Annotated in this window: 85 protein-coding genes and 1 other annotated feature; of the genes, 60 read left to right on the forward strand and 25 right to left on the reverse strand. The window is 53.8% G+C overall.

Going from position 1 to position 105903, the window contains the following annotated elements:
* The first annotated feature begins 886 nt into the window (after positions 1 to 886).
* Complete coding sequence (locus FD30_RS06440) at positions 887 to 1720, forward strand: hypothetical protein (RefSeq protein ID WP_225426527.1); 834 nt, start codon at positions 887 to 889, stop codon at positions 1718 to 1720.
* Between the two features lie 59 nt (positions 1721 to 1779).
* On the opposite strand, the gene FD30_RS06445 is transcribed toward FD30_RS06440, so the two are convergent.
* Entirely contained in the window at positions 1780 to 2784 is a 1005-nt protein-coding gene (locus FD30_RS06445) for an LCP family glycopolymer transferase (protein WP_056944352.1), read from the reverse strand.
* A gap of 199 nt (positions 2785 to 2983) precedes the next feature.
* Between FD30_RS06445 and FD30_RS06450 the strand changes: the two genes are divergently transcribed.
* From FD30_RS06450 to FD30_RS06460, 3 genes are all read left to right on the forward strand, one after another.
* Positions 2984 to 3457 carry an S-ribosylhomocysteine lyase gene (locus tag FD30_RS06450; RefSeq protein WP_024747475.1) on the forward strand — a complete coding sequence of 158 codons (474 nt, stop codon included), beginning with the start codon at positions 2984 to 2986 and terminating at the stop codon, positions 3455 to 3457.
* Positions 3458 to 3608: 151 nt separating this feature from the next.
* Positions 3609 to 4703, forward strand: coding sequence for a hypothetical protein (locus FD30_RS06455; RefSeq protein WP_056944353.1), 1095 nt, complete (start codon positions 3609 to 3611; stop codon positions 4701 to 4703).
* A 644-nt stretch (positions 4704 to 5347) separates the two neighbouring features.
* Positions 5348 to 6463: a hypothetical protein gene (locus FD30_RS06460; protein WP_056944354.1), complete on the forward strand. Its 1116-nt coding sequence runs from the start codon at positions 5348 to 5350 to the stop codon at positions 6461 to 6463.
* A 2-nt stretch (positions 6464 to 6465) separates the two neighbouring features.
* On the opposite strand, the gene FD30_RS06465 is transcribed toward FD30_RS06460, so the two are convergent.
* Complete coding sequence (locus FD30_RS06465; protein WP_056944355.1) at positions 6466 to 6660, reverse strand: hypothetical protein; 195 nt, start codon at positions 6658 to 6660, stop codon at positions 6466 to 6468.
* Between the two features lie 134 nt (positions 6661 to 6794).
* Entirely contained in the window at positions 6795 to 9086 is a 2292-nt protein-coding gene (yicI, locus tag FD30_RS06470; protein ID WP_056944356.1) for an alpha-xylosidase, read from the reverse strand.
* 432 nt (positions 9087 to 9518) lie between these two features.
* On the opposite strand from yicI, the gene FD30_RS06475 reads away from it, so the two are divergent.
* The 7 genes from FD30_RS06475 (at position 9519) to FD30_RS06505 (ending at position 16348) form a co-directional block, all read left to right on the forward strand.
* The gene (locus tag FD30_RS06475) at positions 9519 to 10814 is read left to right on the forward strand and encodes a PTS transporter subunit EIIC (protein WP_056944357.1); all 1296 of its coding nucleotides are present in this window, start codon (positions 9519 to 9521) and stop codon (positions 10812 to 10814) included.
* The gene (locus FD30_RS06480) at positions 10804 to 11694 is read left to right on the forward strand and encodes an alpha/beta hydrolase (RefSeq protein ID WP_056944358.1); all 891 of its coding nucleotides are present in this window, start codon (positions 10804 to 10806) and stop codon (positions 11692 to 11694) included. The genes FD30_RS06475 and FD30_RS06480 overlap by 11 nt, the downstream gene beginning before the upstream one ends.
* A 24-nt stretch (positions 11695 to 11718) precedes the next feature.
* Positions 11719 to 12576: a LysR family transcriptional regulator gene (locus FD30_RS06485; RefSeq protein WP_056944359.1), complete on the forward strand. Its 858-nt coding sequence runs from the start codon at positions 11719 to 11721 to the stop codon at positions 12574 to 12576.
* 331 nt (positions 12577 to 12907) lie between these two features.
* Positions 12908 to 13759: a sulfite exporter TauE/SafE family protein gene (locus FD30_RS06490; RefSeq protein WP_056944360.1), complete on the forward strand. Its 852-nt coding sequence runs from the start codon at positions 12908 to 12910 to the stop codon at positions 13757 to 13759.
* Positions 13756 to 14133: a DUF1634 domain-containing protein gene (locus FD30_RS06495; RefSeq protein ID WP_056944361.1), complete on the forward strand. Its 378-nt coding sequence runs from the start codon at positions 13756 to 13758 to the stop codon at positions 14131 to 14133. Before FD30_RS06490 ends, FD30_RS06495 begins: the two co-directional genes overlap by 4 nt.
* A gap of 288 nt (positions 14134 to 14421) precedes the next feature.
* On the forward strand, positions 14422 to 15639 hold the full coding sequence (locus tag FD30_RS06500) for an MFS transporter (protein WP_056944362.1): 1218 nt from the start codon (positions 14422 to 14424) through the stop codon (positions 15637 to 15639).
* A 10-nt stretch (positions 15640 to 15649) separates the two neighbouring features.
* Positions 15650 to 16348, forward strand: a complete 699-nt coding sequence (locus tag FD30_RS06505) for a GTP pyrophosphokinase (RefSeq protein WP_056944363.1) — start codon at positions 15650 to 15652, stop codon at positions 16346 to 16348.
* Positions 16349 to 16427: 79 nt separating this feature from the next.
* Here FD30_RS06505 and FD30_RS06510 read toward each other — a convergent pair whose 3' ends face one another.
* Both FD30_RS06510 and FD30_RS06515 read right to left on the reverse strand, forming a co-directional pair.
* Complete coding sequence (locus FD30_RS06510) at positions 16428 to 17342, reverse strand: AEC family transporter (protein WP_056944364.1); 915 nt, start codon at positions 17340 to 17342, stop codon at positions 16428 to 16430.
* Positions 17343 to 18084: 742 nt separating this feature from the next.
* On the reverse strand, positions 18085 to 18282 hold the full coding sequence (locus FD30_RS06515; RefSeq protein ID WP_024747488.1) for a YjzD family protein: 198 nt from the start codon (positions 18280 to 18282) through the stop codon (positions 18085 to 18087).
* Between the two features lie 255 nt (positions 18283 to 18537).
* On the opposite strand from FD30_RS06515, the gene FD30_RS06520 reads away from it, so the two are divergent.
* The 3 genes from FD30_RS06520 (at position 18538) to FD30_RS06530 (ending at position 20593) form a co-directional block, all read left to right on the forward strand.
* A complete protein-coding gene (locus FD30_RS06520; RefSeq protein ID WP_056944365.1) occupies positions 18538 to 19743 on the forward strand; it encodes a cation:proton antiporter in 1206 nt (401 codons plus the stop codon).
* A gap of 141 nt (positions 19744 to 19884) precedes the next feature.
* Entirely contained in the window at positions 19885 to 20076 is a 192-nt protein-coding gene (locus FD30_RS06525) for a hypothetical protein (RefSeq protein WP_056944366.1), read from the forward strand.
* A 145-nt stretch (positions 20077 to 20221) separates the two neighbouring features.
* Complete coding sequence (locus FD30_RS06530; RefSeq protein ID WP_024747491.1) at positions 20222 to 20593, forward strand: hypothetical protein; 372 nt, start codon at positions 20222 to 20224, stop codon at positions 20591 to 20593.
* 171 nt (positions 20594 to 20764) lie between these two features.
* Here the strand turns inward: FD30_RS06530 and FD30_RS06535 are convergent, their stop codons facing one another.
* Complete coding sequence (locus FD30_RS06535; RefSeq protein ID WP_056944367.1) at positions 20765 to 23491, reverse strand: YfhO family protein; 2727 nt, start codon at positions 23489 to 23491, stop codon at positions 20765 to 20767.
* 706 nt (positions 23492 to 24197) lie between these two features.
* On the opposite strand from FD30_RS06535, the gene FD30_RS06540 reads away from it, so the two are divergent.
* From FD30_RS06540 to FD30_RS06560, 5 genes are all read left to right on the forward strand, one after another.
* Positions 24198 to 24890 (forward strand): response regulator transcription factor, encoded by a 693-nt coding sequence (locus FD30_RS06540; RefSeq protein ID WP_147000026.1) that lies wholly within the window; start codon positions 24198 to 24200, stop codon positions 24888 to 24890.
* Positions 24880 to 26211 carry a sensor histidine kinase gene (locus FD30_RS06545; RefSeq protein ID WP_056944369.1) on the forward strand — a complete coding sequence of 444 codons (1332 nt, stop codon included), beginning with the start codon at positions 24880 to 24882 and terminating at the stop codon, positions 26209 to 26211. Before FD30_RS06540 ends, FD30_RS06545 begins: the two co-directional genes overlap by 11 nt.
* 343 nt (positions 26212 to 26554) lie before the next feature.
* The gene (locus FD30_RS06550) at positions 26555 to 27523 is read left to right on the forward strand and encodes a LacI family DNA-binding transcriptional regulator (protein WP_056944370.1); all 969 of its coding nucleotides are present in this window, start codon (positions 26555 to 26557) and stop codon (positions 27521 to 27523) included.
* Between the two features lie 560 nt (positions 27524 to 28083).
* Entirely contained in the window at positions 28084 to 29454 is a 1371-nt protein-coding gene (locus FD30_RS06555; RefSeq protein ID WP_056944371.1) for an SLC45 family MFS transporter, read from the forward strand.
* Between the two features lie 165 nt (positions 29455 to 29619).
* The gene (locus tag FD30_RS06560; protein WP_056944372.1) at positions 29620 to 31875 is read left to right on the forward strand and encodes a glycoside hydrolase family 65 protein; all 2256 of its coding nucleotides are present in this window, start codon (positions 29620 to 29622) and stop codon (positions 31873 to 31875) included.
* A 481-nt stretch (positions 31876 to 32356) separates the two neighbouring features.
* On the opposite strand, the gene FD30_RS06565 is transcribed toward FD30_RS06560, so the two are convergent.
* The 3 genes from FD30_RS06565 to FD30_RS06575 form a co-directional block, all read right to left on the reverse strand.
* Complete coding sequence (locus FD30_RS06565) at positions 32357 to 32872, reverse strand: hypothetical protein (protein ID WP_056944373.1); 516 nt, start codon at positions 32870 to 32872, stop codon at positions 32357 to 32359.
* A 217-nt stretch (positions 32873 to 33089) separates the two neighbouring features.
* Complete coding sequence (gene rpsN / locus FD30_RS06570; protein WP_024747499.1) at positions 33090 to 33359, reverse strand: 30S ribosomal protein S14; 270 nt, start codon at positions 33357 to 33359, stop codon at positions 33090 to 33092.
* A gap of 185 nt (positions 33360 to 33544) precedes the next feature.
* Positions 33545 to 34579, reverse strand: coding sequence for an aldose epimerase family protein (locus tag FD30_RS06575; RefSeq protein WP_056944374.1), 1035 nt, complete (start codon positions 34577 to 34579; stop codon positions 33545 to 33547).
* A 291-nt stretch (positions 34580 to 34870) separates the two neighbouring features.
* Between FD30_RS06575 and FD30_RS06580 the strand changes: the two genes are divergently transcribed.
* Positions 34871 to 35695 carry an alpha/beta hydrolase gene (locus tag FD30_RS06580; RefSeq protein WP_056944375.1) on the forward strand — a complete coding sequence of 275 codons (825 nt, stop codon included), beginning with the start codon at positions 34871 to 34873 and terminating at the stop codon, positions 35693 to 35695.
* Between the two features lie 35 nt (positions 35696 to 35730).
* Here the strand turns inward: FD30_RS06580 and FD30_RS06585 are convergent, their stop codons facing one another.
* Positions 35731 to 36549 (reverse strand): Cof-type HAD-IIB family hydrolase, encoded by an 819-nt coding sequence (locus tag FD30_RS06585; RefSeq protein ID WP_024747502.1) that lies wholly within the window; start codon positions 36547 to 36549, stop codon positions 35731 to 35733.
* A gap of 335 nt (positions 36550 to 36884) precedes the next feature.
* On the opposite strand from FD30_RS06585, the gene FD30_RS06590 reads away from it, so the two are divergent.
* The 5 genes from FD30_RS06590 to FD30_RS06610 all read left to right on the forward strand — a co-directional run bounded on the left by FD30_RS06590 (position 36885) and on the right by FD30_RS06610 (position 41877).
* Positions 36885 to 37268 (forward strand): MarR family winged helix-turn-helix transcriptional regulator, encoded by a 384-nt coding sequence (locus tag FD30_RS06590; protein ID WP_024747503.1) that lies wholly within the window; start codon positions 36885 to 36887, stop codon positions 37266 to 37268.
* A 147-nt stretch (positions 37269 to 37415) separates the two neighbouring features.
* Positions 37416 to 39257, forward strand: coding sequence for a glycoside hydrolase family protein (locus tag FD30_RS06595; RefSeq protein WP_056944376.1), 1842 nt, complete (start codon positions 37416 to 37418; stop codon positions 39255 to 39257).
* A gap of 535 nt (positions 39258 to 39792) precedes the next feature.
* Entirely contained in the window at positions 39793 to 40221 is a 429-nt protein-coding gene (locus FD30_RS06600; protein ID WP_024747505.1) for a Spx/MgsR family RNA polymerase-binding regulatory protein, read from the forward strand.
* Positions 40222 to 40436: 215 nt separating this feature from the next.
* On the forward strand, positions 40437 to 40949 hold the full coding sequence (locus FD30_RS06605) for an RNA polymerase sigma factor (RefSeq protein WP_056944377.1): 513 nt from the start codon (positions 40437 to 40439) through the stop codon (positions 40947 to 40949).
* The gene (locus FD30_RS06610) at positions 40927 to 41877 is read left to right on the forward strand and encodes an anti sigma factor C-terminal domain-containing protein (protein ID WP_056944378.1); all 951 of its coding nucleotides are present in this window, start codon (positions 40927 to 40929) and stop codon (positions 41875 to 41877) included. The genes FD30_RS06605 and FD30_RS06610 overlap by 23 nt, the downstream gene beginning before the upstream one ends.
* 77 nt (positions 41878 to 41954) lie before the next feature.
* On the opposite strand, the gene FD30_RS06615 is transcribed toward FD30_RS06610, so the two are convergent.
* The gene (locus FD30_RS06615) at positions 41955 to 42776 is read right to left on the reverse strand and encodes a C40 family peptidase (RefSeq protein WP_186810765.1); all 822 of its coding nucleotides are present in this window, start codon (positions 42774 to 42776) and stop codon (positions 41955 to 41957) included.
* Positions 42777 to 43413: 637 nt separating this feature from the next.
* Between FD30_RS06615 and FD30_RS06620 the strand changes: the two genes are divergently transcribed.
* A complete protein-coding gene (locus tag FD30_RS06620; RefSeq protein ID WP_056944380.1) occupies positions 43414 to 46158 on the forward strand; it encodes a MucBP domain-containing protein in 2745 nt (914 codons plus the stop codon).
* 1321 nt (positions 46159 to 47479) lie between these two features.
* Here FD30_RS06620 and arfA read toward each other — a convergent pair.
* Positions 47480 to 48985, reverse strand: coding sequence for an arabinosylfuranosidase ArfA (gene arfA, locus FD30_RS06630; RefSeq protein WP_056944382.1), 1506 nt, complete (start codon positions 48983 to 48985; stop codon positions 47480 to 47482).
* A 348-nt stretch (positions 48986 to 49333) separates the two neighbouring features.
* Between arfA and FD30_RS06635 the strand changes: the two genes are divergently transcribed.
* Positions 49334 to 51568 (forward strand): collagen-binding domain-containing protein, encoded by a 2235-nt coding sequence (locus FD30_RS06635; protein ID WP_056944383.1) that lies wholly within the window; start codon positions 49334 to 49336, stop codon positions 51566 to 51568.
* A gap of 188 nt (positions 51569 to 51756) precedes the next feature.
* On the opposite strand, the gene FD30_RS06640 is transcribed toward FD30_RS06635, so the two are convergent.
* Positions 51757 to 52518 (reverse strand): glucose 1-dehydrogenase, encoded by a 762-nt coding sequence (locus FD30_RS06640; protein WP_056944384.1) that lies wholly within the window; start codon positions 52516 to 52518, stop codon positions 51757 to 51759.
* A 170-nt stretch (positions 52519 to 52688) separates the two neighbouring features.
* Between FD30_RS06640 and FD30_RS06645 the strand changes: the two genes are divergently transcribed.
* Positions 52689 to 53564, forward strand: a complete 876-nt coding sequence (locus tag FD30_RS06645) for an SDR family oxidoreductase (protein ID WP_056944385.1) — start codon at positions 52689 to 52691, stop codon at positions 53562 to 53564.
* Positions 53565 to 53577: 13 nt separating this feature from the next.
* Positions 53578 to 54015, forward strand: coding sequence for an Rrf2 family transcriptional regulator (locus FD30_RS06650; RefSeq protein ID WP_056944386.1), 438 nt, complete (start codon positions 53578 to 53580; stop codon positions 54013 to 54015).
* A 106-nt stretch (positions 54016 to 54121) separates the two neighbouring features.
* On the opposite strand, the gene FD30_RS06655 is transcribed toward FD30_RS06650, so the two are convergent.
* Entirely contained in the window at positions 54122 to 55078 is a 957-nt protein-coding gene (locus tag FD30_RS06655) for a Dyp-type peroxidase (RefSeq protein WP_024747521.1), read from the reverse strand.
* A 200-nt stretch (positions 55079 to 55278) separates the two neighbouring features.
* Positions 55279 to 56232: an aldo/keto reductase gene (locus FD30_RS06660; protein ID WP_056944387.1), complete on the reverse strand. Its 954-nt coding sequence runs from the start codon at positions 56230 to 56232 to the stop codon at positions 55279 to 55281.
* 578 nt (positions 56233 to 56810) lie between these two features.
* Here FD30_RS06660 and FD30_RS06665 point away from each other — a divergent pair.
* The 13 genes from FD30_RS06665 (at position 56811) to FD30_RS06725 (ending at position 72872) form a co-directional block, all read left to right on the forward strand.
* The gene (locus FD30_RS06665) at positions 56811 to 57566 is read left to right on the forward strand and encodes an ABC transporter ATP-binding protein (protein ID WP_024747523.1); all 756 of its coding nucleotides are present in this window, start codon (positions 56811 to 56813) and stop codon (positions 57564 to 57566) included.
* Between the two features lie 12 nt (positions 57567 to 57578).
* Complete coding sequence (locus tag FD30_RS06670; RefSeq protein ID WP_056944388.1) at positions 57579 to 59402, forward strand: FtsX-like permease family protein; 1824 nt, start codon at positions 57579 to 57581, stop codon at positions 59400 to 59402.
* Between the two features lie 30 nt (positions 59403 to 59432).
* On the forward strand, positions 59433 to 59801 hold the full coding sequence (locus FD30_RS06675) for a GntR family transcriptional regulator (RefSeq protein ID WP_024747525.1): 369 nt from the start codon (positions 59433 to 59435) through the stop codon (positions 59799 to 59801).
* A 795-nt stretch (positions 59802 to 60596) separates the two neighbouring features.
* Complete coding sequence (locus FD30_RS06680; RefSeq protein WP_056944389.1) at positions 60597 to 64229, forward strand: MucBP domain-containing protein; 3633 nt, start codon at positions 60597 to 60599, stop codon at positions 64227 to 64229.
* Between the two features lie 152 nt (positions 64230 to 64381).
* On the forward strand, positions 64382 to 64786 hold the full coding sequence (locus tag FD30_RS06685) for an iron-sulfur cluster biosynthesis family protein (protein ID WP_024747527.1): 405 nt from the start codon (positions 64382 to 64384) through the stop codon (positions 64784 to 64786).
* A 152-nt stretch (positions 64787 to 64938) separates the two neighbouring features.
* Entirely contained in the window at positions 64939 to 66318 is a 1380-nt protein-coding gene (locus FD30_RS06690; RefSeq protein WP_056944390.1) for a collagen binding domain-containing protein, read from the forward strand.
* Between the two features lie 213 nt (positions 66319 to 66531).
* On the forward strand, positions 66532 to 68070 hold the full coding sequence (locus tag FD30_RS06695) for a multicopper oxidase family protein (RefSeq protein WP_056944391.1): 1539 nt from the start codon (positions 66532 to 66534) through the stop codon (positions 68068 to 68070).
* A 138-nt stretch (positions 68071 to 68208) separates the two neighbouring features.
* A complete protein-coding gene (locus FD30_RS06700; protein WP_056944392.1) occupies positions 68209 to 68892 on the forward strand; it encodes a hypothetical protein in 684 nt (227 codons plus the stop codon).
* 646 nt (positions 68893 to 69538) lie between these two features.
* On the forward strand, positions 69539 to 70360 hold the full coding sequence (locus FD30_RS06705; protein WP_156652553.1) for an Ig-like domain-containing protein: 822 nt from the start codon (positions 69539 to 69541) through the stop codon (positions 70358 to 70360).
* Positions 70361 to 70459: 99 nt separating this feature from the next.
* Positions 70460 to 71407 (forward strand): aldo/keto reductase, encoded by a 948-nt coding sequence (locus FD30_RS06710; protein ID WP_056944394.1) that lies wholly within the window; start codon positions 70460 to 70462, stop codon positions 71405 to 71407.
* 146 nt (positions 71408 to 71553) lie between these two features.
* A complete protein-coding gene (locus FD30_RS06715) occupies positions 71554 to 71742 on the forward strand; it encodes a helix-turn-helix transcriptional regulator (RefSeq protein ID WP_024747533.1) in 189 nt (62 codons plus the stop codon).
* 37 nt (positions 71743 to 71779) lie between these two features.
* A complete protein-coding gene (locus tag FD30_RS06720) occupies positions 71780 to 72328 on the forward strand; it encodes a DUF3278 domain-containing protein (RefSeq protein WP_056944395.1) in 549 nt (182 codons plus the stop codon).
* 43 nt (positions 72329 to 72371) lie between these two features.
* Complete coding sequence (locus FD30_RS06725; protein WP_056944396.1) at positions 72372 to 72872, forward strand: DUF3278 domain-containing protein; 501 nt, start codon at positions 72372 to 72374, stop codon at positions 72870 to 72872.
* Between the two features lie 74 nt (positions 72873 to 72946).
* Here FD30_RS06725 and FD30_RS06730 read toward each other — a convergent pair whose 3' ends face one another.
* On the reverse strand, positions 72947 to 73978 hold the full coding sequence (locus FD30_RS06730; protein WP_056944397.1) for a YeiH family protein: 1032 nt from the start codon (positions 73976 to 73978) through the stop codon (positions 72947 to 72949).
* 115 nt (positions 73979 to 74093) lie between these two features.
* Between FD30_RS06730 and FD30_RS06735 the strand changes: the two genes are divergently transcribed.
* The 4 genes from FD30_RS06735 (at position 74094) to FD30_RS06750 (ending at position 79549) form a co-directional block, all read left to right on the forward strand.
* Entirely contained in the window at positions 74094 to 74987 is an 894-nt protein-coding gene (locus FD30_RS06735; protein ID WP_056944398.1) for a LysR family transcriptional regulator, read from the forward strand.
* A gap of 132 nt (positions 74988 to 75119) precedes the next feature.
* Positions 75120 to 76256 (forward strand): MFS transporter, encoded by a 1137-nt coding sequence (locus tag FD30_RS06740; protein ID WP_235803258.1) that lies wholly within the window; start codon positions 75120 to 75122, stop codon positions 76254 to 76256.
* Between the two features lie 596 nt (positions 76257 to 76852).
* The gene (locus tag FD30_RS06745; protein ID WP_056944400.1) at positions 76853 to 77713 is read left to right on the forward strand and encodes an AraC family transcriptional regulator; all 861 of its coding nucleotides are present in this window, start codon (positions 76853 to 76855) and stop codon (positions 77711 to 77713) included.
* Positions 77714 to 77914: 201 nt separating this feature from the next.
* A complete protein-coding gene (locus FD30_RS06750; protein WP_024747542.1) occupies positions 77915 to 79549 on the forward strand; it encodes an ABC-F family ATP-binding cassette domain-containing protein in 1635 nt (544 codons plus the stop codon).
* A gap of 1393 nt (positions 79550 to 80942) precedes the next feature.
* Here FD30_RS06750 and FD30_RS06755 read toward each other — a convergent pair.
* Positions 80943 to 81881, reverse strand: coding sequence for a nucleoside hydrolase (locus tag FD30_RS06755; protein ID WP_056944401.1), 939 nt, complete (start codon positions 81879 to 81881; stop codon positions 80943 to 80945).
* Positions 81882 to 82048: 167 nt separating this feature from the next.
* On the opposite strand from FD30_RS06755, the gene FD30_RS06760 reads away from it, so the two are divergent.
* The gene (locus FD30_RS06760) at positions 82049 to 82270 is read left to right on the forward strand and encodes a hypothetical protein (RefSeq protein WP_056944402.1); all 222 of its coding nucleotides are present in this window, start codon (positions 82049 to 82051) and stop codon (positions 82268 to 82270) included.
* Between the two features lie 160 nt (positions 82271 to 82430).
* Here the strand turns inward: FD30_RS06760 and FD30_RS06765 are convergent, their stop codons facing one another.
* Entirely contained in the window at positions 82431 to 84152 is a 1722-nt protein-coding gene (locus FD30_RS06765; protein WP_056944403.1) for an aryl-sulfate sulfotransferase, read from the reverse strand.
* A gap of 225 nt (positions 84153 to 84377) precedes the next feature.
* Between FD30_RS06765 and FD30_RS06770 the strand changes: the two genes are divergently transcribed.
* Both FD30_RS06770 and FD30_RS06775 read left to right on the forward strand, forming a co-directional pair.
* On the forward strand, positions 84378 to 85094 hold the full coding sequence (locus FD30_RS06770) for a DUF975 family protein (RefSeq protein WP_056944404.1): 717 nt from the start codon (positions 84378 to 84380) through the stop codon (positions 85092 to 85094).
* A gap of 457 nt (positions 85095 to 85551) precedes the next feature.
* Positions 85552 to 86427, forward strand: coding sequence for a DMT family transporter (locus FD30_RS06775; protein ID WP_056944405.1), 876 nt, complete (start codon positions 85552 to 85554; stop codon positions 86425 to 86427).
* Positions 86428 to 86498: 71 nt separating this feature from the next.
* On the opposite strand, the gene murI is transcribed toward FD30_RS06775, so the two are convergent.
* Positions 86499 to 87284: a glutamate racemase gene (gene murI, locus FD30_RS06780; protein ID WP_056944406.1), complete on the reverse strand. Its 786-nt coding sequence runs from the start codon at positions 87282 to 87284 to the stop codon at positions 86499 to 86501.
* A 179-nt stretch (positions 87285 to 87463) separates the two neighbouring features.
* Here murI and FD30_RS06785 point away from each other — a divergent pair, with 179 nt between their 5' ends.
* From FD30_RS06785 to FD30_RS06800, 4 genes are read left to right on the forward strand one after another with little or no spacing between them, the layout of a single operon-like run.
* A complete protein-coding gene (locus FD30_RS06785) occupies positions 87464 to 87835 on the forward strand; it encodes a GntR family transcriptional regulator (protein WP_056944407.1) in 372 nt (123 codons plus the stop codon).
* On the forward strand, positions 87836 to 88726 hold the full coding sequence (locus FD30_RS06790) for an ATP-binding cassette domain-containing protein (protein ID WP_056944408.1): 891 nt from the start codon (positions 87836 to 87838) through the stop codon (positions 88724 to 88726).
* A gap of 12 nt (positions 88727 to 88738) precedes the next feature.
* On the forward strand, positions 88739 to 89692 hold the full coding sequence (locus FD30_RS06795; protein ID WP_056944409.1) for a hypothetical protein: 954 nt from the start codon (positions 88739 to 88741) through the stop codon (positions 89690 to 89692).
* Between the two features lie 11 nt (positions 89693 to 89703).
* Positions 89704 to 90627, forward strand: a complete 924-nt coding sequence (locus FD30_RS06800; RefSeq protein WP_056944410.1) for an ABC transporter permease — start codon at positions 89704 to 89706, stop codon at positions 90625 to 90627.
* Positions 90628 to 90937: 310 nt separating this feature from the next.
* On the opposite strand, the gene FD30_RS06805 is transcribed toward FD30_RS06800, so the two are convergent.
* Both FD30_RS06805 and FD30_RS06810 read right to left on the reverse strand, forming a co-directional pair.
* Complete coding sequence (locus FD30_RS06805; RefSeq protein WP_056944411.1) at positions 90938 to 92386, reverse strand: PH domain-containing protein; 1449 nt, start codon at positions 92384 to 92386, stop codon at positions 90938 to 90940.
* Complete coding sequence (locus tag FD30_RS06810) at positions 92373 to 92846, reverse strand: PH domain-containing protein (protein WP_056944412.1); 474 nt, start codon at positions 92844 to 92846, stop codon at positions 92373 to 92375. Before FD30_RS06810 ends, FD30_RS06805 begins: the two co-directional genes overlap by 14 nt.
* Positions 92847 to 93197: 351 nt before the next feature.
* On the opposite strand from FD30_RS06810, the gene FD30_RS06815 reads away from it, so the two are divergent.
* Both FD30_RS06815 and FD30_RS06820 read left to right on the forward strand, forming a co-directional pair.
* On the forward strand, positions 93198 to 93638 hold the full coding sequence (locus FD30_RS06815) for a nucleoside 2-deoxyribosyltransferase (protein ID WP_024747556.1): 441 nt from the start codon (positions 93198 to 93200) through the stop codon (positions 93636 to 93638).
* A 31-nt stretch (positions 93639 to 93669) separates the two neighbouring features.
* Entirely contained in the window at positions 93670 to 95085 is a 1416-nt protein-coding gene (locus FD30_RS06820) for a cytosine permease (protein ID WP_024747557.1), read from the forward strand.
* A gap of 439 nt (positions 95086 to 95524) precedes the next feature.
* Here FD30_RS06820 and FD30_RS06825 read toward each other — a convergent pair whose 3' ends face one another.
* The 3 genes from FD30_RS06825 to FD30_RS06835 are packed head-to-tail and all read right to left on the reverse strand — an operon-like array spanning position 95525 to position 97950.
* On the reverse strand, positions 95525 to 96421 hold the full coding sequence (locus tag FD30_RS06825) for a polysaccharide deacetylase family protein (RefSeq protein WP_056944413.1): 897 nt from the start codon (positions 96419 to 96421) through the stop codon (positions 95525 to 95527).
* The gene (locus tag FD30_RS06830) at positions 96418 to 96720 is read right to left on the reverse strand and encodes a hypothetical protein (RefSeq protein ID WP_056944414.1); all 303 of its coding nucleotides are present in this window, start codon (positions 96718 to 96720) and stop codon (positions 96418 to 96420) included. Before FD30_RS06830 ends, FD30_RS06825 begins: the two co-directional genes overlap by 4 nt.
* A 3-nt stretch (positions 96721 to 96723) precedes the next feature.
* Positions 96724 to 97950 carry a glycosyltransferase gene (locus tag FD30_RS06835; protein ID WP_056944415.1) on the reverse strand — a complete coding sequence of 409 codons (1227 nt, stop codon included), beginning with the start codon at positions 97948 to 97950 and terminating at the stop codon, positions 96724 to 96726.
* Positions 97951 to 98185: 235 nt separating this feature from the next.
* Between FD30_RS06835 and FD30_RS06840 the strand changes: the two genes are divergently transcribed.
* The 5 genes from FD30_RS06840 (at position 98186) to tyrS (ending at position 104238) form a co-directional block, all read left to right on the forward strand.
* Positions 98186 to 98428, forward strand: coding sequence for a hypothetical protein (locus tag FD30_RS06840; RefSeq protein ID WP_056944416.1), 243 nt, complete (start codon positions 98186 to 98188; stop codon positions 98426 to 98428).
* Between the two features lie 72 nt (positions 98429 to 98500).
* The gene (locus FD30_RS06845) at positions 98501 to 99967 is read left to right on the forward strand and encodes a helix-turn-helix domain-containing protein (RefSeq protein ID WP_056944417.1); all 1467 of its coding nucleotides are present in this window, start codon (positions 98501 to 98503) and stop codon (positions 99965 to 99967) included.
* Between the two features lie 80 nt (positions 99968 to 100047).
* A complete protein-coding gene (locus FD30_RS06850; RefSeq protein ID WP_056944418.1) occupies positions 100048 to 100446 on the forward strand; it encodes a MarR family winged helix-turn-helix transcriptional regulator in 399 nt (132 codons plus the stop codon).
* Between the two features lie 850 nt (positions 100447 to 101296).
* Positions 101297 to 102679, forward strand: a complete 1383-nt coding sequence (locus FD30_RS06855) for an Nramp family divalent metal transporter (RefSeq protein WP_056944419.1) — start codon at positions 101297 to 101299, stop codon at positions 102677 to 102679.
* A gap of 41 nt (positions 102680 to 102720) precedes the next feature.
* Positions 102721 to 102925 (forward strand) — a binding site (T-box leader).
* A 53-nt stretch (positions 102926 to 102978) separates the two neighbouring features.
* A complete protein-coding gene (tyrS, locus tag FD30_RS06860; protein ID WP_056944420.1) occupies positions 102979 to 104238 on the forward strand; it encodes a tyrosine--tRNA ligase in 1260 nt (419 codons plus the stop codon).
* A 147-nt stretch (positions 104239 to 104385) separates the two neighbouring features.
* Here the strand turns inward: tyrS and FD30_RS06865 are convergent, their stop codons facing one another.
* Positions 104386 to 105744 (reverse strand): FAD-dependent oxidoreductase, encoded by a 1359-nt coding sequence (locus tag FD30_RS06865; protein ID WP_056944421.1) that lies wholly within the window; start codon positions 105742 to 105744, stop codon positions 104386 to 104388.
* Positions 105745 to 105903: the final 159 nt, after the last annotated feature.

Here is a 105903-nt window from a genome sequence, read left to right on the forward strand (position 1 = left end):
AGTTACGTCCGAGAATTATATTATTTCATCTGTCAACTTGACAGGGACTAGTACACCTATTTTGGTTTTGCAGAGCTCTTTTGAATGACCGTGGCCTATTGGCGCTGAAAATCGAACAGAGACTGTTGGACTTCAGGTCTGTCGTATAAACCAATTACCGCTGTGTTGATCATTCGCCTTACCGGACGGCCAGACCAGGCTGGAACGCCGTGGGCACCACTTCGAGCCACAGAACGGTCTCGAAGCTGGGCCTTTTCCTAGGCGAGCTGGAAAACGCTCACCAAGGAAAATTTCACGGCTGAGCCTGGTCTGGCCGTCCTCTCGGCTTACAGTTGTGTAACCCAATAGCGAGACATGATTTGCCGACGGGCCGTAGTGATTGGCATGAATAAGGTCGTCACCCGTTTGTAGCCATGGCGCAGGTATGATGGTGCCTACTACCACGGACTCGAGGTCTGATAGGATTTACGCCTTAGCGTTTTAGTTTAAGAGTCCCACCCGGTGATATTTCCAATTCCGAACGTCAGGAAACACCGTTTTTGATACGCTCAATGTAGCCGTGAGGTTGGGCCTGAAGAGGCTCAGTGGTGTCGTTTGGGTTAGTCAGCGTTTTTCAGCTGGCTTACCCAAAGGCCGAGCTTGGAGACCTGGGATTTTCAGGGCTCTAAGTCGTGCCCACCACGCTCCAGCCTCTTCAGGGCCAACCGGTAAGGCGGGTGAATGCCACTACCCCTTAGCTAAACGTCGAATCTGGGACCAAAATCCAAACCTCTTTTTTGCGCGCGAATGATTCGTCCATCCCCGGTCACACGAAAAATTGATGGTAATTTGACCTAAAGTTCCTTATCATGGAAGCAAAGTCAGAAAAGTAAGGGGCATGATAAGTGTGGCAGAACACCCAACCTACAGCGCGGCTAACGCGGCGTTGCGTGCACAATTAACAACTGAAAATCAAGCCTACTGGGACCAACTGGTAGCCGCTTTGCGTCAAGACCCGCGGTTCACCGATGAGGAGACGTTCCAGGAGTACCTGGGCGTCCTCTTACCGGGATTCTTAGCCGCACAGCGGGCGAATAAGTCCGCGGGCGACTACTGGCACGGGGATCCGTTAGCTGCGGCTCAGCGCCTAATGAAGCGCCAAAAAGGCCATCCCTGGTGGTGGAGTACGGACCTATTCTTCCCGTTGGGGCTGTTCTTCGTGGGCCTGGTTTTACCCACAGTGATCTTACCGGCCGTGCCACTCCAACTGCTAAAGATCGGCGTTCAGCTGGTCTTACTGGTGGTGGCCGTCATCTTGGGTCTCTGGTTGACCCCCCGGTTCGCCACGCGAGGACAACTCGTGAGTTGGGGGCTGATTGCCGTGGGACTCCTGATCATCTGGAACCTAGTGGGCCGGGCATTGCCGGCGGTGGGCTTAGTCTACGTGACCCGTAAAGGCGGGAGCTTAGCCCTGCTAGCGGTAGCGGTTATTTTGACGGCCCTGATTCTCTGGGACCAGCGGCGCCACCCGAATTCGTGGTTACCGGCGCTAGTGGCCGACCTCTGGATCATGACGGTTCTAGCCCTGATTGCCCGGATCAATCCCTGGTCCAGTCTGATGGTGACCTCGACGGGTAATTTACTGATCGGGCTAGGCACCTTAGTCGGTGACATCAGTATCCTGGTCAGCGGGTGGCACATTTGGCGCCAACGCCGGGCCGCTTCATTAGCGAAGAAGTAACTTGAGGTTAAAATGAGGTTTCCCATTTCCGGGAAACCTCATTTTTATTGGCTTAGGCGTCATTCCCCAGTAGGGTCTAACGCATCGGTCTGGAACTGGACGTTAACGGGGAGCCCGAGGGCCTTCCGCAGGTCCTTGGAGACCTGGTCGATCGTGGTTTGGGGCGCAATCTGGTAGTCGATGCCGTTAATGACTGCCGGCTTTCCCTGCAGGGTCGCGGATTGGACGTGGCGACTAGTGTGGCCATACTTGGTGCGTAGCCACAGGAGGTCTTGGAACGTGAGGTTGGTCTGCATGTTATCTTTCAGAGAGCCTAAGACCCGTTGGTAGTGGGCCACGGAGGACAGTCCCGCTTCCTTTAAGACCAGCTGCTTAATGATCTGGCGTTGACGAATCTGCCGGCCGTAATCGCCTAAGGGGTCGTCGTCGCGCATCCGCGAGTAGGCCAGTGCGCTGGCCCCGTTGAGGTGGATCTTCTGGTTTTTCTTGACGTTGGCTTGTTCGTAATGGAACGTCAGCGGTGGGACTACGTCAACTCCGCCCACGGCGTTGATCATCTTTTCCAGGCCCCCCATGTTGATTAGAACATAGTAATGGATGGGAATGTTAACCAGGTGTTCCACGGTCTTAATGGCCGTCTCCGGTCCGTACAGTGGCAGGGCCGCGTTGATCTTTTCATCGTCTTGTTGGCTACCGTAGACGTCGACCAGCGTGTCCCGGGGGATGCTGGTCAGCTTAGCCGTTTGGCGTTTCGGGTTGATGGTCGCGATGATCATGGTATCGGTCCGGCCAACGCTATGCCGACCTAGCGCACCGGTGTCCGTCCCCATTAACAGGACGGCAAAGGGTTTGCCGCTGGTTAACGCGAGGTCGTTGGGCTTGGTCGGTAGGGCGTGATAGGTTTTAGAAAACGTGGTTTTGGCTTGGTGCAAGGCGTACCAGCCGTACAGGCCGCCACCGATTAAAAGGCACGCCAGTAGCGTAAGAATGATGCGCTTAAGCTTCCCCGAATGGCTAAAGTGGCGTTCCCGTGGTGGTAACGGTTCCTGTGGTGCAGTGTTCATGATGGTTCCTCCCCTCTCGTGATACAGACCCAGTATAGCCACTCTCGCAACTAATGAGACAGTGATACGCGGTAATTAGGCTAAACTTTGCCCTTTCTTAGAAGCCTTAAGAAAACTGAAAATAATTAGCGGGGCGGCGGGGTTTGGTGTAGAGTAGAGGGGAACAGGATTAAAAAATGGAAAAGGGAGTTGGCAAAATATGGCAAAAGTTGAAAGCTTTACGTTAGACCATACGGCCGTTAAGGCACCGTACGTTCGGTTGATTACCCGGGAGACGGGTAAGAAGGGTGATGTGATCTCAAACTTTGATTTGCGGTTAGTTCAACCTAACACCAACGCAATTCCAACGGCCGGATTACATACGATTGAACACTTGTTAGCCGGCTACTTACGGGACGAGATGAGTGGTGTGATTGACTGCTCACCATTCGGTTGCCGGACCGGCTTCCACTTGATCACTTGGGGCGAACAATCCACTGAAGAAGTGGCCAAGGCCCTCAAGGCATCCTTACACCGGATCGCTTACGATACGGAATGGAAGGACGTTCAAGGCACGGACAAGTACAGTTGTGGGAACTACCGGGACCACAGCTTGTTCTCCGCTAAGGAATGGTGCAAGGACATCTTGGACAAGGGTATCTCCAAGGATCCCTTTACGCGAGAAGTTATCTAGTCTAACGAGATATGCGAAACATGGCGGGTCACCAGCGATGGTGCCCGCTTTTTTAGTGGTCAGCGACTAACCGGGGGCTGTGACTGACGAGCACAAGTATTTCGCGGTATACTGGAATTGCTGGATTAATTGTAAAGAAGGTGCATTTTAAATGCATTGGCGAAAAATTTGGGGAGCCGTGCTGGCGTTGGGGGCGGGATTGAGCATCACTCTGAGTGCACAAGCGATGCCCATCGTCCATCAGCGGGCCGGCGCCCTCGTATCAGGGCGGACGCGGCTCTTGAACGATTATCGCGTCAAGATGTGGCACCAACCTCGCCACTATAAGCACGCGAGACACTTGCATGGACGCAATACGATCCGAGGCACCCAGGGCGTCCGGGTAACCTTTAAGACCGCCTATCTCCTCCCATCGCCGGGGTATCACCACCAGGCTTGGGGCAATCCCCAGAGTATGGCGACGGTGGGCCGGTACATCTACGTGGTGTACTGTCCGACTAACTGGCATAACCGGGGCCGGCTGGTCCGGTTCGACCAGAAGTGGCTGAAGGCCCACCACGTGACGGCCCGGCAGTTGCAAAAGGTTTACACTAAAAAGGCCGCGCATAGTGCGCGGGAAAAGGCGATTCGGTCGGCGATTAAGGTGGGCCCGATCTTCATCACGGGTCACGGTCAGTCGTTGGCGTACAATTGGCGCGACCATCACCTGTATATGTGGTGCGACCGGGAGTCCAAGCCCCGGGTCCCCACGAATCAGTACGGTTATATAAATCGGATCAGCACCCATACGTTGCGGCCGAACCACCAGATTCGGTTTCGGTTACGAAACCGGCGGATGGCGGTCCCGGGCGGCCACGTGTTGACCTTTGACCGCAGTGGTCGGGCGTACTTTTGGACCCGGCCGTCAGCTAAGCGGGTCAACTTGTATCAAGGAACGATTGGGCTGCATCACGTGCGATTTCGGTTGACCCATCAGGTCTTGCGGCACGCCCCGGGGTCCCGGGTCCAAAGCATTGCGTATAACCCGCATAATCGACGGTTATACTTGGTGTCGGACGATTCCATCGCCAGTCTGCCAATCCACAGCTTACGTGGTCGGGGGCATCTGAGCGCTAAAAGCGTGCGGTGGACGGGATTCAGTCCCCGGCGGGAGTTCGAAGCGCTGAACTTCACCACTAGCGGCCGCGCCACGCTAATGACTAACCACGACCCCGAAATCTTAAAAAGCACCCACACTAGTTGGTAAACCACAGAGTGCGACCAAAGGCGGAGTTGGCTACCTTGGGTCGCACGTTTCAGCACTATATCGTTGTCGTTAAGAATAACAGGAGCCTGGGCATTTTGTCCCGGGCTCCTGTTTTAGTCATCCGCCGGGTGGCCAGGGGTGAGGTCATCCGGTCCCGGTAGCCGATTGGCAGGGCCGTGACGCCAGTGGGCACGACTTTAAGCCGCGCAAAGCCCGCCCGTCTTAAAGCTCGGCCTTAGCCTAAGGCCAGCAGACCACTGGCCTAACGCTAATTTCACCGGCTGGGCCCTATCGGCTATCGGGACCTCACGTCGTTGCGTGACAGGTCGTCATGGCGTGAATGGCTAATTCATCCACTACCGTAAGCCGTGAGGGCGGTCAGACAGGGCTCAGCCGTGAAATTTGACTTGGGTGACGTTTCTCAGTCGGCCCTAGTCAAAGGCCCAGCTTCGAGACCGCTCTGTGGCTCGAAGTGGTGCCCACGGCGTTCCAGCCCTGTCTGGCCGCCCGGTAAGGCGCTGACTATCTCCCCATAGTTGACGTTAAGTCAGTACCCTTATTGGGCCGTTGGGGTCGGAGGGGCGGTTGGGAGTGGGTATACTACAAACAGTGATGAATAGAATCATGTGATGGGGGGAGTTTCAATGACAGATAAGCAATGGCGAGAACTAGGGGAATTGGCACTGACCGTGGGGATGGTCACCGGCATTGGGGCGCTACCAGGCTATGCGATGCCGGTCGTTCACCAAGCGTCCGGCGCGTTGGTCGCAACAGCGTTGAAGCAGAACCGGGACCTGAACGACGACCAGGTCCACTTTACGCCGGTGCCGGCCCAGTATGCGGCCGCGGAGAACCCGCACGGTATCAATACGATTGCCTCGAATCGCGGACAGGCCGTTACTTTTCAGACGCTCTACCAGTTACCGTTGCCGGGGCCTCGGGGCGAAGCTTGGGGTGACCCGCAAAGCATGGTCACGGTCGGGCAATACATCTACATCGTCTACTGTCCTACGACTTGGCAGAACCGTGGACGCATCGTGCGGTTCGACCGCCAGCGCTTGGATCAGTTGAACGTCACGCCGCGCCAGCTTCAGCGGGTCTACACCGCTAAGGCAGCGCAGAGTGCACGGGAAAAGGCAATTCGATCGGCCATTAAGATCGGACCGGCCTTTACCACGGGGCACGGCCAATCCCTGGCTTATAATTGGCAGGATGGTCAGTTCTATATGTGGTGTGACCGGGAATCGGCGCCCCGGGTCCCCATCAACCAAGAGGGCGTGTTGCAGCGAATCAGTCCCCAGACCCTGCGACCGGTCAAGCAGATTCATTTCCGGTTGCGCGCGGGACACTTTGCGGTTCCAGGGGGCCACGTATTGACCTTTGACCGCCAGGGCCGCGCTTACTTCTGGACCCGCCCGTCGGCATCGCGGGTCTACATCTACCAAGGTACCATCGGCCAGGACGCCGTTCACTTTCGTTTGACCCGTCAGGTCTTGACGCACGGGCCGGGCACCCGGGTTCAGAGTATGGCTTATAACCCGCAAAACGACCGTTTGTACCTGGTTTCCGATGATTCGATTGCCAGCCTACCAGTCGCGGGGCTGGCCGGTAACGGGCACCTGACGCCGGCGGATGTCCAGTGGACCGGGTTCGCCTCAAAGCGAGAATTCGAAGCTTTAAACTTCACGGCAGACGGGCGAGCTTACCTGATGAGTAACCATGATCCGGAGATCTTGCAGAGTACTAATACGACCTGGTAGGGTCAGTGCTTGGGGTGGCTGTGGCGCCAGCGTTGGTTGAGCGTGACAAAGACCAGCGCCACCACCAGGAAGATACCGGCCAGTATCAAAAGCAGGTTATTTTGCGGCGCCCAGATGTTTAGGGCGACCAGTAGACTGCAGAGGGCAAAGAAAAAGAGGGCGCCCACCGTCAGCCATTTATATAGTTGGTTATCCAAGAAAAGTCACCTCATTTCAGGCTAGGGTTCAAACTCTAGTTTACGCGAATCGTTTCATTGGAAAAAGGGTCAAAAAAACACCGTTGATCAAATGACCAACGGTGTTTTGCGTATCAGGTGAAAATGGGGAACAATTACAGGGTAATCGTCGCCGTAGTGCCGTCCAGAGCAGCCTTAGTTGTCTGGCCGTCTTCGTGAACGTAGATCGTGGCGTTGCCGGTTAAGCCGTCCGTCGTGACCTTCAAGGTGTTCCCGGAACGGTCAACCGTGACGTGGCCCGCATCGACACCCTTTTGGTTAACCACGGCAACCGTCGTGGAACCTTCTTGCATGTCGAACAGGTGGATGTCCAGATCCTTCGTGAAGTCGTAGTCCGCGTGAACGGCCTTAGGATTCCGTAACAGGATCGTGTTTTGACGAGCCAAGACTGGCAGGCTTAATTCGTCGTAAGCCTTAGTCAACCACTTGCCACCTTCAGGAACGTCATAGAATTCGTTGTCGTCGATGATGCTGGTCCACTTGCCGGCTGGCAGGTAGAAGTGCACGTTGCCTTCGGAATTGAAGACAGGGGCGACTAAGAGTTGGCTCCCGAACATGTATTGGTTAGCGATGGTGTGGGTGTTGTAGTCGTCCTTAAAGTTGAACCACATTGGCCGCATCAGCGGGTTCCCGTAAGCAGCGTCGTGAGCCGCTTGGGTGTAAAGGTATGGCATTAAGGATAACTTCAAGTTAACGAACTTCCGCGTGTTTTCAACGGCTTCGTCATCGAAGTTCCATGGAACCCGGTAAACATCGCTCCCGTGGTAACGACTGTGGGAGGATAACAGACCGAATTGCGTCCAACGCTTGTACAGGTCTGGCGTAGGGGTACCTGGGCCATCTTCGAACCCACCAATGTCGTGGCTCCAGAAGCCAAAGCCGGAACTCAAGAAGGACAGACCACCATGTAAGGTGTCGGACATCGACTTGAAGTTGGACAGGCAGTCACCACCCCAGTGAACAGGGAACTTCTGAGAACCAACCGTAGCGGAACGGGCGAAGAGTACCGCTTCATCCTTGCCCTTTTCTTGGGCTAAGATGTCAAAGACGGCTTGGTTGTATTGTAAGGTGTAGTAGTTATGTTCACGTTTTGGATCAGAGCCGTCGAAGAAGACTGCGTCGTCGACCGGAATCCGTTCACCGAAGTCGGTCTTGAAGCAATCGACACCCATGTCGAGTAAGGCCTTTAACTTGCTCTGGTACCACTTAACGGCGTCAGGGTTGGTAAAGTCAACGAAGGCGTTACCAGCTTGCCAGAGGTCCCATTGCCAGATATTGCCATCTTCACGCTTGATGAAGTAGCCCTTCTTCTTGCCTTCTTCGAACATTGGGCCTTGTTGGGCGATGTAAGGATTCAACCAGACACAGACCTTGATGCCCTTGTCGTGGATCTTCTTGATCAGGCCAACTGGGTCTGGAAATTCGTCGCGGTCCCATTGCATGTTGGACCATTCGAAGCCCTTTTGCCAGAAGCAGTCAAAGTGGAAGACGTCTAGCGGAATGTGCCGTTCTTGCATCCCGTTGATGAACTTCATAACCGTTTCTTCACTGTAGTCGGTCGTGAAGGAAGTGGATAACCACAGACCGAAGGACCAAGCTGGTGGTAATTGGATGCCACCGGTCAGTTGGGTGTACTTGTGGAGAATTTCTTGAGGCGTTGGGCCGTAGATTACGTAGTACTGCAGGGATTGACCCGCAACACTGAATTGAACCCGGTCAACGTTTTCGGAAGCGATTTCATAATCAACCGTTTCAGGTTGGTCGACGAAGACCCCGTAACCTTCGTTACTGATGTAGAACGGAATGTTCTTGTAAGATTGTTCGGAACCCGTCCCACCGTCTTGGTTGGTGGTCCGAACTTCTTGGCCGTTCTTGACGAAGTTACCGAAGCGTTCCCCTAAACCATAGATCTTTTCGTCAACGCCGATGGATAATTGTTCACGCATGTAGTGAACGCCGGTGTCGTGGTTTAAGATTTCGCCTTGGGCTTTGAACTTAGAAGAGGTCACTTCGCGGCCGTCTGCCGTGAAGGACATGTCGAATTCGTCGCGGAGTGGGAAGTTAACGGATAACTTACCACTGGTTAAGGAAGCGTGCTTGTCGGTGATGACGATGTTGACGTCAGGGTCAAGATTATTCAACTTGTACGATGGACCGTGAGTGTCTTGGTCGAAGTGGGTCAGCTTAACGCCAATCACATCTTCAACGGGGGAGGTCAACTTAATGGTTGTCATCCCTAAGTTTAATTCGTCTCCCCGGGTCTTAATACGCTTGTATGGCGCAAAGACGGTCATTTCTTTGCCGTTTTGTTTTGCAGAGAATGCTTCAGCTGGAGAGTTAACGTCGTATTCGTCGCGAGTCAGCCAATAACCATTCGTAAACTTCAAAATAGCCACTTCCTCTTTCAGATTTAATCGTTTTAAGTTGAGTTGAGTTTAATGACGCCGTCACAGCAACATTAAATGTAATCACCAAGCAATCGATTAAAGTTGGTTGGTTGTTTACACCAACATATTATCACGGATTGAAAACGCATACAACCATGAAATCGAAATTTAACGAAAAAGATTAGGCCGGTATGGCGGTCCTAAAAGGCCCCGCAACGGCGCAGTTTTTATAATAAAATTTATAAGACGTTTGCTTTCCGTGAAAACCAGAAGTTCGTATAATGGGAATAACGAAAAGCGTGGAGAAGCCGGGGAGTTGGTTTTTCACAAGCTAAACGGGACTTGAAAACGGGGTAAGGCGCGTGGGCATTTCAGGCGTTGTGCGCGCTGATTTCGGGGAAAGTTTTCCCCAATGATAAAGGGGCAACGACGATGCAAAGATTATGGCGGTTCAATCAGCGAGTTGGAAAGTGGCGGGCGATGCGGGTGATTCAACAGGCCTTGACGGTCGTCTACCCGTTTATTTTAATCATGACCCTAATTAGTGCCATTGGCCAGAGTTGTTTGGCCCCCAATGGCTTTTTCTTTCATATCTATCATATCGGTCAGTGGCTGCCGGGACTGACACTGTGGCGCCAGGCCTTTCAGGTCATGGGGCTGGTAGTGAATAATGTGGTCGCGGTGATGATGACCTTCGCCACGGGGTACTTCTTAGCTAAGACCTATCGCCGTAACGAACTTGCCGTGGGGCTGTTGAGCGCGCTGGCTTTCTTGACCCTGAACGTGAATTATGAGGTGATCGACCAGGCCAAGCGGGGCGGTAGTCAATTCGTTGAAAACAACTTAGGCCCCCAAGGCATCTTCTTAGGAATCGTGGTGGGGCTAGTGGTCGGCTGGTTCGCCAGTTGGTTCTTGCAGAAACTGGCACACTGGCGCTGGTTCACGCGCTTGACCCTGACCGGGCGGGTGGCATGGTTGTTAGTGATCATCATGGCGGTTATGGTCCTGGTCGGTTACGGGATGAGTTGGTTGACCACGGGCGGCCTGAATGGCCTGGTCTACCAGGCAACCCGCGCCATGATTACCAATCCGGGGCATCACGGGGTGATGATTCTGGCCGTCACGGCGTTGAACAACTTCCTGTGGTGGTTGGGCTTGATTGGTCCCGTGAACCTGGCGGGCAACGCGACCGTGAACTCGTTACAGAACTTGGCCACGGCCGTCCAGCAGGGCTCGGCCTGGAACGTGCCGCATCCCGTGACGCTGCACACGCTGGGGGACGCTTACGCCAACTTCGGTGGGGCGGGGATGACGTTAGCCCTGCTGATTGCCATCTGGATTGGCTCGACTCGCGCCCATGACCGCCACATTGCGGTTCAGACGGCCTTACCGAACCTGGTTAACCTTAACCAGGCGACCTTGTTGGGGTTACCGGTCTTGTATAACCCCATCCTATTGATTCCCTTTGTTGTCGCGCCGGCCGTGAACATTGTTCTGGCCTGGTGCGCGATCACTTGGAAATTGGTCCCGCCTATGGTGTACCCCATGCCCCAGACGACGCCGGGGCCGTTGATGGCCTACCTAGGCACTGCCGGGGATTGGCGCGCGTTACTGTTGAGTCTGGTCTGTCTGACCGTCTCAGTCCTAATTTATCTGCCATTTGTGAAGCTCTTGAATCAACTTCCTGAGCCCGCGGAAGAGGAAGAGGGTGAAGACCATGCGGCGTAAGTTTATTGGGTGGGGGCTGGCCATTGTTGCGGTTCTGGCAATCTTTTTCCCAAGTATGGCTTGGATGCAGACCCGAATCACCCATTATAAGACCAATTACCGGACGCCGTTGAATCCGACCATTCTGGTCCCGGGGTCGAGTGCCAGTCAGGACCGGTTCGATGCCCTGATTAAACAGTTGCGCCAAGAGACCAAGACGGCGCATAGCGTGTTAAAGGTCAAGGTCGCAACGAACGGAAAACTTTCCTATACCGGGAGCATTCGGCGCAATGACAACCATCCCTTCATCGTGGTGGCCTTTGCGAACAACCGTGATGGTTATACGAACATCAACCAGCAGGCCCGGTGGTTGAACGTGGCCTTTAAAGACCTGGTCAAGACTTACCATTTCAACCACTTCAACGCCTTAGGCCACTCTAACGGGGGCTTGATCTTAAGCCTGTTTTTGGAAAAGTACTTTGACCAATCGCCAACGGTGACCATCGACCGTCTGATGACCATCGCGACCCCCTACAACATGGAATCGGATAGTACCACGACGCGGACCGCGATGTTGAACGAACTGGTGGCGGGCCGGCATAAGCTGCCCAAGAAGCTGACGGTCTATTCGGTCGCCGGCACGGAAAACTACTCGAGCGACGGCACCGTTCCGGCCAACAGTGTGAGCCAAGGAAAGTATATCTTTCAGAATCAAGTCGCCCACTACACCCAGATCACGGTGACGGGTGACGATACCACGCACTCGGATCTGCCCCAGAACAAGCAGATTGTCCTGCTGATTCGGCAGTACCTGCTTCAGGAGACGTTGCCCGCCAAAGACCGGGCCGTCAACCAATCACGCTTCACGCAGAGTCAAGCGGGGGAACCCGAGGAGCCTTAGCAGAAATAAACGAGGTGACCTTTCGTGAATTTTCGTCAACTAGAATACTTTTTAGCGGTCGCCGACGCGGGTCAGATTACGGCAGCGGCCCAGCAGTTGCATATGGCCCAACCGCCGCTAAGTTATCAATTGAAGCAACTTGAAGCGGAGCTGGGCGTCACACTGTTGCACCGGACGTCAAGCGGGACCTCCCTGACGCCGGCGGGGGTCCTCTTGCGGGACTACGCCCAACAGTTACTCGACCTGCGGGAGCGGGCGGATAGTCAGGTTCGGTCACTGGGTCAGGGCTTGGCGGGGGTATTGTCGGTCGGGGTCATCTCGTCGTCGATTGGCGCGATGCCTAACGCGAAGTTGCGGACGTTAACGCGTCATTACCCCAAAGTCCAGATTCGTCTGTTCGAAGACAACACTTACGGCTTGATTGACCGGTTGGAAAAACACTTGATTGACGTGGCCATCGTCCGGACGCCGTTTACGGCGCCCCGGTTAGCTAGTAAGGACCTCAAGACGGAGTCGATGGTTGCGGTGGTCCCCAAGAAGTACGACCATTTTCGGGGCGTCACGTTGCGGGTGGAGGACCTGGCTGACGTGCCGTTGATCATTTATCGACGGTTTGAACGCCTTTTTGCCGCGACGTTCGCGCAGAAGGGGATGGCCCCGTTCATCGCCTGCACCTGTGACGATGCCCGCACCGCAGTCCAGTGGGCCGAGGCCCGGATGGGCGTGGCGGTGGTTCCCCAGTCGGTGGCGGAACAGATTAGCGGTCCCCAGACGAACTTACGGCCGATTCGGTACCAACCTTGGCGGACCACGTTGAAGTTGGTTTGGCCGGAGCAGGTGACCCCTGGGCCACTGCTCCAACGGTTCATTGACAGTTATTAAGATACATGAAATACAATTTAGATGAGGTTGCCATATTTTTAAAGTATGGCAGCCTCGTTTTACTTTGCGGCCGCTTTCATGGTGAGAACGACGGGGATTTTAGTGTGGTGGAAATGGACTGATTCAGGTGGTAGGCCAAAAGCAGCTTTTATTTATTAGTGCACAATCAATAGATGCTTATACTAGTAATGCTGATTTATAAGAGCTTTAGTTTGTGAATAATCGCCCAATAAAGCCTCGTTGGGCCAAGCCAGTCATTTGCTCTGGTGGCCGGAAAGATAAATAATTGTAAGCGTTGTTTAAAAAAGAAATTGGGGGGAATTAAGGACTCATGGTGCAAACTGCTTTAATCATGTTAGGGGTGGGCCTCTTTGCGGGTATCGCGGGCGCCATCCTGGGAATCGGCGGGGGGGTGATCATCACGCCAATCTTGACGCTGGGGATGGGGTTGAGTATCAAGTACGCCATCGGTGCCAGTATCATCGCCGTCATCGCCACTAGTTCGGGGTCAACGATTGCGTATTTACGGGATAACGTCTTGAACCTGCGGGTGGCAATGTTTCTCGAAATTGCCACGACCATTGGGGCCATTATCGGGGCCTTAATGACGGGAATCCTGGACCCCAAGTATTTGTATCTCTTATTTGGCTGCTTATTAGTCTTTTCAGCCTGGAACATGGTGCGCAAGTTGCGGCGGGGACAGGAAGTCTTGAAGCGGGTGACGCCCGATAGGATTGCGGCCAAGTTGAAGCTTAACGGCAGTTACTTTGATAAGGCCGAGCTGCGCGACGTTGACTATCAGGTCGAAAACGTCCCCGCGGGCTTTGCCGTGATGTTCGGTGCCGGGGTGGCCAGCGGCCTGTTGGGCATTGGCTCCGGTGCGTTTAAGGTCATGGCCATGGATACCTTCATGAAGATGCCCCTGAAGCCGTCGAGCTCCACGTCGAATCTGATGATGGGGGTCACGGCGGCCGCTAGTGCGACCGTGTACTTCTTCAACGGGTCGATCCTGCCGGGAATTGCGGTACCAATGGCGTTAGGAATCTTGATCGGCGCCGTAATTGGGTCACGAATCATGCAGGTCCTACCGGCGCGGTGGATTCGAATCGTGTTTATCCCGGTGTTGCTCTACATCGGTCTACAGATGGTCTTTAAAGGATTGGGGGTACAGCTCTTCTCATGACAGAAAAACCAACAACGGCCAAGGAAATGGCCCAAGTCGAAACCATCATTGGACGCATCCTCCAGATTGGGGTCATCATCTCAGCCATCATCATGGCCATCGGACTGGTCCTGTTCCTGGTGACCGGGCAATCCGGCTACCCGGGGAGCACGGTGCCGACTAGCATGCAGACCATCCTGACGGGGGTCGTCCAGTTCCGGCCCTATGCCGTGATGATGCTAGGCGTCTACTGCTTGATTCTGACCCCGGTCTTGCGGGTGATTGTGTCCATTTATGCCTTTTATCGTGAAAAGGACCGCCTGTACGTCGCCATCACGACGGCGGTACTGGTTATCTTGATCGTGGCCTTAGTGATTGGGGTCTACGGAAAGTAAAATAAGCCGCCAAACTGGTGATGCCAGTTGAGGAGGTTGTCCAAGGCCATCATATCATCGGTCGGACCTTGGGCAACTTCCTCAGCTGGCATCATTTTGTGTAGGGCTTGAATTTGCGACAACCGCCTTGGTCCTACCTTTAGTTAAGGACCAACCTCACAGCCAAATTGGACATCCACCAAGAAAGTTACCGCATGACAGATAAGACGCGACTGCCGGCCAGATATGCTAAACTAAAGACTATACAAAGGTAAGTCGCTAGAAATTTAAGAAAGAGGGGATGGCATCGTGGGAAAACGGAAGCCGGAGCAGTGGCGCCGTAATCTTGCCGTGCTATGGTTAGGAACGTTTATTGCGGGCATGGGCTTTAGTGAAATCATGCCGTTTCTTTCCTTATATGTTGATGATCTCGGCACCTTCACTAAGGGTCAGCTGACCCTGTACAGTGGGGTCACGTACGCGGTCACGTTCTTAGTGATTGCGTTGATCTCACCCGTGTGGGGCCGCTTGGCGGACCGAAAAGGCCGGAAGCTGATGCTGTTACGGTCATCGTTGGGGATGGCCCTGGTGATTGGCTTGATGGGCTTTGTGACCAACGTCTGGCAGTTGATTGGGTTGCGGTTCCTCCAAGGCTTGTTTGCGGGGTACATCCCCAACGCCAGTGCCCTAGTCGCCGCGGAGACCCCGCGGGACAAGAGTGGCAACGCGCTGGGGATTTTAACCACCGGATACGTCAGTGGGAACCTGATTGGCCCCGTGTTAGGGGGAATCATGGCCCAGGTCTTCTTGATTCGGTGGACCTTTTTACTGACCGGGATTTTTCTGATCATCGTGTTCTTCTTGAGCGCAACGCTGGTCCACGAACACTTCACCCCCGTTACGCGCGCCCAGCAGGCGCAGGGGGGCAGTTGGCTCCAAGCGTTTAAGAATCCCAAGCTGATTATCGTGTTATTGGTCTCGACCATGATTATTCAGATGGGGAACAATTCGATTACGCCCATCATCAGTCTCTACGTGCGGCAGTTGATGCACGGGGTCGGACCGGTGACCGTGGTCGCCGGGATCATCGCCGCACTCCCCGGCTTTTCGACGTTGATTGCGGCGCCGAAGCTGGGGGAGTACGGGGACCGCAAAGGTACGGCCCGGATCTTAGTCTTCGGGTACGTCTTTGCCATCTTGATGTACTTCCCGCAAGGTTTTGTGACCAGCGTGTGGCTACTGGGGATTTTCCGGTTCATGATTGGGATTTCCGATGGTGCGTTGTTCCCGGTGGTCCAGACCATGCTGACCAAGAACTCTCCGCAGGAATTGACCGGGACCGTCTTTAGTTGGAACCAATCGTTTCAGGCGCTGGGGAGTATGTTTGGCTCCTTGTTTGGGGGGATTATCGCGAACCTCTTCAACTACAGCGGTGTCTTTACGTTTACGGCTTTGACGTTACTGGTAAACTTTTTGTTGCTCTGGTGGCTAGTCCCTGAGATTCGCCACTGGCGGCAACGCGCATAGGAGGCATAGGATGGTACGTGTACGGTCACAAGATGACTTACCAGCGAACTTACCGAATAATCCGGCGACCCTGGAAGCCATCGATCAATTTCGACAAATGATGCTGAATTACCGGAGTGCGATTCGGGTGCTTCAGACCAAGATTGAGTACCTGGATCAGGAGTATAAGATTCAAAACGGCCACTCACTGGTCGATAGTCTACAGACTCGCATTAAATCACCGGAAAGCATTGTGGAAAAGGTGCAACGTAAGCACCTGGACTTCAACTTGAATACGTTGCCCCAAGAAATGCACGACATTGCGGGGATCCGGGTCATCGTGCGGTTCGAAGACGACATCACGGCGGTCGAGCACCGCTTAGCCAAGCAACCGGACGTCCGTATCTTGAAGCGCAAGGATTACGTGGCCCACCCCAAACCCAACGGTTACCGCAGCCTGCATTTGATTCTGGCGGTGCCGGTCTACTTGGCGGCGGGGAAGAAGGAAGTCATTGTGGAGGTCCAGATTCGAACGATTGCCATGAACTTCTGGGCGTCATTGGAGCATGAGCTTAATTATAAGAAACAAATCAGTCACCAAGCGGAACTCCGGCAAGAATTATTACGCAAAGCGGACATGGTCCATCAACTGGATCATGATATGAACGCCATCAAGAATCAGATTCGGGCGGAAAGCAACCGGAACGTGAACGATTCGGAGACGGATTGATTCAAGCAACGTGACACGAATACGGCCCAAAATTGTGGTTTGACAATTTTGGGCCGTATTTTTACTAGTTCTGGAGAAGTTAATGGGCGCCGAGGGCTACGACCAGGGGAATCGTCACCAGGCTGAGCACCGTGGAGAGGCTCATGACCGCGATGGCGGGTGCGGCGTCGGCGTGAATCTGCAAGGTGAAGAGCACTACGATCCCGGCGACTGGGCAGGCAATCATGATCAAGGTGGTGGTGTAGGCGATGCCGCTAACGCCCAAAAGGGTGAGCAGTCCCGCACCGATCAATGGGAACAGTAGGTTGCGTAAGAGGAGCGTGAGTCCCAGCCAGGGATTCAACATTTGCCGGCTCAGGTGAATCTGGGCCAGGCTGTTGCCGATAACGATCATCGAGAGCGGCGTATTGACGGATCCCACGGCTTGGACGATGCGGTTAAGGGTGGTGGGTAGGTGCCAACTGGTCAAGAAGAGGAGTAGCCCCACCGCAATCGCGATGATGTTGGGATTTAGCAGCACCTGACGCACCTGGTGGCTAGTCTGGTTGTGGAATAGGCGAACTCCTAGGGTCCAACTGAAGAGGTTGAATCCGGCTAGCGCCACGACGGCGTAGAAGACCCCGGTACTGCCGAATAGGGCACTGATCAGGGGGATCCCCATGAACCCAGCGTTGGAGTAGATACTGCCGTACTGGGTGATTCGGCGGAGGTTGGGGTCCTTGAGGTGGCCGAAGATGGCCCAAGCCAGGCCGGTGACCACTAAGTACCAGAGCAAGGTCGCCAGTGCGGCTAGGAGAAACTGGTGCATTCGGGACCCGGAGAAGGGTTGTTCGAAGGCGTTGATGATGAGGCAGGGGGAGACCACGTAGAGGAGGATGTTGGTCAGGTCGTTGGCGGTCTGGGCGTGCATCAAGTGGCACTTATTGATCAGGACCCCAATCAACATGAGGCCGAACATCAGGATAATTTGGGCGGTAAGCTGTGTAAGTTGCATGGTAAACGATGCTTCTCTCTGTATGGGTTTGTGAAACGTTGACGGTCATGTCCGCCTTACCGGACGGCCAGACAAGGCTGGAACGCCGTCTATCCACGTCGTGTTAGTTAGGCGTAAACTGGTCGCCCTCCGGCGCTCAGAAGCTGGAACGCTTGCGGGCACGATTTTGAACTTCGCCAAGACCGCGAATTTCAAAACTCGGCCTGATGATAAGCCAGCAAAAAACGCTGACTAACCATCATTCGCTAGCTGAGCTTCTGCTCGCCTCCGGGCTGTCAACTAGCGAACAATTTAACGCTGAAGTTACTGGCAACCATCAGCTAACCAAACAGTCCTCGACCGTTACTATTCGTAATTCCAGGTGATTCCAACAACCGATTGGGGACTATTTAAAGACTAATTGGCAGATTGATTATCACTCAAAACTTAAAGAACCTTCAGGATAGCCAACTATCTTTAGGTTTACACGATTGTAAGCCGTGAGGGTGCCCAGACAGGGCTCAGCCGTGAAATTTGACTTGGGGAGCGTCCTTTGCTGCCCTAGTCAAAGGCCCAGCTTCGAGACCGCTCTTTGGCTCGAAGTGGGGCCCACGGCGTTCCAGCCCTGTCTGGGCACCCGGTAAGGCGGATGACATAGGGGGATACTTTCACCAAAAAAGCACGGTCGGCTCGCGGGGAGTCGATCGTGCTTTTGGTCGGCGCATTAGTTGCCTAATGGCGAAAGCTCGTCGGTTAGTAGGCCTTAGTTTTTCTTCGCGTTACTATCACGCGACAATAAGGTAACCCCATTGACCGCGATAAAGGCGACAATTGCCATGGTGATGCCTAGTTGCATCGGCCGGTAGGTCATTTGTTCCAATGACTCACCGATGTAGCCAATGACTTCACCGAAGATAACTGCCCAAAAAATTACTACTAGATTTGATTCTAGCCACTTCATCTGCTGTCACCTCACAATCGTTAATCGTTCTTAGTTTAACACGATTGCCCGGTGGCGGGTAGTGTCGTTTACCTCGGAAGGGTAAATTTCTTGACGAGGGTCGTTGGTTGTGTTGGCCGAATAAGTTCGGTATAATGAGTTGCAATTGAACAAAATCGGGTTGAAGCGACTGCTTTCAAGAATGTGACTTTCCTTGGGTTGGGGAGGTATAGAGGTGAAGTGGGCGCTTTTTTTGTGCGCCAAAGGGGGAATTTGATGGAATTATTACGAGATTTAACGTTGATTTTACTGGCTACCACGATTGTGGGCCACTATAGTACGCGAATTGGGATTCCGGCCGTGATTGGCCAATTATTGGTCGGTGTCGTGATGGGACCGGCGATGTTGGGTTGGTTGAAGCTGACGGAGAACCTGGATAGTTTTGCCCAAATCGGCGTGATTATTTTAATGTTTATTGCGGGGCTGGAAAGTGATCTGCAATTATTGAAACGGTATTTGAAGCCCAGCGTGTTAGTGGCCATTCTAGGGGTCATCGTTCCGGTGGTGGGGTCCTACCTAGTGGCCATCAGCTACCACTTACCGCAGACGGAGAGCCTGTTTATCAGCGTCATCTTCGCGGCGACTTCGGTCTCCATTTCTGTAGAAGTCTTAAAGGAAATGAACGCGTTGAGTAGCCGGGAAGGGACTACGATTCTGGGTGCGGCGGTGGTCGACGACGTGTTAGCCGTCATCATCTTAAGTGTCCTGGTCTCGACCACGGGGACCGCCGTTGACGGGCACGCGTCCGGCAACCTGTTAGTCACCACCTTGCTGCAGGTGGTCTACTTTGTGGCCATCTATTTCGTGGTGCGCTGGTTAGCGCCGTACATGGCTAAGATTGGGGACCGGTTGATGATCCCCATGGGGGCAACGTTGATGGCCATGATCCTGTGTTTCGGGATGGCGTACGTTGCCGAAGTCGTGGGCTTGAGCGACGTGGTGGGGGCCTTCTTCGCCGGTATCGCCATCTCACAAACGTCCGCACGGTCCGTGGTCGATCGGCATATTGAACCGGTGGGCTACGCGGTCTTCATCCCCGTCTTCTTCGTCAGCATTGGCTTGAACATGGACTTTAGCGGAATCGGTAAGCAGTTAGGATTCATCCTGATCTTGACGGTCGTCGCTGTGTTGACCAAGCTGATTGGGGCCGGTGGTGGCGCCAAGCTGGCGGGCTTTTCCTGGCACAGTTCCCTAGCTGTCGGCGCTGGGATGGTCTCCCGGGGGGAAATGGCGTTGATCATTGCCCAGATCGGGTTTGCGGCTAAGTTGATGTCAACGGCCCGTTACTCCGCCATTGTGACGGCCATCGTCTTGGCGACGCTCTTGGCACCGTTCCTGTTGCGATTGGCGATGAACCGGGTGACCCAAGGCCAGCCGGACCGGTCGAAAGTGCGGTCGGTTGAAGAAGAATCGCATTCGTAAAAGCTCGCCTGGCGGGCTACGATTTTGAGCATCGTTTAGTCATTGCGTACAGTCTCCCTAAAGGAACGTGGTAAACTGGTCCTATAAAGCAGGCGACTAGGTTCGTTGGGAAAGTTTCGTGACGAATAGGGGAGATTGGCGATGCAAATTGGCTTTAACCATCATTTCTATCGACACTGGCCGTTTTGGATTGGCATCGGGTTCTTGCTCGGAGACGCCGGATTGCGATTGTTTGGCCTAGTCTGGCGTGATCCATTAGGGGTGAGCATTGGTCTGATGTGGCTCTTCATCGGGCTCTTCATGGGTCCGGGGGGCCGTCCGGCTAAACGATAGGGGTAGACGAATCGATTAAGTTGCGTTAGAATTTAATTTCTAGCGCTTTTTTTGTTTAGTCAATTTGCGTGTCAACTAGGCAGAATGCGCAGGGTTACCGTCCCAGATTAGGTATGGTGAACGTAACACATGGGGAGGTGGCTTAATGTCAAAATTGTACTATGCGGTACCCGTTTTGGGCCTAGTCGCAGCGTTCTTAGCGTTGGTCTTGGTCGGAATGGTACCCAACCAACTGACGGGGATCAGCGCCGTCACGTTCCGGACGATTTCGGTCTTAGGATTCGGTACGGCGACCTGGATGATCGCCCTGACGACCTTTTTCCCCAACCGTTTCGGGCTCTACGCCAACACGTTATTGTTGATCGTGTTAGTCTCGCTAATGGCCATCTTTGGCCAGCATGCGGTGACGCGGCTGGGGTTAGAAGCTTTCGGAAGCTTGATTGCGACCAACATCTTATTGATTCTTTGGTTGCACCAGCGGCTACCAGAAAGTGTGGATGAGAAGGATTACCACTGACCAGGTCCTTGCGTGGTCAGTTGCCAACTAGCGGGCGCCCCCGTTGGTTGGCTTTTTTAATTGGATGACACATTAGGACCGCCCGCACCGCGCACCGTCCCACTAAGGGCTTAGAGGACAGAAAATGGCCGCCAGAACTTTTCTGGCGGCCATTTGAGAATATTTTAAATTTTAAGCGTTGTGGCGGTGACTATGCTTGGTTTCGAGTGGTCGGAGCCATTCACCGGTGAACCAGAGGATGCCGAAGAGCACTAAGCAGGCCAGACTAATGATGGCGCCCGCCCGTAGACCGGGTGTCCGGTAACGTAAGACCACGTGGTTCTGGCCGTTCTGGAGGGGCACGCCGATCATGCCCTTGTAGTTCTTGACCACGGGAATCAGTGATTGGGCGTGCATCGCGGAAGTGATGGCCACGGGCTTGCCGTTGACCGTCGCTGACCAACCCGGTGTATCCGGAATGGCCAGGTACAGGAGGTTGCGTTCAGGCGTTCCCTGCACGTTTCCGGAGAGCCGTGAGACCTGGTTATCCGCCCGGAAGTGTAGCGATTGCTGACGCAACTGCTGGGTGAACTGCCGGTAGAGCCGTTGGTTGAGTGACACGAACTGGTTGTGGTACCCCTCGGTAGGCTTGTTGGTTACGTAACTGACGGTGAGTACCGTTCCCCGCTGGTGTTGTCCTAGGTTGATCACGTAACGGAGCCCGTCCGCGTTGGTCAGTGGTTTGGCTTTCTTCCCGTTGACCCGGAGACTGGAATAGATGATGTTGTTGTCAGGAGAGTAGCCGTGAAGCAAGCCGGTTGCGTTGACCCGGAGTTTGACCGTCTGTAAGTAGCGGTCGCCGTCGTGTTTTAGGGTCCGGAACTTACCGGGGATGTTGACCATGTCGTGTGCGGTCGCCCGCCGCGTGGACACGTTTAAGATGCTAGTGGGTGCCAAGGTGTTTTGGGGTGCGCCAAGGGCCCGTAAGACCTTCTCCTGGTTATAGAGCGCCTGTTGGTCGTTCAGCTGGACCTTAGCCAACTTGGCGGGTACGGCGAAGCCTAGCCCGGCGTAGGAGGATAGGGGCGTAATCTGTGGGTCCTTGAAGGCGTTGAGCCGGTACTTGACCCCGAGTAGGGTATCGGTCACGTGGGTGTAACCTTGGGGACTGATGCGTCGCACGTTAGGACTGAAGTACCCCAGGTCGTGCTGGAAGACCCGCGCTTGTTCTACCAGCGTCGAAGAGTAGGAACTGATCCCCGAGTAGTTGAACAGCAGGGGGTCGTTGTAGTGGTTGTACGGACCATCGTAGGCCTTACTGATGGTGGCGTGCAGGAATTCGACCCGGTGCAGGTCACTGGTGGTCTGGGAAGCGTTGACTTTTGCGAGCAGTGCCTTATCTTGGCGGTAGTATTTCTCGAAGGCGGCCTGGTTACCGAACTCGATCCCGCGGTTCGCGACCAGGTAGTTGCCACCCAGTTCGGTGGCTAGAAGTAGGCCCAGTAAACCAATTCGAAGTGGGCGCCATTCGCTGATGAACAGCAACATGGTGCTCAAGAGTAAGAGTCCTAGTGACAGCCACATCCAGTGGAAGGAGGGCTGACTCTTGAGGTACAGGGTGTTGTTCAGGGTCGCCGCAGCCTTGAAGTACAGCTTAGGGAAGACGTGGGCGGACAGGTAACCGACAATCAGGAGTCCTGCACCCCAGACCAGGGCTAGGATCTTTTGGGGATCGTTCATCGACTGTGCCGGGTGGGTCTGCCAAGCGCGGTAGGCCGTGATCAGCAACAGGAACGTGAAGAAGTAGGCGTTACGGAACGGGAAACCAGCGGGTTGCTGGAACATATGCCAGGCCGTATTGAATAGGGTCACGAAGAGGCCGAGTCCCATGACGATCAACAGCCACATGGTCCGGTTCTTCTCGACGGCCCGGATACGGGGTGAGACGAAGTAGACGATGACCAGTAGGAACATCAGTGTCCCCATGAAAAGGGTTGGCGCGTGATACAGGTGGGTGACGTAAGTGCTGCCACCGGGGCCGAATTGGGCCAGGACTTCCGGACCAAAGAGGGGCGACGGCAGGTAATTTTGGTAGAACACGTCGCTCTTACCGGTCAGCAACATGCCCAGCGCCGTGGGTAAGAGGACCACGGCGGTCATGCCGCCGGCGAGTAGGGAGCCGATGAAGAACTGCCGAATCGCCGCGGTGTGCATTTGCAAGACGCTACGGAACTTGGTCTTGGTCGGTTGGTGTTCAACAATCAGATAGATAAAGTAGAGGACCGAGAAGAGACAAGTCATGTAGCCCATATAGTAGTTCGAAAGAATCGTGGCGGTCAGACTAACCGTGTAGAGGCCGAAGTGGTGTTGGTCGACCAGCCGGTGCAGGCCTAGCGCCACTAGGGGTAACCAGATTAAAGCGTCTAGCCACATCATGTCGTAGAAGTACATGGCCACGAAGCCACAGAGACTGAAGGCCGTGGAGAAGAGCAGGAGTGACCAACCGCTCTTGAGAAAGGCGTGCCGTAAGAAGACCGCCATGGTGAGGCCAATCGTGCTGACCTTCAACAGGATGATCCAGCTCAGGGCCGTGGTGATGTGGGCCGCGGGAAAGAGGAGGACAATCAGGTTGAACGGACTAATCACGTAGTAGGTCAATAATGGGACGATGCCGCTCCCGGTCCCTAATGATAGGGAGAATAGGTGGAATTGCCCGTGGAGAATGGTGGTCCGCAGGTATTCCAAGATGGGGACGTACTGGGCCCCCATATCACTGAATAGCAGGTTCTTGGGCCCGAATGGGGCTAACTTGAGGTGCCAGAAAGCTAGGCACAGGATGACCAGTGGAATTAAGAATGCTCCCCCATATACCCAGCGACTGACGCGTAGTGCCGCTAAAGTATCGCGATGTTGTTTCATTGTTAACAATCCCTCCGTACGAAAAAATGAAAAATAGGTGTCGCCTAGGGCAGTGGCGCTGATGGTTGCTTAACCGCTGAACGCGGTGGCCAGCCAGTGGGGTGACCGCGCCTAACGAGACTCCGTAACCCGTTAGGATTGGTGAACCGCTTTAATCGATATCTCCGCTTAATCATACTCGAAATACCGTGATTGATGGTGACCTTTGGTTTGAATTGCCCCTAATAGGTTTGGTGGCTTTACACTTACTCACCACTATTTTTTACTATACTAGGATACCATATGCCTTGAGAATACCGCTAACCGTGGGCAAGATGGGTCGTAGCGGACCAATCTTCAAAGAAAATTAGCGTTTTCAGATAAATCCGGTTTAAGGTGGCGTTATTCTTCGTCAGGTAAGCTATACTTTTAGGTAGAATTTGCTTAGCGTTAAGATTGTGGTGGTTATTCGCCTTACCGGGCGACCAGAGCGCCATTAAGTTATGCGTTAAAATTTTCAGAAACGATTCAACATGTAAGCTGGCAGCTGGCCTTGATGGCAATTAGAGCCTAGGGACCACCGGCTATCACCGATTAATCCGAGGAGTCAATGTAGCCTTGAACGTTGGTGGTCAATTCTGGGTCAGTGTAAGCCCTGTCTGGTCGCCCGGTAAGGCGAATGTCAGTCGAGTAATTCATAAGAGACATGCTAAAGGAGGAAGTGCCATTGAGTGCAAAAGCCCAAGTATTGGTGGTTGAAGATGAACGGGAGTTATCAGCAGATATTGTAGAATTGATCAAGCCCATCTGTGAGCCGACCGTAGCGTTCGACGGGGAACAGGGGGAATTTCTAGCCAGTCAAGACGTCTTTGACGCCATCATTTTAGACCTGATGTTACCGGGCGAGAGCGGGTTGGACCTCCTGATGCATATTCGGCACCAGAACATCTCGACCCCCGTCTTGATTCTGACCGCCAAGGATACGATTGCGGATAAACTTCGCGGCTTCAACGACGGGGCCGACGATTACGTGACCAAGCCCTTCCACCGAGAAGAGTTGTTGGCCCGGATGAAGGCCTTGCTGAAACGCTCAGGACACCTGAACAGTAGCGACGTGATTCAACTAGGCGATTTGGTGATTAACACCAGTAAGCATTTAGCTACTTACGCGGGTCACCCGTTGACCTTGAAAGGCCGTGAATTCGACCTGCTGGCCTATCTGGCGGGCAATCCCGGGACCATCATTACCAAGGAACAGATCTTTAATCGGCTCTGGGGGTTCGACTCCGAGACCAGTCTGTCCGTGGTGGAAGTCTATATGAGTAATCTCCGGAAGGAATTGAAGAATGCGGGGAGCGCGCTGTCGATCCGCACCATCCGGAATGCGGGCTATATCGTGGAGGCCCCTGATGAGCAATAAAGCGAACCGGTCGCAGTGGTGGCGGCTGTTCTTGAGTAGCTTCGTGGGGTTTGCCCTCATTTTCATCCTGTTAGGCATCATCGTCTTCGTCCTGTTTAGCCGCGCCATGTTGACCAGTACGGACCAGACTTTGCGTGTTGAGCGGTCGGCTCGGTTGGCGGGCCCGCCCCACCGGATGACTCAGCGGGATACGCAACAGAAGCAACAGCCCAATAAGGGGGGCAGTGCCCACCCCTTTATGACCACCACCCTGGTCTTTAACAGCAAGGGTAAGATTATCAACCAGGCCCAGCTGGGCTCACGGTACGACAGCTTGAAGGATATTCAGCTACACCGTTCAGAGGTCGGCCAGCTCAAAAGCATCGTGGTCGGGGGCAAGTATAACTTCCGCACCCTGTTGACCAAGGTGCCGCAGAGTAATAATGACCGGTCGCTTGCGGGACGGTACCTCTTGATTATGGAGAACATCGATCCCCAGAAGAGTGCCATGCGCAACTTCCGGCGCATCATGCTGATGACCATGGGCATCTTCTGGCTCCTCTCCATTCTGATCAGTGTCTGGCTGTCCCGGCTGACCATGCGGCCGATTCTGAAGTCCTGGGGGCGGCAGACCGAGTTCGTGGGGAACGCGGCTCACGAGCTGCGGACGCCGCTGACCATTATCCAGAATAAACTGGAGTTGTTGTTGACTAAGCCTAACGATAAAATCATTGATCAGGCAGAAAATATTGCGATTGCCAACAGTGAAAGTCAGCGACTTCAGAAGCTGACGCATGACCTGTTAGCGTTAGCCCGGTCGGACTCCAATACCTTGCAGACCAATTTTGAACGGACGGAAGTCGCCGATTTCTTGTCCCGGACAGTGGAACCCTACACCGAGATTGCGGCCAGTCAGGGGAAGCAGTTGGTGCTGACGCCCATCACGCCCTTTAAGGCCACATTGGACCAGAACTTGATTCATCAGTTGATGAATATTCTGATTGATAATGCGATGAAGTACTCGCCGCAAGGCAGTACCATCACCATTTCTGCAAAAATTATCGGCCGGAAGTGGCAATTGGTAGTAGCTGACCAAGGAATCGGCATCGCGCCGGACCAACGCCGCCACATTTTTGACCGGTTCTACCGCATCGATTCGTCGCGGAGTCGGCAGACCGGTGGTAACGGGTTGGGCCTGTCCATCGCCCACTGGATCGTTGACCTACATCACGGCACCATTGGAGTGCGGGATAATCAGCCGCAGGGGAGTCAGTTCGTGACGACGCTGCCGCTGACCCCGCCGACTAGTCTACCGACGCGGCATAAGACGGTTAAAGGTTAAGCGTGCGGCAGTCCAGACGGGGCTGGAACGCCGTGGGCCCCATTTTGAGCCACAGCGCGGTCTCGAAGCTAGAACTTTTTTCTCATCCTGCATATGGAAGGGGACTTTCTGGGGTAGCGTCATCACCCAAGGGAAGTCCCTTTTTTGATGATAAGCTTCATCTTTTAGGTCAATCACAACAGAGGGTCATTGAACCAGCCAGACTGCATGTTTAGCCGGTGATGGGCCCTGGCGGTAAACCGCAAGCGCGGTGTCATTGGTCTAACTTTCAAGTCAGGCGTCCTTTGTGGGGGTAGGCGGTTTATGGTAGAATTTGGTCAGGAGTCAATAAGGAGAAATTGCCATGTTAACGATTCGTGATATTGCGGCTAAAGCGGGGGTGTCGGTCTCCACCGCCTCCCGGGCCCTCAATAATAATCCCCGGATTAGCCTGGCCACGCGGGAACGCATTCAGGCGCTCGCTGAGGCGGAGGGGTATCTGCCAAACTATAATGCTAAAAATTTAACGGCCGGTGAAGCCAATGCCGTGGGTGTGGTCTTTCCCACCACGGAACGGGTGGTCCCGGAAAATCCGTTTTATATCGACCTACTGCGGGGCATCAACACCCAGCTGATGCAACGGCACTACGTCTTGTCGGTGGCCATTAGTAAGACCACGGATGGATTGTTGGATAACGTCAAGTCCATGGTGACCCAGGGGAAGATCAAGCGGTTCATCCTACTTTACGCGCACCCCGATGACGCGATTACGGCGTACTTGCGGCAGTATCACTTGCGTTTCGTCACGATTGGCCAACCGGCCGCTGACCATCCGGAAGATTACTTCGTCGATAACGACAACTTACAAGCCGGGATTGGTGGGGCGACCTATCTGTTGGACCAGCTTCAGGTCAAGCACCCCGTCTTCGTTGAGTCGGCCCATAACTGGGCTTACGAGCAACAGCGCCGGCAGGGGTACGAACGGGTCGCTGCCAACTTTAACGCGGAGCCGTTGACTTGCAAGTTAGGTGAGTTGAACCGGGTCCGGCTGTTCATTAAGCAGCATCCGGAGGTTGACGGCATCATGGCGACCGATGACTTCAACGCCATCGAGTTCTACCGGTTGATGCGCGAACAGTACCCAATCAGTCATTTCCCGATTGTCAGCTTTAACCAGTCACTACCGGCGGGGATGAGCGACGCCAACCTGCACTCGGTCGACCTGTTCCCCGAGAAGATGGGGTCAGCAACGGTCGCCTTACTCTTCAGTGACCGCGATCCGCTCGAAACACCGACGCCGGGACGCATTCAGATTCCTTACGCAATCAATTAGGGCCTGGTATGAAGCCAACCAATGGTGATTGTCATCCGCCTTACCGGACGGTCGTGTAAACATCAGGTCCAGCGGTCCTTTAAGCTTTTAGCCAGGAGGTCCCCCCAACTAGGTTTTAGACATTTCCTAGTGACGGGTGGTGGGGCGTTGCCTGCGTGGCTGGTAAACTACTGAATTAATCATATTATGTTCTCACACGAAAACCTTCTTACGACAACTTGGTCGGGGAAGGTTTTTTTTACGGATTGTTGAGAAAAAGGTAGCGGTTGGTCCAGACCTTTGTTGCACGGAGGTGGAGGCCGGTAAAATTTTTTTGCCGCGTTGGGGCTAAAGTTGGTCGTCTAGTGTGGCGCCTTTAAAAGCTGTTAAACGGGCGTTGAACTTGTTCGTTGTCTGAAACAACTAAGATGGGATACGTGACAAATACGAAAAAAGTTTGCGCAAACGGTTGCATTAAAATGAAAGCGGTGCCATAATAACCAATGTAATCGGTTGCTCAATCGATAGGGCAACGTTTTAGCAATTATTTTATCATGAGTTGGTTTAAGGAGGGCTTTCGCATGGCAGATGTCGTGTCAAAAGATACAACCACGGTCGATAGCACCAAGACCGGGTTACCGAAATTATCAGCCAGCACCATTTGGATGATCAACTTTGGTTACCTGGGGGTACAAACGGCCTTCACGTTGCAAAGTTCTCAAATGAGTCGGATTTTCCAAACCATCGGGGCCGACCCCAACAGTTTAGGGTGGTTCTTCATTTTGCCACCACTGGCTGGATTAATCGTTCAACCAATCGTCGGGTACTACTCTGACCGGACCTGGGCCCCACGCCTAGGTGGTCGACGGTTGCCATACTTGGCCTTAGGGGCCTTGGTCGCCGTCATTGTGATGTGTTTGTTACCAAATTCCGGGAGTCTGGGCTTCGGGTACGCTTCACTAGCTGCCCTGTTGTTCGGGGCCATTACCGTGGCTTTCCTGGACTTATCATCTAACGTGGCGATGCAACCCTTCAAGATGATGGTCGGGGATATGGTCAATGATGACCAGAAGAGTTACGCTTACGGGATTCAAAGCTTCATGTCTAACGTGGGCGCGGTTTTAGCCGCAATCTTACCATTCCTGTTCGCCTACTTCGGCTTGAAGAACGTGGCTGCTAAAGGGGTCGTTCCGGATACGGTTAAGGTAGCCTTCTACGTGGGTGCGGCTTTGCTGGTCGTGACCAGCTTGCTGACCATCTTCCGGGTCCACGAATACGACCCAGAAACCTACGCCAAGTATCACGGTATCTCTAAGGAAGACAATTCTCAAGGTGGGAACTGGTGGACCTTACTGAAGACCGCGCCAAAGGTTTTCTGGACGGTTACCTTAGTTCAATTCTTCTGCTGGATTGCGTTCCAATACCTCTGGACTTACTCCGCTGGGGCGATTGCGTCCAACGTTTGGAACACCACCAACGCCGCTTCCGCCGGCTACCAAGCCGCTGGGAACTGGTACGGGGTCTTAGCCGCTGTACAATCCATTGCCGCGGTGGTTTGGTCCTACGTTTTGGCTAAATTACCGAATAGTGTTCACAAGTTGGGCTATGCTGGTAGTTTAGGCTTAGGGGCCTTGGGCTTCATTTCCGTGTTCTTCATTCACAACCAATACGCCTTGATCGGTTCCTTCATCTTAGTCGGAATCGCATGGGCGGCGATGAACACTTACCCATTGACCATGGTCACCAACGCCTTGTCTGGGGCTCACATGGGGACTTACTTGGGTCTGTTCAACGGATCAATCTGCTTGCCACAGATTGTGGCCTCATTGGCTAGTTTCGCTTTGTTCCCAATGTTGGGGAACTCACAAACGGCGATGTTCTTATTAGCCGGGGTCATTATGGCCATCGGAGCCTTCTCCGTCTTCAGTATCAAGGAAACCTTCAAGGCTTAATTCGTAAACTTAAACGCGTCCAAGACGGTGGCGACACCGCCAAGGACCCGTTCAGCTGCGCAGCTGGTATCAGCTAGGTAGCTGAACGGGCCCTTGCTTGGGCTAACGCAAAAATCAGGATGCACCTTTAGAGAAGAAAGATAGTAGAAAGGGAGTTTTTCGACGATGAAACGCATTTTTGAAGTTCAACCGTGGAACGTGACGACCCACACCTTCAAGCCGGAAGATAAGCGCCTCCAAGAGTCTATGACTAGCCTGGGGAACGGCTACATGGGGATGCGGGGTGACTTTGAAGAAGGGTACTCCGGCGATTCCTTACAGGGAATCTACCTGGGTGGTGTCTGGTATCCAGATAAGACCCGTGTAGGTTGGTGGAAGAACGGTTACCCCAAATACTTTGGGAAAGTGGTCAATGCCGTCAACTTTATCAAGTTGCCCATTCTGATCAATGGTGAGGCCGTTGACCTGGCCAAGGACACCATTCAAGACTTCACGCTGGATCTCGATATGCACACCAGTGTCTTGAATCGTTCGTTCACGGTGGTCCGCGGGGACGTGAAGGTCGCCCTGACCTTCCAACGCTTCTTAAGTGTTGCCACCAAGGAACTCTCCGTGCAAAAGGTCACGGTCAAGAACTTGAGCGACCAGGCCGTCGACGTAAAACTCCTGCCGGCCATTGACGCGGACGTCAAGAACGAAGAGGCCAACTACGACGAGCGCTTCTGGGAAGTCTTAGACACGGATCAACAAGCCACGAGTGGCAGCATCGTGGCCAAGACCACGCCCAACCCGTTTGGCACCCCACGGTTCACGTCCGGGATGGAAATGCGGATGGTCACGGACCTGACCAACGTGGCGGTCGACCAACCCAACGACAAGGAAGTGGCGACGGCTTACCAAGGGCAACTGGCCCCGCAAGCTGAAGCGACTTTGGAAAAGCGGGTCATCGTGGTGACCTCCCGGGACTACGACACCCAAGAGAAATTAACGGCTGCGATGCACCAGTTGAGCGACCAAGTGGCCCAGGAAAGCTATGCCGACCTGTTAGCGGCCCACACCAAGATCTGGGCGGACCGGTGGGCCAAGTCCGACGTGCAAATCGCCGGCGATGACGAGTCCCAACAGGGGATTCGGTTCAACCTGTTCCAGTTGTTCTCCACGTACTACGGCGAAGATGCCCGGTTAAACATTGGGCCTAAAGGCTTTACCGGTGAAAAGTACGGAGGTGCGACTTACTGGGACACCGAAGCCTTCGCCGTACCCGTTTACCTGGGTATCACGGATCCTAAGGTCACCCGGAACCTGTTGATGTATCGGTACAACCAGTTGGATGGTGCCTACGTTAACGCCAAGGAACAGGGGCTCAAGGGGGCCTTGTTCCCAATGGTCACCTTCGATGGGATCGAGTGCCACAACGAATGGGAAATCACGTTCGAAGAAATTCACCGGAACGGCGACATTGCCTTCGCCATCTACAACTATACCCGTTACACGGGCGACACCAGCTACGTCTTGCATGAAGGGGCCAAGGTCTTGACCGAAATCTCACGGTTCTGGGCGGACCGGGTCCACTTCAGCAAGCGGAACAATCAGTACATGATCCACGGGGTCACAGGGGCTGATGAGTACGAAAACAACGTGGATAACAACTGGGACACCAACATGTTGGCTCAGTGGACGTTGAAGTACACCCTGCAGATCCTGGACCAAGTGGATGACGCCACGGCTAAGAAGTTGGGCGTTTCCGCCGACGAAAAGGCTCACTGGCAAGATATCATTGACCGGATGTATCTGCCATACGACAAGGACTTGAACATCTTTGTTCAACACGATGGCTTCTTAGACAAGGACATCGAACCGGTCAGCGCGATTCCAGCCGACCAGCGGCCCATCAACCAGCACTGGTCTTGGGATAAGATCTTGCGGTCACCGTACATCAAGCAAGGGGATGTCTTGCAAGGCATCTGGGACTTCATCGACGACTACACGCCGGAACAGAAGAAGGCCAACTTTGACTTCTACGAACCGTTAACGGTTCACGAATCCAGTCTGTCCCCGGCCATCCACTCCGTTTTGGCTTCCGACCTGCACTACGAAGACAAGGCCGTTGAACTCTATTCCCGGACGGCCCGGTTGGATCTGGATAACTACAACAACGACACCACGGACGGCCTGCACATCACGGCTATGACTGGTGGTTGGATTGCCGTGGTTCAAGGGTTCGCTGGCATGCGGGTTCGTGATGGGCAACTCCATTACGCGCCATTCTTGCCAAAAACCTGGACCAGCTACTCCTTCCGGCAAGTCTTCCATGATCGCCTGATCGAAGTTACGGTCGACAAGTCCGGTTCTCACTTCAAGTTAATTAGTGGCGAACCACTGGACATCGACGTCGCCGGTAAGACGGTTACGATTCACTAAATTCGGTTTCATGTTAAGTTACACCCAATAACACAAATCAGCCCCGTCCTGTTGGTGAACTGGACGGGGCTGATTTGTGTATTGGATGGGGGTGGGGGCATTCGGGACCAACCGTCGATTGGCAGGGCCGTGACGCCAGTGGGCACGATTTCAAGCCTCACCTAACCCGTGAGTCTTGAAACTCGGCCTTGGCCTAAGGTCAGAAAAATGCGCTGACCTAACGCCAATTTCACCGGCTGGGCCCTATCGACAGTTGGTCCCTGACATGGTCGTTAAACGGCGGTTCTAGTGGTTTAATGCTAGCGGAGCCGTGAGGACGACCAGACAGGGCTCAGCAGTGAAATTTGACTTGGGGAGCGTTCTTAGCTGCCCTAGTCAAAGGCCAATCTTCGAGACCGCTTTTTGGGCTCGAAGTTGTGCCCACTGCGTTCCAGCCCTGTCTGGTCGTCCGGTAAGGCGGCTGGTAAGGCGACTGTCAAAGCTAGACCGGCATGTAACCGTTAGACGTGGTGCCGTCGTCGGGGTGGTCCGGTGGGGTTGGTTGGGAAGCCGGCGTTTCAGTGGACGTCGCCGGTTCGCTGAAAGGCATGGGTTCGCGTTCGCGGTCCTTTTGTTGGACCAGCGGTGCCGCCTGGTTCCAGAGCAACAACCACTCACCGCCCAGCGTCAGGCTCTCCAGTTCCAGCTGATTCGGGATCAGGATGTCTTGAGCGAGCCGGTGTTGGTAATCGGTGACGAAACGGGTGATGATGGCCAGGTTTTGGGCCAGATCGTCAGTCCCTAGGGTGCTGAGGTCGGTCTGGTGAGTTTGCCGCAAGTCCTTTTCCAGGTCGCGTAAGTGGCGTTCGATGGTCCGGTTAAACTTGGGGTGGTTCTGGGCATCATAGGCGATCGCGGGTGCGACACCCACGAAGACGGCTTCGAGACGCGGGTAAGCGTCGTCGAAGGTGTTGGCTTGGAGAACGTCGAATTCCCAGCCGATAGATTCAACTTGCATAGTTGTGAACTTCCTTCTTAAAGTGTGATTAACCCTCAGTCTACGGAAATCGGCGGGGGGTGTCAAACTACGAAAAAATCCCCACCGCGCGGGTGAGGATTGGTTTGAATGGGGTTAACTGTTCGGTGCACCGATAGAAGTGTCGGGCCGAACAGGCTTGGTAGACGCGTAGGGACCACAACCGCGGATCACAAACGCGTTCGGTGCACAACTGGTCTTACCAGCTGGCTTTCTTGACGCCCGGAATCTGACCCTTGTGGGCCAATTCCCGGAAGTTCAACCGGGAGAGGCCAAACTTACGCATGTAGGCGTGTGGCCGACCATCGAGGTGATCCCGGTGATGGATCCGGACGGGCGAAGCGTTCCGGGGTAACAGGGCTAAAGCCGCGTAATCCCCAGCTGCCTTAAGTTCGGCCCGCCGGTCAGCGTACTTAGCGACGGTCGCTTCGATCTTCTTTTCCTTTGCAATCTTGGACTTCTTTGCCATTCGAGAAAAACTCCTTTCACTAAAGTAATGATTAATCGTGCCCATCTAAATTACCATAGGGGGTATCGTGGGTCAATCATTTTGCTTACTTTTTGTTAAAAGATGGGAAAGACTGATCACGCTACCGCCCTTTAGATAGCGGTATCAAAAATCCGCCATGCCGAAGCATGACGGATTAGCAGGGATTAATAAGTTAAGTCGTAACTGATATGGTACTGTTGTGTCTGCCCAGCTGGCAGGGTCACGTCGCCGAACTCGGGGTGGTTCATGGAGTCAGGTAACGTTTGTGGTTCCAGGGCCACACCCATGTAAGGCTGACCAGCACCGGCGGCCAACTTGAGGTCGTTGGTGAAGGAGTTGGCGGTGAAGACCACTAGCCCGTTGCGGTCCGACTTGATGGTGACACTACGCTTAGATTGCGGGTCGCTTAGCTTGGCGATGGTGTGATCCGCTGCGGGGACCACGTGGTAGACGTCGTCGAAGCCCTTTTCCGTGGTCTCTTGCATCCCCCGGATAGCGCTACCCAAGTTTTGCCCCGCCTTGAAGTCGAACGGTGTGTTGGCGTTGGCAATCAACTTGCCCGTTGGTAACTTCTCGCTGTCTAAGTCCAGGTGGTCGTCACTGTTGACCTGCAAGGCCTGTCCGGTGATTAATTGGTCATCGCTAAGGTTGAAGTAGAGGTGTGCCGTAGGGTTGAAGACCGTGGTGTCGGTCTTGGCCGTGGCCTCGAAGGTTAACGTCACGTGGTCGTCGTTGTCCAGCCCGTAGATCAACTTCGCGTCCAGGTCGCCAGGGTAGGAATCGGCGGTGCTGGTGAAGGTGTGGGTCAGGACAATCTTAGCGGCGTCAGGGTCACTGGTGTCCAGGCTACCGGCCCAATTGACCGTATTGAAGCCGTGGGGGCCACCGTGCAGGGTGTTTTGCCCTTCATTCGCGTCAACGTGGTAGGTCTTGCCAGCTAACGGGAAGGTCCCGCGCCGGATCCGGCCACCAGTCCGGCCGATGCCCATGCAGACGTAGAACGGATTGTCCAGGTAGTCGGCCATCTTGTGGTAAGATAGCACCAAGTTCTTGGACCCGTTGGCGCTTGGCACGTTCAGGTGATGCAACGTGGCGCCCCAGCTGAGGACGGATAATTGGACCCCGTGGTCATTTTCTACCGTATATTCTGTCACAGGTTGATTCTGATAAGTATCCCATTCTTTAGTGGTCGTTTGCATTGTGATTCCTCGATTTCTTTAAAATAAAAGCGGTTTCAATTTAACTTCTATTTTATTTTTTATACGGACAATTGTCAACTCGAATTCGCGGCCCAACGCGACCAGTCTGGTGGGAAAGTGGTAAGCTAAACTAATGGGCACGGGGATTAACCGTTCTAGGGTAGCACGAAAATTTTATGCGGATAAATTTTGATATAATTTAGTTAATAAGCCCGAATATTTGCGTAACAAATTTTCTCTTGTGCACAATTAAAAAAACTGGCATAATATACAGGTTTAGGGGGGACAGCCTTGAGGAGTAAGTGGCAGTGGTTACCGGTTTTACTGGGTGGCGCCTGGTTGGCTTATCATGAGTTGAGCCGGCGGGCCATCCGTCCGCGCAATCGGCGGTATCGCCGGGCGGGGATTCAGGTCACGACCGTGCCGACCTTGTTCATTCCTGGCTGGGGCGGTAATGCCTGGACCTATAATGGAATGTTACGGTGGTTTGCCCAGCAGGGATATGCCGCCAAGGTTCTGACGATTCGGGTCGATTACCAGGGTCGTCTGCGGGTTACGGGTCACTGGCCAGTCGGTGCGGCCAACCCCACCATTCAGGTCTTGTTCGACCGGAACCTGACTAAGGATTACCGGCAGCAGATTCGCTGGGTCACCCAGATTCTGCGCGCCCTCAAGCAGCGCTACGGCGTTACGGCCTATAACGCCGTGGCCCATTCATGGGGTGGCAGTGCGATGGTTCATAGTCTGGTCAACGACGGGGCCGACCCGACGTTGCCACGGTTACATCGTTTGGTGTTACTGGGCACGCCGGTCAACGAAGCGTCGTCGCTGACGGTCCCCGATCCCGCCTACCGGCACCTCTTAGCGGGGCGGCGGAACCTCTGGGCCAACGCGGGAGCGGAGATCCATAACGTCTATGGCCTGTTAGCGGGACGCCAGACGGACGGTGAGGTACCGGTGGATCAAGCCACGGCCTTGCGTCGGGTGGTCGCACAATCGCCCGTGAGGTATCACGAGTATCCCGTCCAGGGAGTGGGTCACGGTCAGCTACATTCAACCTTGCGGATGTGGCGGCTGATTGCCCGCCTTTTGTGGTCACTCAAAAAGGACGATTAACCAAGGGGTTAACCGTCCTGTGGGTTTAGTTAGGGTTAAACTTCATCGGCTAAAATGGCCTCGATAACGTTGAGGACCCCATCGTGGTCGTTGTCCGTGGGTGTGAGGAGGTTGGCAACGCGCTTGACCGAATCGGTCCCGTTGCGCATGGCGACCCCTAGTCCCACGTGGCGCAGCATTTCTTGGTCGTTGTCGTTATCCCCGAAAGCAGCGATCTCGCTGGGGGCAATTCCCCAGGCCTGTGCCAATTGGGTGATCCCGATGGCCTTGTTCATGTGGGGCGCAATGATGTCGATACTGCCGAAGCCGCTGGCGGTCGCGTGAATCTGTTGCGGGAACCGCTGATTCAACTTGGCGGCCATGGCTTGGATCGAGTCGTTGGGCCATTCGCCATTGATCTTGTAGATGGTGTCGTCGACGGTCAACAGGTCGGGGACCGTAACTAAGTTGTCGATGAAGTAGTCCTGGGCATCTGGATCTAAGGGCTGATTCCCCTGAACAACGTAGGTCCCGTGAGCACCGGATAGGCGTAAGACTTGGGGCCGGATGGTGTCATCAGCCAAGATGGCGTGGACGACTTCGCGCACGGTCGGTAACGGAATGGCTGTTTCGAACAGTGTTTGACCGTGGTCGACGATCAGGCCGCCGTTTTCAGCGACGAAGGTCTGAACGGCCGGCGTCGGTGCAAAGACCTTGTGCAGGTGGCCTAAGTGGTTTCCACTGGCGACCACGAAGCGAATGTTGGCGGCGGTGAGGCGTTGCAGCTGTTGTGCGAACCGCGCGTGATTATAGTCGCGGTCGTGATTCAGGAACGTCCCGTCGACGTCGGTGGCAATCATTTTGATTTTTGGCATACTGAGCTCCTTCTGGTCAATTATTACGTCAATAATACGAAGTTTTTGCGCGAAGTTCAACGGTTCCGCGTGAATCGGTGACTGGACACATTCCGGATAACGGTAGACGGGACACCGGTTACGGGGATGTTCGTGGGACCAGAATGACGACGGAAGATTTTTGAAAAAAGTATGAAGAAACGACAGATAACTAGTTTTTTCATTTACAATGCTATAAACTATTAATCAAAAGGTAACATAAAGGCTGAAAATAACGGTTATAATAAACGGTTAGTGGGTCAGAATAGTAACATCTAGGCAATACAGTGCAGAATTTGAAAGGAAGAGTAGACAATATGACGCAAACAAACGACTTGGGCCAATCCTTAGAATGGTTTTCTCAATTACAAAAGATTATGCGGCCAGTAACGACGATTAAGACGGAGGAAATCACGATTTCTTTGGAACAGTTTAATCTGTTACACGCCATCACGGATCAGCGGGAAGACTTCACGCCGACCAAGTTTGCCAACCAAATCGGCGTTTCCAAGTCCATGATTTCCGGTCAGATCTCCCGGTTATTACGGGCGGGACTGATCGAAAGTATTGCCTCCACGATTGACCGGCGGCAACACAACCTCAAGCTGACACCGGATGGGGTCAAGGTCTACACCCAAGTGCGGGGCCAAGTGGTTGACCGCTTGAATCAATTGCACGCAGATATCACCAGCTTGATGTAAGTTAGACGCAATTATCATCAAATTCACGGCTCTTCTAGGCACGGAATCTTTCATTTCTGTAACAATTCGGTTAAGTTGACCCATCACTTTCTTGGATTAGCTTATACTGTGGGGGTATAGAAAGATTTAGTGAATGGAGGGGCTTTTTTGAATTTGAGGAAGAACTATCTGACAGCTGCAGTGGCTGTGGGAGTCGCCTTATTGGGGGTCGTGGGCCTCACGACCCTACCGACGACCGCTACGGAGACTGTCGCTTACGCGGATACCACGGTGAACGCGAAGCATCAAGGCATGGTTGGGGATGCCAAGACGATCAACAACGACGCGTTCCAGCATATGTTGGATAAGTGGGACCACGGTCACGTCACGGTGCACGTGCCTAAGGGGACGTACGTCTTTGACTCCGGCCACGTGGTTTTACATTCGAATATCACATTTAAGTTCGATAAGGATGCCGTCTTCCGGATCACGGATGGTAATCGGTTGAACTTCGCTTACCCGAGTCCGTCAGCCGGTTATGATGGCGGTATCTCGGACGTGACCTGGAAGGGTGCGACGTTCCAAGGGGATAACACGGAAGACGGCCAAAGTGTCTTCGTCCAGAGTATCCACCACGCAAAGAACGTGACGTTCGATGGCTGTGTCTTCGACAACGCCGAATCACCAACTGGACACTACATAGATATTGACGGTAGTCACAACATCGACGTCTTGAACTCGGTCTTTACCGGTTTCAACGGCTCTAAGGATTACAAGGAAGCCATTCAAGTCGACTATTCGAACAAGAAGGCGATGTCCTACAAGTTGGCGGGCGACAAGTACGATAACTTGCCATCCTACGACGTTAACGTGGACAGTAACCAGTTCTTGCCAGTGACGCGTGAATCCGGACAAGTCCAATCTTACGCGCCGAACCCGATCGGGGAACACTCGATTTACAAGCACGGTGCAGCGGGAATCATCCACGACGTGCACTTTACCAACAACACGGTGGTTGACCCCAAGCCGTTATTGGACGATGGGTCCGCCACAATTCACTTCAAGGGTATCTCCGACCTGTGGATCTCCGGTAACAAGTTCATCAATCAACGGGTCTTAGGTTCTGGGAACTACATCTACTTGTATAACTCTGAACCGTCTTACGACATGAAGAACTTGAACATCACGGATAACGAATTCATCAACGTCAACCCAACCAAGCAATACATCTACTTGGATGCCGGGAAGACGGATGATAATCCGATGTCAGACATCACCATTAAGGGTAACAAGATTACCACCCAGAAGAATGGGGCGACCTTCGTCTCTAGTAACTTCGCGTTAACGGGTTCGAAGATTAAGATCGGGGATAACAAGACCACCATTGCGCCGTTTACCACCACCACGGTCACGCCGCAAAAGCCAATCTCCGAGACCACGGTCAAGCCAAACAAGAAACCGGCTAAGAAGAAGCCAGCGCAGAAGTTGAAGAAGCGTAAGCAGACCAACAAGGAAGAAAAGTACTATGCTGGGCTGGATACGCAAAACGCACAGTTGAAGAGCAACTACAAGAAATACTCCCTGTACAACCATATTCGGGGGCACAAGAACTGGAACATCATGAAGTTCGACTGGAAGAAGCTGAAGAACAAGCGGGTCTACATTGATATGCGGGCCCAAGCCGATACGGGTAAGTGGTACCGGATCCGCTTCTCCAAGAAGTCGACCACGAAGTACTGGATTCGGACGGGTGCTTTGGAATTCAACAAGTTCGACGTGCAAGACTACGAAAATGAGTTGACCTTGATGAAGGTCTACCCGGTCTACACGCGGCCGTTCAACGATCCTTTGTTAGCGAAGCTGAAGGGGACCACGGCGGACTTGCCGAAGCGGACGTACATGATTACCAACCGGGCTTACCGGACGGATGCTAACGGGCACCAGACCGTGTACTACCGGATGAGCAACGGTCTTTGGACCCGAGCCAGCGCTTTTGATTTAGGGAACTAAGCATCAGAATTTAACAAAAGAGTCAACACGATAGTCCCCCTGGGGGTGTTAGGTGAAAGATTGTTATTTCAGCTAGCAACTCTGGGGGGACTTTTGATGTCTCGAGATAAATTTAGAAGCGTCGAAAAGCCTTCGGTTGCTGGTTAAGAGTTTATTTTGCCAGGGTGACTAACTTGATTTCAAAAATTACCGTTTTGAATGCTATTAATCAATCGGTTAGCCTTTAAATTGAAAAGAGTCACCATGGTTCCTTTTTTGGCCTTAAAAATGAAACCCTTTCCAATCTTCAAGAAATCTTCAAATTTCGGGCGAAGAAGCGTCGGATTATCCTGCTAAGCTTGATATAACGGTAATCCTAGCGGCTATGGCTAGTTTGTTAAAAGTTGAGAATTACTTAAATGCCGGCTAAGTCGAGTATTATGGGTTTCATCATCTAGGATTGTGGTGTACAATGATTACCATAATTAGCACTCAACTAATAGAGTGCTAATCTCAAGTACCTCATCGACAGGCAGACTAATTGGAGGGCGATTCTATGATTAAAATGTACTTTCACGCGAAGACCACTGCGGTGACTAAAGCAATGAAATGGCTCGCTAACCACGATGCAATCTTTACCACGCAAGATATTAAAAAACAAGCGCTGACCCGCGAAGAAATTCTCAAGATGTTGTCTCTGACGGAATCAGGAACTGATGACTTGATTTCGACTCGTTCCAAGGCCTACAAGGCTCTGCCAACGTCCGTTCAGGATATGGGCATGAATGAGTTAGTCGAACTCTTACAGAATAATCCGGGGATCTTAAAGAACCCGATTGTGGTAGACCAGAACAAGTTAGCGACCGGTTTCGACTTGGAAACCATTCGGGAATTTGTGCCGGCATCGTACCGGAAGAAGGAGTTGGCGGGCTTCTTCAAGATTTTAAACGGCACCAAGAACGCGTTAGGTGTTTCACCCGCTTAGAGCAATGAGTTGATTGTCATTCCGTAAAATGGGGCCTCAGAAATTTATTTTCTGAGGCCCCATTTTTGTGGGCTGAAGCTTCTAAAACTGCGTGAACCCTGTGGTGGCCCAATCAAACGGGTAGACTAGGTGGAGATGATTACCAACGAATTGCGGAAAAAGCGTGACTTTACGGGGGAGTTGTTCGTTAACTTAGTGAGCAGGGGGGAGGAAGCGTGAATTTAGCAGATTACGAGACACTGGTGGCCCAGCTGGCCGTTGAGATTCGGCGGTACTTGGTCAGTCGGGGAGCCGACCCGGAGACCGCAGCGGACATCGTGCAGGACATGTTCGTGAAGGTCTTGGAAAGCGACCTGGTCCTACCGCCGGAAAAGCTCCGGCCGTACCTGTACCGGGTGGCTTGGTCGACGTACCTGGATGCGTACCGGCGTCGACAGCGGTATCGCCAGTTAGTCGACCGGTATCTAGGACCGGCACTGCAACGGCCGCCGGCACCGAGCGCTCCGCCCACGGTGGCGGACCAGGCGCTACAACGCGGGCTCGCCCGGCTAAAGCCCCGGGACCGCCAGTTATTGATTCACCGGTACTCGGAAGAGTGGTCCTTTCGCCAGTTAGCGCGGGCCCTGAACATCACTGAAGGGGCGGCCAAGATGCGCGTGTACCGGGTACAACGCAAGTTAGAAAGACTCATGAGGAGGGTTTACCGTGAAGACGGACATCGAATTTAACCGCTTAGCGCGCCGGGTACGCTGGAAGCGCTGGCTCATCACGATTGGGATTGCTGTGGTGGTTAGCTTTGGCCTAGTGGTCGGCGGGTATCAGCTCTTACAACACCTGGCGGCCAAGTCATCGGACCGCGACATGGATTATTTGCAGGTTACGGCGGAGATCCTGGCGCCGAACTTACAGTCGAGTGACCGCTACCTGGCCAACACCACGATTCAGGGGGGGCAGGTGGTCAGCCACCGGTATAAGGAGATTGCGGGCCAGCGGGTGGCTTGGTCGCCAGCTGTGACCAATTATTCGTGGTTAGGCACGGAGTTGGGCACGGCGATCAACGCCACGGACTGGGGGAATACGCGGCAAGACCGGGTCTATGACCGAATCACGCAACAGCGGGTTCCCCAGTTCTACGACGTGTCGCGGCGGCCAACTAAGGCCGACCCCCGGCGGCAACAGGATTTGGCGACCGTAGCCCGGACCTCGCATCAGGTTGCCGAAGTGGCACTAACGTTCAAGCACCCGCTGACTTACGCGGCGATTCAACGGAAATTACCGCGATCCTTGACGGCGGCTTGGTACTGGATTGGAACGAAGGATTCCGCGTCCCCCGAATTGACCAACGATTACCTGGGGATTGCCGGTGGTGACGACGGTGCGCCCGGGACCGGACGGCTGACCACCAACAACTATCGGTATTTCCGGTCCGCGTTGAAGCAAGCGTACCAGGAGTTCGGTGGGACGTTGCGGACCGGGGGTCTTGACGTGTTCAAGTTCGGTGCGCAGTACGCTAAGCGTTACCCGTCCTTGCAGACCGCCAAGTTTGCGGGGGTCATTGTCACGGGCAACAGTGCGGCCTTTAAGCAATTGGGCCACCCGGACTGGGTCGCCGCTAGTTCGGCTGGTATCGTGATGCCGCAAACGGCGATTCAATAGAGCAGACGTAAAATCCCCGCTACCTGGAGTTATCCGGGTAACGGGGATTTTTGGTGTAATTTGAGGAGGGGGAGCGCTTAGCTCATGCTAACGGGGCGGGAGTAACCCACGGTGTGCCACCAGGAAACGTTAGTGGCTTCGGTCACGACGCCGCGAAGTTGGGCGTCGATCATCCGGTGATTTCCCATGTAGATGCCCACGTGGGTGATGTTGGACTTGCTGGTCCCGAAGAAGATCAGGTCGCCGGGCTTGGCGTTAGCCGCACTGACGTGTTGGTAAGCGTTGTATTGTTGTTGCGCGGTCCGCGGTAACGTGGTACCTAAGGCCTTGCTGAAGACGTACTTGGTGAAGCCGGAGCAGTCAAAGGAACTTGGGCCGTTGGCGCCGTAAACGTAGGGCCGTCCTAGGTATTGCTTGGCCTTGGCAATCAGGGTCGCGTAGTCGCCAGATTGCGTGGTGCTGGTGGTGTTAGCCGTGTCAGCGGCGGTCGATGAAGTCGTCGTGGTCGATGCCGTGTGGTTGAAGGACGCGGTCGACTTCTTTTGCAGGTAACCGTGCCAGATCCACCCGGAGGCCGTCCCCCGACCGTTGGTAACGTAATAGTAGATGGCCTTGTTTCCGTTCTTCTTTAAGATGGTCCGCTTTTGGGTGGCGTGCCAAGTGGTGTGCGGGTAGTTCTTCAAGTAGTGGGTCTTGTGACCGAACTTCAGATTAGACGCCGTACCACCTAGGTTGTAGGTCCAGCCGGTCGCGCTCTTACGCACGTAAGCTGTGTTGGTCATATAACTGGTACTGAGAATCTGGTTTTTACTATTTGCGGAAGCTGGGGTGCTCATCCCGAAGATGGGAAGCAACGCAGCGGTAGCCGCAACGGCGAAACTGACATGTTTAATGTTCATGGTTTTTATCCATCCCTTATATGTAAGTTTTGATTTTAGTCATTGGTTAAGAACTCACCTCTTAAGATAGCGCATCATGGTTACAGGAAGATGTCGAGTGACTATCATTGCGGTTACGCCCGCGCAACAAAGCCGTCACATTTTAAGGTCCCGGTAACGTTTGGCGGACGGGACCCAGCGCATAGCGAGAATGGTGAAGAAATGCTGAGGAATTGATGAGGTGTTTAGGTCAGAGACGCCTGGAAATAGTTGCGCGGCTGAAGTTTGTGAACCAAAGGTTAGGCGTCTTAGCTATCGGGGGAAAACTTAAAAGTGATTGGAAGCCCGGTCAAAACTGCGTAGGGAACTTAGAAATTTTGGGCGAAAGATTACAAAATTTATTTTAAATTGTCTACAACCAAACAATTAGAAAATCCTAATTTAACGGCCATAAACGGAAATGACGCCAAGCAAGTGCCCGCCAGCGAAAATAAGTTGATCAGAATGTCAAACCATACTTTTTCTTATACCAGGTTAAATTATTGGTGGACGCAGAATAACTCACTTAGTAGACTGTTTACATGTTGACCGACCCCGATGAGCGGGCAGGTCGAAAACTAAAACTTACTTTCCCTAACGATTAAGGAGGAACTATTCTATGCAATCCAAGCGTCCCATGATTAAGAAACGTTGGTGGTTAACCAGTGCTACGGCCGTGACCTTGACGGCGATGAGTCTCGCCATGACCACAGCACAAGCCGATGCCGTGAATCCAACCGCACCAGTAGCAGTGACGTCCCAGTCCGCTCAAGCCAGTTCGGCAGAAACGACGGCAACCACGCCAGCTACGGCTGACGATACCGCAGCGACGACGGATACGGCGACTACTGTGGCGAATCAGACCGCCGCGTCATCAACGGAGACCCCAGCAGAGACGCCTGAACAGTCAACTAATCCGGCGGAAGCTTCTACGGAACAGCCGACCACTGATCCGACTGCTTCAGCAGACACGACCACGGGTGAGTCCACGACAGAAGAAAGTGCAGCCCAGTCAGAAGCCAACTCAGTAGAAGCAGTTCCAACGACGCCTGAACAGACCGCCCCAAGTACGACGGCTGGTTCAGACGCCGGGGCGACTGAATCAACGCCGACTGCGAACACGGATTCAGTTAGTCAGCAGGAAGCGACGCCTAGCGCTCCTGAAGTAACGGCCCCAACGACGGATGACGCGACGACGAAACCTAGCGACGGCGCTAACGTGGTCGCACCAGCCGACCAAGCGACGCCTAGCACGCCGGAAGAGACTAACGACGCGGCGACCACCAAGCCTAGCAACGGCGCAAACCTGGTGGAATCGATGGACGATACGGCCATGACCAAGCCTAGCGCGGGAGCTAGCGTGGTGGAATCAGCCGCCACGGCCAATGATGTGGCGGCAACCAAGCCGATGACCGGGGCCCAAGCGGTGCAAACTGCCAACGACCCGCTATCAGTGACCGTGACGACGCCGATGAGCGCGCCATTGAAGCAGGTGGCTAAGAAGACCCACCGGGCCGATGACGACATCAACGTGTGGATGCCGAACAAGCACCTACAAGCCATCATTTTAGCGGACCTGCAAAATGACAGTCACCATTTACCAACTAATAAGACCTGGAACAGCGTCAGTGACATCACCAAGGAAGACATGGCACTCCTGACGTCCATCCGCGGGTTTACCTACATTGACGGTAAGACGCCGTTCTCCTTGGAAGGCCTGCAGTACGCTAAGAACCTGAAGGACATCTTCTTAGAAGCCAACCTGAATGAATACCCCGTCTCTCACGTGCGTGGGGATATTGAAGACATTTCGCAATTGAAGGACCTAGAGTTCCTGGAAGATGTCTGGCTGCAGAACAACCGGATCAAGGACGTGACGCCTTTAGCCGGAAAGAAGCACTTGAAGTCCCTGAAGATCTCCCATAACGCGATTTCTGACTTCTCGCCATTAAAGGGGATGTCGTTCGATGAGATGTCCACCTTCGCGGGTCAGGTGATCGAATTACCTAAGAAAAAGGTTGATAAGAACAAGAAGACCGGCCACCTGGCGATTACCTGTGTGCAGATGGATGGCACCACGGTTGAATTGAAACCTATGGGCGCTAAGGGCGGTAAATTGTGGGCCTTTAACGGCGACCAACTGGCTTACCAGGTCTTCTACAACGGTGGAACTGCGACGCCGGACGGCAAGGGGGGACTGTACTACACGGACCTGGTCGCCCAAGCCGCAGGTGACCCGCTGATGCCAGACAACTACCCGACGGACAAGTACTACATGATGGGGAGTACCGGTGGGTCGACGCCGGACTTCATGGTGGTCCAACCTTATGAATACGCGGATCTGGGTGGTACCGTGACGGTCCATTATGTTGACCGAGAAGGCAACACGCTGGCGGAAGACACGGTCTTATCCGGACACGAAGTTGGGGAGTCCTACACTACGGAACCCCTGACGATTCCTGGGTACACGCTCCAAGACGCTCACCCGCAATTCTCCGAGGGCCAGTATGGCAAGGATGATGTGGAAGTGACCTACGTCTACGCCCTGGACCAATCTGACCCGGGAACTGGTGATAACGGCGGTGACAAGCCAGGTAACGGGGGCGACAACGGTAACGGTAACACCAGCACGACCCCGGGTGGCGACAACGGTAACGGTAGCGGGACTCCCGGCGATGGGGGTACCGGCACTCCGGGCGGTACTGGCGATGGCAACGCGAGTGGCGGTCAAGGTGGCGACGCTGGTGGCTCCGGCAACGGTAGTACGGACACCGGTAACCAAAACCAAGGCGGCAATGGTGACTCCGGTAACGGTAGTGCGGACACCGGCAGCCAAGACGGTAGTGGTTCCGGTAACGGCGGCGCAGCGGCTGGTGGCGACAACTCCGGTAGTGGTAGCCAAGGCGGCACCCAAAATGGAGGCAGTGGCGACCAAGGCGGGAGTACGACGACCACGCCTGGGGATGGCACGGTAACCGTAACGCCGGCACCTAGCCAACCGAACAAACCAAGCCAAAGTCATCCGAACAAACCTGGCCAATCCACGCAAGTGACGCACCCCGTAACGGGTGGCCAAGCCGACCAACCAGCAATCAGCACGCCGGTAGCGGCACCAGCGACCGACCATGGAACGGTCGACCTGACGGCAACGACTGCCGGGGATGCGGATGACCAAGTGAGTCCGACCACGGAACTCAACGATCAACCGGGTCATGCTCAAGACCTTAACGCGGTATCGACGGATACTGAAAGCAACTTGCCGCAGACCAACGGCAAACAGAACCCACTGGGTGTTCTAGCGGGTGGTCTGATGCTGGTCATGAGTATCTTGACCTTCGGTTGGTTCAAGCGGCGCAGTCGCTAAAACGAATTCAAGCAACACACTCCCTGTTACGATTCCTAAGCCGGACGCCCCATCCGGTCCCAAATAAGCGTTAAAAAACTCGACTTCCCGCTGCGGGGGAGTCGAGTTTTTTGGGCTTTAATCTTAAATTCGATTTGAATTAGGGACTATCCTGGGTAAACATAGTTGGGTTCCGTGAGTTAAGTGCTTGGACTACCAGCGTAAAACACTGCTTGATGTTCTCAGAAGCTCGTTACTTTGGTGACGCGTAGTTCCCAAAGTCGCTGTCAATGCTAGTGGGGATTCATGCCATTGACGGGTAATTAAATCTGTAATAACGTATGACTGTCGATTATACATAAGTACAAAAAGTTCCGGTTGTTCTGTACTGGCTCAAATCTGCTGATTATCCTTAGGTGCCGTTGGTAGTAAAAGATGGGAGCCTCTTTTTAGATGGGGATTAAAAGAGGCGTTATCGACAGTTTTTACTAGAATCCGAAGACCATTCAAACATGGGCGTATTTTTAACTTTAAAGGTGGAAATTATAAGTCATGGTCATACCGATAAAAGAATCATTAATATTTCTTATGAGTATATTGTTGGCTATCGGGTCGACCATCTTTTTAGATAGTAAGATCTGGATTAAAATTGCGCTTTTTATAATTGAGGTTGTGACCAACTTTATACTATTAAGGTATCTGTTCAAGATAAAAAACTTTAAGAAGCGATTATCTGAAAAAAGTGGTTCTCCCTGGGTAGAGTTCTTTAGTGGAGTCGTTTTAGTGACGTGGAATTTACAGGTATCCATGACGCTTTCGTTTATTGAAAATGTCGTTTGGATAATCGCAAATTCATTTTGCGCCACAAGCGCGTACTACTGCGTTTATAGAATGATTAGTTTTCTTTTGCGGAAAAAAGCTTAGACGGATAGAAGAAGTGTATGCTTTTTTATAGTTTTTCGATACACGTCTTGGCATTAACTTTTAGGAGACTATTCATAAAACTAACTGGATAAGGTGAAGGGATATTATGAGAGCTAATACTATTTTTCGATAATTAACTTTGGTTTGTTTTGTATTTTTTACTTTGTTGGGATACCAAAAGTCTTTGTCATTATCTATTTTCTTTTTGGAGTCGTGGGTTTTGTCTACTTGGACAATGATGGAAAAAGAGACGAAAAAGTAGGGAGCTGGAAGACTTCTCCGGTTTAGTTGAAAATAACTTACCACCGCTAAAACGAATTCAGGCGATACACTCCCTGTTATGGCCCCATCCGGTCCCAAATAAGCGTTAAAAAACTCGACTTCCCGCTGCGGGGGAGTCGAGTTTTTTTGCGTTCTCCTATTTCACGGCGAACCGTAACATGTTCCAGGATAGGGGTGCTAAGGTGACTTTAGCGTGGTGTGCCGCAGTGGTGACGGCCTCCAGTGGCCGTAAGTGCATGTGGCCGTCGCGGTTGTCATCCTTGACGCCGTAACCCGCAAACTGGGTGGCTTCGAGGAGGTGATCGATGGTGAAATCGGTGAAGTCCAAGTCGAAGTCCAAAGGTTCAGTCTGGTGTTTGTTTTCGGCAAAAACCGTAACCGTCTGGGTGGCCTGGTCGTAGGTCGTCACGGTGTCCAGGTAAGGAATGTCCTTGAACTCCCGGGAGTTGTAGGTCGGCGATTGACTATGGTCGACTAACACTTCACCGCGGCCATTGTTGGCGACTTGCATGAACGGGTAGAAGATGGACTGCTTCCAGACGCCGCCATCGTTATCGGTCATGATGGGAGCAATCACGTTGACCAGCTGAGCCAGGCAGGCGATCTTGACCCGGTCGGCATTCCGTAGCAGCGTCATCAGCAGGCTTCCTACTAGCAGTGCGTCTTCGAAGTTGTACACATCTTCGAGCAAGTGCGGGCCAACCTGCCAAGGGGTGACCTTGGTGTCGGCATCGTTGGAGTGGTACCAGACGTTCCATTCGTCGAAGGACAGGTTGATGGTCTTATCGGAACGTTTCCGGGCCTTGACCGCGTCGCACATGGCCACGACCCCCTTGATGAAGGCGTCCAGGTCGAGGCTTTTGCCTAAGAAATTGTCGAGTTCGGTGGGATCATCGTCGTTGTAGTAGCCGTAGTAGCGGTGGAGTGAGAGGTAGTCCACGTTGTCGTAGCATTCGTCGAGGACGGTTTCTTCCCAGTTACCAAAGGTCGGGTTGTCCATGGAAGAACTCCCGCAGGCCACCAGTTCCAGGGAATCATCGACCCGGCGCATGGCCTTGGCGGTCTCGTTAGCTAGGTGGGCGTAGGACTTTGCGTCCATGGCTCCGATTTCCCACGGCCCGTCCATTTCGTTGCCCAGGCACCAGGTCTTGATGGCAAAGGGTTGTTCCGCACCGTTCTTACGCCGCAGGTCACTCAGGTAGGTGCCCTTCGGGAAGTTGCAGTATTCCACCAGTTCGGCGGCTTCTTGGATTCCCCGGGTCCCCAGGTTCACGGCCATGTTGGGCACGGCGTTGACTTTGTCGGCCCACTTCATGAATTCGTGGATACCGAATTGGTTGGTCTCAATCTCACGCCAAGCTAAGTCTAGCCGAACGGGGCGTTGGTCCTTAGGGCCGATTCCGTCTTCCCACTTATATTGCGAGAGAAAGTTACCGCCGGGGTAGCGAATCAGGGGAACGTTCAATTCCTTGACGGCTTGGATGACGTCGGTCCGGAACCCGTCTTCATCCGCACTGGGGTGATCGGGTTGGTAGACCCCCGTGTACACGGCCCGTCCGAGTTGTTCGATGAACGATCCGTAGAGTCGTCGGTCGATGGGGGCAATCACGTCTTGTGGTTTGAGTTGGGTTGATCCTTGCATAGCGAGACCTCCAGTTTTATAGAATATAGCGCTTACATTTTAAAACAACTGCTTATAACTTACCCTTATTATCTGGGGAATGGTGCGGAAAGGCCATGCGAAATTCCACTGATGATTTATAATTTTTCACGGAAATTGGGAGTGGAAGAGGCCAGGCGACACCTTCACAAGGTCGGGAAACTTAGGGACTGTAAGCGCCGTTGCTAACTGTCACGGAAATTTGTGAAAATAAATGACCAGATAAGTAGTTTTGATTAAGAATAATTTCTACAATGATATTGAATCTTGGACGCGAGAGGACCAAAATGGAAGGGTAAACGTTGTTGAGAAAGGTAGGGATAAATTCGTATGGAAACCAAACAAACCCATTTTAAAATGTATAAGAGCGGACGCAAGTGGGTCTTCGCCTGCGCGCTGGTCTTAGCGCTCGGGGGAACGGCGACGGTGGCACACGCTGATACGGCCAGTTCTAGTGAGACGCCGGAAAGCAGTCAGGTCACCACGAAGACATCGTCCGCTGATACGCTTGAGAAATCGGCGACGAATGATGGCGCTACCACAAATTCGGATAATAAGCAGTCTGAAGAGACGGCGGATGATCAGAACCAACCGGATTTGACGACTGATAATCAAGATGGTTCGAATCAGGAAGAGGCGAATGAGCAAAACGCTGATTCATCTCAGAATAAGGGTTCCGAGGTTACCAATGAGGACCAGAATAAGAACACCGATGGTTCAGACCAGGTAACCAACAATGAGGATTCAGCCAAGGGTGACAAGGCAGATGCTGCGACTGATAATGAGACAGCCACATCAAAGATTCAGGCAGAATCCTTGAAGTTGGCGGCTGATCCTGCAACGAACTCGGATAACTCGAACTCGGCTGATACTTTAGCGGCCAATGCCTCCGTGACGACTCAAACACCCGTAACCACGGCAAATGATGCCGTGCAGGATGGGGGCAGTGTGTATGATGATTTTCCGAATGCTGAATATAACATTTTAGGAATTCCATCGTACTTCCACATTTTTGCGAACGAAGCCACGTTGCAAACGCATACTAACGGAAATATTGCTGTAGGTTTATTACATGCAAATGTAAACTTTGGAACTAATATTATTGAAGCCTTGTTGGATAAGGATATTTCGTACATACAGGATTTTGACAAATTAGCAAGCAGTTCATTTGTGACCCAAGATGAGACCCGGGATAACAAAATTGTTTTTGGTGATGGGGTTGAGATTGATATTAGTGATCCAAGCCATCCTAAAGTTAACAACGTAGAAGTGGGCCACTTGACGGCCGATGAAATCTTCCAGGATAAAAATGGCAATGTCTACATCGACTTTGCTAAGGAATTTGCGAAGCTCAAGCAGACAAACGCCGAGGTTGCTGATTGGCCGAGTGTTAAGGATTACACCAGCGCCGACTTCCCCGATGAGAACAATCGGGTCATTGACGTAACGGGAATGACCCCTGATGAGAATGGCCGGATTGTGTTGAACTTATCATCCGAAGTTCTGAATGCGGATAGACCATTAACGATTAAAGGGCTAGATCCTGATGAAAATGGTAATACAGTAATCATTAACGTTGATACTAACGGCCAGGATGATTACCATATGAAGTCACAAATTAAAATCGTCTACAGTGATGGTTCAGAACGGGCTCCACACGAAACGGAATACTTCGGGGACAACCACCTGTTATGGAACTTTATTGATCGGACTGCCAGCGATAAGCAATATTCTGGAAATCTAAGCTTCGATAATATATTCCAAGGCAGTGTTTTAGCACCCTCTGCGGATATTACGATTCATCACAACTTAGACGGCAACATCATTGCCGATAAAGTTACGGTTGCCAGTGGCGAAACCCACCGTTGGGACCTGCAAGACCGACCTTACCCGGGGAAACCGGAGTTGCCGGAAAATCCGGATATTCCCGTGACGCTTCCTGGGGAAGCCCCAGAACCAGCACCGGAGCCGGAAGAACCAGAGCCGGAAACACCAGGAACTGAGGAACCGGGTACCGAAGAACCAGAACCGGAAACGCCAGGAACTGAAGAACCAGGTACCGAGGAACCTGAACCAGAAACGCCAGGGACTGAAGAGCCAGAACCTGAAAAACCTGGTACGGAAGAACCCGAAAAGCCAGGAACCGAAACGCCGGGGACGGAAGAACCTAACGTTGAGGAACCGGAAGCCCCAGAGGTTGAAGAGCCTTCCATTGAGGAGACCGACGAGGCGGAATCCGAAGAGGAAACCTATGAACACCAGTACGCACCGGAAGCTGAGGAATTCGAAGAAGAACTCGGTGAAGCCGATACGATTGCTGAAGAAGAGGCCCTCTTAGACCGCATCGATACCGCCATTGCGCAGGCTAAAGCCAATCACCAAACGACTTTAGTGGCTCAATTGGAAGCCGTCCGGGCCCAACTCTTAGCCAAGATGGGTTACGGTAACGGAACGGGCTTACCTCAGACCAGTGAGGCACACAGCAGCTGGGCTCAACTCTTGGGCTTAGCCTTAGCGGGAACCACACTGGGCGCTTGGTTATTGCGGAAGAACCGCGAGAACTAAGTTATTAACCCTTGCAGACTGTAGTCTGAATAACACGCTTACCCGAAATGGGTCAGCGTGTTATTTTTTGGGCATTTTAAAAAATGGCCAAGAGATTGGCGTGATAGGTTAAAAAGCGACAGTAGTGGAGAGTTCTAGGTCGTTCAAAAAAGGCGTTCCGGTCAGCCGGAACGCCTTTAAAATTCAGTTTAGTAGCTGGTCCAACCGCCGTCGACAGGGACAATGACCCCGTTGACGTAGCTGGCCGCGTCGGAACACAGGAACAGCGCCGTCTGCGCGATTTCGTTACCGGATCCCGGCTTAGGGGAGAGCGGCATGCCGATACTTTGCCGGGTCAGTCCCTCGTGGTTGATGTCGCCCATTGAATCGGCGATGTTGGTCTTGATCCCACCGGGAGCGATGGCGTTGGTCCGAATGCCTTGGTTCTCGTACATGTAGGCGGTGTTCTTGGTCAGTCCGACCACGGCGTGCTTAGAGGCCGTGTAAGCCGCACCGGCCCGGCCACCGGCGATGCCGCCAACCGAGGCGATGTTCAAGATGACGCCGCTCTTTTGCTTGGTGAATAAGCGTAGCGCCTCACGGGTGGCCAGCATCACACTGGTGGTGTTGACCGTCATGACTTTGTCCCACAGTTCGGTGGTCAGGCTACCGACTGGTGACATGTTGTCCATGATGCCGGCGTTGTTGACTAAGATGTCCAATTGACCGTACTGGTCGACCGCCGTTTGGACCATGGCCTTGACCTGCGCTTCGTTAGTGACGTCGGTCCGGACACCGGTCGCGGTATTGCCCGCATCCGTGATGGCTTTGACCGTTTCGTCTAGCCCGTCTTGATTGACGTCAGCGGCGACTACTTTAGCGCCTTCCTTGGCAAAGAGTTCGGCCATGGACCGCCCCATACCGGAACCCGCTCCCGTGACGATGGCGACTTTACCCGTTAATTGCCCCATGTAAATCACTCCCTTAATTAGTTTCACCCTAAGTATACCTGCTTTTGGGGGTGGTAACGCTTAAATTATGGTGAGTATTTGCCTCATAATGGTAAATAGTTGACGCAGGGAAATAAAGATGTAATGTTATGAGTAACAACTAGACGGTAATTTAGAAAGGAATGGGATAAATGACAAAATATGTGGTCACCGGAGCAACCGGACATTTAGGTCAACGGGTGGTTCAAGAGTTGGCACAACGTACACCCGCCACAAACATTACGCTAGGGGTCCACACGCCCGCTAAAGCCCAGGCGTTCGCGAATCAGGGGATGACGATTCAAAAGTTGGATTATCAAGACGTGGCCAGTGTGCAGGCGGCTTTGCAGGATGCGGACGTGGTGATCTATATTCCCAGCAAGAGTCACGACAGTTTTAGTCGGGTGACCGAGTTGGAACACGTCTTGACGGCCGCCCAGGCGGCGCACGTGGGCCACTTCCTGGCCATGGGGTTCATCGCCGATCAGGCCGATAACCCGTTCGACCTGTCAGCTTTTTACGGCTACCTGCCTCGGCGCTTGGCCGAGACGGGATTGTCCTACACCATCTTGCGTAACGCGCTGTACGCCGACCCGCTGGTGCCCTATTTACCAGAGTTGATTGAACGGCAAAACGTGATCTATCCCATGGGGGATGCGTCGTTGAGCTTCATCAGTCTGGCCGATAGCGCGGCGGCCTTTGCCCAGGTTGCCGTCACGCCGCGGCTATGGCAACAGTCGGTCTACACGTTGACCCAGGAACGGTCGTACACCATGCCGGCGCTGGCCGCAGTACTCAGTCAAATTTCCGGGGCCAAGATTGGTTACGCCCCGGTGACGCTCCAGCAGTTCAGTGACCTCTATAACCAGGGCAACGAGGGCCATATGCTGGCCTCGATGTACGCGGGCGGCGCGCAGGGGCTGTTGGCGACGGTCACGGACGACTACCACCAGATTATGGGCCGATCAGCCCAGTCGTTGCCGGATTTCTTGAAGGCGAGTCTGGCAACGGCGTCAACGACCAAGTAAGGGGGAAAATGGGATGCGTTATTCTCACCGATTGAGTGATGCGGTCCATATCCTGGCGTACGTCGAGATCTACCGGGATGGGGACCTCAGTAGTCAGGCCATTGCGGCCAGCGTGGAGTCTAACCCGGCGTTGGTGCGGCGGTTGATGGGGGCGTTGCGCCAAGCCGGACTGCTGGCCACGCAACGGGGGAGTGCCCAACCCCACCTGTTACGAGACCCGGCGACCATGTCGTTGTTGGATATTTACCGGGCCGTGGAACCGGACGGCGACTTGTTGCACGTGGATGACCGGACCAACCCGCAGTGTATCGTGGGGGGCAACATTCAAGAGACCCTGCGCGGTGCGTACCAGCAGGTCCAGCGCGCGGCGGAGAACCAGATGGCCCAGATCACGTTAGCCGAACTGATCAGCGAGATCCAGGTACGGGAACGGAAACGGGCTAATTTGTAAAGAAACGTGACCACTTCAAGGAGATCATTAGACGACAAAAGCGGCAGGAACACGCGATGATGGGTGCTCCTGCCGCTTTTTAGATGGTGGGTAAGTTTAATGAATTTTAGTGAAATTCGCCTTCCGCCATCCGGGCCAGTAAGTCCCGGGATGGAACGAAGAAGGCTTGGCCCGTCAAGACTTTAGAGAAGGTCAGGAGGTAGTCGCTCTTCTCGACCATGTTGGTCAGCATGCCCTTGGTGACCTTCCAGTGCCGGGCGTAACCAATGAAGTAGGTCCCGGTCTTGCCGGAAGCTGGCGCGGAAAACGGCACGTTCATCCGAACAATCTTCTGTTCAACGCCGTTTTCTTCGAACTTGGACGCCACGTTATGGGCGTTCTTGAACTTGTCGTCGTCTTCGAGTTCGTAGTCGCTGAACTTTTCCCGGCCAACGGCTTTCTCCTGGGTCTCGGTCTTGAGGTGGTCCCAGGTGCTCATGTCGTGTTCCCACTTCTGGGCGAACGCGTAGGAACCGTTCTCAAAGGTCGGGTCTTCGTCACCAACTAAGGCGTAGTCCGCGGCATCTTCGATCGCTGGCGCTTCCGTACCGTCGATGAAGCCGATGATGGCCCGGCCTTCGAAGTAGCGGAAGCCTTGGGTCTCATCGACCACTGTGGTGATGGGGCCCAGGACCCGCCGGAATTGGGTCTGCGCTTCGTAGACCACGGCGGCGTCGGATGCCCGGATGTGTAGGAAGATGTCGCCTTCCGTGGCGGGCATCTTGTACTTCGGTCCTTGGAGTTCTTGGTAAGTCTCCAATTCCGCGGGCTTAGGGGCATCTGGGAACAGGTAATCCCAGGCAGCGCTACTGATCCCGATAGCGACCTTGAGTTGCGAGCCCGTGGCTGGCTTGGCGTCCCGAATCTTCAGTGACCGGATGATGGCTTGAGAACGGTCGGCAAATTCTTGGAAGACAGCCTGTTCTTGGGCTTGGTCTTGCCGGTTGAGTTTGAGGACCGTGAATTGGACATGTTCGCCCACATCTTTCCAGACATCTTGAGCGCGACTCGGATTGATTGGCATGAAAAATCCCCTCCTGTTTGATTAGCTGAGTCCGGTTCCCCCAGTGGAAAACCGGTCAAAACAATGACGCTAATTTTAGCCTACAAAAATCCAGAGGGGGAGTCAATCAATTAGAATCGTTCTTAGCTAAAACGTTAATCAGTTGATAATTTAGCTAATAAAAAGCGTTGATTTTCCGTAAAATCAACGCTTTTTGACGGTTAAGGTAACGTATTCCCCGCGGCGAAGTAGACGTCGTACCATTCTTGCTTGGTCAACGTGACGTCCGCACCGGCGGCACTGTCCGCAATGTGGGCGGGGGTCATGGTTCCTAAGAGGACTTGAACGTTAGCTGGGTGCCGGAGAATCCAGGCGATGACGATGCCGTTCTTGGAAACGCCGTACTTGTCGGCTAACTTTTGTAGTTCGTCATTGAGTTTCTGGTACTTAGGATCATCAATGATCATCCCGGCGAACATCCCGTATTGGAATGGGGACCACGCTTGAATCTGGATGTGCTTGCGCCGAGCGAATTCTAAGGAGCCGCCATCGCGGTCAACGGCCCACTTGTCTTCCATGTTGACGTGCATCCCGGCGTCGATCATCCCAGTGTGGGCGGGGCCGAACTGGAGCTGGTTGAACATCAGCTTCTGGTCGAGCGCTTCTTGGAGCATCAGGTACTGTTGCGGGTTGAAGTTGGATACCCCAAAATGGCGAACCTTACCTTCGCGTTGCAGGGTATCGAACGCGTCAGCGACTTCGGCGGGATCCATCAGAGGATCGGGCCGGTGTAACAGAAAGGCGTCCAGGTAATCGATGCCCATCCGGGACAGGATGCCATCCACGGCGTCCAGCAGGTGTTGCTTGGAGAAGTCGTAGCGCTTCCCGAAGACCAAGCCGTCGTGACTCCGTGCGGGGTCCAAGATGATACCCCCCTTGGATTGGATGTAGAAGTCATTTCGCGACAAGTTCGATGCAGCTAAGGCGTCCTTGAACTTGGTCTCAGAAGCCCCGTCGCCGTAAATATCGGCGGAGTCAATGTAGTTAATGCCGGCATCGTGAGCGGCTTCCAAGGCTTTGGCCGCGTCGTCGACGGACAGGCCGGCCATGCGCATGATACCTAAGGCCACGGCGGAAGCTTGCCAGTTGGTTCCCGCTAAGTTGAGTTGTTTCATCCTAAAAGTCCTTCTTTCCTAGGAGTATTAAAAAGTACGTGGGTGGATGTCATCCGCCTTACCGGGCGGCCAGACAGGGCTGGAACGCCGTGGGCACCACTTCGAGCCAAAGAGCGGTCTCGAAGCTGGGCCTTTGACTAGGGCAGCTCAGAACGCTCCCCAAGTCAAATTTCACGGCTGAGCCCTGTCTGACCGCCCTCACGGCTTACGTTTTAGCATATTAATCTACTTCATGGCGATCACATTCTGATGTGAACTCTTGGTGAGCTAATAAGGTGTTGCCGATTTGTTGGTAAGCCATTATAGGTATGGCTTGTAGGCAGGTCCTACAAGGGCGCTCCAGGAGCTGGACGATACCAGATAGGTTACTTTTTTATAACTCCTAAATTGTTTTAATACACATTAAGTTTACCGCGGGGATGGCGTCACGGCTAACAATCTGTCTGGTGGGGGTGGTGACTGACCGAAGTGGGAGAAACGGCGGAATTTTTAAATTAAGGATTGACTTTTATCTAAATACCGTTATAGTTAATTACACAAGTAACTAACCAATAAACTAACCAACGGGGGATTTAACCATGACGAATGCGGTTGTTGATGTGCACAACTTAGAAAAAACATACGGTAAAGCGGGCGAACGCCCATACACGGCCTTGAAGGGCTTGAACTTCTCGGTCGCTGAAGGGGAATTCGTGGGGATCATGGGGGCTTCCGGTTCGGGGAAGACCACCTTGTTAAACATGTTATCGACGTTAGACACGCCGACTAACGGGGACGTCATCGTTAACGGCCACGATGTGACCAAGATGCGAGGCAACCAGTTGGCTGACTTCCGGGCCCAAGAAGTCGGGTTCATCTTTCAGGACTTCAACCTGCTAGAAAGTCTGACGGCGGAGGAAAACATCGGATTGCCGTTGGCCTTGAAGGGGACGGCATCGCGGGTCATGGACCAAGCCATCCATCAAGTAGCGGAGACGCTATCGATCACGGACCTCTTAAAGAAGTATCCGGCGCAACTATCGGGGGGCCAGAAGCAACGGGTCGCGGCGGCTCGGGCCATCGTGCATCAGCCAGCCATCCTGATGGGGGATGAACCGACCGGAGCCCTGGATTCGACCAGTGCCCGGGAGCTTTTGGACCTGCTAACCACAATCAACCAGGAACAACAGATGTCAGTCCTGTTGGTCACGCATGATCCGTTCTCAGCCAGCTTCTGCCAACGCATCCTGTTCATCAAGGATGGTCAGATTGGCTCCGAACTGCGGCGGGACGACCAAGACCGGCGGACCTTTTACCAACAGATTCTGACGGAACTCGGAACGTTTAGCGAATAGGGGGGGACCAGGATGTTAACGAAATTAGCTTTAGCGGGCGTTAAGAACCGCCGGCGCGACTACCTGGTCTTATTGGCCGGGTTGACCATGTCGGCCGCCATCTTCTACATGTTCGCCAACTTAGCCACGAACCAGGCCTTCATCAAGGCCAACGCGGTCGTTCAATCGGCCAGTATCGTCTTCGGTTTCGGGGCCGTCTTATTGGCCCTGATCACGGTCGTCTACATTATGTATGCCAACTCGTTCCTACTGAGTATGCGTCAGCACGACTATGGGCTGTTCATGATGCTGGGGGCCAAACGCAAGCGGGTCGGAGAACTGGTTTTCTTAGAGACCTTGATTCTGGGGACCGTCGCCACGGTGGTCGGTATCCTGCTGGGAATCTTAGCCAGCAAGTTTCTGGTCGGCTTCCTATTAGACCGACTGGGCTTACACCTCAGTCACCTAGTGTCATTTTACCTGCCGGCCGTCCTCTTCACGGCCGTGCTATATGTCGGTTTGTTTATTCTGGCGTCGCTGTTTAACCTGATGCGCTTGATGCGGACCACGGTCCAGAACCTTCTGCACGCCGACCAGCAGGCAAACCAGCCAAAGGTTCGGCCCGTTCGGCAATTCATCGCTGGCCTCTTGGGCTTGGCGTTGGTAGCTGTGGGCTACTGGGCTATGGCGGCCATCGAACAACTCAAATTGACCGCGATTCCACTGGCGCTGGTCACGATTACGCTGGGGACCTACCTGATCTTCCACGCGACCGTACTAGCGGTGATTCGGGGGCTGCGGCGGACCAAGTGGGCCCGGAAACACTTAAACGGGTTCTTGTTGGGGCAGTTGAACTTCCGGGTGCACGACTACACGCGGATGTTAACGATTGTTTCCTTATTATTCGCCATGGCGTTAGGGGCCATCACGGTCGGGTCGGGGTATCACCGGCAGATGCCGCTGGTCGCCGATTCCTTGGGGGACTACTCGGTCGCCATTCATAACCCCAACGCGCAACAGAAGCACTGGATGGGGCAATTAGACTTGGCCCACCAAGCCACCTACACCCAAAAGGTTGTGGGGCAGACCACCTACTACAACGCTGCCGAACTCAAACGCACGCCGTACCAGCAACAAAAGTACTCAAACAAGACCAACGCCACACCTAAGTTCTACACGGAATCCCTGGCGAAGTTTAAGAAGTCTGGGAGCCAATCGATGAACTTCATTGTGCTGAATCCCAACAAGTTGGGGGACTTTAAGGCTCCTAAAATCGTGAGTGCTGCGGCGTTTGCCCGGTTGAACGGCAAGACCTATACCGTAACCACATTACGGGTCAAGCACCTCGCCAATGATTTGGAGACTCTAGGCAAGTTATCTAAGAGTGAGCAACGGCGATTTCCCGCGCCGCATGATGGGTCGCTCGTGGTCGGGACCTATGAGTCTTACCAGATGATGAACGGCGTCTTTGGGGGCCTTGAATTTATCGGGTACTTCTTGGGAATCGCCTTTCTGGCCATGCTGGCGTCCTGCTTGATGTTCAAGATTCTGTCCGGTGCACCAGGCGACTTGCGCCGGTACGCGATGTTGAACAAGATTGGGGTCCGCCGGTCGTTGATGCGCGGCGGTCTGGCAAAAGAAATTGGGATTTTATTCGCAATTCCTGGTATCATGGGAATCGTAGACGTTCTGTTTGGATTACAGATGTTCAAGCCGTTGATGTCGGCCCCCATGAGCCCTTACCTGGGAATTGGGACCACGTTTGCGATTTTCATTGGGCTGTATGTCATCTACTATCTGATCACGCTGGGGTTATACTTAAACCTTGTGATGCCTAGCGAGACTTTGCAGGACTAAACCGAGTTCAAAAGAATGTGAGAGAGTCTTATGCGATTTAATTTTGATAGTCCAGAACCCATTTATTTACAAGTGGCCGAGCAGGTCGAAGAGGCCATCTTCACGGGGGTCTATCAGGCGGGCGAACAGGTCCCTTCCACTACGGAAGTCTCCAAGGAATTCCACATTAATCCGGCGACCGTCCTCAAGGGGATGAACCGGGTGGTGGCTGCGGGGATGATCGAGAAACGGCGGGGGGTCGGCATGTTCGTCACGGCCGATGCCGCCGAGATTATTCGCAACAAGCGCCGGTCGCAGTTCTACGACCGTTACGTGAGCCGCTTCACCAGTGAAGCTAAGAAATTAAACTTGTCCGAAGCCGACGTGATTGCGTTGATCAAGCGGTCCTATTCGGACTAGCCGTCGGTTGCGGCAGAATCGCGCAGTCCCCCGTAAGTCAGTTGATTGACTTGCGGGGGACTTTTGGCTTGGGTTGCGGAATAAAACGAAAACCGCAGCGGATGTGTTAGTCAGCGCCTTACCGGGCGGCCAGACAGGGCTGGAACGCCGGGGGCACCACTTCGAGCCAAAAGGTGGTCTCGAAGCTGGGCCTTTTCCTAGGCGAGCTGGAAAACGCTCACCAAGGAAAATGTCACGGCTGAGCCCTGTCTGGCCGCCCTCACGGCTTCTACCTACGTTTGATTTTTCTGTCACGGCGTTCTGGAATAGGAGTGACTCGTGTAAGATTTTCGGGGGACCCTATTTTTAGGGTGATGACATCATTTTCTAAAATAGGTTTGTCAAAAGTTGTCCATAATCGAAAAATAAGCTAAAGGAACCCCCAAGGTTGGCCGTTAAGTTCAATCTTGGGGGGTCCTTTGTGTTCCGGGTTTTGATTTTGGCGATTAACGTGGTTCTTAAAACTAGCCCGCAGGTGACGGGTTTATCGGTGGTCGATTTGGAGAAATAGCCGCGAGGGTCAGTTGGGTTAGGTTACAGAACTTAGTAACAGATTTAAAAAGGTGAAACTTTAAGCAAAATCCCGAATCATCAAGGAATATGGTTGATAATTGTTTTATAAAGCGCATACTATAAACCATCATTTTTGTTGAATTACCCAGAATTATACGTTATAGTTAAGCCGTGGTAACGGTTTCACAAATTGCTTTATTTTGACCCTTAACTAGGTACTTAAAAATGAGGAGTATGGTAACGATGACACGACTAAAACAACCCAACATGGTTCACCAAACTTTAGGGAAAACCTGGACGGCAACGGGCATCGTTGCCGGAACCCTCTTATTAGGAAGCTTAGGTACGGTAACGGCACGTGCAGACCAGACGTCGGAGACTGCCGAGAGTTCGGCAGCGACCACGCAGACGGCGCCCAAAGCCGCGACCGAATCATCCACGGTGACGTTAAAAGCGGGCGACACCGCTACAGAAGATGAGTCAAGTCAGCCGGCGGACGAATCGTCGCAAGCCGGAACATCATCTGAATCGTCAACGAACCAGCCGGCAACCACGGGTCAGAAAGATGATGTGGCGCCGGCTAAGACGGAATCGACGACCACGGTTCCTCAATCGAACGACGAGACGACGCCCGCTCCCAAGGAAGATCAGCCGGCTATCGGTGATACAGACCAGCCGGCCGGTGACCTCACTGACCAGTCGAATGCGACCGTGACGCCAACGGTTCTAAAGGCCAAGCAAGTCTTGGCGGACACCGTACCTACTAGTATTGATCAGTGGATGCCGGACAAGAATCTACAACAGTTAGTCCTCAAAACTTTAAATACGAAAAACAAATTAGGGTTAACTTCGGTTTCGGAAATTACGCCGGATATGATGAAACAGTTAACTAGTCTGGTTGCTGATTCTAGTCTGGAGCAGACGGATGAAGCTTACTATAATGTGGTGACCGGAATTAAGTCACTTCAGGGACTTGAATACGCGCCGAATTTAACCAATTTAACCATCACCCCTAACAGTACGGCTAGTGAAATTTGGAAAAAGGACGACACGTACCGGGGCGCCTTAACGGATATTTCCGCTTTAGCGAATAGTAAGAAATTAAGCTTCTTGACCATCAGTAAGAACCAAGTCTCGGATATTTCCGCCTTGAAGGACGTGGCCCAAGCGGTTAATGACGCGGGTGGTTTTTCCGTTTGGTCAATGAGTTATAATCAGATTTTTGACGTACGACCGTTAATGGTAAAGAACAAGAACGATATGTTTATGGTTAACGTGGTTAATCAAGAGCTGGTTTTGCCAGAGGTCACGTTGAATCCGGATACCAAGTCGTACGTAACTACCTCGCCATTTTATTCGAATCTGTTTATTACCAATGCTCTTAGTTCAAACAATAAAGACATTTCGTCCGTTACGGAAAATCAGGGATCAACTGGAATTGCTTCAGATGAATTTCGGATGATTTCTTGGGACGTTTCGTCCGGGCCCACAACTGGACAATTAATTTATAAAATGTCGCAGGACAATGGGATTCAAAGTGAAGACCCAGCGGAGCCTTTTAACTGGACCGCTACAGTCACGATTCCCTACAAGCTGGTCGCAGGCGTCGGGGCGTCGGCCGTGAACTTCAAGCTGATCGATGGGGTGACCCTAGCACCGGATGTGACCATCAACGGGGCCACGGGAACGGACTTCGACGCCCTTAAGATGAGTAACGTCCAACAGACTATCGCAGAGTTAGCTAAAAAGGGATTCACGCTGGTTCGGGCTAGCACACTAAGCTCGCCATCGGATGCGGCCAGTGTAGCGGGGACTCAGGGGACCTTTGGAACGGATGCCGGTCGGGTGTTCTTGGAATTCGGCTTTAAGCAAGTCATCCATTTGGTTGATCAAGCAGGAAACGCCCTGCAACCCGCAGCGGATCAAATCGGTGGTCGGGGGGATACCTGGACCTACCAAGTGCCCACGATTGACGGCTACACTTACGACCGGACCCAGGGTGCGACCGCAACCGGTGATGCCCAGACCGGCTACACGTTAGCGGGTACGCTGGATCAAGAGAACGCGGACATCTACGTTTACTTCAAGGCCGCGACCATCCAACAAGTGGTCAACTTCATTGGCGACGATGGCACGGTTCTCCACCCAGCCGGCACCGTTAGTGGAGCCGTGGGGAGTACGCAGACCTTACAGCTGCCGACCATCGCGGATTACGTGGTGGACCATAGCGATGCGGGAACCGTGGCGAACGGACAGCTTGAGGTGACCCTGACGGACGCGAACACACCGATCAACGTGTACTTTAAACAGGCAGTCTACCAGCACCTGGTACACTTTATTGACGCGGACGGAAACGAATTAGCGCCAGCCCAGACGGTAGCGGGGACCAAGGACAGCCAGCAGACGCTGACTTTGCCAACCATTGATGATTACGTGGCCGATTCGGAGAAGACCACCGCAGGCACGCTAACGGACGGACAACTGACCCTGACCATTACCAACGATGAGTCACCGATCAACGTGTACTTCAAGCAGGCGGTCTACCAGCACCTGGTACACTTCATTGACGCGGACGGAAACGAATTAGCGCCAGCCCAAACGGTGGCGGGGACCAAAGACAGCCAGCAGACGCTGACCTTACCGACCATTGATGATTACGTGGCCGATTCGGAGAAGACCACCGCAGGCACGTTAGCGGACGGGCAACTGACCCTGACCATTGCCAATGATGAGTCACCGATCAACGTGTACTTCAAACAGGCAGTCTACCAACACCTAGTGCACTTCATCGACGCTGACGGAAACGAATTAGCGCCAGCTCAAACGGTAACAGGGACCAAGGACAGTCAACAGGTTCTGGATTTGCCGAACATTGATGATTACCAGGTCGACCCGGAGAAGACCACCGCAGGCACGTTGACGGATGGGCAACTGACGCTGACTATTGCCAACGATGAGTCACCAATTAACGTGTACTTCACCCCCGTCATCTATCAGCAGTTGATTCATTTCGTTGATCCGGATGGCCAGACCTTGGCGCCGGATGTGACGGTGAACGGGACCACGGGAACGTTACGGAACATTGACCTTCCCACGTTAGCGGGCTTTGAACTCGACCACGCGACCAGTGGGACCGTTGCCGGCCAGCAGTTGATTGTGAAGCTGGCAAAGGGCACGGCGCCCATCAACGTCTACTTTAAAGTGGTCAACGGTCAAGTCATCGTGCACTACCAAGACTTGCAGGGCAACGACTTGGCCGACCCCGTTACATTAACGGGGCAGGTCACCACGGACTACACCAGTGAACCACTGGCGACGGTACCGGGGGATTATCAGTTGGTCAGCACGCCGTTCAACGCGCAAGGCACCTACACCAAGGAAGACCAGAACGTGGTTTACCTGTACCGGAAGATTCAGACCGGTGGTGGCGGCGACCACGGGAATCCGGACCAACCGGACCAGCCCGAGACACCGGACGTTCCTGAAACGCCAGAGGTGCCGGAGCAACCGGGCGTCCCCGAACCACCCGTAACGCCGGAACAACCCGCACAAGAAGCGGGGGATGGCGCGCAGTTAGCTGAAGCCCCAACCTTAACTGACCAGGTCGCGCCTGAGAAAGTCGCGACGTTGGTTCGCCAGGGTGGCGATGCTGCAACGATTGATCCGGCGGCCATGCAGGCGACTACTGAGCATTCAGCACAACCACTGGCTACTAAGGGGACCGTGACGGCGAGTCAGCCTGACCAGGCAACGACCACCACGCAGTTACCGCAGACCAACGACCGGCAACAGTCTTGGTTGCAGGTCATCGGAGCCACCCTGTTAGGTAGCTTAACGGCGGTGACGGGATGGATCTTTAGCCGGCAACGGCACTAATGATAGGGATTAACGTAAGGGATGGACAGAGATTGCCCGTCCCTTTTTTGGTAGTTATGCGAGTCGTCTGACTTTACAGGGGCGTTTAAAGGGTGTATAAATAATTGTGTACAATTGAGTTGTGGCAGAATAGAAGAGAAGGAGTCGATACCATGCAATTAACGATTAAAGAAGCGGCTAAGGCTTACCTGGACGCCAACATCGATGCAGATAGTGTGTTATTACTGACGACTGATGATGGCTCGAATAAGTATTCGACCATTGGTGGTAGTTGTGCCATTGGGGATAAATTCCAGTTCGTCGCTTTGACGGCTAAGGATCCCGCTTACGAGATTCCCGTCGACAACAACGCGGGTTATCAACTCTGGACCAGTAAGACGGATGCCCTGTACCTGAGTAACGGCTTGACCCTCGACCGGGTGCACAACCAACTCGCCTTACGGGACGACAGTGGGATCATCGACAGCGCCGTGGGTCTGGTGACCTACACCGCTGAAGAGAAGTCCAAGCTGGACTTGAAGAAAGAAATGCAGACGTTAGGTACTCGTATCTGCTAAGCGGGGCCAACCTAAAGTAAACGATGACGAGCCACCCGTGAATTTGCGGGTGGCTTTTTTGTTTTTTTAGGGAATGCGGGACAAAGAAGGTGGTCAGGTTAGGCAATGGCGCGTATACTCGAGAGTGAAAGTTGTTGAAGGAGGGGACCTTTTTGAGTAAAAAATATAAAGTAGTCCAATGGCTTCTGCTATTGGTCGCAACGGTTGTGGTTGTTTTTTGGGGACAAGCACAGCTAACCGCACAAGCGGCAACCATTGATGGTAGTCAGTACCTAACCACGGCGAAAGTTACCAACGGACCGGATTTCAAGGTATCCGATACAGTAAACATCCAGTACCACTTGGAGTTTGGTGATCTCGCCTTACATAACCAGGACGTGATCAGCGTCCCACTACCAGATAACTTAAAGTCATCACGGGACGACACGTTTGACGTGACGGCGCCGGATGGAACCGTTATCGGCGTTGGTAAAGTCACTAAGGGTGGCGATAAGGTCGAAGTGACCTTAAACGAAAAGGTTGAGGGGTTAAAGGATAAGGAAATGACCTTGAACCTGGCGACTAAGTACAACGGGACGGCTACTGGGGAACAACCCGTGAACTTCCCGAATGACCACCACGATGTGATCAACATTGTGCCGGACCTGGCCAACATCTCTAAGAAAGGGACCATCCAAGAAGACACCAACCAAGTGAAGTGGACGGTCCTGGTCAACCGGCAACCGATCGAGATGAAGAATCTCACGGTCAAGGATAAGATTGGGGACAACCAGACCATGATTCCGGGCCTCACGATCACCGAAGCTCACTGGCGCGATGATGTGGTCGGCGGGACCTACGTACGAGAGGCCACCCCCTTAGTTGAGGGTCAGGACTACACGGTTACCTACACCAGTGACGGGTTCACCGTGAAGTTCAACGATACGGTCACCGAGATGTACGCGATCGACTACTACACCAGTATCGATGATCCGTCCGTGGTCCACGATGGTTACGTCTTCCGGAACAAGGCAGACCTGACCTGGGGGGCCGGTACGAACGGTGGGACCAACAAAGAAAGTGCCAACGGCAAGGTGTCGACCAGCAGTAAGAACACAGGCTCCGGTAACGGTAATGCCGGCGGGACCGACGTTGATGAGAACGGCGGTAACGAAGGCGGCGACAACGGGAGTGTCGAACCAGGCGACAACGTAGACGTTGATGGTGACGGCAAGCCCGATACCGGGACTACCGATATTGATGGCGGGACCGAAACCGCGCAAGAAGAAAAGGACCGTGAAGCCGAGGAACAGGAAACGGCCAACAAGGAAGCTGCGTCCAAACAACCGACGGCAACCACCAAGCCAAGTTCTAAGCCAGCCAATACGCAAAAAGCTGCGAACGCCCACGTGGTCGGCGTCTCCCAAGCGCATCGGCGGGCCGCTCAGGGGAAGCTTCCCCAGACCAGCGATGCCAAGACGCAGACCGCCGTTTACGGTTTGGTTCTCTTAACCGGGACGCTCATTGCCGGTGTCTTGCGGCGGCAACTTTAAACGTTAGCGGGTGATGGTCACTGCTTGACCAGGTAGAAGGACCCGTTAGTGTTTGGTCGGGAACTAAATTTCAGTCAATTTATGAATAAATTGCGAGAAGTCGTTGCCTTAGGGTGACGGCTTTTTGCGTCGGGTCAGTCGATAAGTGAGAATTTGCGGTATCATGAAAGGGTAACCAGAAGCATTTAATCCGAAGAAGGGGAGTCTTGTTAGATGACAAAACCAACTTACACTGATTATTTCTTTGATGAACCGGCCTATAACACGCACGATGGCGGGTACGTTCCGCTGGAGGAACCCCAGACGCCGCAACAGGCCCTGCGGATTCCACCGCTCTTGAAGCCGGACAAGGAGACCGCAACGGATACCTATTACACGGTCGAAGCTCAGGCGGGCGAGACGCAGCTCTTGCCAGGGGCCAAGACCAAGACCTGGGGCTACAACACCACACTGTTGGGGCAGACGCTAGTCTTTGAGAAGGGCAAGCACATGCACATTGCTTTGAAGAATAGCTTGCCAGAATTGACCACGTTCCACTGGCACGGCTTAAACGTCCCGGGACCTTACACCGATGGCGGGTGCCACGCCCCCGTCTATCCGGGCGAGACCCAGCACATCGACTTCACGGTCGACCAACCGGCCGCAACGCTGTGGCTGCACGCGCACCCGTGTCCATCGACGGCTGAACAGGTCTGGCACGGTCTGGCGGGGATGGTCCTGGTCACCGACCAGACGGAAGCCAAGTTACCGTTCCCCCGGAACTACGGGGTCGATGACATTCCGTTGGTCTTACAGGACCGGCGCTTCCATGAGAATAATCAGTGGGATTACGATGCCGACTATGATCCGGATGGTGTGCAAGGCCCGACTCCGATGATCAACGGGACCATCAACCCGTACTTTGACGTGACCACCCAACGGATTCGCCTGCGGATCCTCGATGGTGCGAACCGGCGGGAATGGCGGCTACACTTTAGCCACGATTTGCCGTTTACCCAAGTGGCCTCGGATGGTGGCGTGATGCCGGAACCCGTCCAGTTCACGCACCTGATGCTGACCTGTGCCGAACGGGCCGAAATCATCGTGGACTTTGGTAGCGTCAAACCTGGTGAGACCGTGACGCTGTACAGTGATGACGTGCCAATCGTTCGTTTCCGCATTCACGATTATCAACGAGAAGACGTGAAGCTACCGGATCACCTGGTCGATATTCCCGACCCTGATGTGACGCCGAATACGCCAGTCCGCAAAGTCGTGATGTCCGGGATGGACGAACAGGTCATGATCGATGGCAAGAAGTTCGCCATGCAGCGGATCGATGCCAAGCAACAGGTGGGCAACGTGGAACTCTGGGATGTGACCAACACCAATGAAATGGATGGCGGGATGGTCCACCCGTATCACATGCACGGGACCCAATTCCTGGTGGTCTCCCGTAACGGCCACGCCCCGTACCCTAACGAACACGGTTTCAAAGATACCGTCGGGGTCAACCCAGGGGAAACGGTCCGCTTGAAGGTCTGGTTCGATAAGCCGGGCGTCTTCATGTACCACTGCCATATCATCGAACACGAAGACGGTGGGATGATGGCGCAGATTCAAGCGTACACACCAGAAGAACCGAATAAGACCTATAAATTAATGGATATGGATACCTTGATGAAGGCCGTTGCGAAAGAACGGGGCATCGACGTGAAGGACCTCCACCTCGCGGGAATGAGTTCCTACGAGAAGATGGGGATGCAGATGTGATTTAGCCTATTGAGGTCATCAGCCGCTGCGGTGACTCACCCGAAACTGGGGGATTACCGCGGCGGCTTTTGGGTTGGTCGGCCGGTCAAAAAAAGGGTATCATTGAACTAAGGATTCTAGGTAAAGGGGATGGACAGGATGGAACAACGGGGACAGTACCCCCAGAGTCGTTACCACCTGAGTCGGTTGGCGGAGCAACAGGTCTTGATTCGCAATCAGGTGCCGTTGATTGCGATGTTGGCCCATTTAGAGGGAGATTCGACCGACTTTACGCAGTTGAATCGGCTGGTGACGGGTCGGTTGGTCAACGCCACGCTAACGGAACGGTCGGCTCAGCGGTTAATGAATCTCCGAACGGCGGTCGCGTTCATGACCAGCTCCCCCCAGGGCTTTGACCTCCTAACGTTTGGCCACATTAATGATTTGGTCACGGAAGGGATTGGGCTTAACGGGGGCGAGCTCCGAGTGGGACCAGTGATGGTGGGGGATCAGGACTTCGGTATCCCGGTTCCGCAGGCGGCAGCCGTCCAACACGACTTGGTGACGTTGCGGTTGAAACACCCGGACTACACGGACCGGGCGTTACAAGCGCTGGCTTATATCTTGGCGAATCAGTTGTACCGGGATGGCAACAGCGCCACGGCGTTCTTGGTGGCCAACCACGTCTTGATGAGTCGGGGCGCCGGCGTGCTCCTATTATTGCCGGACCAGTTCGCCGAGTACCAGTGGTCAGTCGCCAACTTTTACCGCAAGCACGATACGGAAGGCTTCTGCAAGTGGCTGTACCACAACGCCCTATACGGCCCAGAAGACTTAGCTTAACTTCAAAAGCGTCATCAGCAGTGATCATCACGGACCCTAGTCCCTGATGACCGCTGTTTTTGTGAACACTGATGGTTTGTCCGCCTTACCGGGCGACCAGACAGGGCTGGAACGCCGTGGGCACCACTTCGAGCCAAAGTGCGGTCTCGAAGCTGGGCCTTATTCTAAGCTGGCTGAGGGACGCCAACTAAGAATAATGTCACGGCTGAGCCCTGTCTGGTCGCCCTCTCGGCTCACACTAGCCGTTGAATTGGACCTTACGTTATTTAAAAATGGCCACCACGGTCAAGGTCCCAACAGCCGATAGGGCCCAGCCGGTGACATTAGCGTTAGGCCAGTGGTCTACTGGCCTTAGGCTAAGGCCGAGCTTTGAGATTCGCGGGTTTGGCGAAGCTCAAAGTCGTGCCCACTGGCGTCACGGCCCTGCCAATCGGCTGTTGGGACCGCCTGGACTCGCGGATAGTTAGTCGCCCGGTAAGGCGGATATTTAACATCCCCAGACCCCAACCAGCCCAACTAGGGATTAAGTGAATGATGGGGTGGCGTGGTTCAGTCACTAGGTACGATTGGTTAGCTGATTGATTGTCCACAATCTAAAAGGGTGCTAAACTGCTAACACATCTTTAAATTTAGGGGAGTTTAACTTATGACAGTACAGAGTAGGGTGTTAACGGCCGTGGCCGTTGCGGTGGGGGTCACCGGATTCACGGTCGGGCAAGCGGACGCTAAGCGCCAACAGGTCGCTAAGGTCCGCCAGCTTAAGGTCGTGGCGCAGACAGTTCAGGGGACGACCACCAAGGGGGCCAAAGTGATCCTTTACCGTTCCGGGCAACGTGCGGTGGGGCACGGCAAGGCCAACGCCCGAGGTCACTTTCGGATAAAATTACGTCGCGCCTTGAAGACGGGAACCTTCCAGTTAAAAGTCACCAAGAAGGGGTACCGTGCGCGGGTCGCCAATCTACGCTACCGGGCGCCTAAGCCGGTGAAACCGGCGCAACCTAACAAACCGGCACCCGTCAAGCCAGTAGTCCCAGCTCCGGTCGCACCGGAACCAGCGCCAACTACGCCACTGGTGCTGCCTGTTCCAGCGCAACCCGTTACGCCGCCAGTCACAACGGAGAGCGGGTTGCGCCAACAGATCAAGGCGCTCACTAAAGACCTTGCAGATGCGGAAAATAGTCTCCAGCGAGCAACTCAGAACCGGACCTTTTTAACGGCGGAGCTGACGGATGCCCAAGAAGACCTTCAACGGGCCCGTACCACGGTGGCCACGGCGACTCCGGGAAGCGAGGCCTATGTGAACGCACAGAGTAGCCTGGAATGGTTGGTGCCGGCCGTGCAAGAGCGCCAGGAAAAGGTTACCCAGAACCAGCGGCGGTTGGTCCAGTTGCAGCATTACCGAACCGCACTGCGCCAGAGCCTCGCCCAACTCAACCAGCGGCTCACGGAGTGGCTACTCAACCACTAAGCAAGAGAACTTAACTGAACGGGACCAAGACTTGAAACTTTCCCAAAACAACCTCATGGGGTAAACTAGGTGGGTAGGAATGAGGAAGGAAGTTTGTCAATGGCTACTCAACCAAAATTACCCGCTATCGCTTTGGGTACCTGGTCTTGGGGTATCGGCGATGCCGGCGGCGACCAAATCTTTGGCCACCATTTAGATGAAAGCGACCTCCGTCCGGTCGTGGACGCTGCCATGCAAGGCGGCTTAACGTTGTGGGATACCGCGTATGCCTATGGTGCCGGCGACTCGGAACGTATCCTGGGCGACCTCTTGAACGACTATGCGCGGGAGACGTACACCTTGTCGACCAAGTTCACGCCCCAGCTGGCGACCGATGATCAAGCGGTCACCGAGATGTTGGCGGGCAGTTTGAAGCGCTTAAAGACTGACTACATCGACATCTATTGGATTCATAACTCGGATGACGTGGCGCGGTGGACGCCGAAGTTGATTCCACTCTTGCAGAGCGGCCAGATTCGTCAGGTCGGTGTTTCGAACCACAACCTGGCCCAGATCAAGCAAGCGAACCAGATTCTGGGGACGGCCGGCTTTAAGGTCTCGGCGGTCCAGAACCACTTTAGCCTGTTGGACCGGGCGTCCGAACAGGAGGGAATTCTGGACTATTGTCGAGAAAATGACATCAAATTCTTTGCCTACATGGTCCTGGAACAGGGGGCACTGACGGGCAAGTATGATATGGTCCACCCTCTGCCGGCAGATAGCTCGCGGGGCAACGTCTACAATCCCATGTTGCCGGAACTGACCAAGTTGGTCCAGCGGATGCAGGCGATTGGGACTACGCAGGATGCCACCGTCGCTGAAGTGGCGACGGCCTGGGCGTTGGCTAAGGGGACGTTACCGATTTTAGGCGTCACCAAGCCCGCCTACGTCGATAGTGCCAAGCGCGCACTAGCGGTTAAGCTATCTGCAAACGAAATCAGAGACCTGGAAGCCTTGGCAGATGCCACGCACCTGGATACCCATGGTGGTTGGGAGCATTCGATTTAAAATTGAACGATTGATGAAATGACCGGCGTTATCAGACAGATAGCACCGGTTTTTGAGGAAAAGCATGTCATATATAGTTGACATGTTTTCGTCAGGGTGTATCCTTAATGTGTCAACTATATATGACAACAAACGGAGGAACGGTCGTGAATCGGGTCAAAGAGTATCGATTGAAACAAGGTCTTTCCCAGCTTAAATTGGCAACGGCCGTAGGTGTGGCGCGACAAACGATTAACTTGATTGAAAACGATAAGTACAATCCGTCACTCAAGTTATGCATCGGTTTAGCTCACGCTCTGGGGACGGATTTGAACACGCTATTTTGGCTGGAATAATGCAGGCTAATTTGAAAATACGGGAAGGCGATGGCACATGACGAAGTGGAAACGGTTCTGGGTGACGCGGATTTATCGAATTGACGGCGTTCTTGATGAATACCGGCAAGCTCAATTGAATCGACTAGGTAACCAAGCGTTTACGGGCTTAGCCATATACTTATTGCTGATCAGCGGTGGCGCTGTGATTGGGTTACTGGCGAACGGAACACCACGGTGGGTGGCCTTAAGTCTACTGGGGGGTGATGTGTTGGGCGTGCTGCTGACGAACACTTGGCTAAAAACGCAGGTCACAAAGCTGCAACTGAATCAATTAGACGTGACGCCGACGAACGTCCACGGATATCTACGACTGGTTCGCCAGCGGAGTCTGGAAGAGGGCATCAGCTTTGCGGTGTTCTTCTGGGGCGTGCAGGTTGCCCTGGACTGGCCCCAGACTTGGCAGCAGATCTTTTGGAGTGGAGCGGCGGTGAAACTCTTAGTTCTCAGCTTAGTAGAAGGCTTTATTCTATGGTATGTCGTCTACTTTCAACGCCGAGTGGCTGTAGAAGACGCCTTGGCACGGACTAAACGAGAATTGGAGTAGTCGGTAATTTTGAGGCGGGAAAATTTATGGGGAGCGACAACGAATGAAGAATCGGATACATAAATGGTTATGGCGGCTGATCTTTGATGTCAACGCTGAGCAAATGGACGAATATGCTGACGCGCAGGTGTACCGTTTGGGGACGCAGGTGTTGGTCGGGGGACTGGTGTACTTCTGGGGGAGCCAGGTCCTCACGGCGGTCCTGCTCCTCTACCTGCCGGCGGAACCGCTGTTGGTGGGTCTGGTCGTCAGTAATCTAGTCGCGTTGGTCATCGGTCAGCTGGTGATCACGCATCGGGTCCGTCAGTTACACCTCAACGACTTAGAGATTGCCCCGAATGAGTATCCACAAGTGCTTCGGCAACTCCGGTGGCGCGGTGTCCGGTATGGTAGCGGCTTAGGGCTATTGGTGTTGGCCATCAACTGCGGACTGAACGGACTGGAACTGATTGGATACTGGGTGGGATTCAGCCTAGTCCTCGCGTTTCTGAGCGGGTATGACCGTTATACCACGTTGAAAGGGCGCATTCGCCAGGTCGTGTGAGGTCTCCCAGAGCACCAAAAAGCCGTCATCCAGTGTTTGTTGGACGACGGCTTTTTGAATTGACGCGGTTAAGGTTAGAAGAACAGCTTGCTGGCCAGTGCCACACCACTCATCAGAATCACGGAAGCGATGGAAGCAGCTAAGAACGGCTTACCACCACGGTGGGCGATGACCCGGAAGTTAACACTCATCCCCAGGGCAGCCATGGCCATCCCCAAGAAGATGTAAGCTAGCTTGACTAGCGCTGCCAGGGCGACGTCACCCAAGGGGATGAAGGTCCCAATCAGGCTGGTCAGAATGAAGCCGGCCATGAACCAGGGAATCGGCAGCTTGGCGTTAGCGTCCGTGTTGGCCGTTGGCGTGGACTTTTGGTACCACAGGCCGATGATCACGGCAGCGGGGGCCAGCAATAGGACCCGGGAGAGCTTAGTAATGATGGCCGTGTCCAGACTTACGGGACCGCCGGCACTCCCGGCAGCCACCGCGTGGGCGATTTCGTGCAGGGACCCGCCAGTCAGGACCCCGAATTGAACGGCAGTCAGGTGCAGGAGTGGCTTCAAGCCGATTTCAATCAGCGTGAAGACCGTCCCTAAGATGGCCACGATGGCCACCGCCAGCACTTCGTTTTCCCGTTGTTGTTCGGCTTTTTCAGCGGGGACTTTGATTTGGGGAGAGACGCCCATCACGGCGGCGGCCCCACAGATACTGGTCCCGGTGGCCGTTAAGATGGCCAGGTCCTTGTCGACGCCCATCTTACGGCTCAGGTTGTAGGTCAATAAGACCATCCCGGTCACGATGACGGCGGCTAAGCTGATGGTCTTGACCCCGGCGCTGGCCAGTTGGATCAGGTTCAGCTTGAACCCTAAGAGGATGATGCCTAACCGGAGGAACTTGTTGGAAATGAAGCCGATGCCGGCCCGGTTGGGTGCGACGATCTGGGGCCGCACTTGGCACGCCATCCCCAATAAGAGGGCGATGACTAAGGCACCGACTAAGTTCAGGTAAGGCAGTTGCGCCAATTCGCTTCCGGCGACGGCGCAGATCAAGGTAATCACGGCAGCGCCCCAGAATGGTCGGGAAGCTAAGGTGGTCCGAATTTCTAGCATAATGGCAATTTCTCCTTCTCAAATGAATAGCCTTAGGTTACCAGAGTGGTATCATAAAAGAAAATTGTTATCTGTGATGTTTACATAAATTCTACTTATGATGGAGGCGTGTTTCATGTTTGACCAGCGGTATCAGACCTTTCTGGTGTTGGTGGCGACCAAGTCGTACACCCGCACTGCCGAGCAATTGTTTATCACCCAGCCCGCCGTCTCGCAACAGATCCATAGTTTGGAGGCCGAGATTGGCGTGCCCTTAGTGGCTTACCGGCGGCCCTACCTCACGATTACCGCGGCGGGTCGGCAACTGGCGGACTTCATCCAACGCACCCAGGCCCAATCGACCCGGTTGTTAGACGACCTACGCCGACCCCACCAACCACGCCAAATTAGCTTTAGTACCACCTTATCATTGAGTGAGTTTCTGGCCCCTCAACTGGTCCGCGTCCTCCAGCACCGGGCGGATTACCAGACCATTAACTGCCGGATCACCAACACTCAGGCGGCGTTGAAGGCACTACAGTCGGGGAAGAGCGACTTTGCGTTAATTGAAGGGAATTTCGATAAACACGCCTACGATTACCAGGTGATTCGGCGCGAACCCTTCGTGGGAATCGTGGCCGCCCACCATCCCTTGGCCCAACGAGATCAGGTGACTTGGGCGGACCTGACCCGCTACCCCTTGATTATCCGGGAACAGGGGTCGGGGAGCCGGGACATTCTGTTACACCTGGCCCAGGCCGCAAACGTCACGTTGGCGGATTTCTCCCAGACCGTGACGGTCAACCACCCGGCGGCGATTCGCCAGTTGGTCTTAGCCAATGTAGGCATTAGCTTCGTCTACCGGTCGGTGGTGGCGCAAGAGTTGGCCGCCGGCACCATCCGGGAGCTCCCCCTCACGGCGGGCCGCGTGGAACACGATTTAGACTTGGTCTACCTACGTGAGAGCTTCTTTGCGGCCGATTACCAGGCCTTGGCCCAGCAGCTCCACCAGCAAGCGGGAAATCAGTGAGCCTAATATTAGACAATTAATATCCACCCCGTTAGAATGGGAGTATTGTCGCTAAATTTTCCGAAAAGGGGTGGTGCCACGTGACGAAAAAAAACGAAACGGGCCATTTTTATCTTAATCTTCAGTGAATTCCTGGTGTGTCTGGGAATCAGTCTGGTCATTCCGGTGATGCCGTTCATCAAGAACGACTTGCATCTGACCGCAACGGATATGGGGGTCATGAACGCGTTATTCGCCTTCGCCCAGTTCGTGGCGTCGCCCATCATTGGGCGGGTCTCCGACCGCATCGGCCGGAAGCCGGTCTTGACGGCGGGGCTGTTCTTATTCATGGCGTCGGAATTCCTATTCGCCTTGACCAACCAGTTAATGGTCTTTAACATTTCGCGGTTGATTGGCGGTCTTTCCGCCGCGATGGTGGTCCCGACCGCCATGGCCCTGGCCGCCGATATCACCACCCGTCAACAACGAGCGCGGGTGATTGGGTGGTTGTCCGCCGCCTTCAGTGGGGGCCTGATCTTGGGGCCCGGAATCGGGGGCATCCTCGCCGGCTTCAGTTATAAGACCCCGTTTTGGGTCGCCGGAACCCTAGGCTTGATCAGTGCCATCATCCTGATCACGTTGCTGCCTAGTGACGCGGAACAGGATGAAGTCGCGGATGCGCCGGTGGTCGATGAACCGACCAGCCACCCCATGACGCGGGCCTTTTGGACGGTCCCCATCATCATCTTATTTACCATGATCCTGGTGTCGTCGTTCGGCCTGCAAGGGTTTGAAAGTATCTATAGTATTTACGTCAACGAAGTCTTCAACTTTAGCCTGAGCAACATTGCGTTGGTTCTGACTTTAAACGGGTTGATTTCGCTGTTCCTCCAGGTTGCCCTGTTTGACGGGATGGTCCGGCGGTTCGGGGAACGGGCCGTGATTCGGACGTGCTTTTTCCTAGCCGCCATCTGTACGATTTGGATCACCCAAGCCCACACCAAGGTGGAAGTCATCATCGCCACATTGGTGATCTTCTCTGCGTTTGACCTCTTACGGCCCGCGATTACCACCTTGCTGACTAAGGCCAGTGAGGCCAACCAGGGGCTGATCAACGGGTTGAACATGTCCCTGACCAGTGTCGGGAATATCGTGGGACCCATCATGTCGGGGATGTTACTGGATATGAATCCTCATTACCCGTACTTAGTCGTGTCCGGTTTCCTGATCGTATCGTTCGTAATGGCCTTCCTCTTACGCCAGCCTCAGGCGACGCAACCAGCAGAATAGAGAGAAAAGACGACCAACCGTTTCTGGCTGGTCGTTTTTGATTGCGCCCATAAGGGGACAGGGGCGGAACCGCAGCAGACAAAAAAATCCATTAGCCATGCACTAATGGATTCCTAATTCCGATGACCAAGGTCATGCGATTTCCGCGTCAGTTCCTGTCGGCACTCCCCCAAGCGACGATGATGATGGAACTGAGTAGGTTAGTTAGAAAGAATCAAGCGAAGTGTCATTCCCCCAAACGACACCGGTTGTTGGTTGATTAAGGGTACGGGTAACTGCCCGTACTTGGGTGACGTGATCAGCACTCCCCAGTAGTGATCAGTCACTCAGGATAGGCGTTAGGCAAGTCACCATCACGGGATTGAGTTCGTGATGCTCACTGCCTTAACCTCTATCTGTGACCCATTGTAACGGATCTGTAACATTTATATAATCCCATAATTTAATCATCTGATTACTAAAATTAACTACCTGATGACTAAAGGCGTTATACTATTAACGACTACCAGGATTTCGGTAGGTGGATTGGACGATGGTTATTCCCGGGACACGCACGAGTGCTTCGGGGGTAGCTGGCAAAATTGGGGGTAACCAGGATGCCACGACCTTATCATGAACGGCTAAACTTCGGCAAGGACTTGCCATTGCAGATCATTTCACACGGAACGGGGGGACCCAAGGCGGCGCTGCCACACTGGCACCAAGCGGTCGAACTCTGCTACGTCTACCGGGGGACGCCGGGGACGGCCCACATCGGCAGCTCGACCTTTCAGCTGCAGGCCCACCACCTGTACGTGATCAATTCGGAAGTCGTGCACAGCTTTGAGTCCGTTTTGGATGAAGACGACCAGGTCATCACGCTCTTGTTGCCGGGGGGCTGGTTACGGACCACGGTGGACGCCGAACAGCTTCCGGTCTGGGGTCCCATCGATCTGAACCTCGATACGCCGCAGTACCGGTTCTTGAACCAGGCCTTACAGGTCTTAGTCACGCACGCCATCAATCCGGCCGAAGATCGGGGGACCTACCTGATCACGCTGGGGGCGGAATACCAGTTGGTGGGCGAGCTCCTCCAGCGGCTGACGGTCAAGGGTGAGCTGGATAACGACCAGTTGCCGTTACCTCAGCCGTTACGAAAGGCGGTTAATTTGATTCAAGAGCACTACGCCGAACCCGTTTCGATTGCGGCTCTGGCGGCGGAGTTAAATTACTCCAGTGTCTACTTTTCTCGCTATTTCAAGGCCTATCTGGGGGTTTCCCCCAAGGTCTACTTAGGGCAGATTCGCCTGGAGCGCTCGACGGCCTTACTGCTGAGCACCCAGGACTCGATCCAAGAGATTGCCCGAAAGACCGGCTTTCGGACGGAGAAGAACTTCTTTGTGACCTTTAAGCAACACTACCAGATGACCCCCAAGACTTACCGGGAGACTTACGCGGCCCGGCAATCTTGGGCCTAACCGGTTGCTTGTGAGTAGTTTTTATGGTAAACTAACGCAACATTGCCACAGCGAATTCATGACCAGCGTGGGCGCGTAAACGTCCCGTTGGTTTTTTCTAGGAAAAATTGACTGGGGCAAGCCTGATCGCGGTTCTTTAAATGTGGAAGCGTGGATCTTATCTAGAAATTATCGAAAAAAAGTTCACGGAGGGATCGTTATATGCTAACCGTTTCGAATGTCAGTATGCAGTTTTCCGGTCGGAAGCTCTACAGTGATGTTAACTTAAAATTTACGCCCGGTAACTGTTACGGGGTGATTGGCGCGAACGGCGCGGGGAAATCCACGCTGCTCAAGATCATTGAAGGGCGGCTGCAACCCACTACCGGGAACGTCGCTCTGGGGCCTAACGAACGGCTTTCCAGCCTGAACCAAGATCACTTTGCCTTCGAAGACGAAGTGGTTTTGGACACGGTCATCCGGGGACACCAAAAATTGTACGATATTATGACCGAGAAGAACGCCATTTACCTCAAGCCCGACTTCAGCGATGAAGATGGCCTGCGGGCGGCGGAACTCGAAGGTGAATTCGGCGAAATGGGCGGCTGGGAAGCCGAATCCGAAGCCAGTCAGCTCTTGCAGGGGATGGGGATCGGCGAAGCGCTGCATTCCCTAAAGATGAGTGACTTGACCGAACCGCAAAAGGTGAAGGTCTTACTGGCGCAAGCCCTGTTCGGTCACCCTGACGTCTTGATCTTGGACGAACCGACCAACGGGTTGGACGTTCAGACCATCAGCTGGTTGGAGAACTTCCTGGCGGATTACGAAAACACCGTGATCGTGGTCTCCCATGACCGGCACTTCTTGAACCAGGTTTGCACGCACATCTGTGACGTGGACTTCAACCAGATTACCTTGTTCGTGGGGAACTACGACTTCTGGTTAGAATCCAGTCAGTTAGCGGCCCAATTGAAGGCTAACGCCAACGCCAAGAAGGCCGACCAGATCAAGCAGTTACAAGATTTCGTGGCGCGGTTCAGTGCCAACGCGTCGAAGTCCAAGCAGGCCACTTCCCGGAAGAAGCAATTGGAAAAGATTACTTTAGACGACATCAAGCCGTCTTCGCGGAAGTACCCCTACATCCACTTCACGCCAGAACGGGAATTAGGAAATGACTTGGTGCGGGTCGAACACCTGTCTAAGTCGATCGACGGCGTTCCCGTCTTCCAGGACCTGTCCTTTACCTTGCGGCCGGGCGAAAAGACGGCGTTCATTAGCCGTAACGACCTGACCACGACCGTGTTGATGCAGATCCTGGGGGGCAACTTAGAACCCGATGCCGGGACCGTGACTTGGGGCCAGACCACGAGTCGGACCTACCTGCCCAAGAACGTTAACGAGTTCTTCGACGGCAACGACCTGCAACTGGTCGACTGGTTACGCCAATACGCGACTAAGGAAGAAAGTGACAACACGTTCCTGCGCGGCTTCTTAGGGAAGATGCTCTTCTCCGGCGAAGACGTGACGCGGCAGGTCAGCGTGATGTCCGGGGGTGAAAAGGTCCGGGCGATGTTATCCAAGATGATGTTGAGTAAGGCCAACGTCCTGGTCTTGGACGACCCGACCAACCACTTGGACCTGGAATCCATTACGTCCTTGAACGACAGTCTGGTGGCCTTCACCGGCAGTATGCTGTTCACGTCCCATGACCACGAGTTCATTCAGACCATTGCCAACCGTATTATTGAGGTTGGACCGAACGGGCTGGTGGACCGGGCAGACACCACTTACGATGAGTTCCTAGCCCACGTTGAGGCTCAGGCCCAAGTAGCGGCGCTCTACGAAACGGCTGAATAGGTGACGATTAGAAAATAACGCCCCAAGACGGATTGTCTTGGGGCGTTATTTTGGTTTGGTTAAGGCTAATGGGAGCCATCTGGTCATCATGACCAGGCCGTCAGGAAACGGAGTATGGCTAGAATGAGAGGTGTCTAAGCGATGAATCACTTAGATTGTTATTTAATTCACAATTGATTGTAGCCTATTTTGACGAAATATACAACCGTTTTGCATGCAATTTACCATGTAAGTGGTCCATCTAATTAAAGTTTCATTGGTCACTTTTAATGAAAGACTAAATGGTTAGTTTTTCAAGGTGTCCCGGGGAGTCGATACGGACGGCCACAAAGGGAACAATTACTTGAAGATGTTGGTTGGACAGGCCTTGGCGAGCTGCCCAGTAAAGTACGTGTCAAAAGTAATGGGTTGCGGTCAGACGGCTTCGCTTAAAGTGATGAGGTGGTTCCTGGGGAGAAGAATTCGATGGGGGTCGGTCCTTAAACTGATTGTGTTAGGGGAAAACTGAAGCGGTTATGTTCTGAAAAGGAGCATGTAAAGTTTACGTTAAATCGTTACTAATTTCACAATAAAAGTTAACTAAATTCAGGGGCGGAGGTTCCGGAGTGTCTGGTTAGCGCAAATAGAAGGGGCTGGGATAAAGCACCCCCTTCCTACGTTTATGCAAGGGGCAGACTGTGGCAATTCCCCCGCCTTACCGGTTGGTCCTGAAGAGGCTGGAACGTGGTGGGCACGACTTGAAGCCAAAGAGCGGTCTTCAAGCTCGGCCTTTGGGTAAGCCAGCTGAAAAACGCTGACTAACCCAAACGACACCACTGAGCCTCTTCAGGACCAACCTCACGGCTAAATTGTGTGTACTAAAAATGATGCTTTCTGACATTTGGACAACATGTGTGATTGCTAATCAGTCAAGTTTTATCAGACCTCAAATCAATGGTGTACGTCATCATATACTTGATGGTACAGACGGTTGACAGTAAATGACCACTGTGACCTTATCTTGTATAGGATGAGGTTTTTAAATGATCATAGGCGTCACCAATATGCTTGGGGACCATGGTTTATTGGCAAATCATGTTCCGTTATGGTTACACGACTGTAAGCCGAGAGGACGGCCAGACAAGGCTCAGCCGTGAAATTTTCCTTGGTGAGCGTTTCTTAGCTCGCCTAGGAAAAGGTCAGCTTGGGGACTATGGACTTGGGGCGTCAAGTTGTGCCCACGGCGTTCCAGCCTTGTCTGGCCGTCCGGTAAGGCGAATGACGATCGCAATGGTTTTGGTTTTACAGCGCTAATCTTAGGATTATGCACACTGACTAATCGCCGCTTGTCCCCAGCTCAAATTAAAGAGCCCCGGACGTGGGTCCGGAGCTCTGGGGATAGGGATGACGAGATTTAATCGGCTAATTGGGCCAATTCGTCGATGCGCCGGAAGAAACCGTCGTGATCGACCGTGGTGACTAACGTGATTGGCCGGCCATCGGCAACTTCGAAGGTCCGACCTTGGCCGGGGCCCGTAGTCAAGACGTCGGTGGTCACGGTCTTGGTGGTCACAAGACTAGGCGTGTCACTGGCGACCGTGGTCAGGACGTCCCACAGGAAGTAGGTCGAGTTGGTCTCGAAGTGTTCCAGCGGTGGAACCAACGCGTAGCCTTGACCGATGAAATCGAGGGCGGGGTGTTGCCGTAAGGTCGCCCAGTGTTGCCGGACGGCTGGCGTTAAGGGCACTTGGTGGGTACTTTCTAGGCCGACCATCTGAATGGTCAGTGGACTGTCCCAGACCGTCTTTACGGCTTGCGGGTCCCAGTAGGCGTTCCATTCCACGGTACCGTCCTGTTCGGGTTCGGCGACGTTGCCCCGGTTGTCGAGCGTACCGCCCATCCAGTAGAGCCGGTCGATCTTATCGGCGATGCTGGGGTCGGTCTCTAAGGCCCGAGCCAGGTCCGTTAACGGGCCCGTCATGACCAGGGTGGTCTTGCCGGCGGTTGCTTGGACCTTATCGATCAAGTCCAAGTGAGCGGGCTTCGAGGCGATGGGGGTGTTGATTGTGCCGCTTTCGTTAAGAATTGGGAGAGCATCTAGGCTGAAGGCGTCCATGCGCCATTCCTTAGGGAAGGGGTGGACACCGCGAGAATTTGATGCGGCTACGTTCAGCGTGGCACCGTGACTGAACCGGTCAATCACCTTGCGACTGGCTGAGACGGCGGGTTCGAGATAGGCGTCCGCGCCAATCACGCCCACCCCGGTCAGGTGAACATCGGGCATTTGTAACAGGAGTAACAGGGAGACTAAGTCATCGACACTGCCATCATGGTTAAAATAAACGTTACGCATAGAAACTCTCCTTTTAAACACGAACATTAAATGCTACATTCGTTTTGATAGTTCTAATAGTAACCAATTCCCGAGGAAAAGGCAAGGTAAGCGGCTTATTTTAGTTAGGGTTAAGCCCCGTCTGGTATTCTAGAGGCATCCTCAGAAACTAGAAAGGAATCGATACCATGGAACGACGACCGAATCAAGGGCCCAAACGATGGTTAGTTCTGCTAGTTGCCGGCATTCTCTTGTTCGTCGGTGGCGGCGGAACGGGGTACATGTTAGGCCAGCAACAGGCTAAGACGGCCCAAGCTAAGCAGATGAAGAAGGGACCGCGGGGGATGAATGGCAAACGTCCGAGCGGTCAACCTAGCGATCTCCCCAGTCAAAGCAGCAGTAGCAAATAACGAACAATGGCCGACTTAACCAGTCGGCCATTTTATGATTTAGATAGTAATTGGTTAGGCGGAGCATTCCAGCTAGCACATTAACGATATAGATGAAAACAGCCCGTCAGGTTAGTCGCCTGACGGGCTGTTTAGTGGTGGAATCTGTGCAATTGAAAACTTAGTTGGTGATTTGCTTAAGCGTTAGGCTCCCGGTACCAGGATATAGGGACATCCGTTGGGCCCGGTAACTCCAATCGCCGTGTGCGAAGTGGGTGCGGTCCACGTCGAAGACGATTTGCTTAGTCTTGCGGTTGACCTCGACGAACTCGCTGCGTTTGCCCCAGTCGGCGTAACCAAAGCCAATCAGCGTGTTGCCTTTACCCACGGCGTAACTACTGCCGACGATGTTGGTGAAGTTCCGTTTGCCTAAACGCTGGCCGAATTCCCAGGTCTTGGTTACGGTCTTCTTCAACTGATTGATCGTCACGATTTCTCCGGCGGACCACTGCTTAGATTGCGCCGTCTTGCCCCGGGTGACGGGGACGTTGTTGTCGTAGAACTCGAGTTCGATCTTGTCCCCTGGGTGTTGGGACTGGTGAATCAGTTGAACCGCGTGTTGGCCGCCGTTATAACGGAAGTGCTTGTTCGTGGGTTGTAGCAGGTACTTTTGGTAGGACTTCGGTAGTTTCTCCGGTGCGGCTAAGATCCACTTGAGCTTGGTGGTCTTGTAGTTGATGGCGAAGATCATGTCCTGATTACGCCCGGAAACGATTAACTCGTCACGCTTCTGGTCGTAAACCATGGAGTTTTGGTGGAACCAATCGATCTTCCCGTCCGGCCGGTGCGTCCCATCGTACTGGGTGTAAGCCGACTTAGGCAAAATGCGCTTGAGGTCGATGACCTTGACGATTTTACCGGTCTTGTAGTTTAGTTCAATCATGGTATCTTCAACGAACTTCTTACTCCCGTCGTCCACGGTCAAGAGTAAGTTGTGGTTCGGCAACTCGATGGCGTCGTGGTGAATCACCGTGTTGGTGGACAGCTTATTGGGATCCTGACGAGTCGGGAAGAGTCCGTTCATGTTGTACTGGCGGTAGACCCGGCCGTAAAAGTCGGTCTCGCGTAACGCGTTGTACTTGTGTTCGCTATCGCTGATCTTGGTTAAAATCAACAGGTGGTGGTTCTGGAGTTCCTTGAAGACGTGGGAGATTTTCTGGGTACTGTACCAGCGAATCTTACCGCGAGCATCTAAGCCGTAGGTGTAGCCCTGACTGCTGACGGCGAAGGTCAGCTTGGTGTGACCCTGACCTAAGGCCATCTGCTTCGGGTGACTGGTTTTTAAGGTGTTGGTCCCGATTCCCTTAGGCGCTTTGGTGGTGGTCATCCGGTACGTGTGTCGGGTGACCTGCCCGTCCTTAGTGGTGAAGCGCAGGGTGACCCGGTTGGCCCGGCCAGCGTAGAGACCTAAGACCCCAACGCTGTGTTGCGTCCGGTAGCCGGGTAAGGTCTGCTTGATGGTGGTGGCAGGCCGGTTACCGTGCACCACTAAGCGAACGCGGGTGGGTTGGGCCGTCTTGACCAGGATCAACCCGGATAACGGCGACGTCTTGTAAGGGTTCACCACCACTTTGGCTTGAGCTGGCCCCACCTTGACTTGTTGTAAGTCGTGCTGGTAGGTCTTGGTCAGCTGGTTAGTGGCCGTGGTGTTCTTGGTCGACAGCGCCGGCCGGATGTTGAGCTTGATTTGGTTGGTGGAGAGGATGTCCGGCTTGTCGTAGTGTTGATGGACCAACAGGTACCGGCGAATCAGGTGGCGTTCGTGATAGGCGGTGGCGCCCCCCGCAATCAGTAGGACCACCAGCACACCGGCGGTAATCCCCCAAAATTTTTTCTTATTCATTGAATGTGCACTCCCTTAGATAGTCTACACTAAAATCTTTTTAAGCACTCGTTGTAGTTTACCAATTTTTGGGGACGGGGACAACCGCTTCCATGGGGAAGCTCATCGGATTGGTGTTTTTCTCACATGATTAAGGGGCAAAATTAGGGTCCAGTTTCCCGGGAAAACACGGTATACTAGGGAGTATTGAGGACGCGGGTAGACCGCGAGAAAAGGGGACGACACATGACAGCGGCAGATCGCATTAATCTTAAGGCGGGGGCCAAGAAACAGGTTCTCGACCAGTTTAAATTTTATTTCTTACTTGCCATTTTATGGCTGGCCTTGAACTGGGTCAGCGAAATGATTTCGGATCGAAACGTTAGTGGCCTACAGCGCATCTTGGAGGGGACCGATAGTTTAGCAACCTCAGCGGGGGCACTGTCCTTTGCGGGACTGTTAGTCATCGTGAGCTTGATGTTGCGGGCTGGGGTGCAGCTGACCATGGTTGATCTCGACCGGGGAACGGCCCAATTCGACAACCCAATGCAACGCGGCTTCAAGCTCTTTGAAGACAGTCATTACTTCTGGGGATGGGTCGGCATTAGCATACTAGCTGGAATCTTTGTCTTTTTCTGGAGCTGGTTGCTCTTCATTCCCGGCATCATCAAGACCTATTCATACTCCCAAGCGTTCTACATCTACCGGGACGCTTATGACCAGGGCCATCCCATCACGGTGCTCGAAGCGATTACCCGTTCGCGGCACATGATGGACGGCAATAAGGGCTTCTTGTTCGTCATGGACCTGAGCTTCATTCTGTGGTTCATGTTGAGCGGCCTGTTCTTCGGCATTCCAGCCATCTTTGTAATGCCGTATTACGACCAGACCCGTGCCAAGTTCTACAACCAACTGGTCGTCCGCCAAGCCGCCCAAGCCGGCGCCAATTCATCATTGAACTAGGACTGAAAGTAAACGGTGGTGCTAGCCAGCGCCTTACCGGACGGCCAGACAGGGCTGGAACGCCGTGGGCACCACTTCGAGCCACAGGGCGGTCTCGAAGCTGGGCCTTTTCCTAGGCGAGCTGAAGAACGCTCACCAAGGAAAATTTTACGGCTGAGCCCTGTCTGGCCGTCCTCCCGGCTTACATGGGTACTGCTGGCAACGCGAGTTGTGTCATTTATGTACAATGGTAAGGCCCCGGTGGCCGCTAGGGCTCAGCCGGTGAAATTGGCGTTAGCCGAGTGGTTTTTCTCGGCTTAGGCCAAGGCCCGCCCGGTAAGGCGGATGAGTATCGCAAATGTTGAGATTAAGAGAGTAAATTGGAACATGACGTGGGACAAAGGACCGGGATTGGGGCCTTTGCCCCACGTTCGACCTAAGAGAGAGAATTTGATTGAGAAGGGATTGAAACAAGGGTATGCAACAACGTGAGCACTTATTGAAGGGGCACTTAGTCGCGCTTCTGACGATTTTTCTGTGGGGGATCACTTACATTTCTACCAAGATCCTGTTAACGGATTTTGCCCCGTTAGAGATTCTGTTGATTCGCTTTGTGATTGGGTTAGTCGGGTTATTTCTGGTCTATCCGCGGTTCTTTAAATTTACGTCGTGGAAGGAGGAGGGCGCCCTAGCAGCGGCTGGCCTCCTGGGCATCTGCCTGTATTACCTGTTTGAAAATATCGCGTTGACCTTCACCTATGCGTCCAACATCGGGGTCATCGTCTCGACCTCGCCACTCTTTATCGCCCTAATTGCGGCGGCTTTGGGGCGGCAACGGTTGACGAAGCACTTTGTCTTGGGCTTCGTGGCGTCTATGGCAGGAATCTCGTTGATTTCGTTGAACGGGAGTGGGGTGCACATCAACGTCGCTGGGGATGTTTTGGCCCTATTAGCTGCGCTGATCTGGGCGCTGTATTCTTACGTGGTCAGCTACCTGAACACCCTGGGCCATAACCCGGTCCAGGTGACCCGGCGGACTTTCATCTACGGGATCATCTTCATCTTGCCGGTCTTCTTCGCGACTCACGGGCAGGTCAAGTTCGGCTTGATTCTGCAGTCGCAGAACCTGGTCAACTTCCTGTTCTTGGGCCTGGGGGCCTCAGCACTGTGTTTCTTGAGTTGGGCCTACGCGGTCAAAAAGCTGGGCACGGTCAAGACCAGTATCTACATCTACCTGGTCCCCGTCGTCACGGTGGTCACGGCTTGGCTGATCTTGCATGAACCCATCACACCACTGGTCATCGTGGGCATCCTGTTGACCATTGGGGGTCTGGTGGTCTCTGCACGACAATAATTGGGTACCAAAAGGGCTCCTGAATCGTCACGATAACGAATCGTGACCACTCAGGAGCCCTTTTTAGCGACTTATTGGTCGAGACCGTAACGGTAGAGGTGGCGGTAAAGCGCCAGTTCCTCCGGGGTATTGCGGCTACTGTAAAAATCAATCTGCCGGTCGGTATTCGGGGCCGTCCGCAAGAGGTCTTGGTCGGTCAGGTGCCGGACCAGGTTCTTGGCCAGTCCTTCGTAGCCCGTGTAGATCTGGACCGGATGGTCGAATTCAGCCGCAATTAAGTCAGCGGCGAAAGGATAGTGGGTACACCCCAGGACCACGGCGTCGATGGGCTGGGTCTTGACGTCCGCCATCAGCTGGTCAATCAACGCCTGAATCCGTGGCAAGCCCGCGTGCCCCAGCTCGATGGTGTCGGCCAATCCCGGGCAGGGGAGCGAGTAGATCTGGGTGGTGGCTTGGAACTTCGCGACCTGGGCCTGGTACTTAGGCAGACTGATGGTCAGCGGCGTGGCCATCACCAGAATGTGTTGGCGCCCCGCATCGACGGCCTGCTTTAAGGCGGGCTCGATTCCTAAGATGGGCAGATTCGGATTGGCGACCATCAACTGCTGCTTGGCCGCACTGGTCGCGGTATTGCAGGCGATGACTACGGCCTTGACCTGGTGATGCTTGAGTTGGTCTAAGACCTGGCTGGCCAGAACGCAGACCTTCTCGGAACTCTTCTCACCGTACGGGGCGTTAGCGGAGTCCCCGTAGAAAATAAAATTCTCATTTGGCAACGCCTGAGCCAGCGTCCTGAGAGTACTGATCCCCCCGACGCCAGAATCAAAGACGCCAATGGGTGCAGTTTGCTTTGACATACGAAACGCCTCCTAAGCTTCCATTAAAGGCCTTTTTTGGTTTCGATGCAACACTGTTCACCCGGATTGGCGGGTAAGGTAACGGATTCTTAGCAAATTCAAATTGTTTTTTCGAGTGTACTGTGTATAATAGTACACACAGAACACATGGAAAACCCAGATAGTGAGAGGTGAAGGGCATGCAACTTAGGGATGAATCCAGCCTGCCGTACTACGAGCAACTCGTGTTACGCGTCAAGCAACAGATTGTGCAGGGCATCCTGCAGCCCGGCGACCGGTTGCCGTCCGTGCGTGACATGGCGCGGCAGGAACAATTGAACCCCAATACAGTCAGCAAGGCCTATAAGCAATTAGAGACCCAGCAGGTCATCATGACCATTCGGGGAAAGGGGACCTACGTTCGGGACACCACGACGTCCGGGAACAATACCGCCCAGATTACGGCATCTAAGCGACGCTTATTGACGCTGTTAACGGAGATTCGTTACTTGGGCGTCCCGGCGAGTGACGTGATTGCCTGGATCAAAACGGCCTATGAGGAGGAAGATTGAATGTTACACGTAAACCAGTTGAGTAAAACGATCGATCACCGACCGATTATTGAAGAGATTGATTTTACCTGGCAACCCGGTGAAATCGTGGGGTTGGTCGGCCGAAACGGAGTCGGGAAGACCACCCTTTTTCGGGCCATGACCAACCAGTACGTCGCCGATAGTGGCCAGGTCACCATTGATGACCACGACCTCCAAGCGGAACCGCAATTTCAACAGCACTTATTCTTTATTGATACCCAGTACAACTTTATGGGCAATTATCGGTTGCGGGAGTTACCCGACTTCTACGCGTTGGTCTACACGAACTTCGACCGCGACCGGTACGTTAAGCTGCTCCAGCACTTTGACCTGCAGCTGAACGACCAGTATCGCCGGCTGTCTAAGGGGATGCGGGCGTTGGTCAACGTGATCTTGGCGCTGACGTCGAATGCGACCTACATCGTCTTGGATGAACCATTCGATGGCCTAGACGTCATCGTGCGGGAGAACATCGCGACCATGGTAATCGACGAGGTTGCCGACCAGACCAAGGGCTTCTTGATCTCGTCACACGACTTAAACGAATTAGACGGACTAAGTGACCGGGTCCTGCTCCTCAAGGAGAGTCGTTTAGCACACGATTACAACCTCGAAGACGTGCGGGCCACAGCCAAGAAGGTCCAGCTGGTCTTCAAGGATAAAGTGATTCCGGAAGTCTTGAAGCAAAACAGTAAGTTGATCCGGGTCTCCGGTCGTGTCTTGGTCGTGGTCTTCCCCGAATATACGGACGAGTTGGATGCCCAATTACGGGCGTTACAACCGGTACTCTTCGAGGAATTGTCACTGACTTTGGAAGACCTGTTCCGAGCGAACCTATCGCAGGACACGGGTTACCAGATGATGAAGTAGGGGGCAGAGCAGATGCAAACATCATTAATGCAACTTCTGTGGCGCCATTATCGACGCCGGATGGGGGCACTGGGCGTGATTGCGGTGCTCTTGGGATTCTGGTTAGCCTGGTCGGAGACGGGCAGTTGGTCGCACCAGTTAACGGGCGCCATCTTTGATGCCCAGATCCACCAGTGGACCGTCTACACGCAAGCTACTATGGGGAGTCTGTCCCTGTATCCGGGTGGCCTCCTCTTCATGGGCCTGCTGGTCGGGTTATTGCTGATGAACGGGGACCTCAAGGACCACTTCAACGGGTTCCTCTTCATGAGCGGCTACCGGCGCACCACCATTTACTGGCACAAAGCCTTGCTGGGCATTGGAACCCTCTTGGCGATGGCCTTAGTCACGACGGTGATCCACTACGCCGTCTACCTGAGCCACTTGGCGCCCGGGCAGACGTTCAATCTGGCGCTCCCCGGCCTACTGACTAGTTGGGGGTACGGCTTCTTACAGACCGTTGGTTTCTTTACCATTGGGTGGTTTGCCGCGTTAATCGTGGGCCAGACCGGACCATTGGTCATCACCGTCGCCGGTTTTCTGGTATCCCTGATTGGGGTGGTGCCGGTGATTGAACGACTCTGGTTCCCGACCCAGCCAGTTAGCGCCCAAGCGGATGCTCGCTTGGCGGGCGTCCTGGCCCTGGGGTGGCTCCTGGCGATCGTGATTTTATTGCCGTGGGGCGCGTGGCTTTACCGGCGGCTGTCATTAGAAAATGACGGGCACTACCTGCTCTTTGCGGGACTGCGGTGGCCGGTCTTCCTGGTTTACGTGGTGTACCTGGGACTGATTTTCGTGGGTAACCACATAGCCTGGTCACCCATGACCTTGATCTATGCCGCTTTCGTGGTCTTTGGGTACCTTTGGCTCTGGCGGCCGCACCCCTTAGAGTGGTGGCGCCGGCGGCATACTGGGATTGAGAAATAGGGGGCGGACTGATGACAAAACACTTATTAGCGCTTTTCTGGCAACGGTATCGGCAACGTTTCTGGGCGTTACTGGCGATTTCACTGGTTATGGGCTTGATCCTGGCCTTGTTGAACGTGACGACCTGGAATTTGTCGGCGACCGACACCCTATTCGGGAACCAAATTCACCGTTGGGAACCCTACCTGGGTAGCGCCAACGCAACTTTTTCGCTGTATTCGTACTGGTTGGTCTTCGTGTTCTGGTTGGGCGGCTTGTTTTTAATGCTGCTGGATCGCACGGAGAACTTTAACCAGTTCTTATTCGCCAGCGGCTACCGCCGTTCAGTAATCTATTGGACCAAGCTGGGCATGAGCCTGGTGGGGTTAGTAGCGGTGGCCGTGATTACGACGCTGGAACAGTACCTGATCTACTGGCTGCACGTCCCCCATGGCGTCACCCTCAACTTAGCTTGGCCGGGGGTGCTGACCTCGTGGGCTCTAGGACTGGCGATGTCACTGGGGATGTTTGCCCTGAGCTGGTTTGCCGCGTTGATCGTGGGCCAGACCGGGCCATTGATGGTGACCATTGGTGGGTTTACCATTTCGTTGATTGGAGTCGTCAACATCATCCAGGGCCTGCTGCACCACTGGACCAGTGCCCAACGGGATTGGTTGGCCGTGGGACTCTGGTTAGCGGCCAGTCTGATTTTGTGGGTCTGGGGCGCCGGTCTGTTCGGCCGCCTCTCCCTGGAGCATAACGGGGAGTACCTGTTATTCCCTAAGTTGCGCTTGCCGTTGTACCTAGTCTTCGTAGTCTACATGACGGCACTGTTCACCATTAATGGAACGGACCTAGTGGCGGGGGCTTGGACCTTTGTCTTAACGTCGCTTTTCGGCTACGGCTGGTTGTGGCGCCCACACTGGTTAGAGGACTGGCGGCAGCGCCACGCGTAGGAGACGGTGGTTTAGCCGTTGAACGACTTTACCATTTCTTTAACAGCCACCGGGCCATTTCGTGCTACTATCTTAGATGAGCCATGAGTTGGGAGACCAACTCGATTGCGTGGCCAAGTAACGACCGACAGTTTAGCAATGATGATGGCCAGAGAGAGTAGGCATAAGATAACTTGTTTAATGTGACGCAGGAGTAGGGTCATAACCAATTGCGTCATGGGGAACTGCTGGGCGTTGGGGAACAATCAGCAGGCTAAAAGGGGCACCGTCCAATTAGATGGACGGTGCCCCTTTTTGGTGTGTCCGGAGATTAGGCTTTATACCACTGATAAAGTCGTTCTGCTTGCTTGGCGCTGATGTAGCGTAGCGTGATCTCTTGGTTGTGATTACCATGGCGGACGTTGACGGTCAGGTGGGCGAGTTGGCGCTTTTGCATCCAGACCGACCAAGTGACCCGGAGGGATTGAATCTGAGCCTTACGGACGAAGAACGTCTCCCGGGTCCAAAAGTGGCCTGTCTGGAGAACCAGCAACTGGTGCGTCAACAGGCTGCCGGCCGTGTTACGAGCGGCGTATTGCCCCTGCAAGATGGCGAGGGGGATCAATAGCGCGCTGAGCCAGCCCCAGGGTTGCCAGAGCCACCCCACGATCAGAACGGGTAAGATCACGACTAGGACGGCGTTGCGGCTGAGCAGCCAGCGAGCCGGGCGGGGCACGATGAGCTGGGTCAGGCGCGGCGCCATCGGGGGAGTCCAGTCAATGAACGGGTTGAGGGTGGTGTAGAGGCGACTTTGAACGATGGCTGGCAGGATGACCAAGTCGTCGTTGTCGTCATCGGTTGCTGCCTTGGAGGCCAGCAAGATTTGGACCGTTTGGAGGTGAAGCCATTGGCGCAGGATGGTTTGTTTGCACCGAACGGCTTGGACCCGGGCCAGCGGCGCCGTGATGGTGTTGCGCTGGAAGAGCCCCTTGGCGACCTGCAACTGACTGCTGGTCCGGGTGAGGGTGAAGTGGTAGTAGCGAATCAGGATCCAGGCAAAGGCTCCCAGCCAGGCCACTAGTAGGACCAGAATGGCGCCGCCGATGAGCAACGGAACAGCCCAGTGAGTAGCATCATTGATTAACGAGTCGGTCCACTGATGCGGTAACTTGCCGTAAAGGGTCAACAGGACCAGGGCCAGCGGGATGATGCCGGTCCCGGTCAGGGCGAACAGGACCATGCTGTGGGGGTTGGTGACGTAACGTTGGCGGATGTCTGGTAAGTCCGGGGCAGCTGTTTCCGGCGCAGTTTGCGCAGTCGCGGGAGCCGAATCAGGCGTCAGCGGGAGATCGAAACGGTACGCGTTGAGGGTGTCGGCGACGGTGGTGGGAACCGCCGGTAGCTTGACTTCCGGTTCATCGTCTTGATGGCTAGCCGTTTCAATCTGGACGGTCTCGAGGTGGAACGGCCGAAGGTAGAACCATTGTTTTCGCTGGACGGTCTGAATCCGGGAATAGGGGATGTGCTGGTGGTGCCGGATAAAGATACCGGAGTTGACCACTACGGCGGTGGGTTCGATCAGGTAGGTTAGAGTCAGCCATTGTAGCAGGGGCCAGACCAGCAGCCAGACCACCAGGGCAAGCACCATGGTGAGGCGCCAGAACGCCGAGAGGTTGCCCCACTGCCAGAGGGCCAGTAGGATGAGAAACCAGTAGTCTTTGAGTTGTTTAGCAGTGTGTTGGAGATACCCCAAGGGGTGCGTGTGCTTAGGCTGGGTCATGGCGCGCCTCCTGAGCCAGCTGCATGATTTGGTCCCGCAGCTGCTCGGCCACGGGTAACTCGAGGCCTTCGATGGTGTGGCTGGTCGCAGCCGTGGCGACCGTGACCTGCGTCAGGTGTTGCCACTGGAGTAGGGGCCCGGCGTTTAGCGTGACGTTTTGGACCCGGGCAATCGGGATGGCCAGGCGCTTCTTGAAGAGCCAACCAGACTGCATCTCCACAGCTGTTGGGGTGATCTGGTAGCGGCTGAAGCGGTAGCGGTAAGGAATCAGAGCGAATTCAATAACGGGTTCGATGACCGTCAGGATGGCTCCGAGAACGGCTAACCAAGGGGTCCAGTGCCAGAATTGGTGGGCTAGCCAGAGCAACCCCGTGATCACTAAGAGGGCCAGTAGGCTGCCTAGGGCACTGTACCCCCAGATACGTTTAATGCGCGGTGGTAAGGATTTGGTGGTGTGCATGACTGATCTTGCTCCTCTCCTGAATAGTTTAAGTGTAGCAAGCTAGCGGGTCCTTGACAACTAAGGGACTGATACGAAAAAGCTAAAAATTCGCCAGTGGCCAGAAATGAGGGACGTATAACGTTTAACGGAAAACGCTGTCAAGGAAATGAGGATTGACGACCAGCTAGGGAGTCCGTATAATACGTTCTAACAACCAAATAGTCCTTTTAAATTAGTCCCGTGAGACTAACAAAGGTACGGTAGAAGCTGGAAATTTTTCTGGCGGCTAGCGGCCGACATTCTTGCGGAATTCGGCCGCTTTTTTCGTGGCTAGCTGGTTGAAACTCAAAACTTTGGAGGCATTTTTTCATGGCACAAATCTACGTTGCAAGTCCGTTCTTTAGTCCCGAGCAAGTCGACCGGGTGACCCGGTTGGAACAAGCCCTGACCGCCAACCCGACGGTCAAAGACTTCTACTCTCCGCGGTTACATCAGGACGCCCAGGCTGAACAGTTCACCAAGGAATGGGCGACGGAGATCTACCACCGGGACATGACGCAAATTGCTGCGGCTGACGTCATCGTGACGGTCTTGGACTTCGAAGCGCAGAACATTGATTCCGGGACCGCTTACGAATTAGGGGTCGCCACGATGCGCGACATGCCGATCCTGGCTTTGCAGGAGAAGGCGGAGGGCGTCAACTTGATGGTGACCGAAAGCCTCCATTACTACACCAAGCAGGTCGCGGATTTCGCGACGTATGATTTTAACACCTTGCCACAAGGCGATTTTGTTGGGGAAATCTTGTAACGGATTGACAACTTAAGAAAGGTGAATCAGCATGGCACAAGAGGTAAAAGCAACGACAGCGAAACCAACGGCGACAACGTTTGGCCACGTCGAGTCGATTCCGCGTAAGAATCGGCGCATGACGAACTGGGATTTATTTGCGACTTGGATTGGGGCCAACGCCAATAACGGGACCTGGTACATCGGGGGTGTGATTGCGGCTTGCGGGCTAGTCACCGCGTCGACGACCTTGATTATCGTGGGCTTGGTGTCGTACCTCTTATTGGCGTTAGCCAGTGAAATGGGTTACCGGACGGGGTTGCCTGCCATGGCGCTGACCCGGGCATCGTTTGGGTTGCGCGGGAGTTTTATTCCGTCGATCATCAACGTGGTGCAGTTCATTGGCTGGGCGGCCGTGAACACGTTTATCGCCGCAACGTCCATCAGCTACATCTTTGGGGAACTCTTTGGCTGGCCCGTTTACGGGAAAGCGGGCGGTAACTTCGGGTTGATCATCGGAATCGTCATTATGAGTGTCTTGCATTTATTGAGTATTTCGCTAGGGGAACGCTCCGTGCGGTTGATCGAACGGATTGGAATCGTCCTGGTGGTCATCTTCGTGGTCTGGGAATCCGTCGTGGTCTTCCGGATGGTCTCGTTCAGGGATATCCTGACTTGGCAGCCGCCCCACAACTTACGGATGTCTTCCGGCGTTGCGGCCGACACCTTAGCCGCTTTCAACTTGGCTTGGGTCACGGCGGCCTCGGACTTCAGTCGCTTCACGGCGAAGAAGTCAGCGGCGACGACCTTCAGTTTCTTGGGTGCGAACTTCGGTTTATTCTGGTTCGCCTTTATCGGCCTGTTCGCCACGATTGGTACGGCGGTCACGCTGAACCACTTCGACCCGAACAACTCTGACCCTAGTACGGTAGCGGCGAAGTTGGGTCTGGGCGTCTTGGCCCTCTTGGTCATCGTCTTGACCAGTACTACGGCTAACGCGGTCAACCTGATGTCGGCCGGGTCGGCGCTGACGAACATGGTCCACCAGCTGTCGCTAAACGTCAGTCTCTGGATCGTGACTTTAGTCGCAGCGGCGGTCACCTTCATTCCGGTCTACCTGGCCAGCTTCTTGGACGTCTTCGAGGCGTTCTTGGATGGTATCGGGATGTTCCTGGGACCCGAGATTGCGGTCTTCTTGGTCGACTACTTCTTCTTGAAAGGGAAGCAGTACCGGTTGGCCGAATTCACCAAGGTTCGCGGGGCTTACTGGTACACCCGGGGGATCAACTGGGTTGCCGTGGCCAGCTGGCTCTTGGGAGTCGTGGCGTACTGGGGATTGAAGCAGGTCACGGTCATCTCGACCACGATTGGCGCGACGTTTATCGCGATGATCATTACGGCGGTCATCTACGGCCTGGGGATGCGCTTGACGCACCCGACAGCTGCGCCGGTAGAAAATAAGGATTAGGGCTGGTCTTAAACCAGAATGGTTGTGGCAGAGGTCCTTGGAGTTTCTGGTTATCAATTAGGTTTCAAACCGTTTCTAAAACAGATCACGGCTAATTACGATAATGTTCACGACTGGGACCACGCATCCTATCGGCGAGTATCTGGTGGTTACCGGGGTCTGAAGACATGACGTTGCCTGTGAGGGCAAACTTAAACCGTGATGCCGAACAGCCTGACTCCCGCTTCCTTGCGCGGGGATCAGGCTGTTTTTAGATATTGTTCAGGTCAGTGGCTTACCGGGTGGCTACGTTCTCGTACGGGGGATGGCCAGCATGAGTGCCGGGCATTTGTTGAAATCAAAAGAACCGTCTGTCACCGGGAAAGTTCCAGGTGACAGACGGTTCTTTTACCATAGTTTGATGACCATTAACGTGAGTTCTAGAATTCGCCCCGGTCGGTTACGAATCGGACGACTGAAACCAGTGCGCGATGGACGGCCAACTCTCGTGGTTGACGATGACCCGCGGTGTTTCGTTGAGGTCGGTGTCGTCGGTGACTAGTCCCGTATCGAGGGTGGCCACCCAGGCTAGCTTTTGCTGGGCCAGGAATCGGTTGATCTGGTCCGTCCCGGCGCCGTATGGAAAGGCAAACGAGTTGGCCCGGACGCCCGTGTGCCGCACCAAGTCCCGCTTAGACTGGGCGAAGTCCCGTTGGAACTTGCCGTAGAAGTGGGGTTGCATGAATACGGGTTGCATGTGGGCGTTCAAGTGGTGCATGTCGTGGGTGTGTAGGCCCAGTTCCATCCGACCGTGAGTGGTCTTCCGAGCGGCGTTGATCTGTGACCAGGTCGCCAGCTGGGTACCTTCCCGGTATTCACCGGTATTCCCCGTAATGATGAAGGCAGTGAAGGGGAACTTATAGCGGTTCATCACGGGAACGGCGTGGTCGATCACGGTCCGGTCGATGTCGTCAAAGCTCAAAACGGCGTATTTGCCGCGAATAGGCTGGTGATGGTGGACCATCCGCGCCATCTGGTCTGAAGTAATGACCTTGACGTGGTGGTCGTGTAAGTATTTCATCTGTTGGGCGAACTGGTCAGCTGGGACGTTGAATTCGTGCAACTGAGAGTTCGGGGATAGGTCGCGAATGATCTTGGTCGGGACGTTATCGTCCAGAATCCGGTGGTAACACAGGACCATGATACCGTTGCGCATCTGCTGGTAGGTCTTGGGTAGCGCGTAACTCTCGCGCATGGCGGACTCTTGAACGGCCTGTTTGCGGACCGTCCAGCCGACCCCGACGATGACCGCTAAGACCGCGGTCAGCAACAAGTTCCGACGTAAGCGGTGGCTCATGAGCGACCTCCCTTATCATGACTGAGGCGGTACCAGCGCCAGCCACAATAGACTGGGGTCAGGATGATTAACCACCCGATAAAGACTAACAATTGATTATCGCCGTGGACCTTGAGGTTGAACAAGAGGTAGAGACTGACTAGTGAATCACTGTACCAGCCCAGACTGAACCCGATGTTGGCTAAGACCACTAAAGCGATGAATCCCCATAATACCACGAGGACTAGGCCCCGAGTACTCCGACTACGCCAGCTGGTCTGCCGGCGAATGATTGGTGCAAATTTCTCCCGTTTTTGCACGATTTATAACCCCCGATCTGGACTCCGCCAAGTCCCGGTTCGCTGCGGGTTGACCAGGTAAGAGCCGATGGCCAGCAGGCAGCTCACCAGGTTGATGAGCCAGTAATACAAAACGTAAATTGGAACGAGCAGTAGTTCCGGCCCCTTAAGCTGGGCGGTGTATTGGGATGCGAAGAACCCAATGGTGAACTGGATGCCGTTTAGGATAAACATCAGAACCAACAGGTTACCATCTAACGATAGGCTGTGCAAGAACAGAAGTTGAAATCCGTAGGCTAACATTCCAAAAGCGGTCAGTGTGGCCCAGATGTTACTGATAACGGACTCCGCGAGCAGCCACCGTTGGCCGATGGGGGCCGTGAACAGCCCGCGCCAGTTGGTGACCAGGACTTCTAAGCCGCCCCGGGCCCAGCGTTGCCGTTGTTTGATCAGCCCCCGCATCCGCTCGGGCACCAGAATCCAGCAGATGGCTTGTGGTTCGTAGGCCACGCGCCAGTGGTGCCGGTACAGACGCCAGGTAATGTCGATGTCTTCAGTCAAGACGTCCGGGTTCCACCCACCCACGGCGTCTAAGGCTTCGCGGCGAAACGCCACCAGGACCCCGGAGACCGTGGTGATGTTGCCGGTCAGGTAGGATTGGGCCTTCTTGATCAGGTCAATCACGGCCACGTATTCCAGTAACTGCAAGCGCCCCAGTAGACTGGTGCGATTCCGTACCACGGGCTTCCCCGTAACTGCCCCGTAGCGTGGATTTTCGGCGAGCGTCGTTACCAATTGACTGACGGCATCGGGCGCCAGGAGTGAATCGGCGTCGATGGCCATTAAGTAATCCCCCTGGGCGACTTGATACCCCTGATTTAAGGCGTTGGCCTTTCCTTGGTTGACGGGCAACGCAACGATGGTTAGGGCTAACGTTGCTGCCCAGTGCTTTTTCAGGCGCTGCATCATAGCTAAGGTAGCGTCCGTACTGGCGTCATCGATGAGGATGACTTCGTAGTGCGGGTAGTCCAGCTTGGCCAGTGAGTAGACGGCCGACTCCAGTGTTGCGGTCTCGTTATGTGCCGGGACCAAGATGGAGACGAACGGGGCCGTCTGTGGTGTTAGACGGACTCGCCGCTGACGCTGTTGGCGCCGGAAAAGGCCGAAAAATAAACTACCCGTGATCCAGATAACGGATACGAAGATTGGGTAGCCGATGACGAAAAAAGTATTTAAATTGCTAAGCCACATAGTATGTCTCTCTCCCCCTACTTGAATGTTAAATGTCGATAGTCTCAACCAGTCCGGCATAGAGCATAGCATGGAAAACGCTTCGCAAAATGCGGTCCGCAAAAATAATAAGAAAAACGTAAACTTTTGCACACGAACGGTTTTCGGGGTGGGTACGTTGTTGAGTAACTAGACGGTCGGATTTGGAAATGACGTGTTAAAATAGGTATAGAAAAACGCATAGGAAGGTGATTGAATGGTCCAAAAGGTTGAAACGTTACCACTAGTTGGACGGTTAGCAGCAGGCAAACGGGTGACATTGATTTTGAATGACGGCCGAGAAGTCCATGTGGCACCGGAAATCGTCGCAGGACGATTGACCGGCAATTACCTGAGTAGCGTCTTACCGTCTATTCGGTATGATGATCCACGAATCGTTTTGAAGGAGACGTTGACGGCGTTGGATGTCCAACACGCCACGGTCACGGACGTCGCCTAAACGCGTGGAGACTGTGTCAGCCCTCGGCCCGGTGGCCGGGGGCTGTCTAATTATCACGGGGGAGTGAGTCATGTGAAGATTGATTTTGCGATGTTAACGCCTAAGGCGACGCGCAAGATTCGGTTATTAACCTTTATTAATGATCAGGGGGGCCATTTTAACCTGGCTGATTTTGCGACCGATACGTCGGAAAGCTATTCGCAGGCCTACCATGTGCTGTTGAACCTGCGGGCGGACCTGCTAGAACTAGCGCCAGCTACCAAGCTGACCAAGGACCACTTGGAGACGGACGTGACGCCGGATGCGTATCGGCACTGGCTGTACGTGAACAGCATTCCGTATCAGGCGATTCTGACCACGTTGGCGTACCCGGAAAAACGGGCCCAAGACGTCTGTGCCCAACACCAGATTAGTCTCTCGACGTTCAACCGGCGGATGCGGCCGATGCGTGAACAGTTGGCCCAGTATCAGCTGGAGTTAACCACGAATCCGTTGCAGTTGACGGGCAATGAAGCGCTGATTCAGCTGCTGTATCTGACCCTGTTTACCACGACGATGACCACGTTGGCGGAGTTGCCGAAGGTGCCATTGCAGTACCGGCCGTTAGCCACGGCGATTCGGACCACCTATACGGGAAGTCAGCTCTACTGTGATTCGCCGGGTTTGGCACAGCACCGGAAATTGTTGATTACGATTTCGTTGTTGCGGTTGGCGCAAGGGCACCGATACGCACCGTTGCGGTTACCCCTGGCGCACCTCACGGATTTACGTGAGTTGGCCCGTAACTTCCAGCTTCAACTGGGAGACTCGCCTAAGAAGGTGCTGACGCAATTGGCGACGCTGGATTACTTGCTGACCAGTTCGCCGTACTTTGTTCGGGCGTTGCGGCCGGATAGCTTGAAACGCCTGTACCGCGGGTTGCAACAACGGGTCGGGGACTACCAGTTGGCCCCCGGAGTTGTTGAATTAACGGATTATGCTGAGGGGCGTAACTGGTTTGCCAACTGGTTATTCGCCTTATGTCAGTTTATGATGCTGTTCCGCGTGGACCCGTTATTGCGGCCCGAAATTACGACGCTGTACCGGGCGACCAAGGAATCCACGGCCGCCGCGGCCGCACTGACGACCAGTATGGCACGGCTCTACCCGCAGTTGATTACCAGCAGTGACTTGCGGTTGGTGCAGGGGTACCTGAGCAAGTACACTAACGGATTGAACCTGACGGCGGCTAAAGTTGAGATCCTGGTCTCCTACGACATGGTCGGGGTCACCACGGACGTCTTTAACCGGTTGTTGGGGGGCATCGTGCACCTGCAGATCCTGTGTGACCAGTTGTCCATCGACCCGCAGCGCCGGGCGAACTACCTGGTGATCTACGGGGTGGACGACTTGGCGTACCAGTTCGCCCAGGAGCACCACCTGGAGACGTTCCATTGGATTAAGGAATTGGAGTACGGTGAGAACCTGGACCGGCTGATCAAGACGCTACGGCATCATGACTTATCCCTCTTTGCGCTGGATTTTCAACATTCCGACTAAGATTCAGGCTACGTCATCGGGGATGGCGTAGTATACTAGATGTAAGCGTATACATTTTAAACGAATTGGAGTGGGACTGGATGGCAGTACAGGATGATTTGAATAAGGTCATGGCGATTTACGGGTTTGTAACCCAGTGCTACAATCAACCGTTGGCCGACCTGAGCCTGAACCTGCCCCAGTGTCAGGTGATCGGATACGTCGCGACGGAGCGGTTATCCGTGGCGCAGGTGGCTCATAAGTTGGGCTTTTCTGCAACGCGAACGTCGAATCTGGTGGTCAATCTGTGTCAGCGGGGGTATCTGGACCAGCACATGGCCCCGGATGACCGCCGCCGACGGTACTTGGCGTTGACGGCGCGGGGTCAAGCCCAGCTACAGGTGATTCGCCAGCAGTTGCCGGCGACCCTGCATCGGGCGTTGACCCAGTTGGCAGCCGCTGCGGATACGCCGACCAGCGAGGAATTGTCGGACAGTTAAAAAGTAGACAGACTAAGATGGGCTCTGTGAAACCAAGCTGGTTTTACAGAGCCCTTTTGAATTGCCGTGGCCTATGTGGCGCTGAAGACTGAACATACTCGAGGTCCGTGATGATAAACCAATGACCGCCGTGGTGGTCATGCGCCTTACCGGACGGCCAGACCAGGCTGGAACGCCGTGTAATCATAGCAGAACATGGCTTTAGCGGTGGCTGGTATGAATAAGCTCATTAACTGTTTGTAGCTATGGTGCAAGCCAACTGAATAGATGGTGATTCTTACCACGGACTCAAGGTCTAATAAGATTTACACCTGATTATTTGGTTCTAATCATTCCACACGTTGGTATTTTCAATTTCAAGCGCTAGGAAACACCATTTTTGATACGCTCAATTTAGCCGTGAGGTTGGGCCTGAAGAGGCTCAGTGGTGTCGTTTGGGTTAGTCAGCGTTTTTCAGCTGGCTTACCCAAAGGCCGAGCTTGAAGACCTGGGGTTTTCAGGGCTTACGTCGTGCCCACCACGTTCCAGCCTCTTCAGGGCTAACCGGTAAGGCGGATGATTGCCACAATCTGCCTTGCTGGTACGCACGACCCAAGGCAACCAGCAGTTAGACGGAGGCTGTTTCAAAAAGGCGGTGATTTTACCGTCGATTTTGATTTCCCAGACGTCCCCCAGCATGGGACGGGACAATTTAGGAAATGCCGAGTTGCCACCAACGTTGCGTATTTGGGGGCTAATTGGTTTAATAGATGAATTGAAAATAAAGTTAGGGATGGTTAAAAATCGCTTTACAGCCCCCGGTGGTCCGGTATAATGATGGGACACAAAAGATAGGGGAGTGTGAATCAAAATGACAGACAACGTTTCAACGAAAGAACGACCGGGTCAAGTCGCAGCGGATACCGGTTACGCGAACGGCCCGTCATTGGAAGAAATTAACAGGACGGTAGCCATCCCTAAGGAAAAGGGGTTCTTCAAGAACTTGATTGCCTTTTCGGGGCCGGGGGCCTTGGTAGCCGTGGGGTATATGGACCCGGGTAACTGGGTCACGTCGATTGGTGGGGGTGCGAAGTACGGGTACCTGTTGATGTCGGTGATCTTGATTTCCAGTTTGATTGCGATGTTGCTCCAATACATGGCGGCTAAACTGGGCATTGTGACGCAGATGGATCTGGCCCAGGCAACGCGGGCGCATACCACCAAGAAGGTGGGCTTTGTCTTATGGGTGATGACGGAGCTCGCCATCATGGCCACGGACATTGCTGAGGTGATTGGGGGCGCGATTGCCCTCCAACTGCTTTTCGGAATTCCGCTGATTATCGGGGTCGCGCTGACCGTTTTTGACGTGTTACTTCTATTATTATTGACGAAATTAGGATTTCGGAAGATCGAAGCCATCGTGGTCTGCTTGATTACGGTGATTCTGGTGGTCTTCGCCTACGAAGTGGTGATTGCGCAACCTAACATGGGTCAGGCCATGGCGAACTTTATCCCGCAGCCACAAATCGTCCATCCGGGACAACTGACCATGGCTCTGGGAATCGTGGGGGCGACGGTCATGCCTCACAATCTGTACTTACATTCGTCGATCGCCCAGACTCGGAAGTTCGACCGGAATGATCCGGCGGAAATGCGCCGGGCCGTGAAGTTTACGACTTGGGATTCCAATATCCAGTTGGTAGGGGCTTTCGTGATCAACTGCCTGCTGTTGCTTTTGGGGGCGGCACTGTTCTTCGGGAAGGACGCTGACCAACTGGGAACCTTCAGTCAACTGTATAACGCCTTGCAGGATAACCATTTGGCTGGTGCGGTGGCGTCGCCGTTTCTCTCGACGCTCTTTGCGACGGCCCTCCTAGCCTCCGGACAGAACTCCACGATTACGGGGACCTTGACGGGACAGGTGATTATGGAAGGGTTCATCAACCTGAAGATCCCGATGTGGGTCCGGCGGTTGGTCACGCGGCTGCTCTCGGTGGCGCCGGTGATCATCTGTACCCTGATTTACGGGGGAAGTGAACAGGCCCTAGACCGTCTGTTGGTCAATTCTCAGGTGTTCCTGTCGATTGCGTTGCCGTTCTCGATGATTCCGCTGACGATTTTCACGTCGTCGAAGAAGATCATGGGGGATTACGCGAATAAGCCGTGGGTCACGGTACTCGCGTGGACCAGTTCGATCGTCTTGACGATTCTGAACCTGCAGATTATCTGGGGGACGGTCGCCGACTTATTCTAACCAGGCATTGACTTTTCGCGATTCTGCCGGTAATATCAGAGTCATAAGCGAAGAAGCAGTTGAGTAGTGTGCCCGGCGCCGGTCCAGAGATCTAACGGTGCTGTGAGTTAGAACGTCCGGTAGCATGAATTACGCTGTGGAGCGGCTGGTATCGTCCAGCGGGTCATTCCGTTAACGATGACGAGCGGTTGCCTGATGAGGGCAGCAACTTGGGTGGTAACGCGGATTGTTTAATTCGTCCCTGATGGTCTTTGGACCGTTGGGGACTTTTTTGTTGTGATAAATAGGAGGATTAGCAAATGTCAATTATTGATGAACTAAAGTGGCGCGGGGCGGTTAACCAGCAGACGGATGAAGCCGGATTGGCTGAATTGGTCAACGAAAAAAAGGTGGGGTTGTATGCCGGTATCGATCCCACGGGGGACTCGATGCACATCGGACATCTGATTCCTTTCATGATTCTCAAGCGGTTCCAGTTGGCGGGGCACCGGCCATACATCGTGATCGGTGGGGCCACGGGGTCGATTGGGGACCCTTCTGGTAAGAAGTCCGAACGGGTTCTGCAGACCATGGACCAAGTCCGGCATAACCAAGAATGCTTGACCAAGCAGATGGAACACCTCTTTGGTCAAGATGGTAGCTTTAAGATTGTGAACAACTACGATTGGTTGTCCAAGCTGTCCTTGCTAGATTTCCTACGGGACTACGGGAAGTTGTTCAACGTTAACACCATGTTGAACAAGGAAATCGTGGCGTCACGGTTGGAAGTGGGGATTTCCTACACGGAATTCACCTACCAAATTCTGCAATCCATTGATTTCTTACACCTCTACCGACACGAAGACGTCCAACTCCAGATCGGTGGGGCCGACCAATGGGGCAACATCACGTCCGGTATCGACCTGATTCACCGGCAAGAAGGCACCGATGCGAAGGTCTATGGGCTGACGATTCCGCTGCTGTTGAAGGCGGACGGAACCAAGTTTGGTAAGTCCGAAGGCGGCAACGTCTGGTTAGATCCGGAAAAGACCTCGCCTTACGACTTCTACCAATTCTGGATCAACACGGATGACCGGGACGTGGTGAAGTTCTTGAAGTACTTTACTTTCTTGGACCAAGATGAGATCAACCGGTTGGCCGACGCCGTGGCGACGCACCCTGAAAAGCGAGAAGCGCAGAAGCGGTTGGCTGAAGAAGTCACGGAATTTGTTCACGGGAAGGATGCCGTGGTCGAAGCCCAACACATCACCAAGGCGCTGTTCTCCGGGGATGTTGCAGAACTGACGGCTAACGAAATTGAACAAGGATTCAAGAACATGCCGTCCGTGACGGTCACCTCTGCTAAGCAGGGCATCGTTGAATGGTTAGTGGACACGACTAAGATTGAATCATCCCGGCGGCAAGCTCGGGAAGACGTCACCAACGGGGCCATCCGGATTAACGGTGAAAAGGTCACGGATACTGACGCCGAGATCGACCCATCAGCAGCGTTTGATGGGAAGTTCGTGATCGTTCGGCGGGGGAAGAAGCGGTACTTCTTAGCTCGGGTCAGTGATTAAGCAGTAAGATAGATTCAGATGAGCGCTGTAAAACCAAGACGGTTTTACAGCGCTTTTTTGGTTAGCTAGCAAAAAGGCGGGCAAGCAAAAAGGACGCCGCGACCGGTTGACCGGTGTAAGCGTCCTGATTGGCGTGTTTAAAAGTCGTTAAGCTTGTTGACTGGCGAACCCATCCTCTTGGTCGACCGCGAGTTGGGCGACTAGGTTCAGGTAGTTAAAGGGTTCGTCGAAGTTCGGGGAGAATAGCATATCTACGAAGGCCATCTGATCAATAGTGTTGTTGTTTTGAATCAGGACCGAGACCGTGTTGGCCGATTGGGCGACTTCGTGGGCACTCATGAGTTGCGCACCCAGGATTCGCCGGCTGGTACGATCGTAGACCAGTTCGATGGTCACGGGGGCCGTGGTCGGCATGAAGTCGGGACGGTAGTTGCCCTGGTAGAATGCCGTGCGTGCATCGTAGCCCGCGGCCTGAGCCGCTGCTAAGGTCAGACCGGTGCAGGCCACGGTTTGGTTGAACAGCAGCATCCCGGTCGTGGCTTGAGTTCCAATGGATTGGAGCCGGTGCTGGGTCACGTTCATGCCAGCTAGGGCACCTTGGCGAATCGCGTGGGAGGCCAGGGGGATGTAGGTGGTGTGGAGTGTCGGATTGTACCGGACTTCCGTGACGTCGCCGGCCGCGAGGATGTCGGGGTCGGAAGTTTCCATATAAGCGTTGGTGATGATGGCGCCGTTCTTGCTGAGTCGGACTTGGCCCTTCAAGAGGTCTGACTGGGGGAGAATCCCAGGGCAGACGGCGACCATGTCCACTTCGTAGGTGGCTTGGGTCGTGGTGACGGTCAATCCCGTGGCGGTTTCATCGAAACGCGTGACGTCGGCGCCGGTGACCACGTGGACGCCCTTGGCTTGAAGCAGGCGTTGAACCTTCTGGGCCATGACGGGGTCCATGTAGGTGTTGAGCAGTTGGTCGTTACGTTGAAAGAGGGTGACGTCGTGGCCGGAGCGGACGTAGCCTTCGGCGAGTTCCACGCCGGTGTACCCGCCGCCTAAGATACCGATTCGGTGGTGGGTCTGCGCGGCGGCGTACAGGTGATGCGCTTGGTCACAGGTCTTGCAGAGCATGACCTTAGGGTTCTCGATGCCCGTGATGACGGGAATCTTGGTGGCGGACCCCGTAGCCATGATCAATTTATCGTAGTGGTCGTGACTGAATTGCTTGGTTTGGAGATCTTGAACCAGTAGGGTGTGCTGCTGGGCGTCGATTTTGATGACGTCCGTTTGTAGGTGCATGTGCACACCTTGTTGGGTGAAGTCGGCTGGATCGGCGTAGAAAACGGCGTCAAGGTTTTTAACGGTCCCGCCTAAGTGCAGATAGGTCCCACAAGAAAGATAGGAAATATCCGCATGACGTTCATAGACGGTGATCTCCGCATCAGGGGTATATTTTAAGCACTGTTTAATGGCGGCGATCCCCGCATGGGTACAGCCGACAATGATAATCTTCAAATGGTTCACCTAGGCTTTCTTAATAATGGTTAAAACATTTACGAATTAAATTAATCCTTCAATTAGAGTATACCCTGAATTATTCACCAGAAACTCCAAAATTCCCATCAAACACATGATTCAAGTGCTTGATGGGAATTTTACGTTTTCACCTTTTAA

The organism is Levilactobacillus namurensis DSM 19117, assembly GCF_001434785.1.
Taxonomy (GTDB): domain Bacteria; phylum Bacillota; class Bacilli; order Lactobacillales; family Lactobacillaceae; genus Levilactobacillus; species Levilactobacillus namurensis.

Excerpts from the sequence above, each read along its gene's own strand:
- FD30_RS06445 (WP_056944352.1), bottom strand. The coding sequence starts at position 2,784 with ATGAACACTGCACCACAGGAACCGTTACCACCACGGGAACGCCACTTT.
- FD30_RS06450 (WP_024747475.1), top strand. The coding sequence starts at position 2,984 with ATGGCAAAAGTTGAAAGCTTTACGTTAGACCATACGGCCGTTAAGGCA.
- FD30_RS06455 (WP_056944353.1), top strand. The coding sequence starts at position 3,609 with ATGCATTGGCGAAAAATTTGGGGAGCCGTGCTGGCGTTGGGGGCGGGA.
- FD30_RS06460 (WP_056944354.1), top strand. The coding sequence starts at position 5,348 with ATGACAGATAAGCAATGGCGAGAACTAGGGGAATTGGCACTGACCGTG.
- FD30_RS06475 (WP_056944357.1), top strand. The coding sequence starts at position 9,519 with ATGCAAAGATTATGGCGGTTCAATCAGCGAGTTGGAAAGTGGCGGGCG.
- FD30_RS06480 (WP_056944358.1), top strand. The coding sequence starts at position 10,804 with ATGCGGCGTAAGTTTATTGGGTGGGGGCTGGCCATTGTTGCGGTTCTG.
- FD30_RS06490 (WP_056944360.1), top strand. The coding sequence starts at position 12,908 with ATGGTGCAAACTGCTTTAATCATGTTAGGGGTGGGCCTCTTTGCGGGT.
- FD30_RS06495 (WP_056944361.1), top strand. The coding sequence starts at position 13,756 with ATGACAGAAAAACCAACAACGGCCAAGGAAATGGCCCAAGTCGAAACC.
- FD30_RS06505 (WP_056944363.1), top strand. The coding sequence starts at position 15,650 with ATGGTACGTGTACGGTCACAAGATGACTTACCAGCGAACTTACCGAAT.
- FD30_RS06510 (WP_056944364.1), bottom strand. The coding sequence starts at position 17,342 with ATGCAACTTACACAGCTTACCGCCCAAATTATCCTGATGTTCGGCCTC.
- FD30_RS06515 (WP_024747488.1), bottom strand. The coding sequence starts at position 18,282 with ATGAAGTGGCTAGAATCAAATCTAGTAGTAATTTTTTGGGCAGTTATC.
- FD30_RS06520 (WP_056944365.1), top strand. The coding sequence starts at position 18,538 with ATGGAATTATTACGAGATTTAACGTTGATTTTACTGGCTACCACGATT.
- FD30_RS06525 (WP_056944366.1), top strand. The coding sequence starts at position 19,885 with ATGCAAATTGGCTTTAACCATCATTTCTATCGACACTGGCCGTTTTGG.
- FD30_RS06530 (WP_024747491.1), top strand. The coding sequence starts at position 20,222 with ATGTCAAAATTGTACTATGCGGTACCCGTTTTGGGCCTAGTCGCAGCG.
- FD30_RS06535 (WP_056944367.1), bottom strand. The coding sequence starts at position 23,491 with ATGAAACAACATCGCGATACTTTAGCGGCACTACGCGTCAGTCGCTGG.
- FD30_RS06545 (WP_056944369.1), top strand. The coding sequence starts at position 24,880 with ATGAGCAATAAAGCGAACCGGTCGCAGTGGTGGCGGCTGTTCTTGAGT.
- FD30_RS06550 (WP_056944370.1), top strand. The coding sequence starts at position 26,555 with ATGTTAACGATTCGTGATATTGCGGCTAAAGCGGGGGTGTCGGTCTCC.
- FD30_RS06555 (WP_056944371.1), top strand. The coding sequence starts at position 28,084 with ATGGCAGATGTCGTGTCAAAAGATACAACCACGGTCGATAGCACCAAG.
- FD30_RS06560 (WP_056944372.1), top strand. The coding sequence starts at position 29,620 with ATGAAACGCATTTTTGAAGTTCAACCGTGGAACGTGACGACCCACACC.
- FD30_RS06565 (WP_056944373.1), bottom strand. The coding sequence starts at position 32,872 with ATGCAAGTTGAATCTATCGGCTGGGAATTCGACGTTCTCCAAGCCAAC.
- rpsN (WP_024747499.1), bottom strand. The coding sequence starts at position 33,359 with ATGGCAAAGAAGTCCAAGATTGCAAAGGAAAAGAAGATCGAAGCGACC.
- FD30_RS06575 (WP_056944374.1), bottom strand. The coding sequence starts at position 34,579 with ATGCAAACGACCACTAAAGAATGGGATACTTATCAGAATCAACCTGTG.
- FD30_RS06585 (WP_024747502.1), bottom strand. The coding sequence starts at position 36,549 with ATGCCAAAAATCAAAATGATTGCCACCGACGTCGACGGGACGTTCCTG.
- FD30_RS06590 (WP_024747503.1), top strand. The coding sequence starts at position 36,885 with ATGACGCAAACAAACGACTTGGGCCAATCCTTAGAATGGTTTTCTCAA.
- FD30_RS06600 (WP_024747505.1), top strand. The coding sequence starts at position 39,793 with ATGATTAAAATGTACTTTCACGCGAAGACCACTGCGGTGACTAAAGCA.
- FD30_RS06615 (WP_186810765.1), bottom strand. The coding sequence starts at position 42,776 with ATGAACATTAAACATGTCAGTTTCGCCGTTGCGGCTACCGCTGCGTTG.
- FD30_RS06620 (WP_056944380.1), top strand. The coding sequence starts at position 43,414 with ATGCAATCCAAGCGTCCCATGATTAAGAAACGTTGGTGGTTAACCAGT.
- arfA (WP_056944382.1), bottom strand. The coding sequence starts at position 48,985 with ATGCAAGGATCAACCCAACTCAAACCACAAGACGTGATTGCCCCCATC.
- FD30_RS06635 (WP_056944383.1), top strand. The coding sequence starts at position 49,334 with ATGGAAACCAAACAAACCCATTTTAAAATGTATAAGAGCGGACGCAAG.
- FD30_RS06640 (WP_056944384.1), bottom strand. The coding sequence starts at position 52,518 with ATGGGGCAATTAACGGGTAAAGTCGCCATCGTCACGGGAGCGGGTTCC.
- FD30_RS06645 (WP_056944385.1), top strand. The coding sequence starts at position 52,689 with ATGACAAAATATGTGGTCACCGGAGCAACCGGACATTTAGGTCAACGG.
- FD30_RS06650 (WP_056944386.1), top strand. The coding sequence starts at position 53,578 with ATGCGTTATTCTCACCGATTGAGTGATGCGGTCCATATCCTGGCGTAC.
- FD30_RS06655 (WP_024747521.1), bottom strand. The coding sequence starts at position 55,078 with ATGCCAATCAATCCGAGTCGCGCTCAAGATGTCTGGAAAGATGTGGGC.
- FD30_RS06660 (WP_056944387.1), bottom strand. The coding sequence starts at position 56,232 with ATGAAACAACTCAACTTAGCGGGAACCAACTGGCAAGCTTCCGCCGTG.
- FD30_RS06665 (WP_024747523.1), top strand. The coding sequence starts at position 56,811 with ATGACGAATGCGGTTGTTGATGTGCACAACTTAGAAAAAACATACGGT.
- FD30_RS06670 (WP_056944388.1), top strand. The coding sequence starts at position 57,579 with ATGTTAACGAAATTAGCTTTAGCGGGCGTTAAGAACCGCCGGCGCGAC.
- FD30_RS06675 (WP_024747525.1), top strand. The coding sequence starts at position 59,433 with ATGCGATTTAATTTTGATAGTCCAGAACCCATTTATTTACAAGTGGCC.
- FD30_RS06680 (WP_056944389.1), top strand. The coding sequence starts at position 60,597 with ATGACACGACTAAAACAACCCAACATGGTTCACCAAACTTTAGGGAAA.
- FD30_RS06685 (WP_024747527.1), top strand. The coding sequence starts at position 64,382 with ATGCAATTAACGATTAAAGAAGCGGCTAAGGCTTACCTGGACGCCAAC.
- FD30_RS06695 (WP_056944391.1), top strand. The coding sequence starts at position 66,532 with ATGACAAAACCAACTTACACTGATTATTTCTTTGATGAACCGGCCTAT.
- FD30_RS06700 (WP_056944392.1), top strand. The coding sequence starts at position 68,209 with ATGGAACAACGGGGACAGTACCCCCAGAGTCGTTACCACCTGAGTCGG.
- FD30_RS06705 (WP_156652553.1), top strand. The coding sequence starts at position 69,539 with ATGACAGTACAGAGTAGGGTGTTAACGGCCGTGGCCGTTGCGGTGGGG.
- FD30_RS06710 (WP_056944394.1), top strand. The coding sequence starts at position 70,460 with ATGGCTACTCAACCAAAATTACCCGCTATCGCTTTGGGTACCTGGTCT.
- FD30_RS06720 (WP_056944395.1), top strand. The coding sequence starts at position 71,780 with ATGACGAAGTGGAAACGGTTCTGGGTGACGCGGATTTATCGAATTGAC.
- FD30_RS06725 (WP_056944396.1), top strand. The coding sequence starts at position 72,372 with ATGAAGAATCGGATACATAAATGGTTATGGCGGCTGATCTTTGATGTC.
- FD30_RS06730 (WP_056944397.1), bottom strand. The coding sequence starts at position 73,978 with ATGCTAGAAATTCGGACCACCTTAGCTTCCCGACCATTCTGGGGCGCT.
- FD30_RS06735 (WP_056944398.1), top strand. The coding sequence starts at position 74,094 with ATGTTTGACCAGCGGTATCAGACCTTTCTGGTGTTGGTGGCGACCAAG.
- FD30_RS06745 (WP_056944400.1), top strand. The coding sequence starts at position 76,853 with ATGCCACGACCTTATCATGAACGGCTAAACTTCGGCAAGGACTTGCCA.
- FD30_RS06750 (WP_024747542.1), top strand. The coding sequence starts at position 77,915 with ATGCTAACCGTTTCGAATGTCAGTATGCAGTTTTCCGGTCGGAAGCTC.
- FD30_RS06755 (WP_056944401.1), bottom strand. The coding sequence starts at position 81,881 with ATGCGTAACGTTTATTTTAACCATGATGGCAGTGTCGATGACTTAGTC.
- FD30_RS06760 (WP_056944402.1), top strand. The coding sequence starts at position 82,049 with ATGGAACGACGACCGAATCAAGGGCCCAAACGATGGTTAGTTCTGCTA.
- FD30_RS06765 (WP_056944403.1), bottom strand. The coding sequence starts at position 84,152 with ATGAATAAGAAAAAATTTTGGGGGATTACCGCCGGTGTGCTGGTGGTC.
- FD30_RS06770 (WP_056944404.1), top strand. The coding sequence starts at position 84,378 with ATGACAGCGGCAGATCGCATTAATCTTAAGGCGGGGGCCAAGAAACAG.
- FD30_RS06775 (WP_056944405.1), top strand. The coding sequence starts at position 85,552 with ATGCAACAACGTGAGCACTTATTGAAGGGGCACTTAGTCGCGCTTCTG.
- murI (WP_056944406.1), bottom strand. The coding sequence starts at position 87,284 with ATGTCAAAGCAAACTGCACCCATTGGCGTCTTTGATTCTGGCGTCGGG.
- FD30_RS06785 (WP_056944407.1), top strand. The coding sequence starts at position 87,464 with ATGCAACTTAGGGATGAATCCAGCCTGCCGTACTACGAGCAACTCGTG.
- FD30_RS06790 (WP_056944408.1), top strand. The coding sequence starts at position 87,836 with ATGTTACACGTAAACCAGTTGAGTAAAACGATCGATCACCGACCGATT.
- FD30_RS06795 (WP_056944409.1), top strand. The coding sequence starts at position 88,739 with ATGCAAACATCATTAATGCAACTTCTGTGGCGCCATTATCGACGCCGG.
- FD30_RS06800 (WP_056944410.1), top strand. The coding sequence starts at position 89,704 with ATGACAAAACACTTATTAGCGCTTTTCTGGCAACGGTATCGGCAACGT.
- FD30_RS06805 (WP_056944411.1), bottom strand. The coding sequence starts at position 92,386 with ATGACCCAGCCTAAGCACACGCACCCCTTGGGGTATCTCCAACACACT.
- FD30_RS06810 (WP_056944412.1), bottom strand. The coding sequence starts at position 92,846 with ATGCACACCACCAAATCCTTACCACCGCGCATTAAACGTATCTGGGGG.
- FD30_RS06815 (WP_024747556.1), top strand. The coding sequence starts at position 93,198 with ATGGCACAAATCTACGTTGCAAGTCCGTTCTTTAGTCCCGAGCAAGTC.
- FD30_RS06820 (WP_024747557.1), top strand. The coding sequence starts at position 93,670 with ATGGCACAAGAGGTAAAAGCAACGACAGCGAAACCAACGGCGACAACG.
- FD30_RS06825 (WP_056944413.1), bottom strand. The coding sequence starts at position 96,421 with ATGAGCCACCGCTTACGTCGGAACTTGTTGCTGACCGCGGTCTTAGCG.
- FD30_RS06835 (WP_056944415.1), bottom strand. The coding sequence starts at position 97,950 with ATGTGGCTTAGCAATTTAAATACTTTTTTCGTCATCGGCTACCCAATC.
- FD30_RS06840 (WP_056944416.1), top strand. The coding sequence starts at position 98,186 with ATGGTCCAAAAGGTTGAAACGTTACCACTAGTTGGACGGTTAGCAGCA.
- FD30_RS06850 (WP_056944418.1), top strand. The coding sequence starts at position 100,048 with ATGGCAGTACAGGATGATTTGAATAAGGTCATGGCGATTTACGGGTTT.
- FD30_RS06855 (WP_056944419.1), top strand. The coding sequence starts at position 101,297 with ATGACAGACAACGTTTCAACGAAAGAACGACCGGGTCAAGTCGCAGCG.
- tyrS (WP_056944420.1), top strand. The coding sequence starts at position 102,979 with ATGTCAATTATTGATGAACTAAAGTGGCGCGGGGCGGTTAACCAGCAG.